Here is a 113,337-nt window from a genome sequence, read left to right as displayed (position 1 = left end):
TCTGCTCCCCCTGGGCCAGGGCCTTCTGGTTCAGGCGCTCCTCCTCAATCACCTCCAGCACCGCCAGGGCGGCGGCGCAGGCGATGGGGGAGCCCGCATAGGTGCCCCCCAGGCCACCGGGCTTGGCGGCGTTCATCACCTCGCTCTTGCCCACCACGGCAGAGAGCGGGAAGCCGCCGGCCAGGCTCTTGGCCAGCGTCATGATGTCGGGTTCGACACCGCTGTATTCGGTGGCGAAGGTCTTGCCGGTGCGACAGAAACCGGTCTGGATCTCGTCGCAGATGAGCAGGATGCCGTGCTGGTCGCACACCTGGCGCAGGCGCTGCATGAAGCTGGCGGAGGCGGGGTAGAAGCCCCCTTCCCCCTGCACCGGCTCGATGATGATGGCGGCCACCCGGGTGGGTTCGATGTCGGCGCTGAAGCAGAGATCCAGCGCGGCCAGGGCATCGTCTTCACTCACTCCCAGGTAATCGGCGGGGAAGGGGAGGTGATAGACCTCCCCCGGGAAGGGGCCGAAGCCGGTCTTGTAGGGCACCACCTTGCCGGTGAGGGCCATGCCCATCATGGTGCGGCCGTGGAAGCCCCCCTTGAAGGCGATGGTACCGCTGCGACCGGTGTGGGCGCGGGCGATCTTGATGGCGTTCTCCACCGCCTCGGCGCCGGTGGAGAGGAAGAGGGTGCGCTTGGGGGTGGGGCCGGGCACCAGGGCATTCAACTTCTCCGCCAGCTCGATATAGCCGGGGTAGGGGGTGACCTGGAAGCAGGTGTGGCTGAACTTCTCGAGCTGCTCGCGCACCGCCGCCACCACCTTGGGGTGGTTGTGGCCGGTGTTGAGCACGGCGATGCCGGAGGCAAAGTCGATGTAGCGGTTGCCTTCCACGTCCCACAGCTCGGCGTTGTGCGCCCGGTCGATGAAGACCGGCAGCAGGGTGCCGACCCCCTGGACCACGGCCGCTTCGCGGCGGGCCTGCCACTGCTGGTTGTTGCTTGAATGACTCATCTTTCCTCCCTGAGGGGCATGGGCCCCGCTATTCCTGTGCCATCTGGCCATATGTGTGCCGCCAACTGCCCTCGGGCAGGACGGCCTGTTCGTAAAAGGGGGCCCCGGGTGTGCCCTCAGGGCCCACAAGGCGCTCGGTCGTGACCGGCGACCCCCTCTTTCTATCTGTAAAAACGATGGGCTGTGTCATAACGCATCTGTTTTAACGATGCGATTGCCCTTTCACTCCCCTCAGCGAATGCCGCCAAAGCAGAGGTATTTGGTCTCCAGGTACTCCTCCAGCCCTTCGGCCGCCCCTTCCCGGCCCAGCCCCGACTCCTTGATCCCGCCAAAGGGGGCCAGCTCGGTGGAGATGATCCCCTCGTTGATCCCCACCATGCCGTATTCGAGCCCCTCGGCCACTCGCCACACCCGGGCGATGTCGCGGCCATAGAAGTAGGCGGCCAGGCCATAGGGGGTGTCGTTGGCAAGCGCAATGGCCTCGGCTTCCGTCTCGAAGCGCACCAGGGGGGCGACGGGTCCGAAGATCTCCTCGTCCAGAATGGGGTTGCCCCGGGTGACCCCGGTCAGGATGGTGGGGTGATAGAAGAGGGGACCGGCGGGGTGGGCGTCGCCCCCCACCAGCACCCGGGCACCGGCGGCGACCGATTGCTGCACCAGCTCGGCCACCTTGCTGGCGGCGGCCGGGTTGATGAGGGGCCCGATCTGGACGCCCTCGCCCATGCCGTCCCCCACCTTGAAGGCCTTGACCGCGGCGGCGAGCTTCTCGGCGAAGGCGTCATAGACGCTGGCCTGCACCAGGATGCGGTTGGCGCAGACGCAGGTCTGGCCGGCGTTGCGGTATTTGGACGCCAGGGCCCCGGCCACGGCGGCGTCGAGGTCGGCGTCGTCAAAGACGATGAAGGGGGCGTTGCCGCCAAGCTCCAGGGAGAGGCGCTTCATGGTGTCGGCGCACTGGCGCATCAGCAGTTTGCCGATGCGGGTGGAGCCGGTGAAGGAGAGCTTGCGCACCACGGGGTTGCTGCACAACTCGTTGCCCACCGCGCTCGCCTGATGGGAGGTGACGATGTTGATGACCCCGGCGGGAATGCCCGCCTGCTCCGCCAGTACCGCCAGCGCCAGGGCGCAGAGGGGCGTTTCGGCGGCGGGCTTGATGACGATGGTACAACCGGCGGCCAGCGCCGGACCCGCCTTGCGGGTGATCATGGCGATGGGGAAGTTCCAGGGGGTGATGGCGGCCACGACCCCCACCGGCTGCTTGATGGTGGCCAGGCGCCGATCGGCGGAGAAGCCGGGGATGGTGCGGCCATAGGCACGCTTGCCCTCTTCCGCGAACCACTGGATGAAGCTGGCGCCGTAGGCCACCTCTCCTTTGGCTTCCGCCAGCGGCTTGCCCTGCTCGCAGGTCATGATGCGGGCGAGCTCCTCCTGGTTGGCCATGATGCGCTCGAACCAGGCGTAGAGTTTGCTGCTGCGCTCCTTGGCGGTGAGGGCCGCCCAGGCGGGTTGCGCCGCGTGGGCGGCCGCGATGGCGAGGCGGGTATCCTCCCCGTCCATGTCGGGCACCTGGGTGATGACCTGGCCGGTGGCCGGGTTCAGGACCTCGAACCGGCGCCCGCCCAGGGACTCGCACCAGCGGCCGTCGACATAGGCCAGGGATTTGATCAGGGAGAGAGCAGGTTGTGATGCTGACATAAGTAAGGGGCCTCGATAGTGGGTCTGGGTGGCGCGTTTATGTGGGCACCGCCGTATAGAATAATAAGCACGTAACGACCATAAAATGAGCCGAAATGTTTTTCAAGTGTTAAATATATTTGAGTGAACTGGGTGTCACATGCTAGAAATGGGGCTGTGAGCGCGATTGTAGCGGTTTTCATTGCGCAGGGTGTGCAAAATAATGAACGCTCTGGGTTGTGCAGGATAGTGAACGGGGCTGACGTGTCTGACGCACTATATTGACCAGTCGGCCCCAGGTATTCGAATGGCCATGGAAGGAGGTGGGCGATGGAGCAATCCCGTGGCGAGGTCCGGTGGCGGACCATGACGGACAACCCCCTGGCGGAGCACGAGAGAAACATGGGGGAGCGGCTCGCCCGGATCCGCAGGGAGCTCGGGCTCTCCCAGCGCCGGGTGGCGGAGCTGAGCGGCCTGACCCACGGCGCCATCTGCATGATAGAGCAGAACAAGGTGAGCCCCTCGGTGGCCTCCCTGCAAAAGCTGCTGAGTGTCTACGAGCTGCCGTTGTCGCGCTTCTTCGCCGAAGAGGAGGTGGCGAGCACGCCCAGCGTGGTGATCAAGGCGGAGCAGCTCATCGAGCTTGGCAGCCAGGGGGTCTCCATGAAGCTGGTGCACAACGGCAACAATCGGCGCCAGCTCGGCTTCATGCTGGAGACCTATGCCCCCGGCACCGACACCGGCGGCGTGGTGAAGCATCAGGGGGAAGAGGTGGGCACCGTGCTGGAAGGGTCGGTGCTGCTGACCCTGGCCGGCCAGACCTATGAACTGTGCGCCGGGGACAGCTATGTCATCGACACCGGCGAGCCCCACAGTTTCAGCAATCCCTCGGGGCAGGTCTGCCGCATCGTCAGCGCCCACACCCCGGCCAGCTTTTAATGTGAACAACCCGTTGTGTTGGAAACGAACCGGTAAGGAAACAGGGATCATGACCGAACATGTAAAGAGTTACTACGCAGCCAGTGCCAACAAACACGCGCCCTATCCCACGCTCACCGAGCAGCTGGAGTGCGACGTCTGCGTCATAGGCGCAGGCTACACCGGCCTCTCCAGTGCGCTGCATCTGGTGGAGAAGGGGTACAAGGTGGTGGTGCTGGAGGCGGCCAGGGTCGGCTTTGGCGCCAGCGGTCGCAACGGCGGCCAGATCGTCAACTCCTACAGCCGCGACATCGACACCATCGAAGCGAACTGCCCGCCGGATCAGGCCAGGCTGCTCGGCTCCATGTTGTTTGAGGGGGGCCAGATCATCCGCGAGCGGATCAAACGCTACAACATCCAGTGCGATCTGCAGGAGGGCGGGGTCTTTGCCGCCGAGACCGAGAAGCAGCTGCACGAACTCAAGGCGCAGAAGGCGCGCTGGGAGAAGTGGGGCAACGACCAGCTGGAGCTGCTCGATGCCAAGGGGGTGCGCGAGGTGGTCGCGAGCGATCGCTACGTCGGCGCCCTGCTGGACAAGAGCGGCGGCCATATCCATCCCCTCAACCTGGCGCTGGGGGAGGCGGAAGCCATCCGCATGCAGGGGGGGCTTATCTTCGAGCAGTCCGCCGTCACCAGCATCACCCCGGGTCAGACCGCCCTGGTAAAGACCGCCAAGGGGGCAGTGAAGGCGCGCTTTATCGTGGTGGCCGGCAACGCCTACCTCGGCAATCTGGTGCCGGAACTGGCCAGCAAGAGCATGCCTTGCGGCACCCAGGTGATCGCCACCGAAGTGCTGGGAGAGGAGCGGGCCCGTTCACTCTTGCCACAGAACTACTGTCTGGAGGATTGCAACTACCTGCTCGACTACTACCGCACCTCCGGCGATCACCGGCTCATCTATGGCGGCGGCGTGGTCTACGGGGCGCGGGATCCGGCGGACATCGAGCGGCTGATCATCCCCAAGATGCTCAAGACTTTCCCGCAGCTGGCCGACGTCAAGGTGGAGTACACCTGGACCGGCAACTTCCTGCTCACCCTGTCGCGCCTGCCGCAGTTTGGCCGCATCGGTCACAACATCTACTACATGCAGGGCTACAGCGGCCACGGCGTCACCTGTACCCATCTGGCGGGCAAGCTGCTCTCCGAGGTGCTGAGCGGTCAGGCGGAGCGCTTCGATGCGTTCGCCAGGCTGCCGCACTACCCCTTCCCGGGTGGCCGCCTGCTGCGCATCCCCTTCACCGCCGCCGGCGCCGCCTGGTACACCCTGCGCGATCGCCTGGGGGTGTGATGTCACCGATGGCCCGCCAGGCAGGCTGGCGGCAACAAGCAGAGGGAGGCGTTATGCCTCCCTCGTTTTTTTGTCGTCAACCTGCCGGGGCACGGGGCTAGAAGCGGTAGGGGAAGCGGATCCCGATGGTGTAGTCCGGTGCGTCCGTGGTGAGCCCGGCAGACCAGTTGACCGCCATGGAGAGGTTGTCGGTGATGGCCCAGGTCGACCCCATGCCAAAGCTGGCGGCGTTGGCATCGGAGCCGGTGACCTTCTCCATGGCAAAGCCTTCGGACCCCTGCTCGGACTCCATGGTGACGCGCTGGTTGATGTTGAAGGAGAGGCTGAAGCGTTCGTTGAGGGCGAATGCGACCCCCAGGCCATATTCATACCAGTCCCCCAGCTGGATGCTGCCGGGCTGGTTGCCGGGCTGGTAGGAGATATCGTCAAAGTCCTGCTTGAGGCTGTGGCCATAGTTGAGGCTGGCAAACAGGATGGCGGGATCCATGGTCTTGACCAGGGAGAAGCCGGTGGAGAGCTGCCAGAGCCCGTTGCCGGTGGCGAGCTCCTTGGGGGTCACCAGGTTGCCCGATTCCGAGGTGTTGACCTCGATGCCGTAAGGATCCTTGCCGGTCGGCGCCTTGGCCCGGAAGTTCCACACCAGATCCGGCCAATCCTCGCTCTCTGCCATGACCCTGTAGTAGATGGCGAGGCTGAGATCCCCCAGACCGCCATCGCTGACGCTCTGCTCCTCGAAGTCGCGGCTGGAGTTCTCCTTGCCGGTGCTCTGGTAGTTGGTGTTGCGGAACATGTAGGGGAGGGCCAGCTCCAGTTGCCAGCGATCGTTGAGGGTGTAGCGGGTGATGACATCCGCCGTCCACTGATCGGAGCGCACCCGATCCAGGTTGATTTCGCCAAGGAAGATGGCGTCCAGGGCGAGGAAGCCGCGCAGGGCGAGATCCTTGCGGTTGTAATGCTGGTAGGAGAGGCCCACATCGACGGTCAGGGCGCGGTCGAACACATTGTGCTGTTCGATCATCAGGTCTTCGGTACTGCGGCCGACTTCCGGCGTGCGCCGTGAGGCGTCCTGCTGGGTGGAGGCGACGGCGGCCCCGGCTCCGACCCCGGCGGTTGCCGTCGTGGCACCGGCGGCCTTGACGGCCTCCAGGCGGGCCTGGAGCTGATGAAGGGCCTGATTTTGCTGGATCAGTTGCTGGCGCAGGAGATCCAGCTGTTGTTGCAGGGCCTCCTCCTCGGCCGTGGCCCCCCAGCAGGCGAAGGGGGCGAGGGCAATCAACAGCATGCGAGACTGTTTCATCGGGATACGTCCTTGTTGTTTATCATCCTTTCTGATGGTTCAGCCCCCGGGCTCACCGGTGCTCAGCGCGAAAACCAGATGCGGGTCTGATTGAGCGTCTGCAAACCGTCCCCTCTGACCTTGTTGAACTGCAGCAGCCCCCGGCTGAAGTCGGTACCGCGCAGGCTCTGCTCCAGCAGGACCCGGCCGTCGGAAGAGTGTAGTTGCAAGCCGGCATAATTCCCCGAGACCCGATAGGTGGCGGTGCCAAGATCGCCCTGATGCTCGTAGCTGCCCGCCTGAACCAGGTGTCCCGTCATGGTCGGGGTGGTCAGTTCAATACCGGTCTGGTTGACCGAGCTGTTGCCGCTCCCCTCCAGTTGAACGACCTGCACCAGCCCGGCCCCCTGCACCTGGGCCTCCTTGGCGGGCGTGGCCGCGGGCTTGACCTCATCCTTGACGCGCACATCCAGCTTGGGTTTGTTTTGCACAATGCTCAGCGCCAGGTTCATGGCCGCCGTCTGCTGGGCCTGGGCCGTGGTCAGTGACGAGATGAACTCGATGCCGAAGTAGCTGATGCCATGGCTGCTGACATAGCGGCCGCGCAGGTGGGCCAGCTCCCCGTCCGCCAGTTCGGGCGCAAAGTGGTCTGACAGATGGGCCAGCGGGTCCGGTGCTGCCAGCAGCGGAGAGGCGATGCCACCCAGGCTGCAGAGGAGGCATAGGGCGGGTCGGGTATTCATGATGACCTCACATTAGCTCTTTGTGCTGAAAACCGAATTCCAGCAGGGATGTTTCATTGACCGGGGCGAAGAGCCCATCCTTGCCTCTGACAGAGAGCGGGGGAGAGGGGTTGGCAAGGGGGGCATCGGGACGATAGCCCGCGCCGATGACGGCGAGGAGGATGCCGTTCCAGCTCTCCTTGAACTCCTTGAACGTGATCACCCGGTTGCCGAGGGCCGGGTCTGCCAGATAGACGCGATCGTGGCGATCGATGGCCCGCAGCACGGCAAAGTGCTGATAGCCGCGAATGTTGAGCAGGACGATGGTGGGCACCCTCACCTGGCGCAGTTTTTCATCGCCCAGTCGATACCCTCTGACCCGCATGCCGAGCATTTGCAGGTACTGCTTCATGTCGAGCATGGAGAAGCCGTAGTGCTTGACCTGCTCCGGGTCTGCCATGGCAAGCATGCCATCCATGACCCAGCGTTCATTGGTTGCATGGCCGTAGGCGTAGCGCAAGATGGTGGCGACGGCGGCGGCCCCGCAGCTGAAATCCGTATGTTGGCGCTCGATGTTGGCGTACCGGCGCTCCAGAATGCTCTGCACCGGTTTGTTGAGATCCCCCAGCGCCGGAAGATGCTCTCCCAGTGGCACCGAGCCCGCCCAGACGGCAGGACAGCACAGCAACAGCAACAGCAACAGCCAGCGCATTCAGACCTCCAGTGTCAGGGAAAAAGGGGGCACTGGGCCCCCTCGCATCGACTTACTTGGCAAACCCTGCGGCCAGCGAGAGATTGTTCGCTTGCAGGTTGTTGGTCCCCGAGGAGACGTTCACCCCGATGTTGCCCACGGCACCGTTGAAGGCGCCGCCATCGATGGTTGCCCGGTTGAAGGTTTCGCGGCTGGTGTAGGTGTTGACCACGGGAATATACCCGACGGCGTACCCACTGAGCTTGATGTCACCCTCTTCCTTGAACTCGAACTTGCCATCATCTTTCGGGTTGTTGTTGCCGTACCTGTCGTTGTCATTGTCGTGGCCATGTCCTTTCTTGACATCATGACCGGTACCGCCCCCCTCGTAATCGCCCCAAGCCTTGAGACCGAGGAACACTCCTGCCTTGTCAACCGTCTTGGTTGCGCTCAGGCTTTGGTTTTCGGTCATGTTCTTGGAGACGCTCTGGCTGTTGGCCACGGTGGCCACGGCCATGTTGCCGGTGGACACGGAGGCTGCCATGTTGTTGGCCTGGACGTTACCCGAGCCCGAGGTCACGTTGACCCCGATGTTGCCTGCGGCATCCTTGAAGGCCCCATCGCCCACACCGGCCTTGTTCTGATGGCCGTGATTGGTCGTCCAGTTGTTGCTGGCGCTCTGGGTGGAGAAGACCTCGGCATCCGACGATCCGCCAGGGGCGCCATGTTGTTGTTGACCACGACCCATGATGAACTCGGCATCGACCTCGTCATAGGCGGCCAGGGAAGCGCTGTTGCCCTGTACGTTGGAGTCACCGGCTGCGACGTTGGCGCCGATGTTACCGGATGCACCCTTGAACGAGCCGTCGATCTTGCTCGTGTTCTCCGTTCTTGTATTGGCGGTGCCTATCATGGAACTGGACTGCTGGTTGTCCACGACGGCCATGCCGAGTTTGTTGACGTTGATGTAGCCGCCGACATTGACCCTGCCTTCGTATTCCACATCGACTTCTGCCTTGACCTTCTTGGTCAAGGTTGCCCCTGTCTCATCTCTGTCACCGCGGTAATCGGCGGATGCAGTGCCCGACATGGCCATGATGACCGCGGCGGCTAATGAGCTATAAATAAGTCCACGCATAATGAGTCTCTCCATTGAACTTTCAGCGGAAGATATGCCCATCGGCTGATACCCCCGGGCCTGGCTTCCTATCCCTGCGGCATCATGGGGATGCCGTTACTGCGCCAGCCAGGGGCAGGGAAACCATGTTGACTGACTGGTTTCCCTGTCCCGTGACCTGGTTCACCTGAATGACCCCCTTGCTGCCCGTGAGGGCGGTGTCATCCAGATAGATGCTGGTAGTGGTGTTGGCGGGGGGCTTTCCCCCTGGGGTCTTCGCGACGCTGGAGCTGAGATTGATGTCGGTCACGACACCCAGGCCGCTGTCATCGAGGGACAGGGCGAAGGCGTTCAGTTGCTGGTTGCCCTCACCCGCCCCTTGATTGATGCCGACCAGTCCCCGGTTCTGGCTCAGGGCCGAGCCCAGGATTGCGACGCTCTGGCTGCCGTTCAGATTGGTGGTGGATTGATTCAGCTGACCAAATTGAATGACGGCCGGACCCGAAATGGCGATGGCGGCAAGATTGCCTTGTTGGTTGTTATTGCCGGCAACCATATTGACGCCCATGGAACCACGAATATTGCTCAATGCCTGAGCACCGAGATCGACCCGGTTTTGTGCCATTGAGGGGGTGGCAAATGCCAGAAAAGGAAATGCTGCCAATGCAATATATATTTTCATGTTCTGTCTCCATATGCCAGGAGGGCTTATTGGAGAGAGCAACGACCATGCCAATTTACAACCATATGATTTTTAGTTGTTTTTTATTTGATATAATTGTTTTTACGTCTCAATGTTGAGAGCGACATATTATGTCGTGAAGTAAGCGCTTATTTATCAATGGATTTATTTTTTCTCACGGATAATTTGGCTGTCTCAATATTGTGGTGCCATCAATCTAAAGGCGGGACATGTACAGGATCTTTAGCTACAACCAATTGAAATAGATAGAAAAAAGGCTTCGTTTGTGATCTGATTTAATCGCAAAAAAAAACCGACACGCCCGAAGCCATGACTATTATCAATGCAACCCAGTACCTCAAGCAACTTCTTAGCTCTTCTGAACTCAACCGGATCGGTAAATTTACCGGTTTTTGTCAGCGACTCCGGGATATCCAGCCTGCGAGACTACTCCCGGCTCTGCTCTCAGGGCTTGGTTGCGACAAGGTGGATGGTATTGCTGGTTTGCATCGCCATTTCAATGCGTTGCAGCTCCATGATACTGACCAAATAGCGTATAAACCCTTTCACAACCAGTTACGCAAGCAGGGTTTTCCCTTGTTCATGCGCGCACTGGTTGAACGAGCCATCGCCTTACGCCTCAAGGAGTGTCTACCGGACGCCCACGGACTGGCAGGCTTTGAGCAGGTACTGCTGCAGGACGGGTCGTCATTCGCGTTACATCCGCAATTGGCAGAACATTTCCCGGGCCGATTCAATAAGCACAGCCCCGCTGCGGTAGAGTGTCATATGACCATGTCCTTGCTGGACCAGTCGCCGATATCGATGAGTATCACGGCGGATACCGAATCGGAGCGCAAGCATCTTCCGGCCGCAAATTCGTTAAATAACAAACTGTTATTGGCGGATGCCGGTTACATCAGCCGCGAGTACTTTGCTGATGTGACCAAAGCCAAAGGAAGCTATCTGGTCAGAGGGAGTCAAAATCTCAATCCCAAAGTACAGGCAGCTTACCGACAGGACGGCAGGGAAATGCCCAAGTTACTCGGAAAAAAGCTCAAGGATATCGATCGGAGAAGCTGCAGAGCCGAGGTTCTGGATCTGGATGTGAGTTCGGGAAAGTATAAATATCGACTCATAAGACGTTGGTTTGCAGAGGAAAAACGGTTCTGTATATGGATGACCAATCTTCCGCGTGAGCGATGGCCAGCCGAGAAGGTGATGGCATTGTATCGTTGCCGTTGGCAGATCGAACTGTTGTTCAAAGAGCTGAAATCACATAACCGGTTGAAGGCGTTCGCGACACGACAAAAAGCGATAGCGGAAGGCTTGATCTGGGCTAGTTTGCTGGCCTTGCTGGTCAAACGTCGGCTGGCGCTGACGCTGATTGGCAGCGCGGAGTTATCGATGTTGAAGATTGCCAAAAACAGCGCGCTTTGGTTAATGCCGATATTGGCGAGCATCATCCATGGTGCGTGGCAGGAAATAACAGAGAAGTTGGAGTGGGCAATGGTGTATTTATCCAAAAACGGCAAAAAGAGTAGGCAGAGAAAATCCAAGCAAAACAACACGTTAGACGGTATTATTAATTCGCTTGCCGCTTAAGGTTCTGTACATGAAAGGCGGGATGGTTTATAGTTATCATCGTCTGGCCATATTAAATGGCGCCATTTGATGATAAAGGGAGTTATCTGGACAAGTCGTCAGACTCCTTCGTGCAGTGGCGATAACAAGGAGTTGTCCCTATGACAGAAACGGCATTGTTGCTCATCAATTCATGTGCCGTACTGGAAAGCCTGCTGGAACAAGGCGAGTGGCAGGTGGAGCAGGCAAGCTCCCTGGTGGTGGCAGAGAAAAAACTGCAGGAAAAGGACTATCCCCTGGTGCTGGTGGTGATCGAGCATCAGCAGCACGAAGCCCTCTACAACCTGATTGCGCAGCACTCCGGCGCCTTGTGGATCGGCCTCATCCAGCGGGACTGTCTCGCCAGCGAAGCCCTTCGCAATTTGCTGGCAGCCTGTTTTCATGATTTTCACACCTTTCCCCTGGACAGAGACAGGCTCTCCCACAGCCTGGGACATGCCCTGGGGATGGCGCGCCTCATCCGGCGACACCGCCCCCGACTGCAACCCCAGCTGCGTTTCATCCAGGGGGAGAGCGCCCCCATCCGCCAGTTGCGCGACCAGATCGTGCGGTTGCAGCATTGCCGCCTGCCCGTACTGGTGACGGGACCGAGCGGCACGGGCAAGGAGCTGGTGGCCCGGGAGCTGCACTACAGCACGTTCGGGGAGGAGAGCCCTTTCGTGGCGGTCAATTGCGGGGCCATGCCCCATCAGCTCATCCAGTCCGAGCTGTTCGGCCACGTCAAGGGGGCCTTCACCGGGGCACAGCACCACAAGATAGGCAAGATAGAGGCCGCCGATGGCGGCACCCTGTTTCTCGACGAGATAGGGGAGTTGCCACTGGAGGATCAGGCAACCCTGCTGCGCTTCTTGCAGGAGCAGTGCATAGAGGCGGTGGGCAGCCACCTGACGCGTCGTGTGGATGTGCGGATCATCGCGGCCACCAATATCGATGTGGAGCAGGCGGTGGCCAGCGGCGGATTTCGCATGGATCTCTACTACCGGCTCAACGTGGTGCGCCTGCGCACCCCGGCCTTGTGCGAGCGGGCGGAAGACATCCAGCTCCTTGCCGATGACATTCTGGCGGAAGTGCGGGGCGGGCGGGTGCTCAGCTTCACCCGCAAGGCGCGCCAGGCCATGCAGTCCTATGGCTGGCCGGGGAATGTGAGGGAGCTGCGCAACCGGGTTCAGCGGGCAGTGGTCATGTGCAGCGGCCCCTTCATCGAAGCCGATGACATGGAGCTGACCAACATGGACAGCCTGCTGCTCGACGGCTCGCTCAAGGCGGTGCGCGAAGCGGCGGAGCGTCAGGCCTTGCAACGGACGCTGGCCCGCTTCCCCGATCAGCTCGAGGAGGTGGCCCGCACGCTCGATATCTCCCGGGCCACCCTCTATCGCCTGCTGGACAAGCACGATCTGCTGTGAGGGGACGGCAGTATCGCCCCGTCATGCAAAAAGCCCGGGCAGCAGGCCCGGGCTTTTTGTCTGGCCCCGTCGTGGGGACTCGTGACTTCCGATGAGCTTCAGGCCATCTCCATGGCGAGGTGACAGAGTCGCCGCGCAGCCTCCTCCTCGCTCTTGACCACCTGATGCACGCCGCGCACGCGCAGATGATGCACCTCCTCGTGCTGGTGGGCACAGGCGGCGATGCGCATCAGGGCGCCGTATTCCTGCGCCCTGATGGCTATCTCACCGGCCAGCAGGCTGTCATCCAGGGTGATCAGCAGCCAGCTGGCGTTGGGCAGCGCCGCCGTCAGCAGATCCTGCTGGATGGGATGGCCCGCCAGACAGGTGATCCCCATGGCGCGCCAGGGGGCCAGCAGTCGCTCGTCGGTGTCGATCACCACCATCTCCCTGCCTTGTTCATGCAACTGCCGGATGAGGTGCTGACCTATCTCGTCGGCGCCCACTACCACCACATGGCCCTGCAAGGGGCAGAGGTGAGGTGACCCATCGGTGCGTGGATCGGGATGGCGCCTCAGCCAGCGCTCCACCTGGTTGAAGACCAGCGGATTGAGCACGATGGAGAAACAGGCGCCGACCAGCACCAGATCACGGGCGACTCCGGGGACCAGCTCGAGCATGACTCCGAGACCCATCAGGATGAAGGAGAACTCCCCCACCTGTGCCAGGCTGGCGGAGATGGTCAGCGCCGTGCGCTGGCTGTGGCCAAAGAGCCGCACGATGGCGAAGGCGGCCACGGATTTGCCGATCACGATGACGAACAGGGTGGCCAGCACGGCCAGGGGCTCGCGCAGCAGGATGACGGGGTCGAACAGCATGCCCACGGAGACGAAGAAGAGCACGGCGAAGGCGTCCTGCAGGGGCAGGGTGTCGTTGGCCGCCTTGTGGCTCAGATGTGAGCTGTTCATCACGACGCCTGCGAAGAAGGCGCCGAGGGCAAAGGAGACGCCAAACAGCTTGACGGCGCCAAAAGCGATGCCCAGGGAACAGGAGAGGACGGCCAGGGTGAACAGCTCGCGGGAGCCGGTGGCGGCGGTGCGGGCCAGCAGCCAGGGGATGAGGCGTCGCCCTCCGATGACCATCAGGGCGATGAAGGCAGCCACCTTGGCCAGGGTCAGGCCGATATCCGCCATCACCTGGGCCGGGGTCAGTGCCTCGCCCCCCTGCTGCAGGTTGGCGAGGATGGGGAGCAGTACCAGGGCCAGCACCATCACCAGATCCTCCACGATGAGCCAGCCGATGGCGATGCGTCCCTCGTTGGTGTCGAGCTGGCCGCGGCTCTCCAGGGCGCGCAGCAGCACCACGGTACTGGCGGTGGAGAGGGCCAGGCCAAACACCAGGCCGGCGGTCACGGTCCAGTCGAGCAGTTGGGAGAGGCCAAGGCCGAGCAGGGTCGCAAGGGTTATCTGGACGATGGCTCCCGGGATGGCGATGTGTTTCACCGACAGCAGGTCTTTCACGGAAAAGTGCAGGCCGACACCAAACATCAGCAGGATGACGCCGATTTCGGCCAGCTCGGGGGCGAGCCGCAGGTCGGCGACATAGCCCGGCGTAAAGGGGCCGCATACCACGCCGGCCGCGAGGTAGCCCACCATGGGGGAGATGCGCAGGCGGCTTGCCAGCATGCCGAAGAGGTAGGCCAGCACGAGGCCGCCTACCAGGGTGGTGATAAGGGGGAGTGAGTGGTCCATGTCGTCACCTCGCTAATGGCAGTCAGGGGCTACCAGATCACCCGAAGGCGAAGAGGGCAGCTGTCAATGAGCAGGGGGCGAAAGAGACAGAAGTTGGCCGTATCAAGGGGAAATCTTGAGGGCAACAGATGCCGTTTCTATTGAAAAGTAATGCATTTATATGCCATGAGCAACACTGTTCCAGTTTTTGCGTTGGTTTTGATGAAAAGCATCTTTAATGCATCGCGATTGGGTGAGAAGAGTGTGCAGTTAAAGAAAAATTGGCAGGAGTAATCAATCGATGATGATATTGGGAGGCAAGGGAGAACACCTATGAGCACACGGCATGGAGGAGGCTGGCCTCCTCCATGGTGAACGAGGGTGCTGAAGGGGCATCACTCCCCCCTGGCGACCCCCTCACGTCTGGGGTCTGCGGCCCCCAGCCAGCCGCCGGCATGGCGCTGGACGCCCTGCAGCCCGGAGGTCTGCTCGTTAAGCAGGACCTCGTGCCCTCTGGCCTTGAGCCCCTGTACCACGGCGTCGGGCGTGCGCCCCTGCTCCAGCTCGGTGGGGCCGTTGCGACTGCCGAAATTGGGCAGGTTGATGGCCTGCTGCAGGTCGAGCCCCCAATCCTGGGTGCCGAGCAGCGCCTTGCCCACGTAGTTGATGATGGCCGAGCCTCCCGGGGATCCCAGGCTCATCTCCAGCTCGCCGCTTGCCTTGTCAAACACCAGCAGGGGAGACATGGAGGAGCGGGGGCGCTTGCCGGGCTCCACCCGGTTGGCCACCGGCAGGCCGGCGGCGTCCACCGAGGTGAAGGAGAAGTCGGTGAGCTGGTTGTTCAGCAGGTAGCCGTTGACCATCAGCCGCGAGCCGAAGCCATCCTCGATGGAGCTGGTCATGGCCACCGCCATGCCGCTCTTGTCCACGATGGAGATGTGGCTGGTGGAGGGCAGCTCCGGGGTGGCGTCCCGGCCCCTGGCCAGCGCCCGGGGCGGGTTGCCGGGCTGGGCGACGCCCATGGAGCGGTTGCCGATAAGGTGCCCCCGCTGCGCCAGATAGCCCTTGTCCAGCAGGCCTGTCACCGGCACGTCGACGACGTCGCCGTCGGCCACGTACTGGTTGCGATCGGCGAAGGCGAGGCGTGCCGCCTCGCTGTAGAGGTGAATGGCCTCGCTGGAGGCGGCCAGTTGACCCTGCTCCCCCTGTACCGGTTTGAGGGCGGCCATGTCCCGGCTTTCCAGCATGCCGAAAATCTGGCCAAGGGCGATGGTGCCGGAGGAGGGGGTCGGGAAGCCGCAGATCTCGCTCTGGCGATAGTCAAAGCAGAGCCCGTCCCGCAGCTTGGCCCGGTAGCTGGCGAGATCGGCGGTGCTCAGCACCCCGGGGTTGGTCGGGTGGGCGTGCACCTTGGCCACCATGGCCTCGGCCAGCGGGCCGCGATAGAAGGCGTCGGGGCCGTCGCTTGCCAGGGTACGCAGCACCCTGGCCAGGGCCGGGTTGGTGAGCCGGGTACCTGCCGTCTTGGGAGTGCCGTCCGCCTGATAGAAGTAGGCACGGGCGTCCGGATCCCCGGCCAGATAGGGATCTTTTGCCAGCAGGGTGGCGAGGCGGGGGCTTATCACGAACCCTTGCTCCGCGAGGGTGATGGCGGGTTCGAACAGCGTGGCCCAGGGCAGCTTGCCATAGCGCTCGTGCGCCAGGGCCAGGGCACGCACCGTGCCGGGGGCGCCTACGGAGCGCCCGCCCACCACCCCCTCATAGAAGGCCATGGGTTTGCCCTCCTTCATGAAGAGCTGATCGGTGGCAGCGGCGGGGGCTGTTTCCCGGCCATCCACCGCCGCCACCTGCTTGCCGTCCCACACCAGCATGAGGGAGCCGCCGCCGATGCCCGAGGATTGAGGCTCCACCAGGGTCAATACCAGCTGAACGGCGATGGCCGCATCGACGGCGCTGCCCCCCGCCTTGATGATCTGGTAGCCCGCGTCCACCGCCAGCGGGTTGGCCGCCGCCACCATGAAGTCACGGCCCTGCCAGCCCGGTTTGTCAATCCAGCCGCTGGCCGCCTCCGGGGCGATCAGGGTCTGGGGAGGAGGGACATAGTGAAAGCCATCCTGGGAGGCGCAGCCGCCAAGCAGGCCGAGGGCGACCAGCAGGCCGAGGGGTTTGAGGGACATGACAGGCTCCTTGTCGGTTTCTTGTTCACCTGCCGAAATGTGTCACACTTGGAGCTTGATTAAAAGTTTGTCTTAATACTCATATGGTTACAAAACTATCAAGGAGGTGCTCATGACACACCGGGGGACGCTGGCGAAACCTTGCATGGCGGGGCTGCTCTGCCTGTTGCTGACGGCCTGCGGGGAGCCGACCTTCAGACCGCTGGCCCAGGGGGAGACCCTGCTCGCCTTCGGGGACAGTCTGACCGAGGGGCGCGGGGTAAGCCCGTCCCAAAGCTACCCCAGCGTGCTGGCGACCCTGAGCGGCCATCCCGTGGTCAATGGCGGGGTGTCCGGAGAGCTGAGCCAGGCCGGCAGGGCCCGCCTGCCCGGGTTGCTGGCCCGGCACAGACCCGCTCTGGTCATCCTGCTGGAAGGGGGCAACGACATCCTGCGTGGCAGCGGGGAGGCGGCCCTCAAGGCCAATCTCGCCGCCATGATAGAGGCGGTGCAGGGGAGCGGGGCCCAGATCCTGCTTGTCGGGGTGCCCCGAAAATCCCTGTTTGCCGATGGCGCTCCCCTCTACGAGGAGCTGGCAGATCAGTACGGGCTGGTGCTGGACAACGACAGCATCGGCGAGTTGCTGCGAGACCCGGCCCTGAAGTCCGATGCGGTGCATTTCAATGCCGAGGGTTACCGCACCCTGGCGCAGCGACTTCATCGACTGTTGCAGGAAAGGGGGGCACTCTAGCGAGATGTCATGCTGCCGGGGCAGTGCGCCATGCTGCCGCAATCAATGGGCTCAGGGGGTTGCGCGGCGGGAGGGCGGCGGCGCTACCCCGGAGGGGGCCAGCCCGTGGCGATGATGCCGATGGAGATGAAAAAACCGCCGTGAAGGCGGTTTTTTGCAATCAGGCTGAGCCAATTTGCTTAGATGGACTGCTCTTCACCGCCCAGGGCGGCAAACAGGGCCGGGATGAACTGGGAGAGCTCGGCGGTGACCAGGGCGAAGTCGGCGTCCAGGCGGGCGGCGGGATCTTCACTGGTGACGTCGTCGTTCTGCTCGCGCAGCTCTTCGCTGAACTTGAGGCGCTTGATGGAGAGATCGTCCCCCAGCACGAAGCTCAGGGTTTCGCCCCAGTTGAGGGCCAGCTTGGTCACCAGCTTGTCGTTGGCCAGGTGATTCTTGATCTCCTCGCTCATCAGATCCTGCTGCTTGCAGCGGATGATGCCGCCGTGCTCCATGGCGCTGCGCAGCTCGGCTTCGTCCTCCAGGGTGAAGGCGGCGGGCAGGTTGCCCTCATTGAGCCACTCGGTCATGGTGATCTCGGGCGGGTTCTTGAGGGCCACCGGCACTACCGGCAGGGAGCCGATGGATTTGCGCAAGAGCGCCAGCAGATCGTCCGCCTTCTTGGCGGAGCCTGCATCCACCACCATCAGGTTGTCGGCAGGGTTTATCCAGGCGAAGGTCTGGCTGGTGCGGCTGAAGGCGCGGGGCAGCAGGGTGTGCATGATCTCCTCTTTCAGCGCCTCCTTCTCTTTCTTCTTGAGGGCGCGGCCCTGCTCGAATTCAATGGCCTCTACCTTCTCCGCCAGCATCTCCTTGACCACGGTACCGGGCAGCATCTTCTCTTCCTTGCGAGCGCACAGCAGGATGTGGCCAGAGGCGGCGTGGGTCAGGGTGGAGCCGAATTTGCCAAGGGGCTTGACCCACCCGAACCGGGAGATGTCCTGGCTGCCGCACGGGGTGAAGGCGCAGGCTTCCAGCTGGGTTTCCAGCTGCTCAACGGTCAGGTCGAAGGGGCGGGTAAAGCGGTAAATCTGCAGGTTTTTAAACCACATGGCGTCCTCGGTCTCTAGATTGTCCGGCGGGCATTGTACTAGAGAGGCGCTTTGTGATCAGCCAATCATTCTCGCTAAATAAAGGGCGATCGACCTCACAGGGCCCCATCTTGATCCCCCGGGAGCGGGCCCAACTCCCCTAGACTGCGAGTGTTCACATTGCTGACAAGGAGGCGACCATGTTGAGACAGAGTCGGCCGGAAGACATGGAAGAGATCGTCGAAATCTGGCTCCTGGCCTCCCTGCAGGCCCACGATTTCGTCGATGCCTCCTGCTGGTGGCAGGCTCAGGAGGAGCTGCGTACCCGCTACCTCGATCACGCCCGCATCTGGGTGTTCGAGGAGCGAGGGGATCTGCTCGGCTTCATGGCGCTGGTGGATGATTACCTGGCTGCACTCTTCGTGCGCCCCGATAGGCAGGGGCGGGGGGTGGGGCACGCCCTGTTGCAGGAAGCCAGATCCAGATGTGCCGAGCTGCATACCCGGGTCTTCGTGGAGAACGAGCCGGCGGTGCGTTTCTACCGCCGCCACGGCTTTGAAATCGGGGGGAGGTGCCCGATCCCCTCACTGGCCATCTTCAGTACCAGATGCATTACCAAGCCGTCTGAATCTGACGTCTGGGGCTGCCCCGGTTGAAAACGGGGGGCACCATCCTCATCTTGTCTCCATCCAGGGGCGCCTTCGCCCCCGCTCTCTTCTCCTTATCGAGCCGTTTTCCATGAAGATCCTGCACACCGCCGACTGGCACCTCGGTCATCAGCTTCACGGCCACGACCGCCGCTTCGAACACGACGCCTTCCTCGACTGGCTGGCCGACACCATCAAGACCCGCGACATCGACGCCCTGCTGGTGGCGGGCGATCTGTTCGACACCGCCAACCCTCCCGCCAGTGCCTGGCAGCAGCTCTACCGCTTCCTGGCGCGGCTGCGCGCCGAGCACCCGGCACTGGAGATGGTGCTCATCGGCGGCAACCACGACTCCCCCTCCAAGCTGGATGCCCCCCACGAGCTGCTGCGCGCTTTCGACCTCCATCTGGTGGGCAGCATCAGCCGGGACGACGAGGGGCGCCTCGAGACCGAGCGCCTGCTGGTGCCGCTGCGAGGCAAGGATGGCGAAGTGGCCGCCTGGTGCGCCGCCGTGCCGTTTCTGCGCAGCAGCGATCTGCGCCCCGACGGGCTCTGCGAGGGGCAGGACAGACTGATCGAAGGGGTACGCCAGGTCTATGAGGCGGTGCTGAGCGAGGGGCGTGCGCGCTGCCATCCGGATCAGGCCCTCATCGCCATGGGTCACGCCTATCTGGCGGCGGGCCAGCTCTCCGAGCTCTCCGAGCGGAGGGTGCTCGGCGGCAACCAGCATGCTCTGCCTGCCGAGCTGTTTGCCGTCGCCGACTACACGGCGCTGGGTCATCTGCACCTGGCCCAGAGCCCGGCCGAGGGGGTGCACTACAGCGGCTCGCCGCTGCCGCTCTCGCTGGCCGAGGCGAACTACAACCATCAGGTGCTGGAGGTGACGTTTGAGGGGGGCAAGCTGGCCCGCTTTGAGCGGATCCCGGTGCCCCGCGCGGTGGAGATGATCCGGCTGCCCCAGAGCGGCCTTGACGAGGCGCTCCAGGCCATCGAGGCGCTGGCGCTGCCCGCTTGCCCGCAGCAGGCGCAGCCCTTCCTCGAGGTGCGGCTGCTGCTGCCCAAACCCGAGGCCCGTATCCGCGAGCGCGTACTGGCCGCCATCGGCGACAAGCCGGTGCGCCTTGCCCGCATCACGACCAGTTATCAGGGCTCGGGCCAGGGGCTGGCGGACGGTGCCGGCCAGCGCCGGCTCGATGAGCTCTCCCCCACCGAGGTGTTTCGCCTCTGCTATCAGCGTCAGTTCGACGGGGAGCCGGAGGCCGAGCTGGTGGCGTCGTTTGAAGAGATCCTGGAGCAGGTGAAGGAGTCCAGCCAATGAAAATCTTGTCGCTGTCAGGGGAGAACCTCGCCAGCCTGACCGGTCAATTCACCATCGATTTTGCCGGTGGCGCCCTGGGGGCCGCCGGCCTGTTTGCCATCACCGGCAATACCGGCGCGGGCAAGAGTACCCTGCTCGATGCCATCTGTCTGGCACTCTACGACGAGATGCCGCGCTTTATCGCCAATCGCAAGAACGTCGCCGAAGTGGGCCGCATGGATGACGAGGAGAAGCTCAAGGCCAACGATGTGCGCGGCATCCTCAGCCGCGGCCACGCCAGCGGTTTTGCCGAGGTGCAGTTTCGCGGCTGTGACGGCCGCATCTGGCTGGCCCGCTGGGCGGTACGCCGTGCCCGCAACCGCGCCGAGGGGCGCTTTCAGGCCCAGGAGCGCAGTCTGACCGACGTGGCGTCGGGCCAGGTGTTCAGTGGCAGCAAGCGGGAGCTGCAGGATCGCATCGACGAGCTGGTGGGACTCTCCTGGGAGCAGTTTCGCCGCGCCGTCATCCTGCCGCAGGGGGAGTTTGCCGCCTTCCTCAAGTCGAGCGCCGACGAGCGTTCGGCCCTGCTCGAACGGATGACCGGCACCGAGCTCTACTCCGCCATTTCGGTCCAGACCCATGAGCGGGCGCGGGAGGAGCAGCAGAAACTGGCTGCCATCAGCCAGCGGCTCGGTGACGTGGCGCTGATGGACGAGGCGACCCGCGAGCAGTGGGTGAGCCAGCAGGTCAGCCTCGCCACCAGCCTCAAGCACGAGCAGCAGCAACAGCAGCTGATGCAGGACTTGCGCGATCTCAACGGCCGCATCGCTGCCCAGTTGCAGGCCTGTCAGGAGGGAGAGGAGGCCCTTGCCGCGGCCGAGGCTGCCCACGCTGCGGCCGCTCCCGAGCGCGAGGAGTTCGTCCGCGCCGAGCAGGCCCAGGTGGCCCGCGCGGATCACGACGAACTGGCTCGCCTCACCCTGGAGGTGCAGCAGCAGGAGAAGGCGCTGGCCGAGCTTGGCCCTGAACTTGGCAAGCTGGAGGAGAAGACCCAGCAGAGCGCCCTCACCGAACAGCAACTGCTGGCGGAGAAGATCGCCGCCGAGCGCGAGTGGGGCGCCCTGCAGCCTGAACTCAAACGGGCGCAGGAGCTCGACACCCGCATTCGGGAAAAGCAGCAGCAACTGCAGAAGATCCAGCAGGAGGGGGCGCAGGAGCGGGAGGTGCAGCTCACCCTGGAGCAGGGCTGGCGCCAGCAGTGCCAGCAGGTGGAGCTGCTCAAGGGCCAGCACCAGCAGTGGAGTGCCTGGCTTGAGGAACACAAGGAGCTGGCGCCGGTGGCCCGCCAGTGGCAGCCCCTGCTCACCGCCATGCAGGATTGGGCCGAGGATGCCGACAGGCTGCAGCAACTGCTCACCCTGCGCGAACACAAGCTGCGCGCCCTCAGGCAGTTGCAACATCAGCTGGAACAGGGGCAGCAGGAGCGCGACTATTGGCAGCGCGAGCAGGAGCGACTGCAGCAGCAACAGCACGAGCTGCAGGAGCAGCAGTGGGAGGGGCGTCTGGCCAAGGCGCAGGAGCAGTGGCAAGGGCAGACTGAGCAGCTGGGCCAGCTGCGCCAGCTGTTGGAGCTGGCGGACTATGGCCGCAATCACGGTGAGCAGCATGGTCGCCTGCAGCAGGAGATCGCCCAGCTGGAGCAGGCGCTCGGCAAACTGGCCATCCTCGGCGACGAGCTGACGCCGGCCCGCGAGCGGCTCGCCCTGCAACGGGACGAGGCGCGCCATGCGCTGGAGCAGTCCCGCGCCATCGCCAGTTTCGAGCAGCATCGCCACATCCTGCGCGACGGTGAACCTTGCCCGCTCTGCGGCGCCGAGGAGCACCCCTATCACCAGAGCCAGCCACAGGTGGCCGGCATTCTGGGGCAACTGGCGGAGCGCGTCCGCAGCCTGGAGCTTGAGTGGGATCGGCTCAATCACCAATACATTCAGTGCGAGAGCGAGCGCCAGGAGCTGGCCCGCCAGCTGGCGGTGCGTCAGCAACATCTGCCTGAGCTGGAGACGCGCGCCGAGCAGCTGACCCAGCGCTGGCAGCAGCTCGGCGGTGCCGAGCTGCTGGGCCATCCGTTGCCGCTGCGTCAGAGCCCGATCGAGTGGAACGAATTGATGAGTACCCTGCTTGGTCGTGGCCAGAGTCTGGAGCAGGGGCTGGCCCGCAGCCAGCAGCAGCTGCGCGAGGCCCAGCACGGCCAGCAGCAGTTGCAGGCCGTGCGCCAGCAGCTGAGCCAGCTGGCCAGCCAGCACCAGCAGTTCGAGCAGCAGTGGCAGGAGGCCGATCGCCAGCGCATCGCCCTGGAAGGGGAGGTGAAGGCGATGGGCGAGCAGGAAACGACCCTGCGCCAGCGCCTTGAGCAGGGGGGCAGCCGGCTCGACGAGCAGATGGGAGGCCAGCCCTGGCGTCAGTGGTTGGGCAGCCAGCAGTGGCATGAGTGGCAGCGGGCCTGCGAGGCCTGGCTGCACGGCCAGAGCGAGTGGGAGCGGCTGACCGGCGAGATTGCCAGCCTCACCCCGGCCCTGAGTGCCCAGGAGGCACGCCTGCAGACCCAGCGCGAGCTGCTGCACAAGCTCGAGCGTGACTACAAGGAGCATGAACAGCAACGACAGGGGCTGGTTACCAGCCGTGCTACCTGTCTGGGGGGCGAGGAGATTGCCCAGGTCGAGAGCCGCTGGCAGCAGCGGCTGCAGCAGCTGGCCAGCGAGCTGGAGATGATGCAGGAGGCGGCCCGTGCCTTGCGCGAGCGCCAGACCGAGCTCAAGACCCGTCTCAGCCATCTGGAGCAGGAGAAGCAGGTGAGCAGCCGGCGGCGGCGGGAGGTGCTGGGGCGCTGGGCTGCCCACGCCAGCAGCCTAGGCATCGCCGAATATGACCTGCGTCGCCTGCTGGCCATGAGCCCAGATGAGCTCAAGGGGCGCCGCGCCGCCTTGCAGGCGCTGGAGGATGCCCGCGCCGAGGCGCGAACCCGTTTGACCGAGCGGCAGCGGGCGCTGGCGCTGGAGGAGAGCAAGCGAGATCGTTACCGAGAGCATCACCCCGAGCTGGCCGCGTTGGCGCCACAGGAGCTCGCCAGCCGGCTGACGGCGCTGGAGGCGCACTGCCGCACTCTCGACGAGCAGCTGTTCCAGTGCAAGAGCACGCTGGCCCAGGCCGAGGCGGCGGCCCTCAAGGCGGGTTCTTTGCAGGAGGAACTGGCCGCCCAGCAGGCGGTGGCGGATCACTGGCAGCGGCTCTGTGACCTTATCGGTTCGGCCAGCGGCGCCAAGCTGCGCACCTTCGCCCAGAGCCTCACCCTGGAGCGGCTGCTGCTGGAGGCCAACGCCCAGCTCGCCGAGCTCTCCCCCCGCTATCGGCTGGAGCGGGTGCCCGGCACCGATCTGGCACTGCAGGTGGTGGATCTCGACATGGGGGATGAGGTGCGCTCGGTGGATTCCCTCTCCGGCGGCGAGAGCTTCCTGGTGTCGCTGGCGCTGGCGCTGGCCCTCTCCAGCCTGTCGTCGCGCCAGACCCAGGTCGAGTCGCTGTTCATCGACGAAGGGTTTGGCACCCTGGATCCGGACAGTCTGGATCTGGCGCTCTCAAGCCTAGACTCCCTGCAGGCGGCCGGTCGCCAGATCGGGGTTATCTCCCACGTGCAGACCCTGGTGGAGCGGATCGGCGTGCAGGTGCGGGTGGAGGCCCTCGGCGGCGGCGAAAGCCGGGTAGTATTGTCCGGCTGACGAGGTGTCGCCCATGACCCTCCATGAACAAAAAGGCCCCTGTCACAGGGCAATGCTGATCAGTTAAGGATCCATTGACCGATCCTTCTGCTGTAGGACAATCCGGAACCAATCACTGGTTCCGGATTTTTTTATGTCTATTGCAAACGATCTGAACGATGTTGTTGAGGCATCTGGCGACATGCTGGCTCGGCTGGCCATTTTTGCCGACCATATTCCCGACGAATGGATTACTGCCGCTGCCGCCTTGTCTGAAAAGGCCACTATCCGCCGACGCCGCTTACCTTCTGATATGGTCTTGTGGCTCGTCGTGGGGATGGCCTTTTTCCGCAATGAGCCCATCTCCGAGGTCGCTCGGCGCCTCAACATCTGTGCAGAAGGGTTGGCCAATGATGCCTTGCTCGCGGACAGTGCCCTGTCTCAGGCCCGTCAGCGACTCGGCAAACAGCCGCTCGAGTGGCTGTTCAAACAGTGCGCCGATGTGTGGGGGCGGGAACGTTATCCTGAAGACCATTGGCACGGTTTACAGGTCTTTGCCATCGATGGGGCCCTGTTCCGAACCCAGGATATGCCTGAACTCAGAGCACATTTCGGCTCGGGTAACACCTCAACCAACCGGCAGACACCCTACCCGATGCTGCGGTTGGTCACGCTCATGAATGTCCGCTCGCATGTCATTGCCAACGCGGCCATCAGCCCGTACCGCAAAGGGGAAATCCCCCTGGCCAGCGAGTTCATTCACTCATTGCCGGACAAGTCAGTGACCCTGCTGGATAAAGGCTTCTTCGGTGCCGACCTGTTGCTGCGTATTCAGGCCGAAGACACCGACCGTCACTGGCTCATCCCGGAACGCAAGGGGCTGGTATACACGGAACTTGAGCGCTATGGCGACGGTGACCGTCTGTTGCAAATGACGGTCTCGCCTCAGGCTCGCAAGAAAAACCCGGCGTTGCCGACACACTGGCAAGTTCGCGCAGTGACCTATGAGGTGGCAGGCAAGGAGAAAACGGTCTTTACCTCCCTGCCCGTGGCGCGATTCAGTGCAGCTCAGGTGGCGACCCTGTACCACGAGCGCTGGGAAATCGAGCTGGGATACCGGGATATCAAAAGCGCGATGCAGCACAACGCCATCACGCTGAGAAGCAAGAAAGTGGACTTGGTCTATCAGGAGCTGTGGGGATTGCTGCTTGGATACAATCTGGTCAGGCGGGAGGCCAGCCAGGCCGCCGTAGCCCATCAGCGAGCGCCCAATGAGGTGAGCTTTAAGTTTGCCTGTCAGTTCATCGCGAACCAGATGGCAGTGATGGCGGGCGCGTTATCGCCAGCCCATACGCCACGGAGGTTGGCGGAGTTGCGGGGCTGCATAGGCGTCATGTTCATAGAAAAACGCCCCAGGCCATCGAGACCCAGGGCGGTGAAGATATCAAAGACCCGTTTTCCGGTAAATCGCAATGCGGCTCCGCTTAAGTGAACAGCATTGCCCTGTCACAGGGGCCTTTTTGTTGGTGTGCAACCCGTCGCTGGTTATTTGCGCTCGGGCAGCATATTGGTCAGGGTGTTGTCCTTGAGCACATGGTGGTGGTAGATGGCTGCCGCCGCGTGCAGGGCAATCAGAGCATAGCCAATGTTGGCCAGCGTCTCGTGCAGCTCCTTGATGGTACCCTTCAGGCCGTCGTCGGGGGCGATGAGGGCGGGGAGCGCCAGGCCGAAGAAGGGAATGGGCTTGCCGCCCGCACTCAGCAGCAGCCAGCCCAGCAGCGGAGTGAGGAGCAAGAAGCCATAGAGCGCCAGGTGGGCGAGCTTGGCCAGCGTGAGCATCAGGGGAGAGAGCTCGGGCACGATACGCGGTGAAGGGCTACCCACGCGCACCAGCAGGCGCACGACCACCAGCGCCAGGATCAGCAGACCCACCATGAAGTGAAACTCCTTCATCAGGTCGCGGCCGGCCGACCCTTTGGGGAAGATGTCCCTGAACTCCATCAGCGCATAGACGGCGATCATCAGCAGCAGGGTCAACCAGTGCAGCCCTATGCTCAGGCTGCCATAACGTTGTTCGGTATTTCTCAGCATCGTTGTCTCCTCGCCACTTAAGCGGTTTATCTCTTTTCATCCCGTCTCATATCGAGCCAAAGGACCCGCAGGTATCCCTCTTGAGGGTACTCGGCTTGCTTATGCCCGTGTTGATCTCGATAACATTTCTGCCTGTTTGCCGTCATGCTGACCTGTGCGGGAGCCCATGGAGTATCGGGAGATGGAAGGGGCAAAAAAAAACCGAAGCACCAGGCTTCGGTTTTTGGCGGTCGCTGGCGTCAGGCCAGGGCGCATTATTTCTTGATGCGGATCACCGGGGTTTCGCCCACGGTCACGGCGCCAGTCATCTTCACCAGCTCTTTGATCTCGTCCATGTTGGAGATGACCACAGGCGTCAGGGTAGACTTGGCTTTGGCTTCCAGAACGGCCAGATCGAACTCGATGATGGTGTCACCGCGCTTGACCTGTTGACCTTCCTGAGCGATACGGGTGAAACCTTCACCCTTCAGCTCGACGGTGTCGATACCGAAGTGAACGAACAGCTCGATACCAGAGTCGGACTCCAGAGAGAACGCGTGGTTGGTCTCGAAGATTTTGCCGATGGTGCCGTCGCACGGAGCAACCATCTTGTTGCCGGCCGGTTTGATGGCGATGCCGTCGCCGACGATCTTCTCGGCGAAGACGACGTCAGGCACATCTTCGATGGGGACGATTTCGCCGGACAGCGGAGCAAAGATTTCGATGCCGCCAGTGTCAGAACTGTCGTCGGAAACCAGTTTCTTCAGTTTGTCGAACAGACCCATAGTAAAAGCTCCTAGAGATGATTGTCGCTGTTTGCAGCCGATCTTAGCAGACTGCCTTCTGCTTAATAAAGTTATCTACGCACGCTTCGATTTCGGCGGCGGTGGCAAAGCTCAGCGCCTGGTCGGCCATGGCCTTCACATCTTCGAAGTTGGTGTTGCGGATAAGCTTCTTGATACGCGGTACAGAGATGGCGCTCATGGAGAACTCATTCAGACCCATACCCAGCAGCAGCAGGGTGGCGCGTTCGTCACCAGCCAGTTCACCGCACATACCGGTCCACTTGCCATTGTCATGGGAAGCGTCGATCACCATCTTGATCAGGGTCAGGACGGAGGGTGACAGCGGGTTGTACATGGCGGAAATCATCTCGTTACCACGGTCGACAGCCAGGGTGTACTGGGTCAGGTCGTTGGTACCGATACTGAAGAAATCCACTTCCTTGGCCAGATGATGAGCCATCACGGCCGCGGCCGGGGTCTCGATCATGATACCCACTTCGATGGATTCATCAAAGGCTTTGCCTTCGGCACGCAGTTCGGCTTTCAGCGTCTCCACGGTAGCCTTCAGGCTGCGGAACTCTTCGACGGAGATGATCATCGGGAACATGATGCGCAGTTTGCCGAAGGCAGACGCACGCAGGATGGCCCGCAGCTGGGCGTGCATGATGTCGGTGCGATCGAAGAAGATACGCACGGCACGCCAGCCCAGGAAGGGATTCATCTCTTTCGGGAAATTCATGTAGGGCAGTTCTTTGTCGCCGCCGATGTCCATGGTACGGACGATGATCGGTTGATCCGGCATGGCTTCGGCCACTTCTTTGTAAGCCTTGAACTGTTCGTCTTCGGTCGGCAGCGCGTCACGGTCCATGAACAGGAACTCGGTACGGTACAGACCCACGCCTTCGGCGCCGTTGCGGATGGCACCTTCGGTGTCCTTGACGGTCCCGATGTTGGCGCACACTTCGACCTGGTGGCCATCCAGGGTGATGGCAGGCAGGTCTTTGAGCTTGGCCAGCTCGTCCTTCTCGGCCTGGAACTGGGCCTGGAACTTCTTGGCTTCGTTCAACTGGTCGGCGGTCGGGTTGATGATGACCTGGTTGTTGATCGCATCCAGCACCAGCATGTCACCGTTCTTGACGCGCTCGGTGATGTCGTTGGTGCCCACGACGGCCGGCAGCTCCAGGGAGCGGGCCATGATGGAGGTGTGGGAGGTACGGCCACCGATGTCGGTGACGAAGCCCAGCACGTATTTCAGGTTGATCTGAGCGGTTTCAGAGGGGGTCAGGTCTTTGGCGACCAGGATGACCTCTTCGTCGATGGTGCTCAGGTTGACAACGGCGATGCCCAGTACGTTCTTGACCAGACGGGTGCCGATGTCACGGAAGTCGGTGGCGCGCTCACGCAGATAGGGGTCATCCAGATCGGCCATCATCTTGGCGTACTGTTCGATCACCTCGTGAACGGCTCTGTCGGCAGAGGCCTTGTGTTCTTTGATGAAGGATCTGATATCCCCTTCCAGCTCTTCATCTTCGAGCAGCATGATGTGGCCTTCGAAGATGGCCTCTTTTTCTTCACCGAAGGTGCGACCGGCCATCTCTTTGATGGCTTCCAGCTGTGCGGCTGACTTGGTGCGGGCTTCGAGGAAGCGGTTGATCTCGGCATCAATCTGTTCGGCGGGAATCTTGCCCTGATTGATAACGATTTCATCTTCTTTCAGAAGAAGCGCCTTGCCGAATGCGATACCGGGGGACGCAAGAATGCCAGATATCATAATCCTTCCTATTAAAACGACTGTGGGGGAGGAATAAAGCTGGATTACTCCAGCTCGTCCATCAGGGCAACCAGCTTCTCAACGGCTTTCTGAGCGTCCGGGCCGTCAGCCTGGATGGTCACGTTGGTGCCTTTGGTCAGACCCAGGGTCTGGAGCTTGAACAGGCTCTTGGCGCTGGCGGATTTGCCACCGGAGACCACAGTGATCTCGCTTTGGAATTCTTTGGCTTCTTTCACGAACTGAGCTGCAGGACGGGTGTGCAGGCCGTTTTCAGCAGTAATAACAACAGACTTCTCGTACATGGTTTCACCCCATATTATTGATATTGTTTGGAGAGATGGTCGCCAATGAGGCTTCCTGTCTCACCGTGTCAGTATGGATATGTTGTAAAGTAACGAAATCAGACCTGCAATGGTTTAATCCAGGTCAATTTTCTGTGCAGTATTCGGCGTCGTGGCCAGGTATTTTTTCGCTATCAGGCTGCAAGCCGCGTCAGGACTGGCCTGAAATTATTTTATAACGAAAAATAACACTTTGTTACCTTGTGATACCTTGCCAGCAAACACCTCGTGACGCCGCACAGGATATGAGATTTATCACAGAATGTCTGCTTTTTTTGTCATATCCAATTTTGTTATTTTACCCCAAAAAATAAGGGGCCGAGTGGCACTGGTGGCTAGAGAGTTTAGCGCATAATGAAAACGGCGCTCCGAGGAGCGCCGTCGTTTTGGTGTTGGCTGATCAACTACTGCTGCAATTCTTGCTCGCTGAACACACCGGCGAAGAGGGCGCTGGAGAGGTAACGCTCGGCGGCGCTCGGCAGGATGACGACAATCGTTTTCCCTTCGAACTCCGGCTGCTCGGCCAGACGGTTGGCAGCGACCACGGCAGCGCCGGAGCTGATACCGGCCAGGATCCCTTCCTCTTCCATCAGGCGGCGGGCCATCTCGATGGCTTCGTCACTGCTCACCTGCTCGACGCGGTCCAGCAGGCTCAAATCCAGGTTGCCCGGGATGAAGCCGGCGCCGATGCCCTGGATCTTGTGGGGACCGGGCTTTATCTCTTCACCCGCCAGTTTCTGGCTGATGACGGGAGATTCGCTGGGCTCGACCGCCACGGAGACGATGGCCTTGCCCTTGGTCTTCTTGATGTAGCGGGAGACCCCGGTGATGGTGCCGCCGGTGCCGACGCCCGCCACGAACACATCCACCTCGCCATCGGTGGCGTCCCAGATCTCGGGGCCAGTGGTCTGCTCGTGGATTTCCGGGTTGGCCGGGTTTTCAAACTGTTGCAGCAGCACGTACTTGCCCGGCTCGGATTCGAGGATCTCGTTGGCCTTGGCGATGGCGCCCTTCATGCCGAGGGGACCTTCGGTCAGTACCAGGTTGGCACCCAGGGCCTTGAGCAGTTTGCGGCGCTCGAGGCTCATGGTGGCCGGCATGGTCAGGGTGATGGGATAGCCGCGGGCCGCAGCCACGAATGCCAGGGCAATGCCCGTGTTGCCGCTGGTGGGCTCGATGATCTCCTTGCCCTTGGTCAGCACGCCGCGTTTCTCGGCATCCCAGATGAGGTTGGCACCGATCCGGCACTTGACGCTGAAGCTCGGGTTGCGGCTCTCGATCTTGGCCAGCACGCGGCCCTTGGTAACACGGTTGAGACGAACAAGCGGGGTGTTGCCTATGGTCTGGCTGTTGTCCTCAAAAATTTTGCTCATGGTGCTATCCCTGTGTTTGTTAAGGCGATGAAACAAGATTACCCTGTGGTTTCTGAATGAGAAGTGACGAATCGTTATAACAATATGTTATTACAACATATAGAACTTATTCTCTCTTGCCGAGGGGGCTCCCGCTGCCTGGGCATCCAATGGAAGGGATCTCATGGGATTTGCAGGAAGCGACCGCTATCTCGCATCACAGGCACTGAAGATGGCCGTCGATGCCGCCATCGTGCTGGAGAAGCCGCTGCTCATCAAGGGGGAACCCGGTACGGGCAAGACAGTGCTGGCGGAGGCGGTGGCCGAATCCCTGGGCGCCGAGCTCATCAGCTGGCACATCAAGTCCACCACCAAGGCCCAGCAGGGGCTCTACGAATATGATGCCGTCGCCCGGCTGCGAGACTCCCAGCTTGGCGACCCCAGGGTAGGGGAGATAGGCCACTACATCCGCCGGGGGAAGCTGTGGCAGGCCTTCAGCGCAGAGCAGCGGCCAGTGCTGCTCATCGATGAAATCGACAAGGCGGACATCGAGTTTCCCAACGATCTGCTGCTGGAGCTGGATCGGATGGAGTTCGATGTCTACGAGACCGGCGAGCGAGTCAAGGCCCGCCAGCGGCCGGTGGTCATCATCACCTCCAACAACGAGAAGGAGTTGCCGGATGCCTTCCTGCGCCGCTGCTTCTTCCACTACATTCGCTTCCCCGACAAGGCCGAGATGCAGGCCATCGTCAAGCTCCACTACCCCGACCTCAAGGAGAGCCTGCTCGGTGAGGCGATGACGCTCTTCTTTGAGCTGCGCGAGGTAGAGGGGCTGCGCAAAAAGCCGTCCACCTCGGAGCTGCTGGACTGGATCCGGCTGTTGTTGGCCGACGACATCGCCCCCGAAGCCCTGCGCACCCGCGAGCCGGGCAAACTGGTGCCTGCCCTCTACGGCGCCCTGCTCAAGACCGAGCAGGACCTGCATCTGTTTGAGAAGCTCGCTTTTCTGGCCAGACGCGGCAGCTGACCCATGCTGATCGACTTTTTTACCCATCTGCGCCGCCACAAGCTTCCTTGCAGCCTGCGGGAGCTGCTCGACCTGCACGGGGCGCTGGCGGCCAGGCTGGCCAGCCTCGACATGGACGAGTTCTACCAGCTATCCCGCTGCCTGCTGGTGAAGGATGAGGCGCACTACGATCGCTTCGATCGCGCCTTCGCCGAGTATTACGAAGGGTTGCCCGCCATCCCCCTGTTGCCGGAGAGCCTGCCTGACGACTGGCTGCGCCAGGAGTTCGAGCGGCTATTGAGCGCCGAGGAGAAGGCGTTGCTCCAATCCCTTGGCGGGCTGGACAAGCTGCTGGCGACCCTCAACCAGCGCTTGAACGAGCAGAAGGAGCGTCACGCCGGCGGCAACAAGTGGGTCGGCACCGGGGGCAGCAGCCCGTTCGGTCACGGCGGCTATCACCCGGAAGGGATCCGCATGGGGGGAGAGGGTCAGCACGGGCGGGCGACCAAGGTGTGGGAAGCGCGCCACTTTCGCAACTTCAGTGACGACTCGCCCCTGGGGCAGCGCGCCATCCAGCTCGCCCTGCGCAAGCTCAGACGCTGGGTGCGCCGGGGCAATCCCGACGAGCTGGATCTCGACGACACCATCCAAAGCTCGGCCAGGCAAGGCTGGCTCGATGTGAAGCTCAGACCCGAGCGCCACAACGGGGTCAAACTGCTGGTCTTCTTCGACGTAGGGGGCTCCATGGATGCCCATGTGGCCGAGGTGCAGCGCCTCTTTTTGGCCCTGCGCCACGAGTTCAAGCACCTGGTGTTCTTCTATTTTCACAACTGCCTCTACGACTTCGTCTGGCAGGACAATGCCAGGCGCCTTGATGATCGGTTCGATACCCTGCGGCTGCTGCGCACCTACGGCAGCGACTACAGGGTGATGGTGGTGGGGGATGCGAAGATGGGCCCCTATGAAATCACCTGGCCAGGTGGCAGCGTAGAGTACTGGAACGAGGAGCCCGGCCAGGTGTGGCTCGGGCGCCTGCAACAACATTTCCCCAAGATGGTGTGGGTCAATCCGCTGCCAAGGCAGGAGTGGCTGTGGCACCCCTCCATCAAGTTGATGAACGAATTGATCGGCGGGCGGATGCACCCGCTGACCCTGGCGGGTCTGGCTGCGGCCATCGACCAGCTGTGACCCTCTGAACCCTAAAAAACAGACAAGCCGGGATTGCACCCGGCCAGGAGCAAAGATGACCTCTATCGTAATCAGTGGCTCAGGCCTCTATACCCCTCCCTTTGCCGTCAGCAATGAAGCGCTGGTGGCGGCCTTCAACCAGTACGTGGATCTCTACAACGAGGAGAACGCCTCCGCCATCGATGCAGGGCAGCTGCCTGCCAAGCAGCACTCGAGCTGCGAGTTCATCGAGAAGGCCTCCGGCATCAAGAGCCGCTATCTGGTGAGCAGCGAGGGGGTGCTGGATCCCGACATCATGCAACCGCTCATGGCGGAGCGCCCGGACGATCAGCCCTCCATCATGGTGGAGATGGCGGTGGCGGCCGCCGAGCAGGCGCTGATCGCCGCCGGTCGTGAACCGGGGGAGATCGATCTTGTCATCGTCGCCGCCTCCAACCTGCCGCGCCCCTACCCGGCGCTGGCCATTGAATTGCAGCACTATCTCGGCGCCAGCGGCCTGGCATTCGACATGAACGTGGCCTGCTCTTCCGCCACCTTCGGGATCAAGACCGCCGCAGACATGCTGGCGGCAGGCACCGCCCGGCTGGCGCTGGTGGTCAATCCGGAGATCTGCTCGGGTCACCTCAACTTCCGCGATCGGGACAGTCACTTCATCTTCGGCGACGCCTGTACCGCCGTGCTGCTGGAGCGGGAGGCCGATTGCCAGGTGGCCAACCCCTGGCAACTGGTGGCCAGCAAGCTGGTGACCCAGTACTCCAACAACATCCGCAACAACTTCGGCTTCCTGAACCGGCTCAGCCCGCGCACCCGCTACGGCGACGACAAGCTGTTCCGCCAGCAGGGGCGCAAGGTGTTCAAGGAGGTGCTGCCCCTGGTGTGCGATCAGATAGCCTCCCAGCTGGCGGAGCAGGGATGGGCGGCCGATGGCTTGAGCCGGCTCTGGCTCCATCAGGCGAATCTGACCATGAACCAGTTCATCGGTCGCAAGTTGCTGGGCCATGACGCCAGCCAGCAGGAGGCGCCTGTCATCCTCGACCGCTACGGCAACACCAGCTCGGCGGGTTCCATCATCGCCTTCCACCTCTTCAACCAGGATCTGCCGAGCGGGGCTCGCGGGGTGCTCTGCTCCTTTGGGGCCGGTTACTCCATCGGCAGCCTGCTGCTGCAGCGGCGCTGAGTACCCTGTTTTGCCCATAAAAAAGCCACCCGGGAGGTGGCTTTTTTCATGCTGCCCGAGAGGCTTTTTCAAGCGGGTTCGATGGTCAGCACCTGACATTGCGGTTCTTTTATCTGAAATCGCACGTTCACATCGAACAATCTGACACCGTACACCTTGTCATCCGGCTTGCCCTTCTTGTAAGCAGGGCGGGGATCCTGAGCCAGCACCTCCCTCACCAGTTCACGCAGCTCCGGGTGGGCCTTGAGCCAGGGGGCGAGCTGCTGCTCGGCCTGGGCGCTGAAGCTCACCGCCAGCGGCGGGGTGGGGGCATCGGGGGCGAAACCACCACGGGCGTGGGGCAGGCTGTCGGCATAGGGGACATAGGGCTTGATGTCGACGACGGGGGTGCCGTCGAGCAAGTCCACGGCGCCCAGCTCGAGCCAGAGCTTGCCGCGCTCACGTCCCACCCCGTGCAGCTCGACCACGGAGAGGCCAAGGGGGTTGGGGCGGAAGGTGGAGCGGGTGGCAAAGACCCCGACCCGCTCGTTGCCGCCGAGGCGCGGCGGGCGCACCGTCGGGTGCCAGCCCTGATCCATGGTCTGGTGAAACACGAAGCTGATCCAGAGATGGGAGAATTGCTCGATGCCGCGCAGCGCATCGGGCTGATCGTAGGGAGGAAGCAGTTCGAGGCGGGCGCGAGCCGCGCTGACCAGGCCGGGCTGGCGGGGTATGGCGAACTTCTCCTTGTAGGGAGAGCGGATGATCCCTAGGGTATCGATATCGAACTTCATGGCGGATCCTGGCTGAAAACCCGGGCAATGTAGCACAGGCACGCCGAAAACGCAGGGGGAGTACCAGGACGCGGCCCCTGTGATCCCGATCCCAGACCCGGTGCCAGGGGGCTGTGTCCTGGTGCCAACTTGCGTAGGGTGGGGCGGCAAAAGGGGTGGCGGGGGAGCGGACAAGGAATCTGCTGCCCGCACCATGACGATATGCCTGGCGGCATCAGGGCGTGTGCTCACCATGCCAGGCCATGGCCGTTTCGGCTGCCCGTGGAGGGGCTGCAAGGAGAGGGCGCCATAGAGGAGAGACAGGGATGAAATTGTTGATTATCGGCGGCACCGGCTTTCTGGGTCGCCACCTGACCACGCTGGCCCTGGATTGGGGGCACGAGGTGACGCTGTTCAATCGCGGCCACCGCCAGCACCCGGATTGGCGGGAGCTGACCCAGCTTCACGGGGACAGAGACGGGGACCTGGCCCCCTTGCGGGGCGAAGGGCGGCACTGGGATCTGGTCATCGACACCTGCTGCTATCGCCCCGAACAGGCCGAAGGGCTCTCTGACGCCCTGCTGGGGCGCTGCGATCGGCTCATCTTCATCTCCACCATCAGTGTCTATCGCGATTTTTCCCAACCCGGCATGGATGAGTCGGCCCCCCTGCACGAGATGGCAGGAGCGCCCACCGACTACGGCCCCCTCAAGGTGCTGTGCGAGTCGGTGTATCGCGCCCGCTGGGGAGATCGCCTGTGCACCCTGCGCCCCGGCGTGCTCTGCGGCCCCTTTGACCCGACAGCTCGTCTTGCCTGGTGGGTGAGGCGGGTGCAGCGGGGCGGGCCCTGGCTCTTGCCGGGGCTGGGGGAGGACAGGCTGCAATACCTGGATGTGCGCGACTGCGCCGAGTTCGTGCTGCGGGCTGCCGAGCAGCGACTCGCTGGGTGCTTCAACCTGATCAAGCCCGGCATTGCACTGAACGACTGGGTGGAGCGCCTCGCTGCCCGGCTGACGCCAGTGACCCCCTTGCAGCTCGAGTGGGCTCCCTGGCGTGACCTGATGGCGGCAGGGGTGGCGCCCTGGCAAAGCTATCCCACGCTGCTGCCAAGCGAGCTGCCCGAGTATGCAGGGTATGGCACCATCAGCGCCGAGGCCGCCATCGTCCATGGGCTGAACTTTCGCCCCCTGGAGGAGACGGTTGACGATCTGGTGGTATGGCTTGCCAGCAACCCCCGGGGGCCGCTGCCGGGCATGACCCCTGATGAGGAACAGGCCTTGCGACGACGAGTGGAGGTTTCCTTGTCATCGAATGCGTACTAGCCGGCATCATAAAGAAGAGGGCACCCCGGGGTGCCCTCTTCTCATGTGGGGTGTTCATCCATGACGGGGCTCAGCGCAGCAATGCCCCCGCCTCGGCCAGCAGGGTTCTCAGCACACTGCGATGGCAGCGGGACTCCTGTTCGCAGTAGCACCCCACCGAGAAATGGGTGGTGTGGGAGAGGGCGGCCAGCAGGGCCAGATCGTGCTTCGCGGCCGGGGTGGCCATCTCGGCCTTGTACTGCTTGCAGAAGGCGGTCCACCGGGCCGGGGTGTCGGCAGTCTGACCGAGTTTCATGGTCTCGGCGCTGGGGGCCAGATTGGGGAACCAGACGTCGTACCAATCCTGGCTGGCGAACGCCGCTTTGGGCACGCCGCGAGGGGGGCGACGCACGGTGCCGATGCGAAGCCCCTCATCCTCGAGGCGGGGGCTGCCGAGTCGCACGATGGCGATCGCCATGGCAGGACTTACTTCTCTTCGGCCACTTTCAGCGCCTGACCGTAGCAGATCACCTGCTTCAGGCAGCCGGGCACGTCGCTGAACTCGGCGCACTTGTCGAAGCTGACGCCGTTGCCCCCCATGTCCGCCACGCGGCGGCGGGCCAGGGTGCGGGCTTCACCGGCATTGGGCACCGCCTGATTGGCATCGCTCTGGCAGGATTCCCCCTCGACAGTGCCGAGATAGAGGTAGTTGAGGTCGGCGAGCTCGCTCTGCTCGTAGATCCGCACGCTCCCCGGCTTGAAGTACTCGTCGAAGTTTTCCTTGTCCAGATTGCTGTTGAAGGCGAAGTCGGCGCAACCGGAGGCAATCAGGGGCATCATCAGGATCAGGCGTTTCATATCGGCATCTTGTTGGGTGGCGAGTGGGCCATTATAGGGGGCAGTCGCCGATGGCGACCAGCCCCATTTTTAGCCATATCAATGGATTGTAGCGAGACGACCCCGGATCAGGCGGGGGCCAGTCGCCGGTGCAGGCTGCGGTAGTGATCATCTTCCAGCAGCTCCTGGTGGGGGGCACACAGACGGATGCGACCCTCTTCCATCAGGGCTACCCTGTCCATCCGTTCCAGCCCCAGCAGGCGGTGGGAGATGAGCAGCAGGGTGCGATCCGCCCCCAGGGTCAGCAGCAGATCCATGATCTCCCGTTCGGTCTGGGTATCGAGCCCTTCGGTGGGCTCGTCCAGCAGCCAGAGCGGTGCATCGTGGAGCAGGGCGCGGGCGATGCCGATGCGGCGGCGCTCCCCACCGGAGAGCGGACGCCCGCCATCCCCGAGCCAGGCATCCAGCCCCTGTTCTGCCTGCTCACCCTCATCGCGCAGCAGAGTTCCGAGCCCCACCTGGGTGAGTACCTCGATGAGCCGTTCGTCGCTGGCTCCGGGGGCGGCCAGGGTGAGGTTGCCACGCAGGGTATCGGCAAACAGGTGGACCCGCTGGCTCACCACGGAGCAGGAGGCGCGTAGCGCCTCTTCGCTGTAATCGGTGAGGGGCTTGCCATCGAGCAGGATCTCCCCCGATAGGGCCGTCCATTCCCGGGTCAGCAACCCCATCAGGGTGGACTTGCCACAGCCGGTCTGCCCCAGCAGCGCCAGCTTCTCCCCGGCATGCAGTTGCAGGGTGCACCCTTGCAGCACGGGTGCATCCTGGCCTGGATAGGTGAAATGCAGGTCGCTTATCTGCACGGCACCCCGGGCAGCGGGGGCTTGCTGTGCGCCCCACTCCGGCGCCTTGGCCTCTTGCAGGATCTCGTTGAGACGGCGGGCGGAGGTGAGGCTGGTGGAGAGGTGCTGAAAGGCACCGGCCAGCGGCAGCAGCGCCTCGAAGCTCGCCAGGGTAGCGAACACCATGAGTGCCGTGATGGGGTCAGGGGCATTGCCACCGACGCCGTGACCGGCCAGCCAGAGCATCAGGGTCAGAGTCCAGCCGCTCAGCAACTGCACCGAGAAGGCGGCCAGGCCGCTGACGCGGGCCATGCGGGCCTGGGCCCGGATCAGGGCCTGCTCCGCCTGCTGCAATCCGGTGAGCGCCTCGGGAGCGGCGGCGAACATCTGCAGTTCGGCCTGGCCGTCCAGATAGTCCACCATGCGGGTACGCAGGTTGGACTTCTCGGCGATGAGCTGACGGCCCGGCGCGCGCCCGGCAAAATAGAAGACCAGGGGCAAGGCCAGCATGCCAAAGAGCAGAATGGCTCCCAGCGTCAGCGCCAGGCGACCATCGAAGAAGGAGAGGAAGAAGACCAGCCCGGCGCAGCTCAGCAGTGCCGCCCCAATGGGGGTGATGAGGCGCAGATAGACGTGATCCATGGCATCGATGTCGGCCACCAGACGGTTGAGCAGGTCAGCCTGGCGAAAACCGGCAAGGGAGCCGGGGGAGAGGGGGGAGAGCTTTTGCCAGAACCAGACCCGCAGCCGGGTCAGCACCCGGAAGGTGGCGTCGTGGCTCACGACCCGCTCGCCCCAGCGACTGGCGGTGCGCACGATGGAGAAGAAACGCACGCCCCCCGCAGGGGTCATGTAGTTGAAGGTGTCTCGGGTGGCGACCGCCAGCCCGGCGACGGCGGCGGCGGAGAGGAACCAGCCGGAGAGGGAGAGCAGGCCCATGCCGGCCACCAGGGTGACCAGGGCCAGCAGCAGGCCGATGGAGAGGCTGAGCCAGTGCTGGCGATAAAGGCGCAGGAACGGCAATAGATCAGTCATCGAGAGAGTCTCCGAAACCTTGGGATTGCGACAGGAGGCGGGCGAAGGGGCCCTGGGCCTCGCCGAGTGCGGCAAAACGTCCATGCTCCACCAGCTTGCCGTGCGCCAGCACCAGGATGTTGTCCATCTGGCTGAGCTGATCGAGGCGGTGGGTGATCATCAGCAGGGTCTGACCTTGTGCGGCCTGTTCGAGGGCGCTCATGACGGCTCGCTCAGAATGGCGATCCAGGCTGGCAGTGGGTTCATCCAGCACCATCATCTGGGTCGTCTTGAGCAGGGTACGGGCAAGGGCGATGCGCTGGGCCTGGCCGACGGAGAGACCGCCTGCCTGATCCCCGACCCGATAGTCCAGCCCTTTCTCGTTGACGAACTCCCAGGCCTGGGCGCGCTTGAGCGCGGATTCCAGCTCGGCGTCGCTGGCGGATGGTCTGGCCAGCAGCAGGTTGTCCCGCAGGGAGCTGTGGAAGAGTTGGGGATTCTGGGAGAGCCAGCCTAGCTGCTGGCGCCACTGGCTGATGTCCAGGGTACGAAGCTCCACTCCGTTGACGCACAGGGAACCGCGATAGGGGGCAAAACCGAGCAGGGCATTGACCAGGGAGCTCTTGCCCGCGCCGCTGATGCCGACCAGGGCGGTGCGCGTGCCGGCTTCCAGCGTGAAATCGAGGGGACCGACCAGCACCTTGCCCTCGGCGCTCAGCACTTCCAGGCTGCGGGCTTCTACCTTGACGGGGCCCTCCGCATGGAAGGGGAGCGTCCCGGAGGCGGGTTCGCTCACGTCGGCCTCGAGAAATTCCAGCAGTTGTTCGGCTGCGCCAATGGCCTGTGCCTTGGCGTGATAGTGGGCACCGAGTTCCCGCAGCGGCGCGTAGAACTCGGGGGCGAGGAAGAGCACGAACAGGCCGGTAAAGAGGGTGACCTTGACGCCATAGCTGCCAAAGTTGAGGTGATCGATGTAGGAGAAACCGAAGTAGACGGCCACCAGGGCCACCGCGATGGCGGCGAAGAACTCCAGCACGGCCGTGCTCAGGAAGGCGAGGCGCAGCACCTCCATGGTGCGCTCGCGAAAATCTTCCGATGCATCGCGGATGGCCTCCCCTTCCGCCCGGGTGCGCATGAAAAGCTGCAGGGTGCGCAGCCCCTTGAGGCGATCGAGGAAGTGGCCTGAGAGGCGCGCCAGCGACTGGAAGTTGCGGCGGTTGGCATCGGCGGCACCCACCCCCACCAGGATCATGAAGAGAGGAATGAGGGGGGCGGTGCCGAGCAGAATGAGGCCCGCCGCCCAGTTGACCGGGAACACGGAGACCAGGATCACCAGGGGAATAAAGACGGCGATGGCCATCTGGGGCAGATAGCGGGAGAAGAAGTCTTGCATCTCTTCGATCTGCTCGAGCAGCAGGCTGGCCCAGCTACCGGCGGGACGACGCTGGATATAGGCGGGGCCGAGCCTGGCGAGGCGGGTGAGCACCAGCTCGCGGATGGCCTGGCGCACCGCACTGCCCGCCTTGAAACTCGCCACCTCGCGGCCATAGGCCAGGGCCGCCTTGGTCAGGGTCACCAGCAACAGACTGATGAAGAGGGGGGCGGAGTGCTCCGGCGTGGAGCCTTCGATGATGAAACCGTGAAGCAGGCTCGCCAGCAACCAGGCCTGCATCACCATCAGGACGCCCTGACCCAGCCCGAAGGCGATGGAGATGCCGATCCAGCGCCGACCATGGCCCGATTGTTTGCGCAACCAGCCATAGAGATGTTTCTGTCTGTTCTTGTCCATTACCACCCTCCTCAAACGAGTGGCGCAAGACTATCGTCGCCCCCACGGCTTGGCAACCTTGCAGAACCGGGCGGAGGAACATCATTGTGTGAAAAATCGGCTTCATGCTCATTAGTTGGCCGAACAGCTTGATTTATGGCAAAAAATGCGAGGTCGGTGATTGCGCTCGGCGGCAAAATGCATATAGTAGAGGCCACTGACGCGGGTGTAGTTCAATGGTAGAACGGTAGCTTCCCAAGCTGCATACGTGGGTTCGATTCCCATCACCCGCTCCACATTCCAGATAGCGGCACGCGCCGTTGTCCATATCAGCCAGATGGCTGTCTGTCGTGGGGATTCCCCATCACACCAAGTACGTTTTGATGCCTAGCGGGCATCGTATAATGGCTATTACCTCAGCCTTCCAAGCTGATGATGCGGGTTCGATTCCCGCTGCCCGCTCCAGTCTTCACACAAAAAGCCCACTCCTGCGAGTGGGCTTTTTGTTGTGCATTTTTTGAGGGGCAAGTTGCCTGGGGGCGACTTGCAGACATGGAAAAGGCGCCACAGGGCGCCTTTTCAACTCGGGAGTGGGGAGGATTACTCCTGCTCCAGCTCGCCGCAGAAGCGATAGCCTTCGCCATGGATGGTGGCGATGATCTCCGGGGTGTCGCCCACGCTCTCGAAGTGCTTGCGAATACGGCGGATGGTCACGTCCACGGTGCGGTCGTGGGGCTTGAGTTCGCGGCCCGTCATCTTCTTGAGCAGCTCGGCACGGGTCTGGATCTGGCCCGGGTTCTCGCAGAAATGCAGCATGGCGCGGAACTCGGAGCGGGGCAGCTTGAACATGTCGCCAGCCGGGCTGACCAGGGCGCGGCTGTTGATGTCCAGGGCCCAGCCATTGAACAGATAACGTTCCACCAGCTTCTTCTCTTCGCCACCGGCGGCCACGTTCATGGTGCGGCTCAGCAGGTTGCGGGCACGGATGGTCAGTTCACGGGGATTGAACGGCTTGGTGATGTAGTCATCTGCGCCGATCTCCAGCCCCAGGATCTTGTCCACTTCGTTGTCGCGACCGGTCAGGAACATCAGGGCGATGTTGTCATCTTCACGCAACTCGCGCGCCAGCAGCAGGCCGTTCTTGCCCGGCAGGTTGATGTCCATGATCACCAGGTTGATGGTGTGGCTGGTCAGGGCCTGGTGCATCTCGTCACCGTTGTTGGCTTCCAGCACGATGTAGCCTTCGGCTTCGAAGATGCTCTTGAGGGTGTTGCGGGTGACCAGCTCGTCTTCGACGATCAGAATATGTGGTGTTTGCATGAGTATTCCCAGATTCTTATCAGTTAATTATCGAAATTTTAACACTCTTTGGCGTTATCCGACCGGTCCTGAAAATTTATTACGTCATCCTGGGTATGAATATCAGGTCGAATCATCGCGAATTTGGTAACTATGTCGGCAAGCATCCCTGTGCCGTACATGGGCTCTCAACAAGTCTGAACAAGAGAAGCCCGGAGAGGTAGTCCATTACAAAAGTTGCTGCATTTTATCAGTTAACAGGCGCATAACAACACTCTTTGCCGTCAGATAGCAACTTTTTAACTCAGCTTTGATATAAGTCAATCCCCGAGTTCGCTGCATCATACTTGGGCTGACCCGCTTTTTCGCCCTTAATAAATGTAATGGGATGTAACATGTGGTTGACATGACTTTGTGGGAAAACTACAGAAAAGTGTGCTTCATCGCCCCCTTTGCGCCTCCCAGTTGCCCAGCCTATGCCATTGTCACGGCCTGGAACCCGGCCAGCCGGTGGGTGGGGCTGCGCCGCAATGCCCGTCGCCAGCGAGCCCTTGTCCGGCAAGTGGGCGAGTGTCCCGTCATGGGAGAGGTCTGGGGGAGCGATGAGGATGAGCGCTGGCAGGAGGCGTCTCTGTTGTTGCCGCTTTCGCAGCCAGAGGCGATCCGGCTGGCCGCCCGATTTGGCCAGAATGCCCTCTATTGGGTGCGTGAAGGAGAGCTCTGGCTGGTGCCCGTGTTGCTGGAAGGGACGCCCTGTCATCTGGGGGCGCTTGCGTCCCGCTGGCGGTTCAGGCCTTAGGGCTGACATGGCCCCCCGCCATCCGGACAGGGCACCCGGTCGGTGGATTGTCAGCGCCCCGACATGATGAAAGAATGAGCTGACACATTTCACTCCATGGAAGGATGATGATCATGCTGGACCTGCTGCCCGACCTTTGCGATGAACATGGCGATGCCCTTAGGATCGCTGACCCCCTGTTTCACGACTATGGCGGCAAGGCGCTGTTTTACGGCGAGGCCGTGACTCTCTCCTGCTTTGAAGACAACAGCCTGGTGCGTGATCTGGTCAATCGTCCCGGCCATGGCAAGGTGATGGTGATCGACGGGGGCGGCTCCCTGCGTCGGGCGCTGCTCGGGGATCAGCTGGCCATCAAGGCGGTGGAGCAGGGGTGGGAGGGGATCCTCATCAATGGTGCCGTGCGGGATGTGGGGACGCTGGCGACCCTGGCGCTGGGGGTCAAGGCCCTGGCCCCCTGCCCGGTCAAGACAGAGAAACGGGGTCTGGGCACGCTGGATGCCGTGGTCTCTTTTGCCGGTGTGACCATAGCGCCCGGCGACTATGTCTACGCCGACCTCAACGGTGTGCTGGTGAGCGGCGCCAGGCTCCTCTGAGCCTCAGAAGTTGAAGCCCACTCCCAGAGTGAGAAAGTGTTCCGTACTGAAGGCGCTGAGTCCGTAATTGGCGGTGATGGCCAGGGAAGGGGTCACCAGCAGGCTGCTGTTGAGCTCAACCAGGGTGCTGGCCTTGCTCACCTCCAGTTGCTTGAGCTGGCTGCCGATGTTGAGTGACGGGGAGAGGCGATAGCGCACCCCAGAGCTGATATTGAACCCGGCCTGCCCGCTCTGGGGGCCGATGGCGGGGCCGGCCTCCATGTAGAGGCTGATGTCATCCTGAAGCGGGTATTGATAGCCGGTATTGATGAGCCAGAGGTCGAAGTTGTCGCCCAGGTGGCTCTGGTTGCCGAGCAATACGCCGGAATAGCTTTTGACGTAGAGCGGGTTGTCCGATTCGGTCTGGAGAAAACTCCAGTCGGCGGCCTGAGCCGACAAGACGAGGCTGGATGCCATTGCGATGACGAGAGACTTGACCATTCGTTTCCCCTCCCTGGGTCCGAACAGGACTACAAGCATGGCACATGCCAGCGGGGAGTAAAGGGAACCCCGATCACAATAAAAGAGTTTTGATTGACGCTGCAGTCATGGTACACAGGCCCCTCACTCCGTGTCGTTACGACACGCTCCATCACGAGGTGAACTGATGAACAACAAACTGATCCTGCTGGCCGCTCTGGCCCTGGGAGGCTGCGCCATGACTACGGGTTCCACGCTGGCACAATTGCAGGCATCGACCTGGCAACTGCAAGGGGCGAGCGGTGACACCTTCACCCTGCAGGTCGCCGGTGACAAGGTGGCGGGCAAGGGCGGCTGCAACCGCTACTTTGGCGGCATCACAGAGCAGGATGACGGCGTGTTGACGCTGGGCGCCATGGGTTCGACGCGCATGATGTGTGCGGGGGATCTGGCCGGCAAGGAGATGAACTACTTGCAGACCCTGGAGAAGGTGGCGAGCTTCCAGATCAGCGGCAAACAGCTGGTGCTAAAGGATGCCGACAAGGCCACCTTGCTGACCTTTGACGCAGTGAAATAAGCCGGGATCTCGTCAAAGGCTGTCGCAGGCGACCCCTGCGCCAGCGTGCAGGAGAATGTGAAAAGGGACGCCATGGCGTCCCTTTTTGTGCCTGATGCCGGGTCATCCCCCTCGCTGGAAGCGAAACCGCTTCTTGCGCCGGTAGGGATAGACATCCTCGAACATCCCCTCCTTGATGTTGCTCTGCAGCATCTTCCAGTAGTTGGCGTCGAAGAGTTCCTTGTGCAACTGCATCATGATCTCCCGCACCTGGGGTTTTTGCAGCAGGAAGGTGGCGAACTCCTCCGGGAAGATGTCGTTGGGTGCCACCGAATACCAGGGTTCGGCGCTCCACTCGTCCTCCGGGTAGCGCGGCGGCGGGATCTGGCGGAAGTTGCACTCCGTCATGTAGCAGATCTCGTCGTAGTCATAGAACACCACCCGGCCGTGGCGAGTCACCCCGAAGTTCTTGAACAGCATGTCGCCGGGGAAGATGTTGGCCGCCGCGAGCTGGCGGATGGCGTTGCCGTACTCTTCCAGGGCGAGGCGGGTCTGCTGTTCGTCCGCCTGATCCAGATAGAGGTTCAGGGGGATCATCTTGCGCTCGGTGTAGAGGTGCTTGATCACCAGCTTGTCGGCGGTGAGAGTCAGCGCAGAGGGCGCCACCGCCTTGAGCTCGGTCAACAGCTCCGGCGAGATGCGATCGAGGGGAAACTCGAAGTTGGTGAACTCCTGGGTATCTGCCATGCGGCCCACTCTATCGTGCTGTTTTACCAGCCGGTATTTCTCCTTCACCTGCTCGTGGCTCACCTCCTTGGGCGGGGTGAACTCGTCTTTTATCACCTTGAACACCACATCGTAGGAGGGGAGGGTGAACACGCTCATCACCATCCCCTTGATGCCGGGCGCGATGACGAACTGCTCCCGGCTCTGGGCCAGGTGCTGCTGGTAGTGACGATAGAGCTCGGTCTTGCCGTGTTTCTGGCAGCCGATGGCGTTGTAGATTTCATAGTCCGGCTTGCGGGGCATGATCTGGCGAAGGAAGGCCACAAAGAGCGCTGGTACCGGGGCATAGACCATGAAGTAGGCGCGGGCGAAGCCGAACACGATGGAGGCAAGCTCCGGCTCGAAGATGACGGTGTCCACATAGATGCTCTGACCGGTGCTGAGCAGGGGCAGGATGAAGGGATAGACTTCTCCCTTCACCCGGATGAGCCCCACCAGATAGGCTCCCTTGTTGCGATAGAACACCTCCCTGAGCAGCTCGATGGCGAAGGGCTCCTCGTGCAGGATGGCCGGGCCGCTCTCTGCCAGATGGCGGTGGATGTCCATGATGTCCCGCTGCTTGTCTTCGAAAGGGAGGGTGAAGCTGTAATCCCCGAGCAGCTGGCTCAGGGTCTGGGGCAGGTGGGAGAGATCGGTGCGATAGATACGCAGCAAGGATCCCAGATCAGGCTTGTCGCCCCGGCTCACGAAGGGGTGGATATAAAGGTTCTCGTCGCGGATGTTGCGATGGCGGAAGATGCGGCGATAGACGGAATTGAAGAAGGACTCCGCCACCTCGAAGTTCTCGCAGCGGGGCAGGAGATCGCTGAAGGCGCCTTTCACCTGCTTGAGCAGGGCCTGGGTCGGCAGCTGCTCCCCCATCATCTGTTTGATCTGCGCCGTGGTGGCGCCGACATGGTGATCATAGAGGCGGATGCGCTCTCGACCGGCGAGCTGCACCCCCAGCCAGTCGCTGTTCTCGAAACGGCTCTTGCTGCCCTGGGTTATCTCGAGAAAGCGGCTGTAAAACGACTCAAAACGTTGCAGGATCGTCTCGGCGACCGCCTGCTCCAATGGCTGCTGCATCTCTCTCTTCCTTGTGATCTGTCGGGCCCATGGCGTCAGTGCCCTGAGGCGGCGGACTCGCGTCCAAGGCCACTATGGCAACATCCAAACATCTGTTCAAGTGGCAATATTTCGGGATAAACGGTAGATTGCGCCCCTGTTTTGCCGACGGTTCGCCGCAGTTCGCGGCGTCGGCCTCATCCTGGAGAGAACCCGATGAAACTCTATTTTGTGCTGGTGTCGCCAGCCCGTGCCGCCAACGTGGGGGCTGCTGCTCGCGCCATGAAGACCATGGGCTTCGACGCCATGCGACTGGTGGGGAGCCGGGTGCACGAAGAGGAGGAGGCGAGCTGGGTTGCCCACGGGGCGCAGGAGATCCTGACAGACGCGCAAGCCTTCGACACCCTGGAAGAGGCCCTGGCGGACATGGATCTGGTGGTCGCCACCACCGCCCGGCAGCGCGGCCGCTACCAGCACTACCTCACCCCGGCGGACATTCGCGACCAGGTCCGGGCCAAGCCCTCTCTCGAGAAGGTGGCCATCGTATTTGGCTGCGAGGAGTCCGGACTCTCCAACGAACAGCTCGCCCAGGTGGATCTCATCAGCTACCTGCCTCTCAAGGTCTCATACCCGTCCCTGAACCTGGGTCAGGCGATCATGCTGTATGCCTATGAGCTGAGTCCGCTGCTCGATGACCAGAAAGTGAGCGACGAGCAGGACGTAGCAGAAAATTTCGAGAGTGCCGGGCAGGTTCGCGTGCTGAAATCAAAAACAGCAGAATTGCTTGGTGAACTCGGAGTTTCGCAGGATGAAAAACTGCATCAATGGGTGATGGACCGGGTGCCCATGCTGCCGCAGCGGGATCTCAATATGCTCCATCTGCTCTGCAAAGACCTTGCCCGCAAGTTTGGCAAGGAGGTTTAGGTTGACAGCCCCTCGCCGGGCGCGGTATTGCTAACAACCAGATTCGTTCAAGAGTGTTCGTCATGCAGCTATTCACCAACGTCATCACCACCACCATTATTACCGGTACCACCACAGGTGGCACTGGGGCCGGTTGATGCGCTGACGAACAAGCACAGAAATCAGAAAAAGGCCCGTACCCACCCAGTACGGGCCTTTTTTGTTGGATTGTTTTTAGACCAATTAGCAGATCAATTTGCAGGGAATACAGGGAGATAGCGATGAGAGTGTTGAAATTTGGCGGGTCGTCACTGGCCGACGCAGAGCGTTTCTTGCGGGTTGCCGATATCGCGGTGAATACCCATGGCCAATCCCAGGTGGCCCTGGTGCTGTCGGCACCGGCCAAGGTGACCAATCACCTGGTCGCCCTGGTGGAACAGACCAGTCGCGGCATGGATGCAAGCAGTACCCTGTTCGAGATCAACGGTATCTTCTCCCGCCTGCTGGCGGGGCTCAAAGCCGCCTATCCCGCGCTGGATGACAAGGCGCTGCAGGCTCGTTTGACCAGCGAACTGGATCAGGTCGAGCGGCTGATGCAGGGTATCCGTCTGCTGGGGCTGTGCCCGGACAACGTCCAGGCCCGCATCCTGAGCCGTGGCGAGAACCTCTCCATCGCCTTCATGCACGAGCTCTTGCGGGTGCGCGGCCTCGAGCTGGATCTCATCGTGCCCGAGCAGTTGCTGGTCACCGATGGCGGCTACCTCGAAGCCCATGTGGATATCGAAGCCTCCCGGGTGCGCTTCGCCGCCAAGGGCCTGCGCTCTGATTGTCTCTACCTGATGCCGGGCTTCACCGGTGGCAGCGACAAGGGCGAGACCGTGCTGCTGGGCCGCAACGGCTCCGACTATTCCGCCGCCGTCTTGGCCGCCTGCGTCGATGCCGAGTGCTGCGAGATCTGGACCGACGTGGAGGGCTGCTACAACTGCGACCCGCGCCTGGTACCGGACGCCTACCTGCTCAAAACCCTCTCCTATAAAGAGGCGATGGAGCTCTCCTACTTCGGTGCCAAGGTGCTGCACCCGAAGACCATCGCCCCCGTGGCCCAGTTCCACATTCCCTGCCTCATCAAGAACAGCTTCAACCCCCAGGGTCCGGGTACCCTCATCGGGGTCGATCAGGGGGATGACGATCTGAAGGTGAAGGCCATCTCGGATCTCTCCGGCATGTGCATGTTCAACGTCTCCGGTCCCGGCATGAAGGGCATGGTGGGCATGGCCGGTCGCATCTTCTCCGCCGTCTCCCGCGCCGGGGTCAGCATCGTGCTGATCACCCAGTCGTCCTCCGAGTACAGCGTCAGCTTCTGTATCCACAGCTACGACAGCGACAAGACCCGCAAGGTGCTGGAGCGCGAGTTTGAGCTGGAGTTCAAGAACCAGTTGCTGGACCCGCTCGAGATCATGACCGATCTGGCCATCATCTCCCTCATCGGTGACGGCATGCGCACCTCCAAGGGGATGGCGGCGCGCTTCTTCACCTCCCTGGCCCAGGCCTCCATCAACATCGTCGCCATCGCGCAAGGGTCGAGCGAGCGCTCCATCTCCGCGGTCGTGCGCTCCGGCAAGGTGGCGGAAGCCATCAAGGCGTGCCACCAGAACTTCTTTGGCAGTCAGCAGTTCATCGATCTCTTCGTGGTCGGGGTGGGCGGCGTCGGTGCGGCCCTGGTGGATCAGATTGCCCGCCAGCAGCCGGTACTGGCCGAGCAGGGCACCGGCCTGCGTGTAGTGGGCATCGCCAACAGCCGTCAGATGGCGGTCAACAAGGACGGTCTGGCCCTCGCCAACTGGCGTGAACAGCTGGTGGAAGCACAAGGCAGTTTCAGCCTGGAGGCGGTGAAGAAGCTGGTGGAAGAGAGCCACCTCATCAACCCGGTGATCGTCGATTGCACCTCGAGCGAAGCCGTGGCCGTCCAGTACGCCGACTTCCTCGGGGCCGGTTTCCACGTGGTCACCCCGAACAAGAAGGCCAACACCGGGTCGCTCGATTACTACAAGGCGCTGCGTCGCACCGCCCGCCAGACCCGCCGCAAGTTCCTGTACGAGACCAACGTGGGCGCGGGCCTGCCGGTCATCGAGAACCTGCAAAACCTCATCAAGGCCGGTGACAAGCTGCGCGCCTTCGATGGCATCCTGTCCGGGTCGCTCTCCTTCATCTTCGGCAAGCTGGACGAGGGGATGGCCTTCTCTGAGGCGACCCAGATCGCCCGCGGCAACGGCTTCACCGAGCCGGATCCCCGCGATGACCTGAACGGCATGGACGTGGCTCGCAAGCTCCTGATCCTGGCCCGCGAGGCCGGCATGGCGCTGGAGCTCTCCGATGTGGAGGTGGAGCAGGCATTGCCGCCGGGCTTTGACGTGAGCGGCGACGTGGAAGCCTTCATGTCCCGCCTGCCCGAGGCCGACGGCTGGTTCCGCGACCAGTTCGCGGCAGCCCAGCGTGAAGGCAAGGTGCTGCGTTACGTCGGCTCCATCGAGGGTGGCAAGTGCAAGGTGGCCATCAAGGCGGTGGGTGGCGACGAGCCCCTGTTCAAGGTAAAAGACGGGGAGAACGCGCTCGCCTTCTTCTCCACCTATTACCAGCCCATCCCCCTGGTACTGCGCGGCTATGGCGCAGGAACCGAAGTGACCGCCGCCGGTGTCTTCGCCGACGTGCTGCGCACCCAGAACTGGAAGCAGGAGCTGTAACATGAGTTCAGAGATGAACCCGAATGTGGAAATCGGCGGCAGCGTGGTGGCCTATGCCCCGGCCTCCAGCGCCAACCTGAGCGTGGGCTTTGACGTCCTGGGGGCGGCGCTCGCCCCCGTGGATGGCTCCCTGCTGGGGGACCGCGTCCAGGTCAAATCGGCAGAGGTGCCTTTCGCTCTCTCTTCCGTGGGCCGTTACGCCCACAAGTTGCCGGACGACCCGAAAAAGAACATCCTCCATGACTGCTGGGTCGCCTATGGCGAGGCGCTGGAGAAGCGCGGCCTGGGTCTCAAGCCGCTGGAAATGGTACTGGAGAAGAACCTGCCGGTAGGCTCGGGCCTGGGATCGAGCGCCTGCAGCGTCGTGGCGGCGCTGGAAGGGCTCAACGCCTTCCACGGCGCGCCCCTGAATGAACACGACCTGCTGCTGTTGATGGGGGAGATGGAAGGGAAGATCTCCGGCTCCGTCCATTACGACAACGTGGCGCCCTGTTATCTGGGCGGCATGCAGCTGGTGCTGGAGGAGGGGGGCGTCATCAGCCAGGGCATCCCGGTGTTTGACGAGTGGTACTGGGTGGTCTGCTACCCGGGCACCGTGGTCTCCACCGCCGCCGCCCGCGCCATCCTGCCGGCCCAGTATCGCCGCCAGGACTGCCTCACCTATGGCCGCCGGCTGGCCGCCTTCGTGCATGCCAGCTACAGCCGCCAGGAAGGGCTGGCCGCCAGCGTCCTGAAAGACGTGATCGCCGAGCCTTATCGCGCGGCCCTGATTGAAGGCTTCAACGAGGTGCGGGCCCAGGGGGCCCAGAACGGGGCGCTGGCCACCGGCATCTCGGGGTCCGGTCCCACCGTGTTCGTGGTGATGAAGGATCTGGCCCAGGCCGAACGCATGAAAGAGTGGATGGAAGCGCACTTCGTGCGCAATGAAGATGGATTTGCCCGGGTCTGCAAACTGGACATGGCCGGGGCACGGGTAACAGGAAGCGAGCTATGAATCTTTACAACATCAAGGACAAGAGTGAACAGGTGAGCTTCGCGCAGGCGGTGCGTCAGGGTCTGGGCCGCGAGCAGGGGTTGTTCTTCCCAGAGACCCTGGAGCCGCTGGCCGACGTGGATGCCCTGCTGGATCTGCCGCTGGCCGAGCGCTCGGCCCGCATCCTGAGCCACCTGCTGGGTGACGAAGTACCGGCTGCCAAGGTGAGCGAGCTTATCGACGCTGCTTTCACCTTCCCGGCGCCCCTGGTGAAGCTCAAAGATGGCACCTATGCCCTCGAGCTGTTCCACGGCCCGACCCTGGCGTTCAAGGATTTCGGCGGCCGCTTCATGGCCCAGTGTCTGGCTGCGTTCAGAACCAATGACAAGATCACCATCCTCACCGCCACCTCCGGCGACACCGGTGCCGCCGTGGCCCACGCCTTCTACGGTCTGGAGGGGATTGAAGTGGTGATCCTCTACCCCAAGGGCAAGATAAGCCCCTTGCAGGAGGCGCTCTTCTGCACCTTAGGCGGCAACATCCGCACCCTCGCCATCGACGGTGACTTCGATGCCTGTCAGGCGCTGGTCAAAGATGCCTTCGACGATGAAGGGCTCAAGACCGCCATCGGCCTCAACTCCGCCAACTCCATCAACATCAGCCGCCTGCTGGCCCAGGTTTGCTACTACTTCGAAGCCGTGGCCCAGTTGCCGAAAGCCCAACGGGCCAAGGCGGTCATCAGCGTGCCGTCCGGCAACTTTGGCAACCTCACCGCGGGGCTCATCGCCAAGGCGCTGGGGCTGCCGGTGAAGCGCTTTATCGCCGCCACCAACGCCAACGACACCGTGCCGCGCTACCTGAAAACCGGCCAGTGGGAGCCGCACCAGACGGTCGCGACCCTGTCGAACGCCATGGACGTGAGCCGCCCCAACAACTGGCCGCGGGTGGAAGAGCTGTGCCGTCGCAACGGCTGGGCGCTGGAAACCTTGGGCTCAGGGATGCGTGACGATGTCCAGACCCGCGATGCGCTCAAACGCCTCCATCAGCTGGATTACCTGTGCGAGCCCCACGGGGCGATTGCCTGGGATCTGCTGAACGAGCAGCTTGGGCAAGACGAGGTCGGTGTGTTCCTCTGCACCGCCCATCCGGCCAAGTTCAAGGAGTCGGTGGACGAGATCCTGAATCTGGATGTGCCGCTGCCGGGCCCGCTCGCCAAGCACGCCGCGCTGCCGCTCCTGTCCCACGATCTGCCCGCTGACTTTGGCCGCCTCAAGGCCTTCCTGCTCGGTTAAGCCGTCATGAGACGCTGACGATCCCCCGCTTTTTCACGAGAGCGGGGGATTTTTTTATGTCCGGTATTGATGTCCGGTATAGGGCGGGTAGCCCGCCCTATACCCCTGAAACAAGGAGCACGGCATGAGCCCGCATCCCCTTCGTACCCTGATCGAGACCTGTGACGCCGCCATCTCCCGGCGCGACTTCGACGCCCTGATGACCTTCTACGCCGAAGACGCCGCCCTGGTGGTCAAACCCGGCATGGTGGTGCGCGGCATTCCCGCCATCCGCCGCGCCTTCACTGCCATCTCCGATTACTTTGACGGTCAGCTTGAGGTGACCCAGGGGGCCATGGAGGTGATCGAGGGGGCCGACAATGCCCTGGTGATCATGGAGACCCGGCTGCGATACCCGGGCGGGGAGGGGTGGATTGATGAAACCCGGCGCGCTACCTATGTGTTTCGCAAAGAGCCCGGCGGGCAGTGGCGCTGCACGGTGGACAACTCCTACGGCACCACGCTGCTGGGGGCGCAGCAGCCCGGCGATCGGCCTGCAACCGACTAGCACAGTCACACTGGCTCGACGTAGCCAGAGTGCGTGTATAGCGTGCGTAATCAAGGCTCACCATCAAGGCCGTGCAGCCAGATAGGCTAGCCAGATTGAATAGCAAGAGCCAAGCCATGCAGGCCGGAGAACCCGAGCCGCACGCAGGGCACCGCTCTGCCTGGGAGGGGGCATCACAGCGCAGCCCACGGCGCAACTCCCCGTTTTGGTTGTGCCTCACAACCTGCTGGCAGAAAGTGCGCCGACAGTGATTGCTGCGACGTTTTTACGAATCTGGTTTGCACTTTCGTTGTTAAGCTCGCCCCTGGCAGCACAACCCTGTCTGTGGGTCATTTCCGGCTCCCCGGAGCCCGTTGACCCGGTCTGCCGTGGCTGCTAATCAGGGGACTGCTTGACACCCTTCATGGACGAGCAGAACCGCAGATGCCTCGACGGCGCGGCTTATCGACAACAACAACACCACAGTGCAGGGAGCAAACCATCATGTGGCCGTACCGAAAAATAGTGACCCAGTCCCTCAAAACCCCCCTGATGATCGCCAGGATCATGTTTTACCTGGCCCTGTTATTGGTCTTCCCCCTGCCAATGATCATGCTATCGGACTCTCCGGCGGCAGAGATCGGGCGTTTCTCTTACATCCTGGTGACGTTTCCCATCGCCATGGGGCTGATGCTGATATCGAGCCTGATGGCCATCCTCATTGCCATGGTGGAGTCGCGTAACCAGCAGCCACCCCAGGGACGGTGGTAAGAAGGTCCTTGCGTTTCAAGCCATCCAATAAAAAACCATCCCGTGCGGAATGGCTTTTGGACTTCCAAATTGGGACTCCCACCTTTTTGCCAGCAATTCGCCCAGCACTGTGGTCAACGACGATGCCATCAGCCACCGTGTTAATCCGATAGCTCCCATTTTACTCCCTTGGCATTTGTTTGGTGTCAGGCATGGCCATGTCTGAACACGCGACACTACTGGGTAAATGTCACTGGTGTACAAGGTATTTATCGGGTTCCAGAAAGATCAGTGTGTGATGAGAGATATAGCCAGCCGAGTATTGGCTGGCTCAGAAAGGTGGGTGTCCTAGGGAAGGTGCGAACAAGTCCCTGATATGAGATCATGTTTGTCATCTGGAGCCATGAAAAAGGGTTCATCATGAGTCATCAACTTACCTTCGCCGACAGTGAATTCAGCAGTAAGCGCCGTCAGACCAGAAAAGAGATTTTCTTGTCCCGCATGGAGCAGATTCTGCCATGGCAAAACATGGTGGAAGTCATCGAGCCGTTTTATCCCAAGGCTGGTAATGGCCGGCGACCTTATCCGCTGGAAACCATGCTACGCATTCACTGCATGCAGCATTGGTACAACCTGAGCGATGGCGCGATGGAAGATGCTCTGTACGAAATCGCCTCCATGCGTCTGTTTGCCCGGTTATCCCTGGATAGCGCCTTGCCGGACCGCACCACCATCATGAATTTCCGCCACCTGCTGGAGCAGCATCAACTGGCCCGCCAATTGTTCAAGACCATCAATCGCTGGCTGGCCGAAGCAGGCGTCATGATGACTCAAGGCACCTTGGTCGATGCCACCATCATTGAGGCACCCAGCTCGACCAAGAACAAAGAGCAGCAACGCGATCCGCAGATGCATCAGACCAAGAAAGGCAATCAGTGGCACTTTGGCATGAAGGCCCACATTGGTGTCGATGCCAAGAGTGGCCTGACCCACAGCCTAGTCACCACCGCGGCCAACGAGCATGACCTCAATCAGCTGGGTAATCTGCTGCATGGAGAGGAGCAATTTGTCTCAGCCGATGCCGGCTACCAAGGGGCGCCACAGCGCGAGGAGCTGGCTGAGGTGGATGTGGACTGGCTGATCGCCGAGCGCCCCGGCAAGGTAAGAACCTTGAAACAGCATCCACGAAAGAACAAAACGGCCATCAACATCGAATACATGAAAGCCAGCATCCGGGCCAAGGTGGAGCACCCATTTCGCATCATCAAGCGACAGTTCGGCTTCGTGAAAGCCAGATACAAGGGGTTGCTGAAAAACGATAACCAACTGGCGATGTTATTCACGCTGGCCAACCTGTTTCGGGCGGACCAAATGATACGTCAGTGGGAGAGATCTCACTAAAAACTGGGAATAACGCCTTAAATGGCGAAGAAACGGTCTAAATAGGCTGATTCAAGGCATTTACGGGAGAAAAAATCGGCTCAAACATGAAGAAATGAAATGACTGAGTCAGCCGAGAAGAATTTCCCCGCTTATTCGCACCTTCCCTAGATGTCGTTACTCAAGTCCCAGTAGCTCTGCCAATCCATGAAAGGTTAATTCCTCTACAGTGGGTATCCATTTTGGTAAATCGGCTTCCCGCTGTTTGTAAGCCAAGGCAGTAACCTCATTAATAAATTTTAAGGCAGCATGTGGGGATAGTTCTTGAATGTTGTGCTCTGTTGCTGCATGAGATATCTTTTTTAAGGATACACTTGTTTTTTGTTCTATATTTCGTATGGATAAGCATAATTGAGCTGATATTCCTGCAGCTTTAATAAAGTCATACCTATTGTATCTTTCAAACAGTTCATGGAATGATATGGCCAACCCGGAGAAGAACATTTCAGCATCCTTATTACTTGGTCTTCTCTGCGCTGTTTCATCAGCCATAGCAACAGCATTAAGCCAAACGCTAACAGCATGATTGCCATCATGTCCCTCACCTACGGCCCACTCGGTGAAGAATGCTCTGTCATTATCCGGTCGTGGTGCATCACGAAAAACTTTTAATGCTTGCTCTGATTGACCGGCCTTGCGAAAAAGCTGTGCTAGTTTTACACGAAAGAAAGAATCTGTTGGTGCTGACTTTAATAGAGTTTGAGCTAATCGAATTGCTAATGAAGTATTTCCGTTGTCGAAAAAGTGATCTGACAAATAACGCCATCCAGCCAAGTTAGTAATGAAATGACCTGAATGGTATAGTTCCTCAGCTGTTCCTACTAGGTCTACATATAAATCATCGAGCTCTATTCGATAAAATGTATCTGTAGCCAAAATACTCACAGCCGTCTCTGCAATAGCTCTGTGTCTGGTAAACACCATCTCAGGTGTTACATCTGCCGCTGCCTCTTTACCTAAAGGATAAAGAACCTTGGAGCGCAGAGTTGCCCTATCCTGTACACCTAAAACTTTTGATAGAATTTCCTTAGACAGAAATAGTCTATTTTCTGCATGCATTACAGATATGTATGCGAATGCATGAAGAAGGGTGTTGGGATTTCCGGATTGAATAGGCACATCACTCAATCTATTAAGTAATTTTCTAACATGATTTTTAAGTTGATCACCAAATCGTAGTTGCAATAATGCACCGAGAAATGCTCCCTCATCTTTAGATGTCTCTAATCGAGTTTCTTCAACTAGTTTTTCTACAGCTTCATCCTTAGTTAGACCAGCTAAACGACCTAAACCTTTTTCTTTGTAAGCATTCCATGCATCCACTACTCGAACTGCATCTTCGTCGGAAAGACCACGCAACTCCTCTTCATGATAACCTGTTATACGTGCCCATTGTCTTTGTGTGACTTTTGTATTTCGCCAGTCTGTGAAGCGAGAACTTAACAGAAAATGGACGTCATCTCTCCCCTCATTTTGTAATGATAGTGCAATATGATGGACTTCATTTGCAATAAGGTCTGCGTCGTCGGAGGCTATAAGCCAACGCTGATCTCCTTTTGGCAAGTCATCTATCATTTTCTTGCTTAATGTCGTCCCATCTCCTCGACAATGAACTACCTGCCAATTTTCATTAGACATCAGTACGGCCTCTATAATTTGTAAAAATGCCGTAGTTTTTCCTTCTCCACCTGCACCCAGAATCATATTAATAGTAGGTGCCCCCATTGTTATTGCCATATTCAAACGTTCAGTCATTTCATAGACAATAGTTCTACGTGGAATTTTGGGGCATAAAGCCAATCCGAAATTTGGCATACGGCCATCAAAGTAGCTAAGTATCACACTATCGTCTAAGTCGGTATCATAATTTTTTAATTTTTTTCGGGTTATCAATTCCCACCCATCAAGAGCACGTATAATTTTTTCAGCTTGATTCTGATTTTCATTTTTTTTGTTTTGTGACAGAGAGGAACCTTCAATTAAAGGTATGGCAAAACGTGTAGTGTCTCCAATTTGATATGCATTAGGAAGTGCAGAAACATTCGGTGACCACTCCTGGTGTCTATTACTCCAGCAATATGGCTCTAACTCTAACATTCGCTCTATTGCGTTCCATTCCCCCCACAACAAGCCGTTAACCCATATATCATGTTCACGAGCTTGGAATGCTGCACCACTTTGTACGTTGATGAATGGATGTCCTGCGCCCATTTCAATGTATGATTCATTTTGATGCATATGGCCGTGTAGGTAAATAACTTTATGTTTACCAAACAATGCCCTAATGGACCTACAGTCATCAATACTAAACCAGTCAATAGGATGGTGGCCAAGGACTATTTTTACATCAGCATCAGCTATAGCTTCTAAACCAGCCTCTATAATGTTTTTTCCAGGGGTCAATTGTCCTTTGTCGTGGTCATCTTCCGCAAACCAAGATGTGTTTACCCCCAGTATCCCTACATCGCAGTTTTTTATTCTTTTTCTGTATGTAAAATATGCTTGGGATGAAGAAAGCCAATCGTTACTATCCAAATATAATTGATCATGCTCTGCATAAGCACGGAAGCGGCTCATAATAGCCTGGCGCTTTGTTCTGCCCTCATCACTAGGATCAAGGAATTTCGGAGATTTTCTTTTTATTGTTTCTCTGGTGATATATTCTTCTTGTTTTCGGTCTACATCATGATTTCCTGGGACAATAAAAATCTTGCATTCTTTACCTAGATTACTCATAAGTGGCTGCAGAAAGTTCTCACCAAAATCCTCATATTCTTCCGGTTTGCCAGATTGAGATACATCCCCTGTAATAAAAACAAAATCTGGTTTATTTTTTTCCTGCACATGACTTATAATATATTTTAATAGTTGACTTTGTCCATAATTATCTTTTCCTATGTGAAAGTCAGATAAATGTAGTCATCTGATATTTTCGTGTGTTTTTTTCAAATCAATAATTCCTATATAAATGATTTACACATCACAGTGTATATTTATTCTATCGGATTAATTCGTGTGTAAATGTGGGGGCAATATTTTAAGACTTTGAATTAACCTCACGCTACCGCCCCTGGATTACAGCTTCCAATGCGCTCCATTAACCAGCGGGCGGGGCCCGGATGGTGCTGTAGGCGCCGAATGGCCAGCATATCCTCAAGCCTCATACGCAAACCAGTCAAAAGTTGACGCAACCGCAAGGAAGCGCTGGATTTTTGCGCCAGCTCACCAATCTTGTCTCTTGGTGGAGTGAGGGCGGGCAGGGGGAAGGAAGGCTGTGCGAGCACGGCGGCATTTTGTTGTCACGGGGCAGGGGGACTATAGTGCAGCGAGGCGAGGGTGCCTCGTTTGGCCCGCGTGAGTGGGGGCCAACCACAATGGATAGAACAATGGGAGTGTGACATATGAAGCGGGTCCTGATGGTGTTGAGTCTGTGTGTGACGGTCATGGGCATGGGAATGGGGGTAGCCCAGAGCGCGACCTCTGGCGCGCAGCAAGAGTGCGAGGCCCAGGCGGCGGTGAAGAAGCTGGCGGGCGCCGCCAAGACCAGCTTTGTGGGCAAGTGCGTCAAAGATGCCTCTGCCAGTGCCAAGGCAAGCCAGTGCGAGAAAGCGGCCGCCGACAAGAAGCTGGCTGGCGCGGCCAAGAACAGCTTCGTGCAAAAGTGCCTGAAGACGGACGCAGCCGCCGACAAGGCGACCCAGTGCGAGAAGGCGGCGACGGACAAGAAGCTCGCCGGGGCGGCCAAGAACAGCTTTATCCAGAAGTGCGTGAAAACCGCCTGAGCCGGTGAGGGTCTGACACCAACGCAGGTTGAGGCAGTGACGAGAAAGGGGCCCTGGGGCCCCTTTCTCTGTTGTGATGGGTCGTGGGGACAGCCCTCGCCGCCAGTGTGCCCGGCGATAAGCTCTGGGCGGGGAGCTGACTTGATCCCTGCCTGGTCATCACTCTCCCTGGGTTGGCTGGGTATGTTCGGGGGCGCTGCTCAGCAGATCCTGCCCCTCGTCCTGGCTCAGCACCAGATAGCGCTCGTACTGGCGCAAGACGTCGGCACTCAGCTCGTCCCGGGTCAGGTACTGGATGTCGTAACCGGCACGGCCATCGGCAAAATAGGTGATGGGCTCGAAGATGCGGGCCTCGGGATCGTGGTTGTGGGCCGCCTCCAGAGGGTTGAAGGCGGGGGCGGGGCGGGCCTCGATGCGCACCCCGTAGCAGAAGTCCCGGCGACCCTGCTGGGGCACCAGCAGATGGCACTGATCCGGCCCATCCTCTTCGACCCGGCTGGTGATGCCCCGGGCAGCGAACTCCTGGCTCAGGGCCGTCAGGGCGGGCAGGGCGACCTTGTCCACAAAGGCGCGGGCCTCCTGCTCGGTGGAGGGGCGCAGCAGGTGATCCATCCGGGTGCGCCACTGCTTGCCGTTCCAGAAGTCAGTGGCGGGGGAGAGGCGCCTGGCCGAGTGCTCCTTGTCTGCGACAAGGCCGCGGCAGAGTCCGAGGCAGAGCAGCACCATGATGAAGGCAAACGGCAGGGCGGCGATGAGGGTCATGGACTGGAGTGCCGCCAGTCCCCCTGTGCTCATCAGGGTACCCGCGGTGACCCCGAGCAGCAGAGCCCAGAACAGGCGCTGCCAGACCGGTGAGCCCTCCTTGCCCTGGGTAGCGATGTTGTCGATGACGAAGGCGCCCGAGTCGGCGGAGGTGACGAAGAAGACGCTGATGAGGATCACTGCGAGGGCCGAGGTGATGTCCGCTCCCGGCAAGAGGTCAAAGAAGTTGAACAGCAGGGTGTCGATGTTGCCGACCGAGTCGATGAGGCTTGTGCCCCCCTCATGCTGGCTGGCCCAGATGGCGGCGTTGCCGAACACCGTCATCCAGAGCAGGTTGAAGGCGGTGGGCACGAACAGGACGCCGAGGATGAATTCGCGCAGGGTGCGTCCGCGGGAGATGCGGGCGATGAAGAGACCGACGAAGGGGGACCAGGAGATCCACCAGGCCCAGTAGAGCAGGGTCCAGTTGCCGAACCAGCCCGCCTGGCGGGTCTCGCTGTAGGTGAAGGTGCGGAAGGTGAGCTGGCTTAAAGAGGAGACATAGTTGCCAATGTTCTCCGAGAGGGCTCCCAGCAGGTACTGGGTGGGGCCGGCCACCAGCACGAACAGCAGGAGCACGATGGCGAGAAAGAGGTTGAGCTCGGAGAGGCGCTTCACCCCCTTGTCGAGACCGGTGACCGCCGAGATGCCGGCGAGGGCGATGACGACCCCGATGAGGCCGAAGCGAAACAGCTCCCCCGAGGTGTCCATGCCGGTGAGGCGGGTGATCCCCGCCGAGAGTTGCATCACGCCATAGCCCAGGGTGGTGGCGATGCCGAAGATGGTGCCCACCAGGGCGAAGACATCCACCGCGTGGCCGAGCGGCCCGTGGATCTTCTCCTTGAAGATGGGATAGAGGCCGGAGCGGATGGTCAGGGGCAGGTTGTAGCGAAAGCCGAAGTAGGCCAGCACCAGGCCGACGATGGCGTAGATGGCCCAGGCGTGAAAGCCCCAGTGGAAGAAGGTGGTGACCATGGCCTCGCGGGCGGCCACCTGGGTCAGTGGCGTCGCCTGGGGCGGGGAGACGAAGTGACTCATGGGCTCGCCCACCCCGAAATACATGAGCCCTATCCCCATGCCGGCGGCGAACAGCATGGCGAGCCAGGAGGTGAAGCTGAACTCCGGGCGGGCATCGTCCGGCCCGAGGCGAATGTTGCCAAAGTGGCTGAAGGCGATCACCAGCAGCAGGATCAGGAACATGCCGACCACCAGCACATAGAACCAGCTGAAGTGCTGGGCTATCCAGCTCTGGCCGCTGCCAAAGAAGCGGGCGGCGGCCTCCGGGGCCAGGGAGCAGATGGCCAGCAGCGCCAGGATAAAGAGCAGACCCGGGATGAAGATGGGCAGCGACAGGGTGCATCTGGGGGGACGGGGAGCGTTCATGGGACACCTTTGGGTGGAAGGACTCAAGACACTATAGGCCCCTCGGGTGCAAAGCAGACAAGGGGTGGACGGCGAGTGACGGGGTCAACGGCCATGAACACCATGGGGGAGGCACTCGTCGCCCTGTTTTTTTAATCGTATTTTATGTCTTTAAATCAGATGGTTACTGCTTTCTTGTTTGTTAATAGCGAGTTAGTGCCGTTTTTTGGGAAATCTTTTCCCCCCTCGTCCGGTTCTATTGAACGTAGCCGGATGAGATGCGCCGGAGACATCACTCTCGACAACAAGGAATAGAGACATGAACGTGAAAAAAAGTACTGCCATCGCCTCTGCCATGACGGGTCTGCTGGCCCTGGGTGCCCAGTTCATCGCCGCGCCGGCCATGGCTGCGGATGACAAGGAGAAGTGCTACGGCGTGGTCAAGGCGGGCAAGAACGATTGCGCCACCAAGGGCGGATCCTGCGCCGGCACCGCCAAGATGGATGCCCAGGGGGATGCCTTCGTGGTGGTGCCCAAGGGGCTGTGCGAGAAGCTCGCTGGCGGGTCCCTGCAACCCAAGTAAGCCGCATGCCATGGTGTGGCGCCCGCCACATCATGGCCCTATCTATTGAGAGCCCAGCCATGAACCCCTTGATCGGTATCGGTTTACGCCCCCCGCACTACGACGAGATCCGCCACACCCTGCCCGGAGTGGGCTGGCTTGAGGTACACAGCGAAAACTACTTCGAGCGCCACAGCCAGGGCTTCGAGGTGCTGGCGGAGCTTGCGAGGCACTACCCCGTGAGCCTGCACGGAGTCGGCATGTCGCTGGGCTCCGCCGATCCTCTCGATGCCGGGCACCTGCGCCAGCTGGCGGCCCTGGTGGCGGCCATCTCGCCGGTGCGGGTGTCGGAGCACCTGAGCTGGGGAAGTATCGGCGGGCGCTATTTCAACGATCTGCTGCCCATGCCCTACACCCGGGCCGCTCTTTTGCACATGAGCGACAAGATAGATCGGGTGCAGCAGACACTGGGCAGACAACTGCTGGTCGAGAATCCCTCCTCCTACCTGCAACTGGCGGGGGAGATGGGGGAGGCCGAGTTTCTGGCCGAGCTGGTTGAGCGCAGTGGCTGCGGCGTCCTGCTCGATCTCAACAACCTCCATGTGAGCGCGGTCAATCACGGCCTGGAGGTGGACGACTATCTGGCGACTATCGACCTCGACACGGTCGGCGAAATTCACCTGGCCGGTTTTACCGAGAAGCACCTGCCCCAGGGGCCCCTCTATATCGACACCCACAGCTCCCCCGTGGCCGAGCCCGTCTGGGCGCTCTACGAGCAGGTCTGCCAGCAGCGCGCCATCCCCACCCTGATTGAATGGGATCTGGCGATCCCCCCGCTGCCGGTGCTGCTGGGAGAGGCGCAGCGTGCCAGCGAGATCCTGAGCGCGGCGCAGCAAACATCCAGGGAGGCCGCCCATGTGTGAGCTTGCTTCCCTGCAACGCGCTTTTGCGAGCGGTCTGCTCGGCCAGGATGATGCCATCCTCGGGCACATCCAGCCGGGACGCTTTGCCCCCGACGCCCTGTTGCAGATCTATCGCAACAACTTCATCCTCGGCCTCACCGAGGTGCTCGCCAGCAGCTACCCCGCGGTACGCGCCATGGTTGGCGAGACCTTCTTTGAGGCGGCGGCACGAGGGTTCGTGCTGGCGGCACCTCTGGAGGAGGGGAGCGTCATGGACTACGGGGAGGGCTTTGGCGACTGGTTGGTACGCTTGCCCACCACGGCCGCGTTGCCCTGGCTCGGGGATCTGGCCCGCTTCGAGTGGGGGCTGGAGCGGGTTTCGCTGCTTGCGCCAGAGACGCGGCGCTGGCCTGCCGAGCGGCTTGCCGCCATGACCCCTGAGCACTGGGAGCGGTTGGTGCTGCATCCTGCCTGCGATCTGCAGCTCCTGGAGAGCCCCCATCCGGTGCTGGCGCTCTGGCAGATGGCCCTGCACGGCGGTGAGACGGTCAGGGAGCTGGATGCTGTCTGCTCCCTGGCACTGAAGAAACGCCCCGGACACCGGGTCGACCCCATTCCCCTGGATGCCGCAGCCTGGTGTCTGCTGCAAGGCTGCCTGCAGGGCAGGCCGCTGGCCAGCCTGCTGGCTCAGGATCCCGCCATGGCCGAACACCTGGCCCCCCTCATCACCCTCGACCTGCTGGTCGATCTGGAGCTTGCCCCATGACAACGCAAACCCTTGCCAGGCCCCTTGGCCCCCTTGTTGAACGCATCTTGCCCTGGTGCAGCGGTGGCCTGTTGCTGCTTGCCAGGCTCTGGGTCGCCACCATTTTTCTGCGATCCGGATGGCTCAAGTTAACGGCCTGGGACAGCACCTTCTATCTGTTCGAGTTCGAATATCAGGTGCCCCTGCTGCCCTGGCAGTGGGCGGCCTATGCGGGCACGGCGACCGAGCTGTTGCTGCCCCTCTTCCTGCTGGCGGGCCTCTTCACCCGTCCGGTCGCCTTGCTGCTGTTTGGCTTCAACGCCATGGCGGTCATCTCCTACCCGGCCCTCTGGGCGGGAGGCTTTCACGATCACCAGTTGTGGGGCTGGATGCTGCTGACCCTGGCCGTGTGGGGGGCGGGCCCCCTGGGGCTCGACAGCTGGCGCCTTGCCCGTCGCTCGCCTCCGGCGTAAGGTGGCCGCACACGAGCCCTGCCTGACTGACGGGCGGGAAAGGAATGTAAAGGAGAAGAGATGAAGGTACGCGAGGCCCTGGCGGCCGATATTCCTGCCCTGACGACACTGCGCATGGCGCTCTTTTGCGAGGTGGGGGAACTTGCCCGGCCCGATGAGGATCCGGTCCTCAGGGAGGCGACGCAGGCCTACTTCATTCAGGCGCAGGAAGAGGGCAGCGCCCGTAGCTGGGTGGTGGAGGAGGAGGGCGAGGTGGTGGCGTGCGCCACCCTGGCACTCTTCGTGCGCCCGCCCTACCCGGGCAATCTGGCGGGGCGGGAAGGGTACCTGCTCAACATCTACACCCGGCCGGCCTGGCGCAGACGGGGAATGGCGAATGCCCTGCTGGTGGCCATGGTGGCGTATGCCCGCGAGCAGCAACTGGGCAAGCTGTGGCTCCATGCCAGCAGTGATGGGCGCGCTATCTACGAACGGTTCGGCTTTGCCGGCAATCCCGCCTGCCTCGAGTGCGTACCTGGCCGTTAGCCTCCTCTTTTTCTGCACCGAGTTGATCCTCTTTCACAAGGGCTGCGTACTGGGAGCCCTTGGCGGCATCGCCGCTTTTCTATACACTGCGCGCTCCATTCGTTTCAGTCGTCCGACCACTTATGTCGGCGCTGGCGGTGCCGATACCCTCTGTGGGTGAGGCCGTGGTGCCCATGGGGATGGTCAACGAGGAAGAAGTGTCATGTTCAATCAGAAGCTCAAAGCGCAGTTGCAGGCATGTCAGACCCGGCTCGACGAGGAGCAGGGCATCATAGAGGCGATCAAGGCGGGTGCCGCCACCGTCATCTTCAGCCCGGAGGGGATCATCCAGGAGGCGAGCCCCCCTTTCCTGGCCCTGATGGGATATGGTGCCGCCGAACTGATTGGGCAGCCCCACAGCCAGCTCTGTCCGAGGGCCTGGGGGGAGTCCGGTGACTATCGCCAGTTCTGGCGGCGTCTCGCTCAGGGGGAGGTGCAGTCAGGCACCTTCGAGCGCGTGAACCGGCAGGGGGAGACGCGCTGGCTGGAGGCGACCTATTTCCCGGTGAAGCACCAGGGCCGGGTGACTCGGGTACTCAAGATTGCCAGCGACGTCACCGAACAGCACCAGCGGCTTGGGCGGCTCGAGGCGCTGACCGAGGCACTGGACCGCTCCCGGGCCATGATCGAGTTCACCCCGAACGGCGACATTATCCATGCCAATGCCAACTTCCTGAGCGTCATGGGTTACACCCTGAGTGAGATCGCGGGCAGGCACCACAGGATCTTCTGTGACGAGGCCTTTCTGCGCGAGCAGCCCCGTTTCTGGGAAGAACTGGCCCGGGGTCAGTTCAAATCCGGCCTCTTCATGCGCCACAACAGCCGGGGGCAGGCCGTCTGGCTGGAGGCGACCTACAACCCCATCCGGGATGGCAGCGGCAAGGTTGTGCGGGTGGTGAAGTTCGCCAGTGACATCACCGCGCGCATCGAGCAGAACCACGCGACCCGGGAGGCCGCCCGCCTGGCCCACAGCACCGCCCAGGAGACCCTGCACAGCGCAGAGGAGGGGGCGGGCTTGCTGCGCGCCGTGGTGCAGACCTCTTCCCTCATCGCCTCCCAGGTGGATGAGGCCATCGCCCTCATCGGCCAACTCAACGAGCAGTCCAGAAGCATCGAGGCCATCGTCTCGACCATCAGCGCCATCGCCGATCAGACCAATCTGCTGGCCCTGAACGCCGCCATCGAGGCGGCGCGGGCAGGGGAGCAGGGGCGCGGGTTTGCGGTGGTGGCGGACGAGGTGCGCCAGCTGGCCGCCCGCACGTCGCTCTCTACCGACGAGATCGCCAGGGTGGTGCAGAAGAACCGCGAGCTGACCGCCAGGGTGACCGACGACATGGCCGGGGTGGCGGGCAGCGCCGAACTCGGCAAGCAGCAGATCGCCGGGGTGGACAAGCTGATGAGCGAGATCCACCAGGAGGCGGACAGGGTCTCCCAGACGGTGTCTGCCCTCTCCATCTGAGGGGCTGACCGCAAGATTGCCAACAGAGTGAGCGATCGGACGGCCAGGCTGAACCCTGGCTGTATGACGCCCCCCTTCGTCATTGTGCCGCCCGGCCCCCTTGTTTAGGCTGCCGCCTCCTTTTTATTGAGCAGGTAGACAACAATGGCAGTACGACAGAGAGGAAGGGCACTGGCCCTGCTGCTGGGAGTGGGGGCGAGCCTGGGGCTCGGTGGTTGCATGGGTCAGATGGGCCTCTCTTCCATGGTGACCAAGGGCAACCTCAGCGTGGTGGACAACCGCTACGGCCGTGCCGGCGTCTTCGTGCTGCTCTCCCCCGTCTATGGCCTGGCAGCCACGGCGGATCTCTTCGTGTTCAACACCATCGAATTCTGGTCCGGCAAGAACCCCATCACCGGCAAGGCGCCCGCCCTGGTGGATCAGAAGAGCGATGCGATCATCAAGGTGAACCAGCACCTGGATCCTGCTCTCAACCAGGTGCCGCTGGCCCTGCTGCCCCAAGGGGTGCGCGAGGTACAGGTGAGCTACCCGGACGAGCGCACCGCCCAGATGGAGATCCACTACATCGACGGTCAGCGCAGCCTGATGCGGGGAGAGATGCGCGGGGAGCGACTGGATCTCTATCTGGACGACAGACTGGTCTCGACCCTGAGCCGCGAGCAGCGCGATGCGGCGGCAAGTCGGGGAGCGGTGCAGGCATAATTTGTCGCGCCCCTGATCCTTTACTCCCAACAAATGCTATACATGCCTGCGGGCAAGTACGCCCCGATGTAGAGGGAGTGGGCTATGACGGTAAATGGATTGCGTTTGGCAGAGCTGATTGGTTCTCTCAGCCATGCCCTGGACATGACGGAAGGGCAGCCGAGAGGCCACTGCATCCGCTGCTGCTGGATAGGCTCTCGTCTGGGGGAGCAACTGGGACTGGATGCCCGGCAGCGCCACGACCTCTACTACACCCTGTTGCTCAAGGATCTGGGGTGCAGCAGCAATGCCGCCCGCATCTGCGAGCTCTATCTCACCGACGATCTTCACTTCAAGCGCGACTTCAAGCTGGTGGATGGCTCCCTCTCCGAGGTGGTCAACTTCGTGCTGGGCCACACCGGCTTGCAGGCGGATCTGCTGGGCCGTTTTCGCAGCCTGTTCCACATCTTTCGCAACGGGGATCAGATAGCCAACGAGCTGATCCTGACCCGCTGCCACCGGGGGGCGGACATCGCCCGCCAGTTGCGTTTCAGCGACGAGGTGGCCCAGGGGATCCTCTCCCTGGATGAGCACTGGAGCGGCAAAGGGCGGCCGCAACAACTGGCGGGAGAGGCCATCCCGCTCTTCTCCCGCATCGCCCTGCTCTGTCAGGTGGTGGACGTGTTTCACGCCGCCGCCGGGCCGGACGCGGCGATGAGGGAGCTGCGCGAGCGCAGCGGCAACTGGTTTGATCCCGCCCTGGTCAAGGCCTTCGAGGCGCTGGCCGACGACGCCTTCTGGCAAGGACTGGCGGATCCCGCGTTGGCGGAGCGGGTCTTCGCCCACCCGGCGGGGCAGGGGGAGGTGGCGCTGGATGAGGATTATCTGGACGAGATAGCGGCGGCCTTCGGCCAGGTGGTGGACTCCAAGAGCCCCTATACCGCGGGGCACAGCGGCAGGGTGGCGCTCTATACCGACATCCTCGCCGCCCAGATGGGGATGTCCGAGCCGCGGCGACGCTGGCTCAAGCGGGGTGCCCTGCTCCACGACGTGGGCAAGCTCGGGGTGAGCAACGCCATCCTCGACAAGCCGGGCAAGCTTGACGAGCAGGAGTGGGCGGCGGTGCAGATGCATGCCGCCTACACCGAGGAGATCCTGAGCCGCATCGGCGCCTTCGAGGAGCTGGCCCAAGTGGCTGGCGCCCACCATGAGCGACTCGACGGCAAGGGCTACCCCAAGGGGCTCAAGGGGGAAGCGATCACCCTGGAGACGCGCATTATCACCACCGCCGACATCTTCGATGCCATCACCGCCAAGCGTCCCTATCGGGATGCCATCCCGGTGCCACGTGCCCTGGAGATGATGGCGGAAAACCTGGGCACGGCCATCGACCCCGACTGCTTTGCCGCCCTGAAGGCGGGGATAGAGGACTTTTCCCTCTACCTCACTCCGGAGCAGCCCCTGGCTCGTGCAAGCTAAGAAGCGAGCCCGAGACAAACAAGCCCCGCATCGGCGGGGCTTTTTTGTGGGCGGTTGCAGGCGGCGCGATCAGGGGCGGGCCGAGGGCTTGGCATAGGGTTGCAGCACCAGCCCCAGCAGGCGATGGAGGTGGGCGAGCTGCTCGATGAGATGGAGATTGAGCCAGAGGTAGCCGCCAAGGGTGGGGTCGTGTCCCTGGCCTGGCGCCTGGCTTGCGTCCCCATCGAGCCTGGCGGCGGCCTCTTGCAGGCGGCCGATGGCCTGGTCGGCCGCCGTGGTATCGCCGCTCTTGAGCATGAGGGCGAGTTCGGTGAGCACCGACTCCGTCGCCTGCTGGCAGGCGCGAAGCCCCGGGTGGCTCTGCATCAGGAAGTGGCTCTGACGATCCCGCCAATAGGTGTTGGCCAGCATCTCCAGGGTACAGACGCTGTTGCGAAGGGTGGTCTGGGTCGCCTCGAACAGCGGGCTGCCAAGGCGGGTCTCCTTGACCGCCGGGGCCAGCAGGGGGCGCAGGCTGACTATTTTGGCGAGCAGGCGGGCATGGCTTCGGGTGAGCTTGGGGCGCTCCAGCACGTTGGGGGAGAGGTGGGTGTGGTAGAGCCGCCCGGCCTGCTGCAGGGTGTCGTGCATCTGCAGACGCCAGTGGGTATAGGCCCGCTGGGGGTAGATGCTGCAAAACAGCAGTGCCAGCACCGATCCCAGGATGACGTCGCCGCTGCGCCAGAGCGCGGTCTCAATGTCCCCGGGCACCCCGCCGACGATGACCCCCAGGGTGATGCCGATGAGCAGCCCCACATAGGGGCGCTTGCCGAGCGCCAGGTAGCCGCACAGGAACATGATGGCGCAGCACCAGGCCAGCATCAGGGGCAGGGAGTAGAGCTCCAGATAGAGGGCCACCACCCCGCAGGCGGCGCCAAAGACGGTGCCCACCACCCGTTGCAGGGCGCGCGACAGCACGTTGCCCCAGAACGAGATGGGGCCCATCACCACCACCAGGGTGATGAGGGGCCAGGTGCTCTCCGGCAGCTTGAGCTCCCGGGTCAGCAGGAAGGTGAGGGTGAAGGCCAGGGCGATGCGCAGGCCGTGGACCAGGCGGTAGCGGCCATAGATGAGCAGATCGAAGCGGGAGAGCGGGGCATTGAGGCGCAAGGGCGTTCTCTTATCTCGGGTCAGGGTTGTGAGGATAGCAAGGGGGACGGCATTCGCCTTGACCTGCGTCGTTTCTCCGGTTCATGGGGGCGCACCTGTCGGCAGGCGCACCATGACCCGCTCGCCGGGGGAAGGGCCGCGCTACCCGGCGCCCGTTCGATGCGGCAGTTGGCACTGTCGTGGCCCCCATCCACCGGGCGCACCAGCAGGGTGCCCGCCTCGTCCTGACTGAGCAAGCCGGGCACAACGCCCTGCTCTGCCGATGGGGGCAGGGCCGCCAGCAGCCGGGCGCAGAGGCGAAGGGGCGGCGGGGCCTGACGGGGGGCGTGCGGGGGCAACCGGGCGCAGATGAAGTCGGCGATGGCCTCCAGATCCTCGAAGGGGAACCGGGGCAGGGTCGTGGCCTGGGGGGCGTCGCTCACGAGGGCGACGATGTCAGGATCATCGGGGAAGAGCAGGGGCCGGCCGATGGCGGCGCGATACAGCTCCACCTTGGGAAAGCGCCTGTGCTTGAACCCCTCGACCAACAGCAGATCCAGGGCGCTCGCATCGAAGCGGGCCAGCAGCGCCTCGAAGGGGGGCTCCCCCTCCGGGGTCTCCCGGATCAGGGCGTGGCGCCGGTCGGAGGCCGCCATCACCTGGGTGGCGCCCGCCTGGCGCAGGCGGTGGCTGTCCTTGCCGGGCTGGTCCATGTCAAAGGCGTGATGGGTGTGCTTGAGCACCCCGAGGCGCAGACCGCGCGCCACCAGGCGCGGGATGAGGCGCTCCAGCAGGGTGGTCTTGCCGGTGCCGCTCCAGGCGACGAAGCCGAGCAGGGGCAGGGGGCTCATGGCGCGCCCCCTTCCCGCAGCCTCGCCTCCCAGGCGGCGAGTTCGGCCGGGCTGTTGAGGTTGACGAAGGCGTCGGGCAGATCGGCAAAGGGCACTACCGCCATCCGGTGGCGGGCAAACCAGGCTCCGGTCTTGCGCTCCCCGTCCGCCAGCGCCTGGCTCAGGGAGGGGCACAGGGCGCGACGCAGCAGGGCGACCACGGGCTGGAGGTGCTCCCCGTCGTGGGCCACCACCAGATCGGTGTCCGGGGTGATGGCGGCGCGAAAGCGGGTCATCAGATCAAGGGGCAGGGCGGGGCCGTCACAGGGGACGAACAGCACCCAGTCGTGACGGGCCGCCGTCAGCCCCGCCAGCATGCCGGCCAGCGGCCCCTGGAAGTCGGCCTGCGCATCTCCGATGACGGGAGCAAGCTGCCGGTAGCGAGCCTGGCTGCGGTTGGCGTTGATCAGCACCTCGTCCACCTGGGGGCGCAGGCGGGTCAGCACGTGTTCGATCAGGGGAGTGCCCGCGAGGGGCACCCAGCCCTTGTCATCGCCCCCCATGCGGGTGGCGCGACCGCCCGCTAGGATGACGCCGCTGACGAGAAAAACGGGGGAAGAGGAAGGGGTCATGGTGCTCCGTTGCTCGCAAAGGGATGCCCACAGGGGCGTGTCGGGATCTTGCGCCAAGGCGGGCGCGGGAGCAACCTTCGGCTGCCCCGGTAAAGGCGCCTTTGGCCGCAGGGTTTGTCCAAGCTCACAAAACCGGATCGGCAAACGTCATATGATCCCCAGCATTCTGAGCCTTGCTCTCCTGCCTGATGGCAACTTCATGTAAATCAAAGAGAATGACTATGGCTACCGGACAATATCTGCTGTGGAAAGATGCACAGGGTCACGATTTTCGCCCCGTTGCGCTGACGGGCACCAATCTGCTCAACGATCGCAACCTCAACAAGGGCACCGCCTTCACCGAACAGGAGCGGGCCGATTTTGAGCTGGGCGGCCTCTTGCCGCCTCAGGTGCAGACCTTCGAAGCCCAGCTGGAGCGGGTCTATGAGGCCTTCCTGAGCGCCTGCAGCGACATCGAGAAGTACCAGAACCTGCGAGCCTTGCAGGATCGCAACGAAACCCTGTTCTACGCCCTCCTGTCCCGCCACGTGGAGGAGATGACCCCCTACATCTACACCCCGACCGTGGGCAAGGCGTGCCAGGAGTTCAGCCACCGCTTCCAGAAGCCGCGCGGCCTCTACATCACCCCGAAGAACGTCGATGACATGGGCTCCCTCGCCCGCCACATGGATGCCAAGGCGGTGCGCATCATCGTCGTGACCGACAGCCAGGGGATCCTCGGCATAGGCGATCAGGGGGTGGGGGTATGGGCATTCCCATCGGCAAGCTCGCCCTCTATACCCTGGGGGCGGGCATCCACCCCGCCTGCTGCCTGCCCATCGCGCTGGACGTGGGCACCGACAACCAGGCGCTGCTGGATGACCCCATGTACCTGGGGCAGCCCCACAGGCGCATTCGCGGCAAGGAGTACGACGACTTCATCGACAAGTTCGTGGCCGGGGTCAAGCGCCACTTCCCCAACGCCGTGCTGCAGTGGGAGGACTTCAGCAAGTCCAACGCCTTCAACAACCTGGCCCGCTATCAGCAGGCGCTGCCGTCGTTCAACGACGACATCCAGGGCACCGGGGCCGTGGTGCTGGCGGGCATCATAGGGGCCGTCAAATCCAAGGGGGAAACCCTGGGCCAGCAGCACTACCTGGTCTACGGGGCCGGGGCTGGCGGGGTCGGGGTGGCGGATCAGATCTGCGCGGGGATGATCCGCGAGGGGCTTGACCCGCAGGCGGCGCGGGATCGCATCTACATCCTGGATACCCAGGGGCTGGTGTGTGACAACCGCGAGGGGCTGGATGAGTACAAGCGCCGCTACGCCAAGCCGGGCCTCTTGCTGGCCCAGTGGGATCTGCAGGGCAAGGCGGGGCTGACCGAGGTGCTGCGCCACGTGCCCATCACCGTGCTGCTCGGCACCAGCGGCGCCGGCGGCGCCTTCCAGGAGGAGCACATCCAGCTGATGCTGACTCACTGCGAGCGCCCCATGGTGTTCCCCCTCTCCAACCCCACCGCCAACTGCGAGGCCCTGCCGGAAGACATCTTCCGCTGGAGCCAGGGGCGCGCCATCGTCGCCACCGGCAGCCCGTTCAAGGACGTGCACCATGAGGGGCAGGATTATCGCATCGGTCAGGGCAACAACGTCTTCATCTTCCCCGGCGTGGGGCTGGCGGCCATCGTCAGCCAGATCCGCGAGATAAGCCCGGACATCTTCACTACCGCCGCCTTTGCGCTCGCGGAGTGCGTGAGCGAGGCGGATCTCGCCCGGGGCACCGTCTACCCGAGGATCAGCGAGCTGCGCAACATCTCGGTGCACGTGGCGACCGCGGTGCTCAAGGATATCGTGCGCCGGGATCCCTCCCATCCGCTCATCGGTCAGGATCTGCAAGAGCACATCCTGAGCCATATGTGGGAGCCGGTCTACCTGCCCTATCGCCGGGTCTGAGGTGCGACCTGCCCGCACGTGTCGCGGGCATGACGATGCCATAGAAAAAGAGAAGGTGGCCCAGGCCACCCTCTCTGTTTTCCGCCCTGCTGTGTGTGCGGGGCAGGACGCTGCCACCTATTGAGCGGGCGGGGGCACCAGGCGGTCATCGACGCTGCCGTCGCCCCGAAGCTTGTTGCCACTGGCATCGACGGCGTCCACACCGTTGTCGTCCACGCTGCCATCGCCTCGAAGCTTGTTGCCATTGGCGTCGACGGCGTCCACACCGTTGTCGTCCACGCTGCCATCGCCCCGAAGCTTGTTGCCATTGGCGTCGGCGGCGTCCACACCGTTGTCGTCCACGCTGCCATCGCCTCGAAGCTTGTTGCCATTGGCGTCGACGGCGTCCACACCGTTGTCATCCACGCTGCCATCGCCCCGAAGCTTGTTGCCATTGGCGTCGACGGCGTCCACACCGTTGTCGTCCACCCGGCCACCGGCATGACGCTCCCCGCCTGCATGTTTGTCGCCACCGCCGTGGCGATCGCCGCCAGCGTGCTGGTCGCCACCGGCATGTTCGCCCTGACCACGGTCATCGCCGCCGTGGCCGCTGTCGTCCCCGCCATTGTTTCCGTTATGGCTACTATCGCCTCCATTTCCACTATTGTTTCCACTGTGGCTACTATTGCCCCCACCGCTGCTGTTGCTGCCTCCGCCGCTGCTGTTGCTGCCTCCGCCGCTGCTGTTGCTGCCGCCATCCCCCCCTTTGTTGTGCACGATCAGTCCATTGGCCACATAGCTGTGGCTGCCATCGAGGATCAGGTTGAACAGCGCTGTGGCGGGCGGGGCATCAACCCAGGAGAGGGAGGCCACCGGCAGTTCGACAGGGTGCGGCGCCAGCGCCAGGTTGCCCGCGCTGCCCCCCTCTGACCAACCCAGCAGGTGCATGCCGGTAAAGAGCGGCAGCACGGCGAGGGCCGGGTTTTCGGTGCGGGTCATGGCCGGTGCGATGGCCGCCCAGCCCCGGGTGGTGAGGAAGGGGTGCTCGGCGGTAAAGAAGGGGGGCAGATGATTGAGCCCGTAGAGTCTGCGCGCCCCCAGCGCCACCCGCTCGATGGCCTGGATGCGGTTGCTCTGCCCGTGCCTGTCCCGCACCCGATCGCCGACCCGCAGGGTCTCGATGGGGCGTTCGCAGCCATCGGCCATCAGGATGCGGGTACCGGCAATGAAGCAAGACTTGGCATGGGCCTGGTTTACCTGCCACTGGTGGTGGTCGAAGTCATAGCTCAGCGGGGTGGCGAACAGGGCCAGGGCGATGGCCGAGCCCAGCAGCAGCCGGCGCTGGCTGGGTTTGAACGAGGGCAGTGACATGGGGAACTCCTTGTCGGTGTGGGGTCACGCCTTCGAGTATAGAGAGGGGATTGGGGCAATATCTGCGTCGACCAGTTGAAAGCCTTGTCATGTCAACTTGCCGGAAAAACGATTGGCGTTGGCCATAAAAGTGCGTAAAATCGCTTCCTCGATGCTTGTAGCAGCGAATCCCGCCTAAAAAGCCAGTTTCATGCCCTCCCCAAGCAGTAAAAGGCAACAAATGACGCCGTTTGGCCCGTTGGCTGCCTTGAAAACGTCTTGTGATGACTGAAAAGTGTCAAATATCCCTGTCAGTTATCAAAAAATTAAGGATACCCATGTTTTCCTTGGTCAAGCAAAGCGTCGCCGGGCTGCAAATTCTGTTTGTCGCCTTCGGTGCCATGGTGCTGGTGCCCCTGCTCACCGGTCTGAACCCCTCCATGGCCCTGCTTGGCGCCGGTGTAGGCACCCTGCTGTTCCAGCTCTGCACCCGTCGTCAGGTGCCGATCTTCCTCGGCTCCAGCTTCGCCTTCATCGCCCCCATCATCTATGCCACCCAGACCTGGGGCCTGCCCTCCACCATGTTCGGTCTGTTTGCCGCGGGCTTCATGTATTTCATCCTGGCGGCCATCATCCGCGCTCGTGGCATGGGCTTCGTGCACAAGCTGCTGCCCCCCGTGGTCATCGGTCCCGTCATCATGGTGATCGGCCTGTCGGTGGCTCAGGTAGCCTGCAACATGGCCATGGGCCGTGCCGGCGGTGAGCAGGTGGTGCCTGCCACCACGGCGCTGACTCTGGCGGGGATCTCGCTGGCGGTCACCCTGATTGCCGCCGTGTTCTGCAAGGGCTGGATCAAGCTCATCCCCATCCTGTGCGGTGTCATCGCCGGTTATGTCTCTGCCGTGCTGATGGGCCAGGTGAGTTTCGATGGGATGGTCAACGCCCCCTGGCTGGCGCTGCCCCACTTCGAGACCCCGGAGATCAACTGGGCCGCGGCCCTCTTCATGCTGCCGGTGGCCATCGCCCCCTGCATCGAGCACATCGGCGGCGTGCTGGCCATCGGCGGGGTGACCGGCAAGGACTACACCAAGGATCCGGGCCTGCACCGAACCCTGGCCGGTGACGGCATCGGCGTCTGCTTCGCCGGTTTCATCGGTGGTCCCCCCGTCACCACCTATGCGGAAGTGACCGGCGCCGTGATGATCACCCGCAACTTCAACCCGGTCACCATGACCTGGGCGGCGGTGTTCGCCATCATTCTGGCCTTCTTCGGCAAGTTCAACGCCCTGCTCACCTCCATCCCCATGCCGGTGATGGGCGGCATCATGCTGCTGCTGTTCGGATCCATCGCCGCCATCGGTCTCAAGACCTTGGTGGAGTCCAAGGTGGATCTGGGGCTGTCCCGCAACATCGCCATCGTGGCGGTGACCCTGACCGTGGGTGTCGGCGCCCTGGAGATGAAGATTGGCGACTTCGCCCTGGCGGGTGTCGGCCTGGCCTCGGTGGCAGCCATCCTGCTCAACCTCATCCTGCCCCAGCACTCCGAAGAGGGTGCCATGGAGAGCGCCAAGGATTAAGCGCCTGGCTTGCTGTACGTTGAGATGATGAAAAAGAGGCCACCTTCGGGTGGCCTCTCTCTTTTGGCCTGCGTACCACTGAACCCGGGCTCCCCATGTGAAGCGGCTACACTCAGGGGCACCATTGACGGGAGAGGACGAAAGGATGAAGAGGGCATGGATCCTGGCCCTGCTGGGGCTGATGGGGAGCGGCGCGGCCGAGGCCGGTGCGGTGCGCTACGAGGTCGAAGGCAAGCCGTTCGAGGGCTATTACCTGGCGGGTACCGACAAGGATGCCCCTCTGGTGGTGCTGGTGCACGACTGGGACGGGCTCAACGGTTACGAGATCAAGCGGGCCGAGATGCTGGTGGCCCTGGGCTACAGTGTCTTTGCCGTAGATTTGTTCGGTGCCGGGGTCAGGCCGGGCACGGTGGAAGACAAGAAGCGCCTCACCGGGGCCCTCTATCAGGACAGGACCAGGATGCGCTCCCTGCTGCAAGGGGGATTGGCGGAGGCGGGCAGGCAGGGGGGGCGGCTCGACAATGCGGTGGCCCTCGGTTACTGCTTTGGCGGCGCCGCCGTGCTGGAGCTGGCCCGCAGCGGGGCGGATCTCAAAGGGGTGGTGAGCGTACACGGCGGGCTGGAGACCCCGGCCGGGCAGGACTACAAAGAGGCGAAGGGACAGTTGCTTGTCCAGCACGGCAGCGCCGACGAGGCGGTCTCTCTGGGTCAGTTTGCGGCGCTGGTGGCCGAGCTGGAGAGCGCCGGGGTGAAGCACGAGGCGACCAGCTACAGCGGCGCCCCCCACGCGTTCAGCGTTTTTGGCTCGGACAACTACCGCGCCGATGCCGATGCCAAGTCCTGGCAGCGTTTCACCGGTTTCCTGAAGGAGGTGACCGGCTCCTGAGGGGGCCGGCTCACGCAGGCCATGGCAGTGCCATGGCTTTTTTTATGCCCGTTTTTTGCCATCTCAGGGGAGGGCGAGCACCCTCACCCACATGGCCCCCTTGCCCACCTCGCTCCGTGGGCCAGGGGTGAGCTGGCCGCTTTCGGGGTCGATGGCATGCAGTGCCACCTCATGGGATTGCTGCCCGGTCGCGATGAGCCAGTGGCCGCTGTGGTCGATGGCAAAGCCCCGGGGACAGGCCTCGGTCGGGAAGTGGCCGAGGGGGGTGAGGGCGCCATCTTGGGGGGAGACGCCGAACAGGGTGAGTAGGCTGCTGGCCCGTTCGCTGGTGTAGAGAAAACGTCCATCCGGGGTCAGGTGCAGGTCGGCGCCCCAGCGCTCCCCCTCATAGCCTGGGGGCAGCATGTCCAGGCTCTCGCGCGCCACAATCTGTCCGTCCGCCTCCCTGTGGTAGCGACTGAGGGTGGCATCGAGTTCGTTGAGGCAATAGAGATCGCCGTTGTCCGGGTGCAGTGCCAGATGGCGGGGCCCGGCGTCGGGGGCGGTGTGAATGTCCCCCAAGGGATGGGGAACCAGCTTCTCGTCCACCAGGGCAAAGCGGCGCACCCTGTCCTCCTTCAGGCAGGCCACCAGCAGCTCCTGCTCCCCGTTTTGCCCCGGGAGCCAGGTGACCGAGTGGGCCGCCATCAGGTCGTCGAGACGCTGGTGAGGGGGCTGCATCCGGCCCGCCTGATCCTGGCGGGAGACGGTGACGTGGTTGAAGGCGTAGGAGGCGGCAAAGAAGAGGCGGCCGCTCCCATCGGTGCAGGTATGGGAGGCGCTGCCGAGCAGCGGCGCCGAGGTCGGCGCCCCGAGCCGGCCATCGGCGGAGATGGGGAAGCTCAGCACCCGAAAATCGGGGCGCACCCCCGCATGGAGCCAGCGCCGGTCCGGGCTGATGACCAGGGGCTGCACCTCGCCGCCGGTCTGCACTTCCTGCAGCGGGGCGAGGGTGCCTGCCTCGAGGCGAAACACATGGATCAACCCGCTCACCGGGTTGGCCACATAGACCACTTGTTGCATTGCATCTCCTTTGCGACGGCCGTCCGTCGGGTCAAGGGAAAGGGGAGTCCCGGCGTCTCAGGCGGGGATCAGGATCTCGCGAATGACGGGCACCACTGACAGTACCAGCAGGGCTGCCATCACCTGGTTGAAGCGGCGACGGGCAAGATCGTTTGCCAGCCAGCGCTTGAGCAGGGAACCGCACAGGAGCCAGAGTCCGACGCAGGGGAAAGAGACGATGAAGAAGGTCAGGGCGATGACGAGGTGCTGCTCAAAGGGGTCGCTCCCCGCGCTGGTGAAGGCGGCGATGGCGCCGGTGGCAACCACCCAGGCCTTGGCATTGACCCACTGGAACAGGGCTCCCTTGAAAAAGCCGAACGGGCGGGTCCCGTTGCTGTCAGCCATCCCGTCCGTCGGGCGGGCGATGAGCCAGGCAAGATAGAGCAGATAGAGGGTGCCCGCGCATTTGATGAACATGTGGAGTTCGGGGAAGCGGGTAAAGAGCTGGCCAAAGCCCAGCCCCACCAGCAACAGCATCAGGGTGAAGCCGACGCAGATCCCCATGAGCAGGGGCAGGCTCTTGCGTATCCCGACGCTGGCGCCGGCGCTCATCACCATGATGTTGTTGGGGCCGGGGGTGACCGATGCCGAGATGGCAAAGAGCACCACGGCGTAGAGCGAGTCCATTGGGTTCCTCGTGCAGACAGTCCGTTGTCTTCCCTATATTGGGGGCGATCTGCGCTTTCCAAGGCGGGGGGCGGGCAGAAAAAAAACAGGCCCCGTGACGGGGCCTGTGAAGCGGGCGGGATCAGACGGGCTGGTTCCCCGCCGGCGGCAGCGCCGGGCGGGATTCCACCTTCTGTTCGTCTCCCTGCATGTTCTTGATGTAGACGTCCATCTGGTTGAACGCGATCTCGATGCCATGCTCGCGGAACAGCACGTCGATGCGGCGGTTCAGCTCGTCGATGGCCGGGTTGCGATCCCCCAGCTCGCTTACGAAGAAGCGCAGCTCGTGATCCAGGGTGCTGGGCCCGAAGGTGAGGAAGTAGACGATGGGGGCCGGGTCTTTCAGCACCCGGCTGTTCTCCATGGCGGCCTGCATCAACAGCTTGCGGGTCAGATCCAGATCCGAGCCATAGGCCACCCCGACCCGGGCGATGACCCGGGTGACGGTGTCGGACAGGGACCAGTTGATGAGCCGCTCTATCATCAGCTGCTGGTTCGGGATGATCACCTCCTTGCGGTCGAAGTCGGTGAGGGTGGTGGAGCGGATCCTGATCTTGTTGACCGTGCCCGAGATGGTGCCGATGGTGACGGTGTCGCCGATCCGCACCGGGCGCTCGAACAGGATGATGATGCCCGAGATGAAGTTGGAGACGATCTGCTGCATGCCGAAACCGATACCGACCGAGAGACCGGCGGCCAGCCACTGCAGCTTCTCCCACTGGACCCCCAGCATGGCCAGCGCCGTCAGGCTGCCCACCCCGATCAGGGCGTAGTTGAGCATGGTGGTGAAGGCGTAGGCCGTGCCCTGGGCGAGACGCAGCTTGGAGAGCACCAGCACCTCCAGCAGGCCCGGCAGGTTGCGGGCCAGCGACAGAGCCGCACCAAACACGAAGAGGCCGGTCAGCACGTCGCTCAGGCTGATGGGATAGAGCACGGCGTTGGCCCCGGTCCCCTCGCTCTTGTGCCACAGCACCACACTGTCGAGGTAGGTGAAGACTGCCACCAGATCAGACCAGAGCCAGTAGAAGGCGACGCCGAACACCAGCAGCAGCATGATGCGGGTCAGACGCAGGGACTGCTGGCTGACCTCTTCCAGATCCATGGGCTGCTCTTCGATGGCTTCGCCCCCTTCCGCATCCTCCTGGGTCTTGTGTTCCCGCTTGGCGACCGCGCGGCGATAGGCCAGACGACGGGCCGCCAGCTCAAGACCGCGCAGGGCGGTGCGATAGACCAGACCCCAGATGATGATGAGGTAGAAGGACTCGATGAGCCTGCCGGTGAGTTTCAGGGCCGTGTAGTAGTAGCCAAGGGCTGCCAGCACCATCAGGGCCACCGGCGCCAGCGCCAGGGCGACGGCGGTCAGGGTCTGCAACATGCTCGCCTCGCCCTTGATGCGGGCGCGGGAGATGGGCAGCACCAGGTAGGCGGTCAGCCCCAGCAGCAGCATGGTCATGCCCTGGCCGATGACGTCGTTGCCAAGGGAGGAGGGTTCCACCACCGCCTTGGTCGACAGCATGATGAGGGGCAGCAGGGGCAGCCAGAGGTAGCGCATGCTGTTGCGCTTGGCCTGCAGCTCGTCCCGTGGCATGCGGAAGTGGGTCTCGCCGATGCCCCCCGGTCGCATCACCGACAGGTAGACACTGAACACCAGGTAGCCGAGGGCCAGGTTCAGGGTGATCTGGAAGATGAGTCTCGGGCTCAGCAGGCCGCAATAGGCGAGCAGCAGGCCGGCGGCCAGGATGAAGAGGGTGCCCGGCAGGCGTTGCAGCACGGTGAACAGCAGGGCACGGGGGGTGTGCCACTGGCTGTCCTGACGAAAACGACCCAGATCCTTGACGATCTTCTTCTGGCGCTCGAGCAGGGTGCCGCGCTTCCACAGCAGCAGGCCGCCCACCAGCAGCAGCGGCAGGGAGAGCAGGGAGACCGCCAGCAGCATGTCGCCCCAGCCGCTCCAGTCCGGTTTCAGCACCCAGTCGGAGGCCTGCTTGAAGGCCTGGGCCGGCCAGGTGATGAACCACTTGGCATCGATGGGCTTGTTGCTGCTCACCCAGAAGATGTGCTGTTGCAGGGTGAACTCGATGGAGGCATAGACCCGGGTCAGCTGCTGCTGGGTCAGTTGCAGGCTGATGGCGTTGGTGAGCTGGGCATCCATCTGGCGGTTGAGCTGATCCAGCAGGCCGATGCGGGTGTCGATGAGCTTGGCAAGGCTGGCCCTGTCTTCGTCGCTCACCGTCTCGCCGCTGCTGGCGATGAGGTTGTCCAGATACTGGTTCTTCTGGAACAGCTGGTCACGCTGCTGGCTCAGTTCGAACTGGGCCAGGTGCAGGTCGGCGATCTGCTCCTCCAGGTTCTTCACCAGGGTGGAGGGGGCCGCTTCCAGTTGCTGGTAGAGCTGATAGAGGATGCGCGAGAGCAGCAGGTTGCCCTTGAGCATCTGTACCTGTTCGTTGAGGTTGCGCTCGGTCTGGGTGCCGCGCTCCAGCATGCTCTTCGCCTGCAGGTTCTTCTGGGCCAGGGTGTTGAGGCTGTTGGTGGAGCTGATGAGTTGCTGGCTGAGCTGGTAGTTGAGCTCCTGCTCTTTTTGCACCAGGGGGTTGTCTTCGGCGGCCACCAGTTCGCCGGTCTCTTCGGCAGTCTTCTCGGTGTCCCCCAGGCGCTTGGCGCTGCTCTGCTCCTGCAATGCCTGCAGTTTCTGCTCTTCACTGGCGAGACGGGCACTCTGGTAGTCCCGTTGCTTGACCACCAGATCCTGCATGCTGGTGCGGTTGTCCAGCTCCTTTTGCAGGTTGGCCAGTTGCAGATCCAGCAAGGCCAGCTCGGCGCCCAGCTTCATCTTCTCGGCGCTGCTCACCCCGTCCCCGGCGTTGAGGCGGGTGCGGATCTCCTGGCTGCGCTGATAGGCGCGGCTCATGCTGGCCTGGGCCCGCTCCGGCAGGGTCTGCAGGTTGGTGATCTGGCTGCCGATGGTGCCAAGGGCCTCCTGGGCCGCCTGCATGTTGGCCATGATCTCGGGTTGGCGGGCATCGAGCTCCGCCAGGCTCATGGTGGCGTATTCGCTCTTGAGCTGCTCCGGGCTCTTGCCCTGGGTCAGGGCGTCGAGCTTGGCGCCGATCTCCTTGAGCTCTGCCGGCAGGGTGCGCAGGCGTTCGCTCTGGGTTTTGGCCTTGCTCTTCTCCTTGTCGATGCTGTCGAGGAGGGAGAGGGTGTCAGTCAGGAACTTCTGGTCCGCCTGCTGGCTGGCCGTGGGGGTGTCCGATTTGCCGAGGGCGTCGAGCGCCCGCTGCACGGTGGCGCGCTGGGGCAGATCCTGCGCCAGGGTGCTCGGGGTCCAGAAGGTGATGAGTAAATAGAGCAGCGGCAGCAGGGTGGCCGAGGCTCTTTTGAAGCGTGTTGAGAGCATAAAGCGTCCGGGTGATTATGCGATGTTCGGGGGATTTTCCACCAGGGTAAAATCCGCGTGGATTCTAGCACCGGCGCAAGAGGGGCAGCAGGGGGAGAGATAAAAAAAAACGGCGCCCGCAGGCGCCGCTTTCATCGGTTCAGGACTGATTACAGTACGTGAACGGAGGCGGTGTTGGTGGTACCGCTCGGTACCAGGGCACCGGAGACCATGACAACCACGTCACCCTTCACGCCCATGCCGATTTCCAGCGCGGCTTCTTTGCCGATGCGATAGAAGTCGTCGGTGGAGGCGATGGAGTCAACCACGTGAGCAACCACACCCTTGGTCAGCACCAGCTGGGCAGCGGTCTTCTTGTTGGTGGTGATGGCCAGGATCCAGGCTTTCGGGAAGTATTTGCGAATGGCCTTGGCAGACTTGCCGCCTTCGGTGGCAACCACGATCAGCGGGGCGTCCAGCTTCTCGGAGGTCTCTACCGCGCCTTTGCAGACTGCTTCGGTGATGCGCAGCTTGTTGCTGTCGTTGGCAGCGGACAGGTTGGACGGCATCACGGCATCGGTACGCTCGCAGATGGTGGCCATGATGGTCACGGCTTCCAGCGGGTACTTGCCCTTGGCGGACTCACCGGACAGCATGACTGCGTCGGTACCGTCCAGGATGGCGTTGGCCACGTCGCCAGCTTCGGCGCGGGTCGGACGCGGGTTCTTGATCATGGAGTCCAGCATCTGGGTGGCGGTGATGACCACTTTGCGCGCCTTGTTGCACTTCTCGATGATCATCTTCTGGGCGAAGATCACTTCTTCTACCGGGATCTCGACACCCATGTCGCCACGGGCAACCATGATGCCGTCGGAGACAGCCAGGATCTCGTCGAAGTTGTCCAGGCCTTCCTGGTTTTCGATCTTGGAGATGATCTGGATGTTCTCGCCGCCGTGGGCTTTCAGGTGCTCACGGATTTCCAGCACGTCTTCTTTCTTACGAATGAAGGAGGCAGCAACGAAATCAACGCCTTGCTCGCAACCGAAGATGAGGTCGCGCTTATCTTTCTCGGCCAGGGCCGGCAGCTTGATGGAGACGCCCGGCAGGTTGATGCCCTTGTTCTCGCCCAGGTCACCGTTGTTGAGCACTTTACAGATCACTTCGCGCTCGGTGATTTCGATGACGTCCAGGCCAATCAGGCCGTCGTCAACCAGGATGCGGTTGCCGACGCGCAGGTCGCTGGCAAAGCCGGCATAGGTGACGGCGACTTTGTCTTTGTTGCCCACCACGGTCTGGTCGGTGGTGAAGGTGAAGGTCTGGCCGGCGACCAGGGAGACGTCGTTGCCGCCTTCGAGCTTGATGGTGCGGATTTCCGGACCCTTGGTGTCCAGCAGGATGGCTGCGTGCTTGCCGGTTTCGGCCATGACAGCGCGCAGGTTGCTGATGCGACCACCGTGTTCGGCGTAGTCGCCGTGGGAGAAGTTCAGGCGCATGACGTTCATGCCGGCATCCAGCATCTTGCCCAGCATTTCTTTGGATTCGGTCTTGGGACCGATGGTGCAGACGATTTTGGTCTTTTTCATGTCAGTCTTCATGGTTAAGGAATTTCCGCCGTGCAATATACACCAGTTTTTGGATACTTTTTATGATCCAGAAACAACGTTTTGAGCGAAAACAGCCTCAATTTGAAAGATAACGTTTTCGCTCACAGCTCATTTTAGGGGCTAAAATAATTGATTTTCCGTAACTGAGGCCATTTGGTTCCCATTTCTGGCCCCGCATCCTGCCCGATCCCATGTTGTTAAATGACAAACAACAGGGCCCCATTAAGGCGGCGATCCGGCCCGATGCCGTTGGCCGTCATCCAGTGTAGTCACTCCCTCCCGCGGCGTCAGGACGAAGCAACGCAAGGCAGGAGCCGGTTGGCCTACAGCGGAAAAAAACGCCGCCCCTCCCGGCACGCCGGGAGGGGCGGCAGCCCTCTGGATCAGCCGAAGAACCAGTAGCCGCGGTTGACCAGCCGGGTCAGCAGTTGCAGGAAGCCCGCCTGATCGGCCAGTTCCAGCAGCGCGTCCTGGGTGATGATGTCCTTGTCGCACAGGAGCGCGATGGCGGCCGGATCCTCGCTTGGCAGGGTCCAGGCTTCGCCGTCGATGTAGCAGGTGCGGCTCTCGCCGCTGAACCAGACGCTGCGCAACCCCGGCACCTTGATGGCGGGCTCCCCCTGGCTCAGCAGGTCGGCCACCTCGTCGGCGCTGTAGTCCGGCTCCACCGGATTGACGTCCAGGTCGTGCTTGGCCTCGGAGATCATGGTGCCGAACCACTCCTTGAACAGGGTCTCGTCGTCGAGGGCCTGTTGCATCAGCTCCCGCAGGCGGTGCAGCTCGTGGGGCTGGATCTCCCCGTGGCGGGCGCGGGGCTGGAGGTCCGGGTCGCCGTAACGTTCGGTGCGGATCTCGTTGTCGATCAGGTGATCGGCAAAGGAGGAGATAAGCGCCTTGGCGTCCGGTGCGCGGAAACCCACCGAGAAGTTCAGGGAGGGCTCGATGGCGTAGCCCTCGTGGGGGAATCCGGGCGGGATGTAGAGGATGTCGCCCGGCTCCATGATGGCGTCGATGATCGCCTCGAACGGCTCGCAGTGCAGCAGGGCGGCGTGGGCGGCAAACTCGTTCAAGGGCTTGGCATCGCCGACCCGCCAGTGGCGCTTGCCCTGACCCTGGGTGATGAAGACATCGTAGTTGTCGATGTGGGGGCCGACACCGCCGTGAGGGGTGGAGAAGCTCACCATCACATCGTCAAAGCGCCAGCCCGGGATGAACTGGAAGGGCACCGCCAGCTCGTGTACTTCGGGTACCCAGTGGTTGCATGCCTGCACCAGCACGGTCCAGTTCTCTTCCCCCAGGTGATCGTAGGATTCGAAGGGGCCGTGGGCCGCCTCCCACTGGTTGTTGAAGCGGGTGACCAGGCGCGATTCGATCACCTCCTCCATGGCCAGACCCGCCAGCTCGTCCGGGCTGATGGGATCCTGAAAGTCGGTGAAACCGCCCTTGATGAGGAGCGGGCGCTTCTGCCAGTAGTGCTCGAGGAAGTGAGCGATATCCAGATTGAGTTGGTACATGGTGCTTCTCGTATCTTGTGAGAGGGCTTGCCCAAGGCGGGCTTGGGCAAGGGCTCTGAAATGGCCCGATAGAGGGTGATCATATCAAATGGGCCAAAATCAACGGGGGCCCTGCCGTCATGACAGAGCCCCCGCCGGTTCGGTTACATCACTTATTTCAGCAGATCGACCAGACGCTGGGCGTCGCCGATGTAGTTGGCCGGGGTCAGCTTCTTGAGCTCGACCTTGACCGCTTCCGGCAGTGCCAGGGTGTCGATGAAGGTGCGCATCCCTTCGGCGTCGACGCGGCGACCACGGGTCAGCTCTTTGAGCTTCTCGTAGGGCTTCTCGATGCCGTAGCGGCGCATCACGGTCTGGATGGGTTCCGCCAGCACTTCCCAGTTGGCGTCCAGATCGGCGGCCATGGCGTCCGCGTTGGCTTCCAGCTTGGAGATGCCCTTCAGGGTCGCCTGATAGGCAATCAGGGAGTAACCCACCGCCACACCCAGGTTGCGCAGCACGGTCGAGTCGGTGAGATCACGCTGCCAGCGGGAGATGGGCAGTTTGCTCGCCAGGTGCTGGAACACGGCGTTGGCCAGACCCAGATTGCCTTCGGAGTTCTCGAAGTCGATGGGGTTGACCTTGTGGGGCATGGTGGAGGAGCCGATTTCGCCGGCGATGGTGCGCTGCTTGAAGTGGCCCAGGGAGATGTAACCCCAGACGTCACGGTCAAAGTCGATCAGGATGGTGTTGAAGCGGGCCAGGGCGTCGAACAGCTCGGCGATGTAGTCGTGGGGCTCGATCTGGGTGGTGTAGGGGTTCCAGGTCAGGCCGAGAGAAGTGACGAACTCCTCGGAGAACTGGTGCCAGTCCACATCCGGGTAGGCGCTGATGTGGGCGTTGTAGTTGCCCACGGCACCGTTGATCTTGCCCAGCAGCTCCACCGCCATGATCTGCTTGAGCTGGCGCTCCAGACGGTAGGCGACGTTGGCCATCTCCTTGCCCATGGTGCTCGGGGTCGCCGGCTGACCGTGGGTACGGGAGAGCAGCGGCATGTCGCGGTACTCGACGGCCAGGCGCTTGATCTCGCTGATGAGCTTTTCGCAATAAGGCTTGATCACCTCTTCCCGGGCGGTCTTCAGCATCAGGCCGTGGGAGTTGTTGTTGATGTCTTCCGAGGTGCAGGCGAAGTGAATGAATTCGCTGACGGCGGCCAGCTCCGGGTTCACTTCCACCTTCTCTTTCAGGAAGTACTCCACCGCTTTCACATCATGGTTGGTGGTGCGCTCGATCTGTTTGATGCGGGCGGCATCCTGCTCGTTGAAGTTGCTGACGATGCCGTCAAGCACGGCATTGGCTGCCTCGCTCAGGGCAGGGACTTCCGGGATCCCGGCGTGGCTGGCCAGTTTTTGCAACCAGCGCACCTCGACTTCGACGCGAAAACGCAGCAGACCGAATTCGGAGAAGATAGGGCGCAGGGCATCGGCCTTGTCGCCATAACGACCGTCAATCGGGGAAACGGCAGTCAGCGCGGACAGCTCCATGGGGTGAACTCCTGATGATTGGTGTGGGGGTTAAAATCGTTTGGCCAGTTCCACCATCTTCTTGCGGGCGAAGATGATCTGGGTACGGCTGCCGCCGAGCTGGCGCCACAGCACCACGGCGCGGATGCCTGCGAGCAGCAGGGCGCGCACCTTGTGCTGCACCAGGGGCTGCTGCAGGAACAGCGGGGTGCCCGCCACCTGGATGCGCGGCCCGATGGGGCTGATAAGGTCGCTGTAGATGCTCGCCATGTTGGCCAGGATCTGCTCGTCGAGCAGATCGAAATGCTGTTGCTGGCGGCCGATCTGGCTGATCCGCTCCCCCAGCATGTTGAGGATGTCCTTGCGCTTGGCGAGCTTGCGCTCCAGCGCGATCAGGCTCACCACGTAGCGGGTCAGCTCGGCATTCTTCTGGCTGCCGTCGGCCCCCAGCTGTTCCACCAGGGCGCGATAGCCGTCGCGAATGGCCAGGTGGCTGCCGAACACTTCCAGCGGCTGCGTGGGGTTGGTGACCAGAATGCTTTGCAGGCTCTCGCGCAGGGAGGCTTCGTCGCAGGAGCCGTCACGGGCCACTTTCTGCACCAGATAGGCGGCCTGGCAGATGCCTGCGAAGGCCATGGTTCTGTCTTGGAATTTGTCGCTCATATCTTCATGGCCCTGTTCTGTTCATTCACCGGCCGATGCCATGATCCGGCCTGGACGTTGCCAATCATGTATCGCTGCCTGGTACTGTTTTTCTTTGTCCCCTCTCCCTCAGGGAGAGGGTCAGGGTGAGGGTGGTTACCCCCTCATCCCCAACCCTTCTCCCGCGAGGGGAGAAGGGAGTACAGCGCGGACGCTCGTGAGCGCCCAGCCCTTAGACCGGATGGCTGAAACGTTGTTCGATGATGCCGCCGCCCAGACACACTTCCCCGTCGTAGAAGACGGCGGACTGGCCCGGGGTCACCGCAGCCTGTTTCTCGTCGAAGATGACCCGGATGGTCTCATCGTCGATGGGCTGGATCAGGCAGGGAATATCTTCCTGCCGATAGCGGGTCTTGACGGTGCAGCGGCGCGGCGCGCGAATGGGGGTGCGATCCACCCAGTGCAGCTGGCTCGCGACCAGGCCGTCGGAGTAGAGACGGGGGTGTTCCCCTTGCGCCACCACGAGCGTGTTGCGCTCCACCTCTTTGTCCACCACGTACCAGGCCTCTTCGGTGGCATCTTTGCGACCGCCGATGCCAAGGCCCTTGCGCTGGCCCAGGGTGTGGTACATCAGCCCCTGATGCTCGCCGATGATCTTGCCGTCCACGGTTTCGATGGGGCCGGGCTGGGCGGGCAGGAACTTGGCCAGGAAGTCCTTGAACTTGCGCTCACCGATGAAGCAGATGCCGGTGGAGTCTTTCTTCTTGGCGGTGATGAGATCCAGCTGCTCGGCGATGCGGCGCACCTCGGGTTTTTCCAGATCCCCGACCGGGAACAGGCTCTGACCCACCTGGGCTTCGCTCAGGGTATAGAGGAAGTAGCTCTGATCCTTGTTGGTATCCAGACCGCGCAGCAGGCGCGGGCGGCCGGTGCTGTCGTCACGGCGCACATAGTGGCCGGTGGCGATGTAGGTGGCCCCCAGCTCTTCGGCGGCAAACTCCAGGAACGCCTTGAACTTGATCTCCTTGTTGCACAGGATGTCCGGGTTCGGGGTGCGACCCGCCTTGTACTCTTCCAGGAAGTGCTCGAAGACGTTGTCCCAGTATTCGGCGGCGAAGTTGATGGTGTGGAGTTTCATCCCCAGCTTGTCGCAGACGGCCTTGGCATCAGCCAAATCCTGGGCGGCAGAGCAGTACTCGTCCGTGTCGTCTTCTTCCCAGTTCTTCATGAACAAGCCTTCGACCTGATAGCCCTGCTGCTGGAGCAGGTAGGCCGAGACGGAAGAATCCACGCCGCCGGACATGCCGACGATCACCTTGATTTGGCTGTTGTCTGTCATTAGTCGAAGTTACCAGTTCGTTTAAACGGGGCGTATTCTACCAGAGTTTTGCGCCCCCGGTCACATCTCCCTGCCGCCGTTCCCCTCGGAAGCCCGGCGGCGGGAAATCGTTTTTCTTGTCTCGGCCCCATCGCGTCAAAAAGAGCGTCCAATGGCGCTTAGATAAAGGCCTTGAGGGCCGACAGCGGCAGGCGGGTGCCTGCCAGATAGTCCTGGATGCACTGCCACACCAGGGGGCTTCGCAGGGCGGGCTTGCACTCGGCAATCTCCTCCAGGCTGAGCCAGTGACAGGCCAGTACGTCACCGTCGGGATCCTCTGGATGGTGCTGACCGGGCGACTTTTCAAGGTCGAAGATGACGGCGGTGCGCACAAAGGTGGCCTCGCTGTCCGCCGGTTTGAAGAGGTAGACGCCAAGCCAGCCGGTGGGCGCGGCGGTGAGTCCGGTCTCCTCCTTCAGCTCGCGGCAGGCCGCCTGGATGAGATCTTCTCCCGGCTCCACGTGGCCGGCGGGCTGGTTGAAGCGGCGCTTGCCCGCAATCTCCTCTTCCACCAGCAAGAAACGCCCTTGCCAGTGCACCAGGGCGGCCACGGTGAGGCGGGTGGGCAGCGGTGGGTGATCGCTCATAAGGACTCCTTGTCTTGTTGGCTGTGCCCCGGCAGGGGCGCTCGATGCAGATCCGTTGTCGCCTTCATTCAGAGGGCTTGGTGCGAGCCGGACGGCGGGCGGTGGTGCGCCCGCCGCTGCGATTGCCGGGGCGCGGGTCTGCCCCGCGGCGCTCCCGCCCCTGGGGTGGCTCCTGATCTGTTGGCCGGGCGGTGCGGGGGGCACTGCGGCCAGTGCCCCCGGCTGCGGCGGATGCCCGTGGTTTGCCTTGCGTGGCGGCTGGTCGTGGCGCGGGTGCCAGCTCGGGGGCGGGCAGGGCGCGGCTCTCTCCCGGCGCCAGACCATCGAGGGTCCACTCCCCGATGGCGTAGCGGATGAGGCGCAAGGTGGGGTGGCCGATGTGGGCGGTCATGCGCCGCACCTGGCGGTTGCGCCCCTCCACGATTGTTATCTCGAGCCAGCAGGTGGGGATCTCTTTGCGCTCGCGTATAGGCGGGTTACGTGGCCACACCGCAGGGTCATCCATGATGCGCGCCCCGGCGGGCAGGGTCATGCCGTCGTTGAGTTCCACACCGGCGCGAAGGGCGGCCAGTTTCTCCTCGCTCGGGATGCCTTCCACCTGCACCCAGTAGGTCTTGGGGGTCTTCTCTCCCGGCTGGGTGAGGCGTGCCTGTAACTTGCCGTCGTTGGTGAGCAGCAAGAGCCCTTCGCTGTCTCGATCCAGCCTGCCCGCGGCATAGATGCCGGGCTCTTTGATGTAATCCTTGAGGGTCTCGCGGCCCGCCTCGTCGGTGAACTGGCAGAGCACCATGTAAGGCTTGTTCAAGAGCAGCAGCTTGCGATCCACCGGGGCGGGGGCCGGTTTGCGCTCGTTGACGCTCCCTAGGTGCCGGGCCTCCCGGCGTTGGGATGGGCGCGCCGTGGTAGGCCCGCTGGCCGTGCGGCCTGCGTCAGGGCGGGCGGAGAGGGAGAGACGGGGACGGGCTGATTTCATCGCATGCCTACCAAAAACAGGGGATGGCGGAGTGTACCACAGGGGGCGGCCATCAGGGGGAGAGCGGGGCTTACCTCTCGGGTCAGGGGGAGGCGGTGTCCGGCGTCAGTGCGAGGGAGAGGCGCAGCATGTCCTTGTGCTGGATGCCGTGCTCCATCAGGGGCTCGGGATAGTGGATGAGGAAGTGATCCTTCACGACGGCATGGACGCGAAAGCCGTGGCGCTGGTAATAGGCGAGCTGGTGGCCGAAGCTGCCGGTACCGAGCTCGACGCGGCCTATCCCCTTCCCGGCCAGGTTCTCCAGCACGAAGCGCAGCAGGCCGGAGCCGATGCCCTGCTGCTGGCGGCTGGGGGCAACGGCGATGTTGAAGATCTCGGCGGTTTGCTCCCCCACCAGGCCCGCCACGCAGGCCCCCACGACCTCGTTGTCCGCCAGGGCGGCAAAGCCCCAGGCCCCGGGCAGGTAGGCGGCGATGCGCGACGCGGCGGGATCGGCCTCCAGCAGCAGGGCCAGCGGCAGGTGGGCGGGGTTCATCTCGACAAACGTCATCCTTGTTTCTCTCCCTGTTTGTGACGGCGCGCGCCGCGCAGCACGATGGCGGGCTTGACCGATGTGGTGGCTCGGGCGGCGTTCCTCTCGCACGGCATCTCGCCCGGTGTGGATGCCACCAGCCGGATCAGGGTCGGCCACTGCTGCTTGCCGTGGGCACGCCCTTGCCCCTGTGCCCCGATAGGGTTCACCCGCGTCTCAGTGGGCGTCATGCCGGGGAACAGGGGGGCTGGTCCCCGGGATCGGCGCCGGGCGGTTGAGCAGGAAGACCACCTCGCCCCGGTAGTGGGGGGAGGCGGCCAGTGTTGTCTGCCAGGCGGGATCCCACTCCCCATCCTGCACCAGCCCTACCTTGAACGGGATGGTCAGGTGCGCCATGGCGGGCAGATAGGCCTGATAGCCCGGCACCGTACGCGTGCCCTGATAGGTCTGGATCACCAGCTCGTCCACGGGCAGGCGATTGAGCTCTGCCACGTCCCCCGTTTTCGCCCAGTCGAGCAGCCCCGTCACGCTGAGCTTGCACTCGGGAGGCAGGGCGCGCCGCAGTTGTTGCAGGGCGTTGCCATAGCGATCGAGCTGGCGGGTCGCCGCATCGAAGTCGATCTGGATGCCCGCCACCCTGGCCCCGGCCGCGCGCCACCCCTCGTAGAGGCGCACCAGCACCTGCTCGTGGGCGGGGGAGAGGGGGAGGGCGTTGACACGCACCACCAGCCAGACCTGCCCGGCCTTGAGGGGGGAGGGAACCCGCCCCAGCTTGACGAAGCGGGGGCCGCCGGGCCTGTCCAGGATCTCCCCCTGATGCAGATAGAGGGTGCTGGCCTGTTCCAGTACCGGCTGGTGGCGGGTGGCGGACCAGAGCCAGAACCCGTGATAGGCGCTGGCATCGACACTGGCCTCAAGGGGGGTGGCCAGGGCCGTCAGCAGCAGCGCCAACAGTGCGCGCTCAGAGCGTCTGCTCATGGCTCACCAGTAGTATTTGAGGGATCTGGCCCACACCGAGTTGCCATAGCGCTGCTTGAGGGTGTTGAACCAGGCCTGCCGGGTGCGTTTGGGGATCTCCTGGCTGTCGCAACTGTTGTAGCCGGAGGGGGCATAGCACTGGATGGCGCGATAGAGGGCATAGCTCTTGTCTTCGGGCTCCGCCTTGGGGTTGGCCATCACGGCCTGATAGAGGGCGAGGCGACTCGGGAACGTGGGGCGCTCGTCTTGCGCCAGCCCCCAGATCATCTCGCGATCCTGCCACAGGTCGATATGGGGATCCCGGCTGCGCAGGTACTCCCCGAAGCAGTTGAGGGCATGACCATCGTCGGGGCGCTGCACCAGGGTGCCGAGGGTCTGGGCCAGATCCCGGCAGTGGTAGCCCTGGGGCGTCCCCTCTCCGCGCCACTGGAATGCCGAGAGGCGCACATCCCCGTTGGGCACGGGCTCCCAGGGCGCGTCGGCGGGAGGGGTCGCCTCCTTGTAATCGGCGGGGATGAGGGCCACATCCTGCAAGAAGGTGGCCGGGTCGCTGGCGATGAGATCCCGCACCAGCAGGGTATGGAGCGCAATCTGCCGCTCCGCCGCGCTCGGGCCCTGACTGGCTTGCTGGCGCAACAGGGCGGGTTCGGCCTCCTGCTTGAGCACGGCCGCGCGGATGCGCAGCTGGGTGATGGGGCTGCCCGGCTGGAAGATGGCGGCCGTGTTGCCGGTGCGCACCCAGTGATCCGCCAGCACGTTCTCCACGAACGCCTGCTGGGCCTGACCCAGGGGGGAGGCCACCAGCGCCATCAGGGCCTGCTCGGCCTTGTCGAAGGCCTTTATGCCCTGCCAGGCCCAGATGCGCAGCATCTGGTGGCTGAATGCCAGGGTGGCGTCCTCCTGCCTCGGGGAGGGCAGGGCCAGCACCTGCTCGAACTGCTTGTCCAAAAAGAGGGCGTAGGCCTTGAGATAGGCCGCCTGCGCCTGGTGACCGGTTTTTTGCAGGTGCGCGATGGCGTCGTCCAGCTGGGCATCTTGCCAGTCCCGCGGCCGCTCATAGGTCGGTCTGAGACCCCGCAGGGCATTGACGAACAGCAGCGCCGGCTGGGCCGAGTCCTGATAGGCCGCCTGATGGCGATAGGCATCGCCACTGAGCAGGGTGAGATCGATCTCGTTGACCAGGGCCTCCAGCGCCGGCAAGGGCTGGCGGGTTGCCATGGCCTCGTCATAGGCATCCCGCAGGGCGCCGAGATCACCGGCCATCCACTGGATGCGTCTGAACAGTCCTCTGGTCGAGCTGGCGTAGCGCCCTTGCGGGTAGGCCGCCAGATAGGCCTGACCCTGGGCCATGGCGCGGCGAAGGGCCTCCTTGTCGCTCCTGGTCACGTCCTGATCGCCGTATTCGTCCTTCGCCTCCTTCATCGCGAGGTTGATCTCCGTGCGCATCACCATGTAGGTCGCGCTCTCGGCCACCCAGGGGGCCTTGGCCTGCTGCAAGGCGGCAAAGCCTGCGCGGGCCTCCTCGAAGCGGCTCTCGTAGAAGTGCCGGGCGGCCTGCAGATACCCCTGCCACTCCAGGGTAGCACCGCTCATTTCGGTCGCGGGGGCCGGGCTCTCCTGCTGCCCCAGGATCAGCAGACGGCTTCGCAGCAGCGAGGTGCGCTCCGGGGCGGGCACCTCGCTCTGCTCGAGGGCGTCCAGAAACGCGCTGACCGAGGAGAGGGAGTTGGAGATGGCGTGGCCGTAGAGGGAGTCGTGGCCCGCGTAGTGCTCGAGCAGCGGGGAGAGGGACGGGTCGTAGGCGGCCAGTCGGCTGCCGAGCTGCTCGCGCAGCGCCGGGTCCTCCACCTCCTCCGGCTGGGGGAGGCGGGTGAGGTAGAACAGCGGCTGGCTGCGCTCGTTCAGCGGATCCGCCGGCAGGGTGAAGGGGAGGGGGTGATGCTGGGCATCCCCCAGCAGCATCAGCAGGTTGCCCCGGGTGTCGTTCTCGTTGAGATAGAGCGGATAGGTGGGGAGAGGGCAGTCGGTGAGCCAGAAGCCGCACCCGTCACCGTCACCGGAGGCGAGGGCGGGCAGTGCAACCAGCGTCATCGCCAGCACCGAGCAGTGGGTCAGAGATGTCATGGGATCGCTATCCGTTTGTGGGCCCGCGCCGTGCGTGACGCCCGGGCCGGAAAAGGGGGTTCGCAGTGGCGGGCAATAGTACGAAAGAGGGTCACAAACGACAACCCATTCTGACCTGGTCGGCGCTCTCTCTGTCAGGACGCCTGCGCCATGCCGTCTATTTCGGCGCGGCCTTGTCAGGCTGGTAGCGGGTTTCGGTTATCTGGTCGAGGCGCAGGATCAGGGTGTCACCCCCCTTGAGGCGATAGGCGCAGTGGGAGGTGTTGCAGCCGATGCGGATATGGGGTTCATCCCCCAGCAGAGGGGACTGGCTATGGGCCTTACTCTCTGGCCAGTTGCCTTGTTCGAGGAGGGTGATCTGCTTGTTAGCCTCTTTCTCCCCCATGGGTCTGGTGTATTCAGATGCCCAGATGACCAACAGGATAGGAAGCATGAAAAGTGCAAATTTCAAATAGGTATTCTTTAACCAAATCAGACAACTAAATGTAAATGGAGCGGGATAGGTGCGGGCAATTTTCCCACCCTTCATCACGATGGGAAGCAGAACAAAAAAGCGGACCACCCACCATGAGAGAGTCAAGCGCCACCTCACCTTGAAAAACAGGCATGAGAGCGTGGCAAAGAGCACTCCAACTGTCATGACGAGAGGGAACACGTAAGGCAAGAGCAGCTGTAGCAGCAGCAGGAATCCGTGAAAAAGAGTGACATCCGCTGGTTGGGAGAACTCGGTGTATTCAAGGCCGAAGCGGTCAAGATAGCCGTGGTAATATCGCATCCCGACCAAATAGATAGCCGCTGTCAGCAAGGGGAGCAGGGCGCACAGGATGCCGACAAACCCTGGCATGCCTACTTTTTCTTCTTCCTCGTCTTTTGCTGCCCGTAGCGCTTGCAGATGCTTCTTGAGCCACTTGCGCTTCAGTGCGGTTAAATCCTTTTCCATCTGAGATGTCTCCCTGCCCTGAGCATGTGCTCTTTGCTGCTTCGCGGGTGTCAGCATCTGCCATCGCCATACATCGCCATACAAAAAGGGCGAATGTGGATACTTATATAGGGGGCTCTTCGGTGCGAAAGAGCGCCTTGCCGCAGGAGAGGCAGGTGTGGCGAAAGCGATGATCAGGCCAGCCGGTCTGGGGATGGCCCAGCACCTTGTCGGAGCCGCAGGCGCAGCAGCGCGCCCCATGTTCATCGTCGGTGGCGCACTCGGGATGCTGGTGCAGGTAGTCGGCGCGGGTAGGCAGGCGCAGCCAGTCGGGCTGGGCATGGCGCTGGTTCCAGAAATAGCACCCATAGAAGGTGCCTGCGGCGACGGGCAGGGCAAACCACCAGAAGAGATCCATGTCATGACTCCGACGAGAGGGGATGAGGGCGGCAACAACCCGCTCAGCAGGCGCGGTGCGGCCCCATTTTATCGGGGCGGGAGTGGGGCGGGATATGCCCGGATGGGTAACAAGCGAACCTGCTGGTGGTCGGGCTGGCAAGCCGCAGGGCCGGGGTTGGGGATTATCTATCCATTAAAGAGATGGGTTGCGTCATAACCTATCGTGTTCTTGGATGGACAAGGGGGCCTTTCCGGTCGCAAAACCCGGAGAGCGGGGAGTTTTTGTGAAAAAAAATGTGCATATCCTCGTCATGCCGATCTCAAGGGAGTAATTGAGCAAGTTATAAATATCAAGGTATTGATATCAATGGCAAAAACAGTGCTTTTATCAGGCGTTTTCAGGGTGGCTTATGGGGTTTCATAAGGAGCTTTAACCCATTTTCTAGATTGGTTTTTGCATAATCAATCGTTTATTTTGTTGGACAATTGGGGAAAACCTGGTGTCCAATCGGGTGAGCAGGTTGGCCAAACAGTGCCGTCAGCCAGTGTGTAACCCGAGATGTAAGGAGACATCCTGATGGAAAAACTTGACCAAAAAATCGACACCATGCGCCAGGAATTCGAGTCCCAGGGGCAAAAACAGGCCCAGGGCAGATGGCAGGCCAGGGTCGATGAACTGCAACGGGAGCGCAGCGAAGCGCCCCAGCCGGAAGCGGCAGAACACTAGCCCCTGGCGGCCTTGTGGCCACCAAGTGAGCGCATAATGAAAAACCACCGCCCTGTTCGGGGCGGTGGTTTTTTTGCGCAGTGGCTAGAGGCGATAGAGGTTCTGGGCCGCATCGAACAGCTCCGCGCTCTCGCCGGTGCCGCCGTTGAAGACGGTGTGGAAGAAGCGCAGCACCTTCTCGTTGGCGAGGGCATCCCCTTCGAAGTAGGCGTGAGAGTCCCCCACATGGGGCTGATTGGTCACGTCCACATAGGTGGCCGTTCTGGCGTCCAGCCGCCGGGTGTAGTGGCCGAGCCTCGCCTTTTGCTGCTCCCCCATCTTCATGCGCGATGCCATCAGGGCACCATCGCGCTCATTGATGGTGATGTAGAGGCGGTTGCGACACTGGATGCGGTCGACCCACTGGGCGTGAAGCTCGTTGTTGGTGTCGGCGGCGGCCATGATGATGTTGTCGAACAGCAGCTGGTTGGCGTGGTAGGTCGTGCTGCTCAGCAGGTGCTTGAACAGGTAGTTGCCCATGCTGTGCAGCAGCAGGTTGATGGTGAAGGGGCAGCGCTTGTTCACCTCCTTGGCAAAGTAGCGATCCCAGGCCTCGCCGTTGTCGGCGAACTTCTTCTGGGCCTTCTCTTCCAGCTGCGTCACATACTGGCCGTTGAACTCGTCGAGCAGCCCCTTCATCTTCTCCAGCACCCGGTCAAGGGCACCGGCCGAGGCCAGGGCATCGCGCTTGTCGCTCTTGTAGCTCAGCACGCCCCGGGCGCCGCCGCCATTGGCGGGCCAGCTGAAGCAGAGCACCTCGACGCCGTACCGGGCCTCGAGCCCCGCGGCCCGTTCCAGCACATCGTCAAGATCGTTGTTGAAGCCGTGTACGAACAGCAGCAGGTGTTTGCCGGTCTTGAGCTTCTGCTTGGCCGTGCTGCCGGTCCCGGCGCAGCGCTCCAGCAGCTTGCGCGCCACATAGGCGCTGGCCGGGTGGGGGAGGTCGGGGTCAAGGCCGACGCTGGCGGCCATCTCGGCGGTGATCTGATCCGGCAGCAGGTCCAGCTGCCACTGTTTGCCCTGACGCCGGGCCTCGGCGAGGCGCAGTTCGTTGGGGCCCTCTGCGGGTTTTTCGCCAAAGATCTCGCTGGGGGTCTTGCCCTGCTCGTTGACCATCCGGTTGGTGACGATAAACATGGTGTTCTCCTTGTTGTCGTGCTCTCTTCATGACTGGCCCCGCCCCGGGCGCCCCGATCACTGGCAAAGAGCCTAGTCCGGATCCGGCAGCCTGTCCCCCGGCGCGCCTTGCCTCGCCAAAGGGGTTACGACGATGTAAAGGCGAACGGGATTTGGGGGAATGGCGCCCTCGGGGCGGTGAGGGCAGGGAGACGCTGTCATCACTAGAGGAAGAGGCCCGGATGGACGGGGCCTGCGCCTCGTCAGGACCAGAGGGTAGCGAGGGAGGAGGGGATCCTCAGGCGCACTGTGATCCACTCCCCGACTATGGTCTGACATGCACGCCCGCTATTTGATTATGCAAATGGATGGGCTTAAGATGGCCGCGCGCAACGATCAGATTGATAACAAACGGAAGTTAGGAGATGCCGATGGAAAGCAAAGTAGTTATCCCGACCCAGGGCCAGAAAATCACAGTCGATGCCAGCGGCAAGCTGCAGGTTCCCCACAACCCCATCATTCCGTTTATCGAAGGGGATGGTATCGGTGTGGACGTGACCCCGGCCATGTTGAATGTGGTGAATGCTGCGGTCGAGAAAGCCTACAAAGGCGAGCGCAAGATCGCCTGGATGGAGATCTATACCGGCGAGAAATCGACTCATGTCTATGGCGAAGGTGCCTGGCTGCCGGCCGAAACCCTGGATTTCATTCGTGAATACTGCGTGGCCATCAAGGGCCCGCTGACCACCCCGGTCGGCGGCGGTATTCGCTCCCTCAACGTGGCCCTGCGCCAGGAGCTGGATCTCTACGTCTGCCTGCGCCCGGTCCGTTACTACGAAGGGACCCCGAGCCCGGTCAAGCACCCCGAGCTGACCGACATGGTGATCTTCCGCGAGAACGCCGAAGACATCTACGCTGGCATCGAGTGGAAGGCGGACAGCGATGAAGCCAAGAAGGTGATTGCTTTCCTGCAAAACGAGATGGGCGTGAAGAAAATTCGCTTCCCCGAGTCCTGCGGCATCGGCATCAAGCCCATGTCCAAGGCCGGTACCGAGCGTCTGGTCCGTGCCGCCATCGAGTACGCCATCGACAACGATCGCGACTCCGTGACCCTGGTGCACAAGGGCAACATCATGAAGTTCACCGAGGGTGCCTTCAAGGATTGGGGCTATGCCCTGGCCCAGAAAGAGTACGATGCCCAGCTCATCGACGGCGGCCCCTGGTGCTCCTTCAAGAACCCGAAGACCGGCAAGACCATCGTGGTCAAGGACGTCATCGCCGATGCCTTCCTGCAACAGATCCTGCTGCGCCCGGCCGAGTATGACGTCATCGCCTGTATGAACCTCAACGGCGACTACATCTCCGACGCGCTGGCGGCCCAGGTCGGCGGCATCGGCATCGCCCCGGGCGCCAACATCGGCGACGGTGTGGCCCTGTTCGAGGCTACCCACGGCACCGCGCCCAAGTACGCCGGTCAGGACAAGGTCAACCCGGGCTCCCTCATCCTCTCTGCCGAGATGATGCTGCGCCACCTGGGCTGGACCGAGGCGGCTGACCTCATCGTCAAGGGGATGGAAGCGGCCATTGCCAACAAGACCGTCACCTATGACTTCGAGCGTCTGATGGAAGGAGCCACCCTGCGTTCCTGCTCCCAGTTCGCCCAAGACATGATCGACCAGATGTGATCCGGGTCGTTGAAATGCAAAACCGGCGCCATGAGCGCCGGTTTTTTTATGGAGGAGAGCAGGTCGTCAGGTGGTTTTTTCCACGTGCTGCTCGTAGATCTGCTGCCATTTGCTGGTCTCGGCCTCATCTCCACGGGCCTGCCAGAATTCGCAGATGGAGTTGGCGAGCTCGGATGCCATGGCGTGGTCTCCGTCACGGCGGCTCATCAGATATTGTCCCAACCAGCTTTGATATTGTTTCATCGCCCGATCTCCTTATCTAAGGTGCCCAGAGGGGAGTGCTCCTGGCGTCAAGGTCGCGCAGGAGCGATTCGAACTGGGCACATGTTGTGCTGCGCCCGGCAGGTGTTGGTCGCCGGATCCGGTGGTTATCTCACCGGAAAAAGGGGACAACGGGGCGCAGATGTCAAAAAACGGTCTCTATCGTATCACAAAATAACCAGTCAGTGGGGCTGGATGACAAATCAGGCTGTCCAGCAGTCTGGCCGTCTGTGTCATGGTGGCGAGGGCTGAGGTGCCATCTTGCTGATCTCGCAGCAGAAAAACCCGCCAGGTCGGCGGGTCACGGGGGCGAAAAAAAGATCAGATCCGGGCGCAGGCCAGGTATTTTTCCATCTCCTCGGCGGGCACCATGCCGCCGCCGGTGGCCCACACCAGGTGGGTGGCCCCGGCCATCCTGGCTGCATCCAGTCCCTGCCCACTCTGCCACTCAAGGTTGGTGGCCACTCGCCAGGGGCCTGCCATGCCCGCCAGTGCCGAGGGCTCGAGCCGGATCTCTTCATCCCGGGCCAGGAGCCCCAGCAGGTCGTACATCTCCTGATCGCTCAGGGTGTAGAAGCCCGCAAGCAGGCGCAGGCGTTCCATGGCGCGGCCGACAAAACCGGAGGCGCGTCCCACCGCGAGGCCGTCGGCGGCGGTGAGGTTGTCGATGCCAAGGTCTTGCACCGCAATGGCATCGTGCAACCCGGTGTGGACCCCGAGCAGCATGCAGGGGGAGTGGGTAGGTTCGGCGAAGAAGCAGTGCACGTTGTCCCCAAACGCCAGCTTGAGACCAAAGGCCACCCCGCCGGGGCCACCGCCGACGCCGCAAGGCAGGTAGACGAAGAGCGGATGGTCGGCGTCCACCCTGATGCCCATCTCGTCGAACTGCTTTTTCACCCGCTCGCCCGCCACCGCATAGCCGAGGAACAGGGTGCGGGAGTGCTCGTCATCGATGAAGAAGCAGTTGGGATCGCGCTCGGCTTCCTTGCGCCCCTGCTCCACCGCCACCCCGTAATCCTCGGCGTATTCCACCACGATGGCGCCATGTTCGCGCAACTTTTGCTTCTTCCACTCCCGCGCATCAGCCGACATGTGGACGGTGACGCGAAAGCCGAGGCGGGCGCTCATGATGCCGATGGAGAGGCCGAGGTTGCCGGTCGACCCCACCGCGATGCTGTACTGGCTGAAGAAGTGGCGGAACTCGTCCGAGAACAGCGTGCGATAGTCATCCGTCTCGCGCAGCAGCCCAGCCTGGATGGCCAGGTGTTCGGCATGGGCCAGCACCTCGTGGATGCCGCCGCGTGCCTTGATGGAGCCGGAGATGGGCAGATGGCTGTCTTGTTTGAGCAGCAACCTGCCGGTGAGTTCGACGCCATAGCGCCCATTGAGGGTCCCCTGCAGGGTCGGGATGGCGGCGATCCCGGACTCGATGATGCCGTGGCTGGCGCGGGTTTCGGGGAAGGCCTCGCACAGGTAGGGGGCGAAGCGGGCGAGCCGGGCGGAGGCGGCGGCCACATCGTGCCGGGTGAGCCCCACATGGGGCAATCCTTCCGCGAGGGAGGTGGCCCCCGGATTGAACCAGGTCACAGGGGTGAGGGCGATCAGCGGTTCGAGCAGGGGAAAGCGGGCGATGAGCCCGGCAATGTCGGTGTGTGTCATGAAAGCCTCTCGGGGTGGTGACGTAATCATCCCATTGAATGGCACCAGCGTTGCCGTGACAAATGATAAAACGCGTCGCTTGGATGAGCCCAGTTGATGCAAATGGTCATCTGCCCTGCTGTACCTTCGAATACGGGTGACTTGAGTCTTCCTGGTGAATGCAAACCTCGCCCTTCTGGTATCATCCGCCAGATAAAAGAGAGGGAGGCCCAACCATGCAACGCGATGAGCACCCGGGGGTGAGGAGCAAGCTGCTCAGCAGCCATCAGCTCGCCAGGCTCCACACCTTCGAGACAGCGGCCCGCCACGGCTCCTTTGCGCTCGCCGCCGACGAGCTTTCCTTGAGCCCAAGCGCGGTGAGCCACCGCATCTCGGCCCTGGAAGAGGCGCTCGGGTTTTTGCTGTTCCAGCGCTTTCACCGCAAGGTGGCCTTGACCACGGAGGGGCAGCGCATCTTCTGGGCGCTCACCTCCTCCCTGGAGTTCATCAATCAGGAGGTGCTGGAGATCAGGGAGCAGGCGCTGTCGGGCTCCCTGACGCTGCACTCGCGCCCCTCCATCGCCCAGTGCTGGCTGGTGCCAAGGCTCGCCGATTTTTCCCGCCTGCATCCTCACATCGAGCTCAACCTGCTGACGGGCAACGAGCATATAAACCTGCACGGCTACGGCATCGATCTGACCCTCAACTTCGACGCCAGAACCCCGACGGGCCTGGCCATTCACCCCCTGATGGATGAATTCATGGTGCCGGTGTGCAGCCCTCAATACGCCAGCGACCACGGTCTGATGGGGGAGGTGGGGAATCTGCAGCAGTGCCGCCTGCTCCATGACAGGCAGGCCTGGGGCCTGGACACCGACAGCGACGAGTGGCGCACCTGGGGGAGCCACTGGCATCTCTCCCTGGAGGCCTGCTCGTCACACATGGGATTTGATCGAGCGGATCTGGCGATCCTTGCCGCCACCCACCACGCCGGTGTCGCCATGGGGCGCAGGCAGCTGGCAAGCCAGGCGCTGGCGAGCGGAGCGCTGGTGATGCCCTTCCCGGATATGGCGGTGCGCTGCGAGCCGCGTTATTACCTGGCGACCCTCCCTCATCGCCAGTGTCCCAAGATCCAGGCATTCATCCGCTGGATACAGGATCAGGCGCAAGGGGCATCCTGAAACGGGACCTGGTTTATTGTCCGCGAAGGTCATGGCCATGAGCGCACTATTTGTACAATAAGTGCCGACACTGCTGCTAAATGACCTGGCGCAGAGCGACGCGGGTAAGAGATAACAGCGTGTGCAACGGATGAGGTGAACCAGAGATTAACCGGGGAAAATAGAAAATAAAGTCCGTGAGGGTATTCCCAATAAGTATCAGGCAGGGAATTAACCACGGTGAATAATGTCCATATGGTGTCAGCGCGCTGCCGGATGGTATAAAAACATTATGTTGTTATCCAATGGGCATGCTATTCTCAAATCGTGTTATCCCTGTGACATACAAAAATAATTCTGTGAGGAAGTAATGAACGAGTTTCTGAAGGTTCTGCTGAACATTCGCAGCTTGCGCGCTGCCATTCGTGAACTGCCGTTTGAGCAACTGCAAGAAGCGAAAGAAAAGTTTGACCTGGTATATAACGAGCGTGCCGAGTCCGTTGAACAGGAACGTGCCGAACAGGAAGAGCGTCAGCGCAAACTGAATGAATTCACCGAAATGCTGCAACAGGCTGGTATCGATCCCCGTGAACTGATCGGCAGCGTGGCGGCTCCGGCTGCGGCGGGCACCACCAAGAGCAAGCGTGCTCCCCGTCCTGCGAAATACAAGTACCAGGAAGACGGTCAGGAGAAGACCTGGACCGGTCAGGGTCGTATGCCCAAGGCCATCGCCGAGCAAGTTGCGCTGGGCAAGGATCTGAACGATTTCCTGATCTGATCGCCGGATCCGGATCTCGATAATGCCGCCTGCAGGGCGGCATTGTTATTTTCAGGGTTCAGAGGATGTCGCAGTAAAACCCAATTGCGCAGGTTACTCCGGTTAATTGGAGAGCCTCGTCTGGAATAGCCATGACCATCATGTGCCCAATAAAGTTGGCGCATCATCTTCCACGCCACCTCGCCACTTATACGCACTGAGGACTCATACAGCCCGTGTTTCTTCGTCCCTTGTGAGAAACGATCATGGATACCTGCTGTGACAGAATGAAATAGCGGCGGTGGATCCTCATCTGTATGCCTGAGCGGCCCGTCTCTTTTTCATGCTGATGCATGACGCCCACCGCCTATTAATTTATCCCCTCTATTTATGGTCTGTTTGACACCGCTCTTCTGCGATATATCCGCACGATGCCGGACAATGTGCGGATGAGGCAGACACGGATTGGTGGCAAACAAATAAACCGAATGCTAGATGACGGGTTGTCCGAGTTCAGACTGAACGGCGTGTGTGTATTTTCTCCGGGTGCGGCGACGGGCCTGGACCGCCTCTGCCAGCATGGCAAGCAGGTGTTCACTCTCTTCCCAGCAGAGGCAGGCATCGGTCACTGACAGACCGTATTGCAGTTCACCCAGAGGAGCCGGTTTCTGGTTTCCTCCCAGCAAGAAGCTCTCGACCATGACGGCGGCGACGGCTTGGCTCCCTTCGCTCAGCTGGCGACAGAGCTCTTTGGCGACCTTCAGCTGGTTCGTGTGCAGCTTCTGGCTGTTGCCATGGCTGCAATCCACCATCAGGCGAGGGGGGAGTCCCTGGCGGGTGAGGCGGTCTGCTGCCTCCGCCACATCGCTCTGGTGGTAGTTGGGCAGGGTGCCGCCACGCAGAATGATATGGCCGTCGGGATTGCCTTCGCTCTTGATCACTACCATGCCGCCCTGGCTGCCGGGGGCGGTGAAGAGATGGGAGGCGGTACTGGCCTGGATGGCATCGATGGCGACCCGGATATTGCCGTCCGTACCGTTCTTGAATCCCACGGGGCAGGGCAGTGCGGAGGCCAATTGCCGGTGGACCTGAGACTCCGTGGTGCGTGCCCCGATGGCGCCCCAGCTGACGAGATCGGCGAGATAGAGAAAGCTGGTGGTGTCGAGGAATTCGGTGGCGGTGGCGAGCCCCAGTCCATTGATGTCGAGCAGCACCTGGCGTGCCAGATGCAATCCCCGATTGATGTCGTTGCTGCCGTCCAGGTGCGGATCGAAGACCAGCCCCTTCCAGCCCACCGTGGTGCGCGGTTTTTCAAAATAGGCGCGCATGACTATCTGAAGGCTGTCTTCATAGGCGGTGGCGAGTCGTGCCAGCCGTCCGGCATAGTCCAGGGCCGCGACGGGATCATGGATGGAGCAGGGGCCAATCACGACCAGCAGGCGATCGTCTTCACCTGCCAGGATCCGGCGTGCCTGATGGCGCTGGCTGTCGATGTGCCGGGCCATGTCGGCCGGACAGGGGTGCTGCGCCAGCAGCTCGGCAGGGGTGGGGAGCGCCTCTATGGCGAAGGCGCGCATGACCGAATTCAAAACTGCCATCTGGAGTTACCTTGCTGTGCATGTGTGCGATGGGGAACCCGTATGCGGCATCCTGTTGGGAGCTGACAGGTTCACGGCTCATCGCCGTTGTTGAGAATGATTGTTATTATCTTGGTGTTTGTCTCAAATGCAAGCGCAATGAAATCGCCAGGCGAAGATGGGGGGAGAAAGAACGATGGCGGGGGAACCGCAGCAAAAGCAGGCCGCTTCCCCGAGGGAAGAAGCCCGCCAGTCACAAGATAAAGAGGGGATCAGCTGTCCATCACGGCGTGCCTGTCCTGATGGTAGGCGTCTTCATCCTTGCCACTGCGCCAGTAGGGGACTGCGTAGACCCGCTGGCGCTCGGCATCCAGGGCGCGTCTGACGTGGCGGCGCAGCGGCACGACCAAGCTCTCTTCCCCGCCAAACCAGAAATAGCTCCCCTCGGCGACCATAGGCTGGGCGGTGAAATGCGCCACCAGGGTCGCGGCCTGCTCCGGATTGCCCACGAACCAGCGCAGGTCGACGCCGGCCGGCAGCGACAGATCCTGCACGTCGTCCTGATGGGGGACCAGCAGGGCGATATGGCCGCGGGCATGGGCTGGCATCACCTCCACCATGGCGCTGATGGCGGGCAGGGCGGTGAGATCCCCCGCCATGTAATAGTGCTCGGCCGTTTGCAGCATGGGGTCGGGACCGCCCGGGCCCGAGATGGCGAGCCTGTCCCCCGGTTTGGCTTGCAGGGCGAAACGACTGGCGGGGCCGGCCTCGCCGTGCAGGGCGAAGTCGATGTCGAGCTCCAGCGCCTCCCGGCGAAACGCGCGTATGGTGAATGTGCGAATGACGGGTTTCTGGGCGGGATCGAGCCAGCGAGGCCCCTTGTCGGTGGGGGTGGGCAACACTATCTCGCGCTGATCCGGTCGGGGCAGCATGATCTTGACATGAGCACCGCCACAGCTGAAGGGGTAGTCCACAAGCTCGGGGCTGGTCAGGCAGATTCGGCGCAGGTGCGGGCTCACATCCTGAACATGCTTGACGGTGAGCAGGCGGGGGCGATTGGCCGGGGCGGGTTGAGACATGGGCATACTCCTGGCTGATGATGGCGCCCATTCTTGATTAAATGAAAACTATTATCAATTGGTTTGTGGGCAGCATGGGTCGCGATTGACCTCCTCTGGATGTCCATCGCGATCCCACACTCTCCGCCTGGGTCAGGTTCGATCGCTTCCCCCCAGCGCCCGATAGATGCCTGCCATGTTGTTGAGCTGGGCCTGCTGCTGTGCCAGCAGAGCGAGCTCGGCATCCCACAGGCGGTTCTGCTCATCCAGCCAGGGTTGCACCCCGGTGGCTCCGGCCAGGAAACGAGCGCCTGCCAGCCTCTCGGCCTCCCGGGCATAGGCCCTCTGCTGCTCCAGATAGCGCAGCCGCTGATCCCCTTGCTGACGGGCGGCCAGGCCATCCTCCACTTCCAGCAGCGCGGTATAGAGCTGCTTGCGAAACTCGGTTTCGGCAATCTGGTAGTCGATGTCGGCGCTGGCGATGGAGAGCCGGGTCTTGTTGTACTCGAGGAAAGGGAGCGCCAGCGTGGCGCCCAGGGTGCCGACTGGATTTTGCAGCACCTGGGTCAGGGTATCCGAGGTGGTGCTGGCACCGCCGGTCAGGCTCAGGGTGGGATAAAAGCCGGTGCGGATCTCGTCTCCCCTCGCAAGGGTCTTGCGCAGCCTGAGTTCGGCGGCGCGCACATCTGGCCGCCGGGCCAGCACATCGGCGGGGATGCCAGCCGCCACGGACGGGATCGGGCCCATGATCAGGGCGTCGGGAGCGTCAGCGAGCGACCCGCTGCTGCGGCCCAGCAGCAGGCGAAGAGCATTGCCCGCCTGTGCCCGCTGCTGGGTGAGGGTGGCGAGCTCCGCCTGCTTGCCTGCCTTCTGCTGGCTGGCCTGTACCAGATCGAGTCGGGTCACGGCGCCCGCCTCGTATTTGGCGCGGGTCAGGCGTTCAATGCGCTCCAGATTGGCCAGTTGCTGGGTGCCCAGGGTAATGGCCGAGCCGAGGTAGGCCAGTTGCCAGTATTGCTCCAGGGTCTTGCCGATGAGCAGCAACCGGGTGGCGGCCAGATCCTGTTCGCTGGCCTGTGCCTCCCAGCTCGCCTGATCCCTTGCCGCGGCCAGTCTGCCCCAGAGATCCACCTCGTAGCTGAGGTTGAGGGAGGGGCCCAGGTTGCTGCTGGCGCTGCCATCTTTCATGTTCTTGGTGCCGCTGGCCCCGAGATTGGCGCTGACCGAGGGGGTGAGGTTGGTGTCAGCCAGATCGGCGCCGAGCAGGGCATTCTTGAGCTTGAGCCCGGCCACCCGCATGTCCGGGTTGGCGGCCAGCACCGCCTCGACCAGGCGATCGAGCGCGGGATCCTGGAATCCCTGCCACCAGGGGCCAGCCTGCTGCGCGGTGAGACCCCGGCTCTCCTGCTGCCATGCTGGCGCCACGTCGAGATCGGGTCTGTGATAGGTGCTCTGCTGGCTGCAGGCACCGAGGCTGGCGGTGAGCATCAGGCTTAGCCCGAGCCTTGATAGGTTGTGCATCGTCATTCCCTCGCCAGTGCCTCCACCGGATCGAGCCTGGCCGCATTGCGGGCGGGCAGGTAACCAAACAGGATCCCGATGAGGGAGGAGCACCCGAAGGCCATCAGGATGGAGAAGAGCGAGAAGCGCATCTGGAAGCTTTCCACGAGCAGGGAGAAGAGAGCGCCGATGAGCAGGGCGAGGCCGATACCGAGCAGCCCCCCCAGCAGGCTGACCATCACCGCCTCGATGAGGAACTGCTGCAATATGTCGGACTGGCGGGCGCCGACGGCGATGCGGATCCCTATCTCCCGGGTGCGCTCCACCACCGAGACCAGCATGATGTTCATCACTCCGACGCCGCCGACGATGAGGGAGATCACCGCGATGGCGGAGACCAGCAGTGTCAGGGTGGCGGTGGTCTTCTCCACCGATTTGACGATGCTGTCGCTGCTGAAGGTGAAGAAGTCCTTCACGCCGTGGCGCTGGGTCAGCAGGGCGACTGCCGCCTGCTCGGCCAGGGCGGGCTGGACGCCGTCCTTGACCCGGATGGTGATCTGGGTGAAGTGCTGCTGGGAGAGGAGACGGCTCATAACGGCGCTGTAGGGGAGCCAGACATTGACCGACTGGCTGCTGCGGCCAAAGCCGGTCTCCTGGGTGACCACCCCCACGATGCGCACCGGCAGGGTGCCGACCAGCACCACCTGGCCGACCGGGTCCACCTTGCCGAGCAGGCTCTCTATGGTCTTGCCATCCACCACGGCGACTGCTGTCCGGTTTCGGATGTCCCGCTCATCGAGCAGGCGCCCCTGGGTGAGCGTCATCCCCTTGACCCGGAAAAAGTCGTTGCCGACCCCGATCACGCTGCCGCTGCTGGTCTTGTTGCGATAGCGAAGCTGGCCCGACGTCGCTATCTGGGGGCTGGCCCCCTCCAGATAGGGCTGGCCGAGCAGCGCGTCGAGATCCCGCTCATTCAGGGTCTGGATGCTGGCGGCCTTCTCGTCTCCCCAGTCCTTGCCGGGGAAGATGTCGATGGTGTTGGTGCCCATGGCGTTGATGTCGTCGATCACCTTGGCGCGCGCCCCCTGACCCAGCGCCACCACGCTGACCACGGCGGCGATGCCGATGATGATGCCGAGCATGGTGAGGAAGGTGCGCATGCGATGGGCCAGCATGGCGTGCAGGGCCATGCGCCCCGCCTCCCGGTAGCGATCCCAGCCCCGGCTTGCGGTGCGGACGGCGGCGCCTGTGCCCTGTGCATCTTGCCCGACAGGGGGAGGGGCCATCTGGCTGCCATCACCTGGCAGCGGGTGGGCCGGCGCCCCGGATGGGGAGGGTGAGGGTGCGTTGTCATCGGTCGCCCGATGGCCGCTGTCCTCCACTACCCGCCCGTCACGCAGGGTGATGATGCGATCCGCATGGCTTGCCACCGCCATGTCGTGGGTCACCAGAATGATGGTGTGGCCCTGGGCGTGCAGCTCCTTGAGGATGGCCATCACCTCTTTGCCGCTCTGGCTGTCGAGAGCGCCGGTGGGTTCGTCCGCCAGGATCACCTCGCCGCCGTTGGCGAGCGCCCGGGCAATACTGACCCGCTGCTGCTGACCGCCGGAGAGCTGGCCGGGTCTGTGGTGGCTGCGATCCTGCAGTCCCAGGCGGGTCAGCAAGGTGCGGGCTCGGGCCTGGCGATCAAGGCGGGCAGTGCCGGCATAGATGGCGGGGATCTCCACGTTGGCGGCCGCATCCAGATGGGGCAGCAGGTGATAGCGCTGGAAGATGAAGCCGAAGTGGTGGCAGCGCAGCCGTGCCAGGGAGAGGGCATCCAGGGTCGCGGTATCCTGGCCGCGAAACAGATACTGGCCGCCGCTCGGGTGATCGAGGCAGCCCAGCAGGTTCATCAGGGTCGATTTGCCGGAGCCGGAGGCGCCGACGATGGCCACCATCTCCCCGGCATCGATGGCGAGATCCAGCGGGTGCAGCACGGTCACTTCGTGCTCTCCGCTCTGGTAGCGCCGCTCGATGCCCTTGAGACGGATCAGGGGCTCGCTCACGGCTCCATCTCCCCTTCATCGTGCAGGGCCGGCTTGCCCTGCTCCAGGATCACCTTATCCTGCTCGGTCAGGCCGCTCACCACCTCAATCTTGATGTCATCCTTCATGCCGGTCTTGATGCGGCGGATCTCTCTCTGGTCCCCTGCCTTGAGCAGGCTGACCTCGTACTCGTTGTCGCCAGTCTTCTTGCCGAGGGCGGTCTGGGGAATGGCCAGTACCTGCTTGCGCTCGCCGAGCACGATGGTGACCTGGGTCGTCATGGCGACCCTCAACTGATGGCCGGGGTTGGGCACATCGAACAGGGCATAGTAGTAGATGGCCGCATTGCTGGTGGCTGTGGTGCTGGCCGTCTGCTCATTGATGTTGGTGGGGGCCAGCTCGACCGTGCGCAGGGTACCGTGGTAGCGAGTATCCGGATCCCCTATCAGGGTGAAATAGACCGGCATGCCCGCCTTGACACGGGTGACGTCCGCTTCGGAGATCTGGGCCTTGACCGTCATGGTGTCGAGATTGGCGAGCTTGAGCAGGGTCGGTACCGTCTGGCTGGCGGCCAGAGTCTGCCCCTGCCGGGTGACGATGGAGACGACGGTACCATCCATGGGGGCCTGAATGCGGTTGTAGCCGAGCTCCGTCTTGGCGCGCTCCACCTTGATGATGGCGTTGTCGATGTCGGCCTGGGCGCTTTGCAGCTCGGCCCGGGTGACGGCAAGCTGGGCTTCGGCGCTCTCCAGATCCGCACGAGAGCTCGCTTCCTGCCGAAACATCTGCTGCTGGCGGCGCCAGGCAAGCTCGTTCTGTTTGAGCTGTGCCTGCTTGATCTTGAGCTGGGCGCGGCGGCTGGCCAGCTCCGCTTCGGCGGTCTTGAGGTTGTTCTGGGCGATCAGGGGATCGATCTCCGCCAGCAGCTCTCCTTGTTTGACCTGTTGACCCGCTTCCACCGCGAGATAGGTGACCTGACCCGAGACCTGGGCCCCCACATCCACCTGCTCGATTGCCTGCAGTACGCCACTGGCGAGCACCGTCTGCTCCACATCCTGGCGGGTTACCGTTGCGGTCAGTACCGGGTCCGGTGTGTTGCCTGGCCAGGCCAGCCAGGTGACGAGAGGGATCAGTACAAGGGCGAGCAGGGCGAGCTTGCCGGGTTTTCGAAGAGCTTTCATTTATCACCTGAACGAAACGAGCGAAGGCGTGCAAGGGCCATATCGTGCAGCAAATGGCCCTCAAAAAGAAGCGAGCAATGTGTAAGAAATCGTGTGGTTCTGGCGTTGACGCAGTGGAGGAGGTCAAGCTGGGGGAGGATGACGGCGGGGCGTCAGAAACAAGAAGACCCGCTCAGGGAGCGGGTCTTGTGGCGTCAACCGACGGCTTTGAGCAAGGCGGCGTGAGGCTCGTGGCAGATCTGGATATCGAGGGGCAGTTTGTAGAGGAGCAGACGGGCCAGCGAGCCCTCCATCCAGTGATGACGGCTGCCGACCAGCAAGAGGTCGGCGGGGTGGGCGGCCAGCCAGCGCTGGAGATCCGGCACCACGTCATCCACCACCAGGCACTGGTAATCCACTGAATGAGACAGCTGGGTGATGAGTTCACTGATGATCGCCTTGGCATCCAGGGTGCCCTGGGCGCTGCGCTCCTCTTGTGACAGGGACAGACTATTGCGACGGGTCTTGCTGCTGTGGGTCAGGTGCAACAAGGTCAGGTTGGCGCCCAGCCCTTGTGCCAGACGGCTCGCCTTGGCCAGTGTCTCCTGCTCGTAATCCTTGCCTTCCAGCAACAGCACAATATTGGTCGGGCTCATAAGCAGTTCTCCTTGGCAGGTGCGGGTCAGACGGCGGAAGCGCGCTCCCATTCTCCCTTCCCGCGAAATGTCAGCTCAAACGAACCCGGTGTGTTTGCCTCAAGCGTCACCTTCTGTCGATGGCAACTGAAGGTACCGAGTCCGTTTACATCATCATAACAGACTGAGTTGAATGGAAAATGAAGGAGTGGGTCCGTTCGAAATGTGAATGAGTGCAACGAAGATGAGTGGCGTCCTGACCATGGCGATGGAAGCCCGACTTGGTGATGACCAGGCTGACAGGCTCAGACTGAGCATCAAGACATGTGCCGCGGATTAGCCAGGGCAGCCCCTCGTTCTTTCTTGCGGCTCACGGCATCGGTCAACCAGGCCGGCGCCGTCGGCAAGAGGTTTCAGCTAGCCACCGCGATGATGACTCGGTCAATCTGAAAGGGCCGACATGGACGGGAGGGCATCCCGCCCGCCCCGTGGTCAGCTTGCGAGCAACTCACGGGCATTGGCCAGGGTGTTATCGGTGATCTGATCGCCCCCCAACAGGCGGGCCAGTTCGTTGAGCCGGGCGCCCGGGGTGAGCGCCTGCATCTGGGTTTCCGTTGTCTTGCCGTCGGTGTGTTTGCTCACCACCATGTGCTGGTGACCCTTGCCTGCCACCTGGGGCAGGTGGGTGACCACCATCACCTGGGTGGATTCGCCGAGCTGGCGCAACAGGCGGCCCACCACGGCGGCGGTCGGGCCGCTGATCCCCACATCCACTTCGTCGAAGATAAGGGTAGGGGTGGAGATCTTGCGGGCACTGATCACCACGATGGCGAGGCTGATACGCGACAGCTCGCCGCCAGAAGCCACCTTGCCAAGGGGTTGGATGGGCTGACCCGGGTTGGTGGTGACCATGAACTCCACCCGATCGATGCCAAGGGGCGAGAGGCTGCTCTGGGCATCGGGTCGAACCTCGATGGCGAAGCGGCCATCTGGCATCGCCAGTTCGTGCATGCTGGCGCTTACCTTCGCGCCAAGCTCCTCGGCATAGCGCTGGCGACTCTGGCTCAGGGCCTCGGCGGCCTGCACGAAGGCCTGGCGGGCCGAGGCCAGCTCGTCTTCCATCCCCTCGAGTCGCTCTTCGTCGGAGTTGAGGCGGGCCAGATCGGCGGCCAGCTCCTGATGGTAGTGGGCCAGCTCCGCCGGTTTGACATGGTGCTTGCGTGCCAGGTTGATGGCCTTGGAGAGGCGGCTCTCCAGCTCGTTGAAGCGCTCTGGATCCAGTTCCAGCCGGTCGAGATAGCTGCGCAGCTCGCTGTGGCTCTCCTGTACGCCGATCAGGGCTTCGTTGAGCATGCCGAGCACGTTGCCAAGCCGGCTGTCCATGCCGACCAGGGTCTCGGCCCTGTCCACGGCCGTCTGCAGCAGACCGGCGATGGTGGTCTCTTCATTGTCATAGAGCAGATCGAGGCAATACCCGCACTCCTGCATCAGATCGGTGCCATTGGCGAGCCGCTGATGCTCCTCTTCAATCTCTTCAAACTCTCCCGGCTGAAGGGCAAATTCGTCCAGCTCCTGCACCTGGTATTCGATGAGTTGACGGCGGGCTTCCCGCTGCTGCTGCTCGGCCTTGAGCCGGTTGAGCTCGTTTTGCAACTGGCGCCACTGCTGGTAGTGGCGGCGCACATCGTCGAGGAGCAGATGATGACCGGCGTAGCCGTCCAGCAGGGCGAGCTGGTAATCGGGTTTGAGCAGCATCTGGTGAGCGTGCTGACCGTGGACGTTGACCAGCAGTTGACCCAGGTTCCTGAGCTGGGCGAGGGGGACGGGAACCCCGTTGATATAGCTGCGAGAGCGCCCCTCGGCGGACAGTACCCGCCGGACGATGCACTCACCGTCATTTTCAAGCTCGTTGGTGGCGAGCCAGGCCCGGGCGGCAGGATTACCCTCCAGCAGGAAGCGGGCACTCACCTCGGTCTTGTCGCTGCCCGGGCGCACCATGCTGGCTTCGGCGCGCTCCCCCAGGCAGAGCCCCAGAGCATCGATGGCGATGGATTTGCCCGCGCCGGTCTCCCCGGTGATGCAGGTCATCCCCGGTTGCAGATCGAGCTCGAGAAACTTGACGATGGCGAAGTTGTTGACGGTCAGCTGGGTCAGCATGGTCTCATCCTGTATGGGCCAACATTACTGTGTATGCATCCAGTATATACTGGTCTTATATACAGTAAAGTGGGCAGGGAGGATTTTTGCGAAACAGGGGGAGGGCAAGGATGTCAAGGCCGCGGCATGGGTGGGACACCGATCAGATGGCCTGCAAATCAACCTGCGTACCTGGCATGGGCTGAGGCGATGCGAGAAGCCACCTTGAGGGGCTCTCTTGTGGTGAGTGGCTGGCTGAGACACACTCGAAACAGTCCTGGTTGAGCCTGGGCTGTGTACAGACCTCTTCGCAAGGATGCGTCAAGATGATCCATACCCCAACCCTGCTGCTGATCTCCCTGGCAATCAACCTGATGTCGGGGCTGATCATGTTGTTCATCCACTCCTTGAAGCCAGGTCGAGGCAACTTTCTGTACTGGTCCCTCTCCGCTTTTCTGTTCTCCCTCTCCATCCTGCTGCTCAGTCTGGGGGTGTTGGGTGGTCATCCGGCGCTGGGCATCCGGGTCGGCGGCCTGGTCTCGCTCATGAGCATCCTGCTGTTGCTCGCCGGTTTTTGTGCGCTTTACGAACGCGCATGGCATCCCCGTGCCGTGGGGGGAGGCGTGGCAGTGTTGCTGCTGCTCTATCTGGGACTGTCCAGCCTCGCCCCCGTGCGCATTGTGCTGGCCCTGATGGAGTCGATGTTGTACCTGTGGTGCGCCTGCCTCATCGTCTCTCTCGGCCGGCAACAGAAGCGGGTGCTCCATGCGGTGGCGCTCATTTACCTGCTGCATTTCACCATCCTGCTGAGCCAGGGGGGGCTGCTCTTGCTGGGAGTCGAAGGGCGGATGGGGGCGGAGGTTGGCTCGATCTCATCTTCTTCATGCACATGGTGCTGACCATCGGCTCGGTGTTGCTGCTGCCTCTGGTGGCCTATGTGGAGACGGAGGAGGCATTGCTGGCGCTCTCGGAGCGGGATCCCCTCACCGGGGTGCTTAATCGGCGCGGTCTCTTCAGGCAGGGGGAGGGGGCTACGCCTGGCCAGACGCGCTGCGTGGTGGTCCTGGACATCGATCACTTCAAGCGGGTCAACGACCAGTTTGGTCACGGCTGCGGGGATGAGGTCATTCGCTATGTGGCCGGGGTGCTGGTGGCCGAGGTACGCAAGGATGATCTGGTGGGGCGCATCGGTGGCGAGGAGTTCGCCATCATCATGGGAGGCGTGAGCGGCCAGATGGCCCACGACATCTGTGACCGGATCCGCCGCCAGATAGAGACGGGCTCCCGGCAGGGGGCCTGCCTGCCGTGCGAGGGGGTTACGGTGAGCATGGGGGTTGTGTGCGCCAGTGCCGAGGCTGACCTGGCACTGATGCTGACCAAAGCCGATGCTGCCATGTACCGGGTGAAGGAAGCGGGGCGAAACGGGGTGCATCTGGCATTCGAGCCGGCACTGCCTCGGCTGGTCGAAAGCAGCGAGGGGTAAACCCTCGCCACAGGTGTTGCCTGGCTAGAAGAGCTTGCTGCCCCAACCGAGCTTGTTGCGCAGCACGTGGAAGTAGCTGTAATCCAGCGGATGCACCAGATGAAGCTTGTGGCTGCTCTTCTTGATGAGGATCTCGTCCCCCGGGTGGACCGCCAGGGTGACCTGGCCGTCGCAGCTCACTTGCATGGCGTCGTCCTGGTTGTCTGGCGAGACCAGCAGCCGCACTTCGCTGTCCGCATCCAGCACGATGGGGCGGCTGCTCAGGGTGTGCGGGAACATGGGCACCAGCGTGATGGCGTTGAGTTTGGGGGTGAGAATGGCGCCCCCTGCCGACAGGGAGTAGGCGGTGGAGCCGGTGGGTGTCGCCACTATGATGCCATCCGAGCGCTGGCTGTACATGAAGCTGCCGTCGATGTAGACCTCGAATTCGATCATGTGGGCGATCTTGCCCGGGTGAAGCACCGCCTCGTTGACCGCGAGGTTGCTCGACTTGCGCTCCCCGTGGCGATAGACGGCGGCCTCCAGCAGGAAGCGATGCTCGCTCTTGAAGTGACCCGAGAGCACCTGCTCCAGGGGCAGCAGATAATCCTGGGGCGAGAGATCGGTCAGGAAGCCGAGGTTGCCCCGGTTCACCCCGATCACCGCCACATCGAACCGTGACAGCACCCGGGCGGCCCCCAGCATGTTGCCGTCACCGCCGACGACGATGGCGAGATCCGCCTGCTCGCCGAGTTGCACC

The 113,337-nt window shown here is 62.3% G+C and carries 94 protein-coding genes, 2 tRNA genes, 4 pseudogenes and 1 other annotated feature (2 of these 101 running past the window's edge); of the genes and pseudogenes, 43 read left to right on the top strand and 57 right to left on the bottom strand.

The genetic code is table 11. The features are described 5' to 3' along the window. Window positions 1-1,000, bottom strand: partial view of a 4-aminobutyrate--2-oxoglutarate transaminase gene (gene gabT / locus C2U47_RS03045; RefSeq protein ID WP_010673550.1) — the 5' portion only. The gene continues 290 nt to the left of window position 1, outside the view; 1,000 of the gene's 1,290 nt are visible here — the first part of the coding sequence; the start codon lies at window positions 998-1,000; its stop codon lies off the left edge, out of view. Between the two features lie 231 nt (window positions 1,001-1,231). Continuing rightward, on the bottom strand, window positions 1,232-2,695 hold the full coding sequence (locus C2U47_RS03040) for an NAD-dependent succinate-semialdehyde dehydrogenase (protein ID WP_010673552.1): 1,464 nt from the start codon (window positions 2,693-2,695) through the stop codon (window positions 1,232-1,234). Window positions 2,696-3,004: 309 nt separating this feature from the next. Here C2U47_RS03040 and puuR point away from each other — a divergent pair, with 309 nt between their 5' ends. Together puuR and C2U47_RS03030 are read left to right on the top strand one after the other, a co-directional pair. Beyond that, window positions 3,005-3,613 carry an HTH-type transcriptional regulator PuuR gene (puuR, locus tag C2U47_RS03035; protein ID WP_029314011.1) on the top strand — a complete coding sequence of 203 codons (609 nt, stop codon included), beginning with the start codon at window positions 3,005-3,007 and terminating at the stop codon, window positions 3,611-3,613. Window positions 3,614-3,662: 49 nt separating this feature from the next. Further along, window positions 3,663-4,940, top strand: a complete 1,278-nt coding sequence (locus tag C2U47_RS03030; RefSeq protein ID WP_010673554.1) for an NAD(P)/FAD-dependent oxidoreductase — start codon at window positions 3,663-3,665, stop codon at window positions 4,938-4,940. 97 nt (window positions 4,941-5,037) lie between these two features. On the opposite strand, the gene C2U47_RS03025 is transcribed toward C2U47_RS03030, so the two are convergent. From C2U47_RS03025 to C2U47_RS03005, 5 genes are all read right to left on the bottom strand, one after another. Beyond that, window positions 5,038-6,237, bottom strand: a complete 1,200-nt coding sequence (locus tag C2U47_RS03025; protein ID WP_010673555.1) for a transporter — start codon at window positions 6,235-6,237, stop codon at window positions 5,038-5,040. Between the two features lie 62 nt (window positions 6,238-6,299). Then, on the bottom strand, window positions 6,300-6,959 hold the full coding sequence (locus C2U47_RS03020; protein ID WP_010673556.1) for a hypothetical protein: 660 nt from the start codon (window positions 6,957-6,959) through the stop codon (window positions 6,300-6,302). Window positions 6,960-6,966: 7 nt separating this feature from the next. Further along, a complete protein-coding gene (locus tag C2U47_RS03015) occupies window positions 6,967-7,650 on the bottom strand; it encodes a C39 family peptidase (protein ID WP_010673557.1) in 684 nt (227 codons plus the stop codon). A 52-nt stretch (window positions 7,651-7,702) separates the two neighbouring features. Next, on the bottom strand, window positions 7,703-8,662 hold the full coding sequence (locus C2U47_RS03010; RefSeq protein WP_010673558.1) for a hypothetical protein: 960 nt from the start codon (window positions 8,660-8,662) through the stop codon (window positions 7,703-7,705). A 187-nt stretch (window positions 8,663-8,849) separates the two neighbouring features. Next, entirely contained in the window at window positions 8,850-9,428 is a 579-nt protein-coding gene (locus C2U47_RS03005) for a hypothetical protein (protein WP_223924172.1), read from the bottom strand. Window positions 9,429-9,758: 330 nt separating this feature from the next. Here C2U47_RS03005 and C2U47_RS03000 point away from each other — a divergent pair, with 330 nt between their 5' ends. Next, window positions 9,759-11,033, top strand: coding sequence for an IS4-like element ISApu2 family transposase (locus C2U47_RS03000; protein ID WP_011191341.1), 1,275 nt, complete (start codon window positions 9,759-9,761; stop codon window positions 11,031-11,033). A gap of 140 nt (window positions 11,034-11,173) precedes the next feature. After that, on the top strand, window positions 11,174-12,475 hold the full coding sequence (locus tag C2U47_RS02995; RefSeq protein ID WP_010673560.1) for a sigma-54 dependent transcriptional regulator: 1,302 nt from the start codon (window positions 11,174-11,176) through the stop codon (window positions 12,473-12,475). 98 nt (window positions 12,476-12,573) lie between these two features. Here the strand turns inward: C2U47_RS02995 and ybaL are convergent, their stop codons facing one another. Further along, window positions 12,574-14,205 (bottom strand): YbaL family putative K(+) efflux transporter, encoded by a 1,632-nt coding sequence (gene ybaL / locus C2U47_RS02990; protein ID WP_049636613.1) that lies wholly within the window; start codon window positions 14,203-14,205, stop codon window positions 12,574-12,576. 374 nt (window positions 14,206-14,579) lie between these two features. Beyond that, a complete protein-coding gene (gene ggt / locus C2U47_RS02985; RefSeq protein ID WP_069785446.1) occupies window positions 14,580-16,361 on the bottom strand; it encodes a gamma-glutamyltransferase in 1,782 nt (593 codons plus the stop codon). 112 nt (window positions 16,362-16,473) lie between these two features. Here ggt and C2U47_RS02980 point away from each other — a divergent pair, with 112 nt between their 5' ends. Beyond that, on the top strand, window positions 16,474-17,091 hold the full coding sequence (locus C2U47_RS02980; RefSeq protein WP_010673563.1) for a GDSL-type esterase/lipase family protein: 618 nt from the start codon (window positions 16,474-16,476) through the stop codon (window positions 17,089-17,091). A 179-nt stretch (window positions 17,092-17,270) separates the two neighbouring features. Here C2U47_RS02980 and rdgC read toward each other — a convergent pair whose 3' ends face one another. Then, window positions 17,271-18,182, bottom strand: coding sequence for a recombination-associated protein RdgC (gene rdgC / locus C2U47_RS02975; protein WP_010673564.1), 912 nt, complete (start codon window positions 18,180-18,182; stop codon window positions 17,271-17,273). 179 nt (window positions 18,183-18,361) lie between these two features. Between rdgC and C2U47_RS02970 the strand changes: the two are divergent. The 4 genes and pseudogenes from C2U47_RS02970 to C2U47_RS02955 all read left to right on the top strand — a co-directional run bounded on the left by C2U47_RS02970 (window position 18,362) and on the right by C2U47_RS02955 (window position 25,349). Next, window positions 18,362-18,789: pseudogene (locus C2U47_RS02970) on the top strand (GNAT family N-acetyltransferase). Between the two features lie 110 nt (window positions 18,790-18,899). Next, on the top strand, window positions 18,900-20,126 hold the full coding sequence (locus C2U47_RS02965) for an exonuclease SbcCD subunit D C-terminal domain-containing protein (RefSeq protein WP_010673566.1): 1,227 nt from the start codon (window positions 18,900-18,902) through the stop codon (window positions 20,124-20,126). Beyond that, complete coding sequence (locus C2U47_RS02960; protein ID WP_010673567.1) at window positions 20,123-23,878, top strand: AAA family ATPase; 3,756 nt, start codon at window positions 20,123-20,125, stop codon at window positions 23,876-23,878. Before C2U47_RS02965 ends, C2U47_RS02960 begins: the two co-directional genes overlap by 4 nt. Window positions 23,879-24,011: 133 nt before the next feature. Next, on the top strand, window positions 24,012-25,349 hold the full coding sequence (locus tag C2U47_RS02955) for an IS4-like element ISAeme15 family transposase (RefSeq protein ID WP_041205253.1): 1,338 nt from the start codon (window positions 24,012-24,014) through the stop codon (window positions 25,347-25,349). 53 nt (window positions 25,350-25,402) lie between these two features. Here C2U47_RS02955 and C2U47_RS02950 read toward each other — a convergent pair whose 3' ends face one another. The 5 genes from C2U47_RS02950 to cysK form a co-directional block, all read right to left on the bottom strand. Next, a complete protein-coding gene (locus C2U47_RS02950) occupies window positions 25,403-25,948 on the bottom strand; it encodes a cytochrome b (RefSeq protein WP_010673568.1) in 546 nt (181 codons plus the stop codon). Between the two features lie 254 nt (window positions 25,949-26,202). Next, window positions 26,203-26,712: a PTS glucose transporter subunit IIA gene (crr, locus tag C2U47_RS02945; protein ID WP_010673569.1), complete on the bottom strand. Its 510-nt coding sequence runs from the start codon at window positions 26,710-26,712 to the stop codon at window positions 26,203-26,205. A gap of 43 nt (window positions 26,713-26,755) precedes the next feature. Next, window positions 26,756-28,483 (bottom strand): phosphoenolpyruvate-protein phosphotransferase PtsI, encoded by a 1,728-nt coding sequence (gene ptsI / locus C2U47_RS02940; RefSeq protein WP_010673570.1) that lies wholly within the window; start codon window positions 28,481-28,483, stop codon window positions 26,756-26,758. 44 nt (window positions 28,484-28,527) lie between these two features. After that, entirely contained in the window at window positions 28,528-28,785 is a 258-nt protein-coding gene (locus tag C2U47_RS02935) for an HPr family phosphocarrier protein (protein WP_005303128.1), read from the bottom strand. Window positions 28,786-29,228: 443 nt separating this feature from the next. Beyond that, the gene (gene cysK / locus C2U47_RS02930) at window positions 29,229-30,197 is read right to left on the bottom strand and encodes a cysteine synthase A (protein WP_010673571.1); all 969 of its coding nucleotides are present in this window, start codon (window positions 30,195-30,197) and stop codon (window positions 29,229-29,231) included. A 163-nt stretch (window positions 30,198-30,360) separates the two neighbouring features. Between cysK and C2U47_RS02925 the strand changes: the two genes are divergently transcribed. The 3 genes from C2U47_RS02925 to C2U47_RS02915 are packed head-to-tail and all read left to right on the top strand — an operon-like array spanning window position 30,361 to window position 33,547. Then, a complete protein-coding gene (locus C2U47_RS02925; RefSeq protein ID WP_010673572.1) occupies window positions 30,361-31,203 on the top strand; it encodes an AAA family ATPase in 843 nt (280 codons plus the stop codon). A 3-nt stretch (window positions 31,204-31,206) separates the two neighbouring features. Beyond that, entirely contained in the window at window positions 31,207-32,370 is a 1,164-nt protein-coding gene (locus C2U47_RS02920) for a vWA domain-containing protein (protein ID WP_010673573.1), read from the top strand. Window positions 32,371-32,425: 55 nt separating this feature from the next. Next, window positions 32,426-33,547, top strand: a complete 1,122-nt coding sequence (locus tag C2U47_RS02915; protein ID WP_010673574.1) for a beta-ketoacyl-ACP synthase III — start codon at window positions 32,426-32,428, stop codon at window positions 33,545-33,547. A gap of 68 nt (window positions 33,548-33,615) precedes the next feature. On the opposite strand, the gene tsaA is transcribed toward C2U47_RS02915, so the two are convergent. Continuing rightward, window positions 33,616-34,320 (bottom strand): tRNA (N6-threonylcarbamoyladenosine(37)-N6)-methyltransferase TrmO, encoded by a 705-nt coding sequence (tsaA, locus tag C2U47_RS02910; protein ID WP_010673575.1) that lies wholly within the window; start codon window positions 34,318-34,320, stop codon window positions 33,616-33,618. Between the two features lie 305 nt (window positions 34,321-34,625). On the opposite strand from tsaA, the gene C2U47_RS02905 reads away from it, so the two are divergent. Then, window positions 34,626-35,621, top strand: a complete 996-nt coding sequence (locus C2U47_RS02905) for an NAD-dependent epimerase/dehydratase family protein (protein WP_010673576.1) — start codon at window positions 34,626-34,628, stop codon at window positions 35,619-35,621. A 70-nt stretch (window positions 35,622-35,691) separates the two neighbouring features. Here C2U47_RS02905 and C2U47_RS02900 read toward each other — a convergent pair whose 3' ends face one another. The 4 genes from C2U47_RS02900 to cydD all read right to left on the bottom strand — a co-directional run bounded on the left by C2U47_RS02900 (window position 35,692) and on the right by cydD (window position 40,079). Then, window positions 35,692-36,078, bottom strand: coding sequence for a DUF488 domain-containing protein (locus C2U47_RS02900; protein ID WP_010673577.1), 387 nt, complete (start codon window positions 36,076-36,078; stop codon window positions 35,692-35,694). 8 nt (window positions 36,079-36,086) lie between these two features. Next, window positions 36,087-36,458, bottom strand: coding sequence for an Rcs stress response system protein RcsF (gene rcsF / locus C2U47_RS02895; RefSeq protein ID WP_010673578.1), 372 nt, complete (start codon window positions 36,456-36,458; stop codon window positions 36,087-36,089). 107 nt (window positions 36,459-36,565) lie between these two features. Next, complete coding sequence (gene cydC / locus C2U47_RS02890; protein ID WP_029314015.1) at window positions 36,566-38,311, bottom strand: heme ABC transporter ATP-binding protein/permease CydC; 1,746 nt, start codon at window positions 38,309-38,311, stop codon at window positions 36,566-36,568. Beyond that, the gene (gene cydD, locus C2U47_RS02885; RefSeq protein WP_010673580.1) at window positions 38,304-40,079 is read right to left on the bottom strand and encodes a heme ABC transporter permease/ATP-binding protein CydD; all 1,776 of its coding nucleotides are present in this window, start codon (window positions 40,077-40,079) and stop codon (window positions 38,304-38,306) included. The genes cydC and cydD overlap by 8 nt, the downstream gene beginning before the upstream one ends. Before the next feature lie 201 nt (window positions 40,080-40,280). Here cydD and C2U47_RS02880 point away from each other — a divergent pair. After that, window positions 40,281-40,354: transfer RNA gene (locus C2U47_RS02880), tRNA-Gly, on the top strand. A 94-nt stretch (window positions 40,355-40,448) separates the two neighbouring features. Beyond that, window positions 40,449-40,523: transfer RNA gene (locus tag C2U47_RS02875), tRNA-Gly, on the top strand. 135 nt (window positions 40,524-40,658) lie between these two features. Here the strand turns inward: C2U47_RS02875 and arcA are convergent. Beyond that, window positions 40,659-41,378, bottom strand: a complete 720-nt coding sequence (gene arcA, locus C2U47_RS02870; RefSeq protein ID WP_010673581.1) for a two-component system response regulator ArcA — start codon at window positions 41,376-41,378, stop codon at window positions 40,659-40,661. 385 nt (window positions 41,379-41,763) lie between these two features. On the opposite strand from arcA, the gene C2U47_RS02865 reads away from it, so the two are divergent. Continuing rightward, window positions 41,764-42,156: a DUF3293 domain-containing protein gene (locus C2U47_RS02865; protein WP_010673582.1), complete on the top strand. Its 393-nt coding sequence runs from the start codon at window positions 41,764-41,766 to the stop codon at window positions 42,154-42,156. A gap of 113 nt (window positions 42,157-42,269) precedes the next feature. After that, on the top strand, window positions 42,270-42,749 hold the full coding sequence (locus tag C2U47_RS02860; RefSeq protein ID WP_029314019.1) for a putative 4-hydroxy-4-methyl-2-oxoglutarate aldolase: 480 nt from the start codon (window positions 42,270-42,272) through the stop codon (window positions 42,747-42,749). 3 nt (window positions 42,750-42,752) lie between these two features. Here the strand turns inward: C2U47_RS02860 and C2U47_RS02855 are convergent, their stop codons facing one another. After that, the gene (locus C2U47_RS02855; RefSeq protein ID WP_010673584.1) at window positions 42,753-43,229 is read right to left on the bottom strand and encodes a hypothetical protein; all 477 of its coding nucleotides are present in this window, start codon (window positions 43,227-43,229) and stop codon (window positions 42,753-42,755) included. 166 nt (window positions 43,230-43,395) lie between these two features. Here C2U47_RS02855 and C2U47_RS02850 point away from each other — a divergent pair, with 166 nt between their 5' ends. After that, a complete protein-coding gene (locus C2U47_RS02850) occupies window positions 43,396-43,785 on the top strand; it encodes an META domain-containing protein (protein ID WP_010673585.1) in 390 nt (129 codons plus the stop codon). 102 nt (window positions 43,786-43,887) lie between these two features. Here C2U47_RS02850 and aceK read toward each other — a convergent pair whose 3' ends face one another. Continuing rightward, entirely contained in the window at window positions 43,888-45,615 is a 1,728-nt protein-coding gene (aceK, locus tag C2U47_RS02845) for a bifunctional isocitrate dehydrogenase kinase/phosphatase (protein ID WP_010673586.1), read from the bottom strand. A gap of 195 nt (window positions 45,616-45,810) precedes the next feature. On the opposite strand from aceK, the gene C2U47_RS02840 reads away from it, so the two are divergent. The 7 genes from C2U47_RS02840 to C2U47_RS02800 all read left to right on the top strand — a co-directional run bounded on the left by C2U47_RS02840 (window position 45,811) and on the right by C2U47_RS02800 (window position 54,180). Beyond that, on the top strand, window positions 45,811-46,518 hold the full coding sequence (locus tag C2U47_RS02840; protein ID WP_010673587.1) for a tRNA/rRNA methyltransferase: 708 nt from the start codon (window positions 45,811-45,813) through the stop codon (window positions 46,516-46,518). 68 nt (window positions 46,519-46,586) lie between these two features. Beyond that, window positions 46,587-46,721, top strand: a sequence feature (Thr leader region). A 57-nt stretch (window positions 46,722-46,778) separates the two neighbouring features. After that, window positions 46,779-49,238, top strand: a complete 2,460-nt coding sequence (gene thrA / locus C2U47_RS02830; RefSeq protein WP_010673588.1) for a bifunctional aspartate kinase/homoserine dehydrogenase I — start codon at window positions 46,779-46,781, stop codon at window positions 49,236-49,238. A 13-nt stretch (window positions 49,239-49,251) separates the two neighbouring features. Beyond that, the gene (thrB, locus tag C2U47_RS02825; RefSeq protein ID WP_010673589.1) at window positions 49,252-50,232 is read left to right on the top strand and encodes a homoserine kinase; all 981 of its coding nucleotides are present in this window, start codon (window positions 49,252-49,254) and stop codon (window positions 50,230-50,232) included. After that, window positions 50,229-51,503, top strand: a complete 1,275-nt coding sequence (gene thrC / locus C2U47_RS02820) for a threonine synthase (protein WP_010673590.1) — start codon at window positions 50,229-50,231, stop codon at window positions 51,501-51,503. The genes thrB and thrC overlap by 4 nt, the downstream gene beginning before the upstream one ends. A 124-nt stretch (window positions 51,504-51,627) precedes the next feature. Then, window positions 51,628-52,050, top strand: a complete 423-nt coding sequence (locus C2U47_RS02815; protein ID WP_010673591.1) for a YybH family protein — start codon at window positions 51,628-51,630, stop codon at window positions 52,048-52,050. A 483-nt stretch (window positions 52,051-52,533) separates the two neighbouring features. Further along, window positions 52,534-52,800, top strand: coding sequence for a hypothetical protein (locus C2U47_RS02810; RefSeq protein WP_010673592.1), 267 nt, complete (start codon window positions 52,534-52,536; stop codon window positions 52,798-52,800). Window positions 52,801-53,199: 399 nt separating this feature from the next. Beyond that, window positions 53,200-54,180, top strand: a complete 981-nt coding sequence (locus C2U47_RS02800; protein WP_026141915.1) for an IS5-like element IS5 family transposase — start codon at window positions 53,200-53,202, stop codon at window positions 54,178-54,180. A gap of 156 nt (window positions 54,181-54,336) precedes the next feature. Here C2U47_RS02800 and C2U47_RS02795 read toward each other — a convergent pair whose 3' ends face one another. Together C2U47_RS02795 and C2U47_RS23715 are read right to left on the bottom strand one after the other, a co-directional pair. Next, window positions 54,337-56,316, bottom strand: coding sequence for a tetratricopeptide repeat protein (locus C2U47_RS02795; protein WP_439830433.1), 1,980 nt, complete (start codon window positions 56,314-56,316; stop codon window positions 54,337-54,339). A gap of 144 nt (window positions 56,317-56,460) precedes the next feature. Continuing rightward, window positions 56,461-57,126, bottom strand: a pseudogene (locus C2U47_RS23715) (metallophosphoesterase family protein); the annotation flags it as partial. Window positions 57,127-57,662: 536 nt separating this feature from the next. Between C2U47_RS23715 and C2U47_RS02790 the strand changes: the two are divergent. After that, window positions 57,663-58,001 carry a hypothetical protein gene (locus C2U47_RS02790; RefSeq protein WP_406568328.1) on the top strand — a complete coding sequence of 113 codons (339 nt, stop codon included), beginning with the start codon at window positions 57,663-57,665 and terminating at the stop codon, window positions 57,999-58,001. A gap of 159 nt (window positions 58,002-58,160) precedes the next feature. On the opposite strand, the gene C2U47_RS02785 is transcribed toward C2U47_RS02790, so the two are convergent. Beyond that, entirely contained in the window at window positions 58,161-60,185 is a 2,025-nt protein-coding gene (locus C2U47_RS02785; protein WP_010673594.1) for a BCCT family transporter, read from the bottom strand. Window positions 60,186-60,483: 298 nt separating this feature from the next. Here C2U47_RS02785 and C2U47_RS02780 point away from each other — a divergent pair, with 298 nt between their 5' ends. The 8 genes from C2U47_RS02780 to C2U47_RS02745 all read left to right on the top strand — a co-directional run bounded on the left by C2U47_RS02780 (window position 60,484) and on the right by C2U47_RS02745 (window position 67,029). Further along, window positions 60,484-60,747 (top strand): BufA1 family periplasmic bufferin-type metallophore, encoded by a 264-nt coding sequence (locus C2U47_RS02780; protein WP_010673595.1) that lies wholly within the window; start codon window positions 60,484-60,486, stop codon window positions 60,745-60,747. A 59-nt stretch (window positions 60,748-60,806) separates the two neighbouring features. Continuing rightward, complete coding sequence (gene bufB / locus C2U47_RS02775; protein ID WP_010673596.1) at window positions 60,807-61,649, top strand: MNIO family bufferin maturase; 843 nt, start codon at window positions 60,807-60,809, stop codon at window positions 61,647-61,649. Further along, on the top strand, window positions 61,642-62,394 hold the full coding sequence (locus C2U47_RS02770) for an HvfC/BufC N-terminal domain-containing protein (RefSeq protein WP_010673597.1): 753 nt from the start codon (window positions 61,642-61,644) through the stop codon (window positions 62,392-62,394). Before bufB ends, C2U47_RS02770 begins: the two co-directional genes overlap by 8 nt. Further along, window positions 62,391-62,846, top strand: coding sequence for a DoxX family protein (locus C2U47_RS02765; protein ID WP_010673598.1), 456 nt, complete (start codon window positions 62,391-62,393; stop codon window positions 62,844-62,846). The genes C2U47_RS02770 and C2U47_RS02765 overlap by 4 nt, the downstream gene beginning before the upstream one ends. Before the next feature lie 60 nt (window positions 62,847-62,906). Continuing rightward, complete coding sequence (locus C2U47_RS02760) at window positions 62,907-63,371, top strand: GNAT family N-acetyltransferase (RefSeq protein ID WP_010673599.1); 465 nt, start codon at window positions 62,907-62,909, stop codon at window positions 63,369-63,371. A gap of 202 nt (window positions 63,372-63,573) precedes the next feature. Further along, window positions 63,574-64,869 (top strand): methyl-accepting chemotaxis protein, encoded by a 1,296-nt coding sequence (locus tag C2U47_RS23595; RefSeq protein WP_010673600.1) that lies wholly within the window; start codon window positions 63,574-63,576, stop codon window positions 64,867-64,869. Window positions 64,870-65,013: 144 nt separating this feature from the next. Continuing rightward, the gene (locus tag C2U47_RS02750; protein ID WP_010673601.1) at window positions 65,014-65,571 is read left to right on the top strand and encodes a DUF3332 domain-containing protein; all 558 of its coding nucleotides are present in this window, start codon (window positions 65,014-65,016) and stop codon (window positions 65,569-65,571) included. A gap of 84 nt (window positions 65,572-65,655) precedes the next feature. Next, the gene (locus C2U47_RS02745; protein WP_029314031.1) at window positions 65,656-67,029 is read left to right on the top strand and encodes an HD-GYP domain-containing protein; all 1,374 of its coding nucleotides are present in this window, start codon (window positions 65,656-65,658) and stop codon (window positions 67,027-67,029) included. A 69-nt stretch (window positions 67,030-67,098) separates the two neighbouring features. On the opposite strand, the gene C2U47_RS02740 is transcribed toward C2U47_RS02745, so the two are convergent. The 3 genes and pseudogenes from C2U47_RS02740 to mobA all read right to left on the bottom strand — a co-directional run bounded on the left by C2U47_RS02740 (window position 67,099) and on the right by mobA (window position 69,619). Beyond that, window positions 67,099-68,178, bottom strand: coding sequence for an FUSC family protein (locus C2U47_RS02740; RefSeq protein WP_045523960.1), 1,080 nt, complete (start codon window positions 68,176-68,178; stop codon window positions 67,099-67,101). A 314-nt stretch (window positions 68,179-68,492) separates the two neighbouring features. Continuing rightward, a pseudogene (gene mobB / locus C2U47_RS23590) lies at window positions 68,493-69,008 on the bottom strand (molybdopterin-guanine dinucleotide biosynthesis protein B); the annotation flags it as partial. Then, window positions 69,005-69,619, bottom strand: coding sequence for a molybdenum cofactor guanylyltransferase MobA (mobA, locus tag C2U47_RS02730; RefSeq protein WP_010673605.1), 615 nt, complete (start codon window positions 69,617-69,619; stop codon window positions 69,005-69,007). The pseudogene mobB and the gene mobA, both read right to left, overlap by 4 nt. 221 nt (window positions 69,620-69,840) lie before the next feature. Here mobA and C2U47_RS02725 point away from each other — a divergent pair. Beyond that, window positions 69,841-71,549 (top strand): annotated as a pseudogene (locus C2U47_RS02725) (NAD-dependent malic enzyme). A 117-nt stretch (window positions 71,550-71,666) separates the two neighbouring features. Here C2U47_RS02725 and C2U47_RS02720 read toward each other — a convergent pair. Next, entirely contained in the window at window positions 71,667-72,899 is a 1,233-nt protein-coding gene (locus C2U47_RS02720) for a Hint domain-containing protein (protein WP_111896439.1), read from the bottom strand. A 317-nt stretch (window positions 72,900-73,216) separates the two neighbouring features. On the opposite strand from C2U47_RS02720, the gene C2U47_RS02715 reads away from it, so the two are divergent. After that, the gene (locus C2U47_RS02715; RefSeq protein WP_010673610.1) at window positions 73,217-74,455 is read left to right on the top strand and encodes a uracil-xanthine permease family protein; all 1,239 of its coding nucleotides are present in this window, start codon (window positions 73,217-73,219) and stop codon (window positions 74,453-74,455) included. Between the two features lie 145 nt (window positions 74,456-74,600). After that, on the top strand, window positions 74,601-75,341 hold the full coding sequence (locus C2U47_RS02710; RefSeq protein ID WP_010673611.1) for a dienelactone hydrolase family protein: 741 nt from the start codon (window positions 74,601-74,603) through the stop codon (window positions 75,339-75,341). Between the two features lie 63 nt (window positions 75,342-75,404). Here C2U47_RS02710 and pgl read toward each other — a convergent pair whose 3' ends face one another. The 16 genes from pgl to C2U47_RS02630 all read right to left on the bottom strand — a co-directional run bounded on the left by pgl (window position 75,405) and on the right by C2U47_RS02630 (window position 93,658). After that, entirely contained in the window at window positions 75,405-76,403 is a 999-nt protein-coding gene (gene pgl, locus C2U47_RS02705) for a 6-phosphogluconolactonase (RefSeq protein ID WP_010673612.1), read from the bottom strand. 57 nt (window positions 76,404-76,460) lie between these two features. Beyond that, window positions 76,461-77,069: a LysE family translocator gene (locus tag C2U47_RS02700; RefSeq protein ID WP_010673613.1), complete on the bottom strand. Its 609-nt coding sequence runs from the start codon at window positions 77,067-77,069 to the stop codon at window positions 76,461-76,463. A gap of 121 nt (window positions 77,070-77,190) precedes the next feature. Further along, complete coding sequence (mscK, locus tag C2U47_RS02695; protein WP_069785345.1) at window positions 77,191-80,508, bottom strand: mechanosensitive channel MscK; 3,318 nt, start codon at window positions 80,506-80,508, stop codon at window positions 77,191-77,193. A 149-nt stretch (window positions 80,509-80,657) separates the two neighbouring features. Then, a complete protein-coding gene (gene pykF, locus C2U47_RS02690; RefSeq protein ID WP_010673615.1) occupies window positions 80,658-82,070 on the bottom strand; it encodes a pyruvate kinase PykF in 1,413 nt (470 codons plus the stop codon). A 404-nt stretch (window positions 82,071-82,474) separates the two neighbouring features. Beyond that, window positions 82,475-83,605, bottom strand: coding sequence for a ribosomal protein uL16 3-hydroxylase (locus C2U47_RS02685; RefSeq protein WP_069785344.1), 1,131 nt, complete (start codon window positions 83,603-83,605; stop codon window positions 82,475-82,477). Window positions 83,606-83,757: 152 nt separating this feature from the next. Continuing rightward, a complete protein-coding gene (gene purB, locus C2U47_RS02680) occupies window positions 83,758-85,128 on the bottom strand; it encodes an adenylosuccinate lyase (protein ID WP_069785343.1) in 1,371 nt (456 codons plus the stop codon). Window positions 85,129-85,158: 30 nt separating this feature from the next. Then, window positions 85,159-85,770: a high frequency lysogenization protein HflD gene (gene hflD / locus C2U47_RS02675; protein ID WP_010673618.1), complete on the bottom strand. Its 612-nt coding sequence runs from the start codon at window positions 85,768-85,770 to the stop codon at window positions 85,159-85,161. Window positions 85,771-85,981: 211 nt separating this feature from the next. Next, on the bottom strand, window positions 85,982-87,088 hold the full coding sequence (gene mnmA / locus C2U47_RS02670; RefSeq protein ID WP_010673619.1) for a tRNA 2-thiouridine(34) synthase MnmA: 1,107 nt from the start codon (window positions 87,086-87,088) through the stop codon (window positions 85,982-85,984). A 158-nt stretch (window positions 87,089-87,246) separates the two neighbouring features. After that, window positions 87,247-87,714 carry an NUDIX hydrolase gene (locus tag C2U47_RS02665; RefSeq protein WP_010673620.1) on the bottom strand — a complete coding sequence of 156 codons (468 nt, stop codon included), beginning with the start codon at window positions 87,712-87,714 and terminating at the stop codon, window positions 87,247-87,249. A gap of 64 nt (window positions 87,715-87,778) precedes the next feature. Then, a complete protein-coding gene (locus C2U47_RS02660; RefSeq protein WP_103261437.1) occupies window positions 87,779-88,687 on the bottom strand; it encodes a pseudouridine synthase in 909 nt (302 codons plus the stop codon). Between the two features lie 82 nt (window positions 88,688-88,769). Continuing rightward, window positions 88,770-89,237, bottom strand: a complete 468-nt coding sequence (locus C2U47_RS02655; RefSeq protein ID WP_103261436.1) for a GNAT family N-acetyltransferase — start codon at window positions 89,235-89,237, stop codon at window positions 88,770-88,772. Continuing rightward, window positions 89,234-89,428 (bottom strand): hypothetical protein, encoded by a 195-nt coding sequence (locus tag C2U47_RS02650; protein WP_069785342.1) that lies wholly within the window; start codon window positions 89,426-89,428, stop codon window positions 89,234-89,236. Before C2U47_RS02650 ends, C2U47_RS02655 begins: the two co-directional genes overlap by 4 nt. Window positions 89,429-89,435: 7 nt before the next feature. Then, window positions 89,436-90,197, bottom strand: a complete 762-nt coding sequence (locus C2U47_RS02645; protein ID WP_069785341.1) for a DUF3142 domain-containing protein — start codon at window positions 90,195-90,197, stop codon at window positions 89,436-89,438. 3 nt (window positions 90,198-90,200) lie between these two features. After that, the gene (locus tag C2U47_RS02640; protein WP_103261435.1) at window positions 90,201-92,321 is read right to left on the bottom strand and encodes a hypothetical protein; all 2,121 of its coding nucleotides are present in this window, start codon (window positions 92,319-92,321) and stop codon (window positions 90,201-90,203) included. 157 nt (window positions 92,322-92,478) lie between these two features. Beyond that, the gene (locus tag C2U47_RS02635) at window positions 92,479-93,261 is read right to left on the bottom strand and encodes a hypothetical protein (RefSeq protein ID WP_103261936.1); all 783 of its coding nucleotides are present in this window, start codon (window positions 93,259-93,261) and stop codon (window positions 92,479-92,481) included. Window positions 93,262-93,364: 103 nt separating this feature from the next. Further along, the gene (locus C2U47_RS02630) at window positions 93,365-93,658 is read right to left on the bottom strand and encodes a hypothetical protein (protein ID WP_069785338.1); all 294 of its coding nucleotides are present in this window, start codon (window positions 93,656-93,658) and stop codon (window positions 93,365-93,367) included. A 558-nt stretch (window positions 93,659-94,216) separates the two neighbouring features. Between C2U47_RS02630 and C2U47_RS23040 the strand changes: the two genes are divergently transcribed. Next, entirely contained in the window at window positions 94,217-94,366 is a 150-nt protein-coding gene (locus tag C2U47_RS23040; RefSeq protein ID WP_082189325.1) for a hypothetical protein, read from the top strand. Window positions 94,367-94,450: 84 nt separating this feature from the next. Here the strand turns inward: C2U47_RS23040 and C2U47_RS02625 are convergent, their stop codons facing one another. Then, window positions 94,451-95,542 carry an alpha/beta hydrolase gene (locus C2U47_RS02625; protein WP_069785337.1) on the bottom strand — a complete coding sequence of 364 codons (1,092 nt, stop codon included), beginning with the start codon at window positions 95,540-95,542 and terminating at the stop codon, window positions 94,451-94,453. A 410-nt stretch (window positions 95,543-95,952) separates the two neighbouring features. On the opposite strand from C2U47_RS02625, the gene icd reads away from it, so the two are divergent. Further along, on the top strand, window positions 95,953-97,206 hold the full coding sequence (gene icd, locus C2U47_RS02620) for an NADP-dependent isocitrate dehydrogenase (RefSeq protein WP_010673630.1): 1,254 nt from the start codon (window positions 95,953-95,955) through the stop codon (window positions 97,204-97,206). Between the two features lie 66 nt (window positions 97,207-97,272). Here the strand turns inward: icd and C2U47_RS02615 are convergent, their stop codons facing one another. Further along, the gene (locus tag C2U47_RS02615) at window positions 97,273-97,449 is read right to left on the bottom strand and encodes a hypothetical protein (protein ID WP_080944224.1); all 177 of its coding nucleotides are present in this window, start codon (window positions 97,447-97,449) and stop codon (window positions 97,273-97,275) included. A 339-nt stretch (window positions 97,450-97,788) separates the two neighbouring features. Further along, window positions 97,789-99,126, bottom strand: a complete 1,338-nt coding sequence (gene dsdA / locus C2U47_RS02610; protein WP_103261434.1) for a D-serine ammonia-lyase — start codon at window positions 99,124-99,126, stop codon at window positions 97,789-97,791. Between the two features lie 215 nt (window positions 99,127-99,341). Between dsdA and dsdC the strand changes: the two genes are divergently transcribed. Both dsdC and C2U47_RS02600 read left to right on the top strand, forming a co-directional pair. Then, the gene (dsdC, locus tag C2U47_RS02605) at window positions 99,342-100,286 is read left to right on the top strand and encodes a DNA-binding transcriptional regulator DsdC (protein ID WP_069785335.1); all 945 of its coding nucleotides are present in this window, start codon (window positions 99,342-99,344) and stop codon (window positions 100,284-100,286) included. Window positions 100,287-100,635: 349 nt separating this feature from the next. Continuing rightward, window positions 100,636-101,043: an H-NS family histone-like protein gene (locus C2U47_RS02600; protein ID WP_010673634.1), complete on the top strand. Its 408-nt coding sequence runs from the start codon at window positions 100,636-100,638 to the stop codon at window positions 101,041-101,043. A gap of 470 nt (window positions 101,044-101,513) precedes the next feature. Here the strand turns inward: C2U47_RS02600 and C2U47_RS02595 are convergent, their stop codons facing one another. From C2U47_RS02595 to recN, 7 genes are all read right to left on the bottom strand, one after another. Then, on the bottom strand, window positions 101,514-102,620 hold the full coding sequence (locus tag C2U47_RS02595) for a 3-deoxy-7-phosphoheptulonate synthase (protein WP_069785334.1): 1,107 nt from the start codon (window positions 102,618-102,620) through the stop codon (window positions 101,514-101,516). Window positions 102,621-102,871: 251 nt separating this feature from the next. Next, window positions 102,872-103,678 carry a siderophore-interacting protein gene (locus C2U47_RS02590; protein WP_069785333.1) on the bottom strand — a complete coding sequence of 269 codons (807 nt, stop codon included), beginning with the start codon at window positions 103,676-103,678 and terminating at the stop codon, window positions 102,872-102,874. 132 nt (window positions 103,679-103,810) lie between these two features. Beyond that, entirely contained in the window at window positions 103,811-105,184 is a 1,374-nt protein-coding gene (locus C2U47_RS02585) for an efflux transporter outer membrane subunit (protein WP_069785332.1), read from the bottom strand. Beyond that, a complete protein-coding gene (locus C2U47_RS02580) occupies window positions 105,181-107,205 on the bottom strand; it encodes a MacB family efflux pump subunit (RefSeq protein ID WP_069785331.1) in 2,025 nt (674 codons plus the stop codon). The genes C2U47_RS02585 and C2U47_RS02580 overlap by 4 nt, the downstream gene beginning before the upstream one ends. After that, window positions 107,202-108,365, bottom strand: coding sequence for an efflux RND transporter periplasmic adaptor subunit (locus C2U47_RS02575; RefSeq protein ID WP_069785330.1), 1,164 nt, complete (start codon window positions 108,363-108,365; stop codon window positions 107,202-107,204). Before C2U47_RS02575 ends, C2U47_RS02580 begins: the two co-directional genes overlap by 4 nt. A 194-nt stretch (window positions 108,366-108,559) precedes the next feature. Further along, window positions 108,560-109,000, bottom strand: coding sequence for a universal stress protein (locus C2U47_RS02570; protein WP_069785329.1), 441 nt, complete (start codon window positions 108,998-109,000; stop codon window positions 108,560-108,562). A 471-nt stretch (window positions 109,001-109,471) separates the two neighbouring features. Next, entirely contained in the window at window positions 109,472-111,136 is a 1,665-nt protein-coding gene (recN, locus tag C2U47_RS02565) for a DNA repair protein RecN (protein ID WP_069785328.1), read from the bottom strand. A 305-nt stretch (window positions 111,137-111,441) separates the two neighbouring features. On the opposite strand from recN, the gene C2U47_RS23190 reads away from it, so the two are divergent. Then, window positions 111,442-112,014, top strand: coding sequence for a hypothetical protein (locus tag C2U47_RS23190; RefSeq protein WP_233735859.1), 573 nt, complete (start codon window positions 111,442-111,444; stop codon window positions 112,012-112,014). Continuing rightward, window positions 111,999-112,598, top strand: a complete 600-nt coding sequence (locus C2U47_RS23185; RefSeq protein WP_233735858.1) for a GGDEF domain-containing protein — start codon at window positions 111,999-112,001, stop codon at window positions 112,596-112,598. The genes C2U47_RS23190 and C2U47_RS23185 overlap by 16 nt, the downstream gene beginning before the upstream one ends. A gap of 24 nt (window positions 112,599-112,622) precedes the next feature. On the opposite strand, the gene nadK is transcribed toward C2U47_RS23185, so the two are convergent. Continuing rightward, window positions 112,623-113,337: the 3' portion of an NAD(+) kinase gene (gene nadK, locus C2U47_RS02555; RefSeq protein ID WP_010673644.1), read on the bottom strand. Its footprint extends 170 nt past the window's final position; the window shows 715 of its 885 coding nt (coding positions 171-885); its start codon lies beyond the right edge, outside the window — the gene reads right to left on this strand; its stop codon occupies window positions 112,623-112,625.

It is taken from the genome of Aeromonas sp. ASNIH7 (assembly GCF_002903485.1).
Lineage (GTDB): Bacteria > Pseudomonadota > Gammaproteobacteria > Enterobacterales > Aeromonadaceae > Aeromonas > Aeromonas caviae.
This window is presented reverse-complemented; position numbering and strand designations above follow the sequence as displayed.

Excerpts from the sequence above, each read along its gene's own strand:
- C2U47_RS03040 (WP_010673552.1), bottom strand. The coding sequence starts at position 2,695 with ATGTCAGCATCACAACCTGCTCTCTCCCTGATCAAATCCCTGGCCTAT.
- puuR (WP_029314011.1), top strand. The coding sequence starts at position 3,005 with ATGGAGCAATCCCGTGGCGAGGTCCGGTGGCGGACCATGACGGACAAC.
- C2U47_RS03030 (WP_010673554.1), top strand. The coding sequence starts at position 3,663 with ATGACCGAACATGTAAAGAGTTACTACGCAGCCAGTGCCAACAAACAC.
- C2U47_RS03025 (WP_010673555.1), bottom strand. The coding sequence starts at position 6,237 with ATGAAACAGTCTCGCATGCTGTTGATTGCCCTCGCCCCCTTCGCCTGC.
- C2U47_RS03020 (WP_010673556.1), bottom strand. The coding sequence starts at position 6,959 with ATGAATACCCGACCCGCCCTATGCCTCCTCTGCAGCCTGGGTGGCATC.
- C2U47_RS03015 (WP_010673557.1), bottom strand. The coding sequence starts at position 7,650 with ATGCGCTGGCTGTTGCTGTTGCTGTTGCTGTGCTGTCCTGCCGTCTGG.
- C2U47_RS03005 (WP_223924172.1), bottom strand. The coding sequence starts at position 9,428 with ATGAAAATATATATTGCATTGGCAGCATTTCCTTTTCTGGCATTTGCC.
- C2U47_RS03000 (WP_011191341.1), top strand. The coding sequence starts at position 9,759 with ATGACTATTATCAATGCAACCCAGTACCTCAAGCAACTTCTTAGCTCT.
- C2U47_RS02995 (WP_010673560.1), top strand. The coding sequence starts at position 11,174 with ATGACAGAAACGGCATTGTTGCTCATCAATTCATGTGCCGTACTGGAA.
- ybaL (WP_049636613.1), bottom strand. The coding sequence starts at position 14,205 with ATGGACCACTCACTCCCCCTTATCACCACCCTGGTAGGCGGCCTCGTG.
- ggt (WP_069785446.1), bottom strand. The coding sequence starts at position 16,361 with ATGTCCCTCAAACCCCTCGGCCTGCTGGTCGCCCTCGGCCTGCTTGGC.
- C2U47_RS02980 (WP_010673563.1), top strand. The coding sequence starts at position 16,474 with ATGACACACCGGGGGACGCTGGCGAAACCTTGCATGGCGGGGCTGCTC.
- rdgC (WP_010673564.1), bottom strand. The coding sequence starts at position 18,182 with ATGTGGTTTAAAAACCTGCAGATTTACCGCTTTACCCGCCCCTTCGAC.
- C2U47_RS02965 (WP_010673566.1), top strand. The coding sequence starts at position 18,900 with ATGAAGATCCTGCACACCGCCGACTGGCACCTCGGTCATCAGCTTCAC.
- C2U47_RS02960 (WP_010673567.1), top strand. The coding sequence starts at position 20,123 with ATGAAAATCTTGTCGCTGTCAGGGGAGAACCTCGCCAGCCTGACCGGT.
- C2U47_RS02955 (WP_041205253.1), top strand. The coding sequence starts at position 24,012 with ATGTCTATTGCAAACGATCTGAACGATGTTGTTGAGGCATCTGGCGAC.
- C2U47_RS02950 (WP_010673568.1), bottom strand. The coding sequence starts at position 25,948 with ATGCTGAGAAATACCGAACAACGTTATGGCAGCCTGAGCATAGGGCTG.
- crr (WP_010673569.1), bottom strand. The coding sequence starts at position 26,712 with ATGGGTCTGTTCGACAAACTGAAGAAACTGGTTTCCGACGACAGTTCT.
- ptsI (WP_010673570.1), bottom strand. The coding sequence starts at position 28,483 with ATGATATCTGGCATTCTTGCGTCCCCCGGTATCGCATTCGGCAAGGCG.
- C2U47_RS02935 (WP_005303128.1), bottom strand. The coding sequence starts at position 28,785 with ATGTACGAGAAGTCTGTTGTTATTACTGCTGAAAACGGCCTGCACACC.
- cysK (WP_010673571.1), bottom strand. The coding sequence starts at position 30,197 with ATGAGCAAAATTTTTGAGGACAACAGCCAGACCATAGGCAACACCCCG.
- C2U47_RS02925 (WP_010673572.1), top strand. The coding sequence starts at position 30,361 with ATGGGATTTGCAGGAAGCGACCGCTATCTCGCATCACAGGCACTGAAG.
- C2U47_RS02920 (WP_010673573.1), top strand. The coding sequence starts at position 31,207 with ATGCTGATCGACTTTTTTACCCATCTGCGCCGCCACAAGCTTCCTTGC.
- C2U47_RS02915 (WP_010673574.1), top strand. The coding sequence starts at position 32,426 with ATGACCTCTATCGTAATCAGTGGCTCAGGCCTCTATACCCCTCCCTTT.
- tsaA (WP_010673575.1), bottom strand. The coding sequence starts at position 34,320 with ATGAAGTTCGATATCGATACCCTAGGGATCATCCGCTCTCCCTACAAG.
- C2U47_RS02905 (WP_010673576.1), top strand. The coding sequence starts at position 34,626 with ATGAAATTGTTGATTATCGGCGGCACCGGCTTTCTGGGTCGCCACCTG.
- C2U47_RS02900 (WP_010673577.1), bottom strand. The coding sequence starts at position 36,078 with ATGGCGATCGCCATCGTGCGACTCGGCAGCCCCCGCCTCGAGGATGAG.
- rcsF (WP_010673578.1), bottom strand. The coding sequence starts at position 36,458 with ATGAAACGCCTGATCCTGATGATGCCCCTGATTGCCTCCGGTTGCGCC.
- cydC (WP_029314015.1), bottom strand. The coding sequence starts at position 38,311 with ATGACTGATCTATTGCCGTTCCTGCGCCTTTATCGCCAGCACTGGCTC.
- cydD (WP_010673580.1), bottom strand. The coding sequence starts at position 40,079 with ATGGACAAGAACAGACAGAAACATCTCTATGGCTGGTTGCGCAAACAA.
- arcA (WP_010673581.1), bottom strand. The coding sequence starts at position 41,378 with ATGCAAACACCACATATTCTGATCGTCGAAGACGAGCTGGTCACCCGC.
- C2U47_RS02865 (WP_010673582.1), top strand. The coding sequence starts at position 41,764 with ATGACTTTGTGGGAAAACTACAGAAAAGTGTGCTTCATCGCCCCCTTT.
- C2U47_RS02860 (WP_029314019.1), top strand. The coding sequence starts at position 42,270 with ATGCTGGACCTGCTGCCCGACCTTTGCGATGAACATGGCGATGCCCTT.
- C2U47_RS02855 (WP_010673584.1), bottom strand. The coding sequence starts at position 43,229 with ATGGTCAAGTCTCTCGTCATCGCAATGGCATCCAGCCTCGTCTTGTCG.
- C2U47_RS02850 (WP_010673585.1), top strand. The coding sequence starts at position 43,396 with ATGAACAACAAACTGATCCTGCTGGCCGCTCTGGCCCTGGGAGGCTGC.
- aceK (WP_010673586.1), bottom strand. The coding sequence starts at position 45,615 with ATGCAGCAGCCATTGGAGCAGGCGGTCGCCGAGACGATCCTGCAACGT.
- C2U47_RS02840 (WP_010673587.1), top strand. The coding sequence starts at position 45,811 with ATGAAACTCTATTTTGTGCTGGTGTCGCCAGCCCGTGCCGCCAACGTG.
- thrA (WP_010673588.1), top strand. The coding sequence starts at position 46,779 with ATGAGAGTGTTGAAATTTGGCGGGTCGTCACTGGCCGACGCAGAGCGT.
- thrB (WP_010673589.1), top strand. The coding sequence starts at position 49,252 with ATGAACCCGAATGTGGAAATCGGCGGCAGCGTGGTGGCCTATGCCCCG.
- thrC (WP_010673590.1), top strand. The coding sequence starts at position 50,229 with ATGAATCTTTACAACATCAAGGACAAGAGTGAACAGGTGAGCTTCGCG.
- C2U47_RS02815 (WP_010673591.1), top strand. The coding sequence starts at position 51,628 with ATGAGCCCGCATCCCCTTCGTACCCTGATCGAGACCTGTGACGCCGCC.
- C2U47_RS02810 (WP_010673592.1), top strand. The coding sequence starts at position 52,534 with ATGTGGCCGTACCGAAAAATAGTGACCCAGTCCCTCAAAACCCCCCTG.
- C2U47_RS02800 (WP_026141915.1), top strand. The coding sequence starts at position 53,200 with ATGAGTCATCAACTTACCTTCGCCGACAGTGAATTCAGCAGTAAGCGC.
- C2U47_RS02795 (WP_439830433.1), bottom strand. The coding sequence starts at position 56,316 with ATGTTAGAGTTAGAGCCATATTGCTGGAGTAATAGACACCAGGAGTGG.
- C2U47_RS02790 (WP_406568328.1), top strand. The coding sequence starts at position 57,663 with ATGGGCATGGGAATGGGGGTAGCCCAGAGCGCGACCTCTGGCGCGCAG.
- C2U47_RS02785 (WP_010673594.1), bottom strand. The coding sequence starts at position 60,185 with ATGAACGCTCCCCGTCCCCCCAGATGCACCCTGTCGCTGCCCATCTTC.
- C2U47_RS02780 (WP_010673595.1), top strand. The coding sequence starts at position 60,484 with ATGAACGTGAAAAAAAGTACTGCCATCGCCTCTGCCATGACGGGTCTG.
- bufB (WP_010673596.1), top strand. The coding sequence starts at position 60,807 with ATGAACCCCTTGATCGGTATCGGTTTACGCCCCCCGCACTACGACGAG.
- C2U47_RS02770 (WP_010673597.1), top strand. The coding sequence starts at position 61,642 with ATGTGTGAGCTTGCTTCCCTGCAACGCGCTTTTGCGAGCGGTCTGCTC.
- C2U47_RS02765 (WP_010673598.1), top strand. The coding sequence starts at position 62,391 with ATGACAACGCAAACCCTTGCCAGGCCCCTTGGCCCCCTTGTTGAACGC.
- C2U47_RS02760 (WP_010673599.1), top strand. The coding sequence starts at position 62,907 with ATGAAGGTACGCGAGGCCCTGGCGGCCGATATTCCTGCCCTGACGACA.
- C2U47_RS23595 (WP_010673600.1), top strand. The coding sequence starts at position 63,574 with ATGTTCAATCAGAAGCTCAAAGCGCAGTTGCAGGCATGTCAGACCCGG.
- C2U47_RS02750 (WP_010673601.1), top strand. The coding sequence starts at position 65,014 with ATGGCAGTACGACAGAGAGGAAGGGCACTGGCCCTGCTGCTGGGAGTG.
- C2U47_RS02745 (WP_029314031.1), top strand. The coding sequence starts at position 65,656 with ATGACGGTAAATGGATTGCGTTTGGCAGAGCTGATTGGTTCTCTCAGC.
- mobA (WP_010673605.1), bottom strand. The coding sequence starts at position 69,619 with ATGACCCCTTCCTCTTCCCCCGTTTTTCTCGTCAGCGGCGTCATCCTA.
- C2U47_RS02720 (WP_111896439.1), bottom strand. The coding sequence starts at position 72,899 with ATGTCACTGCCCTCGTTCAAACCCAGCCAGCGCCGGCTGCTGCTGGGC.
- C2U47_RS02715 (WP_010673610.1), top strand. The coding sequence starts at position 73,217 with ATGTTTTCCTTGGTCAAGCAAAGCGTCGCCGGGCTGCAAATTCTGTTT.
- C2U47_RS02710 (WP_010673611.1), top strand. The coding sequence starts at position 74,601 with ATGAAGAGGGCATGGATCCTGGCCCTGCTGGGGCTGATGGGGAGCGGC.
- pgl (WP_010673612.1), bottom strand. The coding sequence starts at position 76,403 with ATGCAACAAGTGGTCTATGTGGCCAACCCGGTGAGCGGGTTGATCCAT.
- C2U47_RS02700 (WP_010673613.1), bottom strand. The coding sequence starts at position 77,069 with ATGGACTCGCTCTACGCCGTGGTGCTCTTTGCCATCTCGGCATCGGTC.
- mscK (WP_069785345.1), bottom strand. The coding sequence starts at position 80,508 with ATGCTCTCAACACGCTTCAAAAGAGCCTCGGCCACCCTGCTGCCGCTG.
- pykF (WP_010673615.1), bottom strand. The coding sequence starts at position 82,070 with ATGAAAAAGACCAAAATCGTCTGCACCATCGGTCCCAAGACCGAATCC.
- C2U47_RS02685 (WP_069785344.1), bottom strand. The coding sequence starts at position 83,605 with ATGTACCAACTCAATCTGGATATCGCTCACTTCCTCGAGCACTACTGG.
- purB (WP_069785343.1), bottom strand. The coding sequence starts at position 85,128 with ATGGAGCTGTCCGCGCTGACTGCCGTTTCCCCGATTGACGGTCGTTAT.
- hflD (WP_010673618.1), bottom strand. The coding sequence starts at position 85,770 with ATGAGCGACAAATTCCAAGACAGAACCATGGCCTTCGCAGGCATCTGC.
- mnmA (WP_010673619.1), bottom strand. The coding sequence starts at position 87,088 with ATGACAGACAACAGCCAAATCAAGGTGATCGTCGGCATGTCCGGCGGC.
- C2U47_RS02665 (WP_010673620.1), bottom strand. The coding sequence starts at position 87,714 with ATGAGCGATCACCCACCGCTGCCCACCCGCCTCACCGTGGCCGCCCTG.
- C2U47_RS02660 (WP_103261437.1), bottom strand. The coding sequence starts at position 88,687 with ATGAAATCAGCCCGTCCCCGTCTCTCCCTCTCCGCCCGCCCTGACGCA.
- C2U47_RS02655 (WP_103261436.1), bottom strand. The coding sequence starts at position 89,237 with ATGACGTTTGTCGAGATGAACCCCGCCCACCTGCCGCTGGCCCTGCTG.
- C2U47_RS02645 (WP_069785341.1), bottom strand. The coding sequence starts at position 90,197 with ATGAGCAGACGCTCTGAGCGCGCACTGTTGGCGCTGCTGCTGACGGCC.
- C2U47_RS02640 (WP_103261435.1), bottom strand. The coding sequence starts at position 92,321 with ATGACATCTCTGACCCACTGCTCGGTGCTGGCGATGACGCTGGTTGCA.
- C2U47_RS02635 (WP_103261936.1), bottom strand. The coding sequence starts at position 93,261 with ATGGAAAAGGATTTAACCGCACTGAAGCGCAAGTGGCTCAAGAAGCAT.
- C2U47_RS02630 (WP_069785338.1), bottom strand. The coding sequence starts at position 93,658 with ATGGATCTCTTCTGGTGGTTTGCCCTGCCCGTCGCCGCAGGCACCTTC.
- C2U47_RS23040 (WP_082189325.1), top strand. The coding sequence starts at position 94,217 with ATGGAAAAACTTGACCAAAAAATCGACACCATGCGCCAGGAATTCGAG.
- C2U47_RS02625 (WP_069785337.1), bottom strand. The coding sequence starts at position 95,542 with ATGTTTATCGTCACCAACCGGATGGTCAACGAGCAGGGCAAGACCCCC.
- icd (WP_010673630.1), top strand. The coding sequence starts at position 95,953 with ATGGAAAGCAAAGTAGTTATCCCGACCCAGGGCCAGAAAATCACAGTC.
- C2U47_RS02615 (WP_080944224.1), bottom strand. The coding sequence starts at position 97,449 with ATGAAACAATATCAAAGCTGGTTGGGACAATATCTGATGAGCCGCCGT.
- dsdA (WP_103261434.1), bottom strand. The coding sequence starts at position 99,126 with ATGACACACACCGACATTGCCGGGCTCATCGCCCGCTTTCCCCTGCTC.
- dsdC (WP_069785335.1), top strand. The coding sequence starts at position 99,342 with ATGCAACGCGATGAGCACCCGGGGGTGAGGAGCAAGCTGCTCAGCAGC.
- C2U47_RS02600 (WP_010673634.1), top strand. The coding sequence starts at position 100,636 with ATGAACGAGTTTCTGAAGGTTCTGCTGAACATTCGCAGCTTGCGCGCT.
- C2U47_RS02595 (WP_069785334.1), bottom strand. The coding sequence starts at position 102,620 with ATGGCAGTTTTGAATTCGGTCATGCGCGCCTTCGCCATAGAGGCGCTC.
- C2U47_RS02590 (WP_069785333.1), bottom strand. The coding sequence starts at position 103,678 with ATGTCTCAACCCGCCCCGGCCAATCGCCCCCGCCTGCTCACCGTCAAG.
- C2U47_RS02585 (WP_069785332.1), bottom strand. The coding sequence starts at position 105,184 with ATGACGATGCACAACCTATCAAGGCTCGGGCTAAGCCTGATGCTCACC.
- C2U47_RS02575 (WP_069785330.1), bottom strand. The coding sequence starts at position 108,365 with ATGAAAGCTCTTCGAAAACCCGGCAAGCTCGCCCTGCTCGCCCTTGTA.
- C2U47_RS02570 (WP_069785329.1), bottom strand. The coding sequence starts at position 109,000 with ATGAGCCCGACCAATATTGTGCTGTTGCTGGAAGGCAAGGATTACGAG.
- recN (WP_069785328.1), bottom strand. The coding sequence starts at position 111,136 with ATGCTGACCCAGCTGACCGTCAACAACTTCGCCATCGTCAAGTTTCTC.
- C2U47_RS23190 (WP_233735859.1), top strand. The coding sequence starts at position 111,442 with ATGATCCATACCCCAACCCTGCTGCTGATCTCCCTGGCAATCAACCTG.
- C2U47_RS23185 (WP_233735858.1), top strand. The coding sequence starts at position 111,999 with ATGCACATGGTGCTGACCATCGGCTCGGTGTTGCTGCTGCCTCTGGTG.